Below are 115,343 nucleotides of genomic sequence, written 5' to 3'. Positions count from 1 at the left end.
ATGATGCGTACATAGTAATCGTTAAAAATAAAATAATACATTGAAATATTCGCTTGATCATAACATTCACCCTCAGTTTGACAATCAAGATGTAAAAAAGAAAACTTGATACTTTTCTTATTATGTATATCTTTCTCCAATAGAGGAACTCTCAAACAATCTATATTTTGGAAATATAAAATGAGGAATAAAAAATAGCATCCTCTTATAAGAAAGAGGATGCTATTTGAATATTTCATAATTGAAAAGGTTATACTACAATTAGTCTTCGCGTTTTTTCACTTTTTTATAAAAGGAAATGATTGGTTTGTAGCGTTCATGTACAAGCCCGATTATTTCAGCGATGATTTCTGTGAAGAAAATCAAAGCGAAAAGAAGAATAATGGATAACCATAACGTTGCAGTAGTGAAAATAATGGCATTTACACTAAAGAAAATACCGAATGCGTATATAATTAGTACCGTTTTGCGATGAGAGAATCCCATTGCAAGTAAGCGGTGATGTAAATGCGATTTATCTGGTGCTGAAATAGGTTTTTTATTTACGATACGACGGATAATTGCAAATATCGTATCAAATATAGGTACACCTAAAATGATAATTGGAACGATAAAACTGAATAACGTTACACTTTTGTATAATCCAAGTAACGATATAACAGAAATACAGTATCCTAAAAATAGTGCTCCTGTATCTCCCATGAAAATTTTTGCTGGATGGAAGTTGTAGAATAAAAATCCAATTGTACTTGCTAATATAATTAATGCAAGTGGCAATATAATAGCTGTTCCAGTACCCCATGGGCTAGTGAAGGCCATATATGCTAGCGTTGCAAGTACGATAGATGAAATCCCAGCAGATAATCCATCTAAGCCGTCAATTAAGTTGATTGCATTCGTAATACCTACAAGCCAAAATACTGTAATTGGATAAGCAAGCCATCCAAGTTCAGTATCCCCAATGAATGGGATATATAATACTTGCACTAATAATCCACTTTTTACAATCATAATGGCAACTAACAGTTGTCCACCGAATTTTACTCTCGCAGATAACTCGTACATATCATCTAAAATTCCGATGATTACAATGATAATTGCACCTAGCGTTATCGATAACATTCTTTGCTCATATAAGCCACCGACAACAAATCCTACAGCTACACCAATAAATATTGCTAACCCGCCAAGACGTGGCATAATCTTTTGGTGCACTTTACGTGCGTTTGGCTTATCTGTCGCTCCTATTTTAAAAGCTAATTTAATAACTAAAGGAGTAACGACAAGTACAGTGATGAAAGATGCCAAAATGGCATAAATCACTTGTGAGTCCATTAATACCCCACCCTTTATAGTCTAACGTAATTTTTTTTTTGAAAATATATTTATCTGAAAATTATGATGTTTGTTTACAGGCTCATAACATATGGTATCACAAAAAGATTAGAATTCAATCTTTTTTTCTTTTTACGGTTAATGGAAGCGAATAAAATATATGACAATTGTATATAGAATGTTGAATCATATAAGAAGGTTAATCGTACTGAACCTTGGAATGTGACATTTTCTTTTTTTCTTCGATAGTGAATACTTTTATTTCAGTATTATAAGTGTTGCACGTAGAAATGAGTAAGTCTCGTGTTAAAATGTGGGAATTTATTACGCGTGAACTGGCAGCTTCATTCTTACTGATTAAGTTTTACTTTATAGTGCATTTAATTTTACAAAAACTTTAAAAAAAATAAGAGAAGTAATTCATATAATGAAAAAGGAAAAGGGTTTTCTCATTTTTAACGTGAGAGGGGGAAGCACAGGGAGAATTCTAATTTTCATATCTTTTCTATTGTAAATTCCTGTGCGAAAAAGAAATGAAAATTACAATAGTAGGTACTGGATATGTTGGATTGATTACAGGAGTGGGATTGGCAAAATTAGGGCATTCAGTTACATGTTTTGATATAGATGATGAAAAAATTGAACGGATAAAACAAGGGGATTTACCTATTTATGAGGTTAGATTACATGAATTAATAAATTATGCATATGAGAATAATGCTTTAATTTTTACATCAAATAAAGAAGAGGCATTTGATGATGTAGAGTTTATATTTATTGCAGTTGGAACACCACCTTTATTAGATGGGACGGCAGATTTAACGTATATTCAGAGTGCTTGTAACGATATTGGATTATATGCGACGAACGATATTATTGTTGTTACGAAAAGTACAGTTCCAGTAGGTACAAATGATGTAATGAAGGGATGGATTGAGGAGAAGTTAAAAGGGAGGCATACAGTACATATCGTATCGAATCCAGAGTTTTTGCGTGAAGGTTCAGGTATTTATGATTTCTTTCATGGAGATCGTATTGTAATTGGAGCGGATAGTGAGGAAGTAGCAAGAAGAGTAGAGAGTTTGTATAGTGAATTATGTTTAGAAACGTATGTTACAGATATTAAAAGTGCAGAGATGATTAAATACGCGTCGAATGCCTTTTTAGCTACAAAGATTAGTTTCATTAATGAAATTTCAAATATATGTGAGAAGGTAGGCGCGAATGTATTAGATGTTGCCAAAGGGATGGGAATGGATAAGAGAATTGGTGCATCTTTTTTAAATGCGGGCATTGGCTACGGAGGGTCGTGTTTTCCGAAAGATACGAAAGCGCTGGTGCAAATTGCGGGAAATGTTGCTTATGATTTTCGTTTGTTAAAAGCGGTTATTGAAGTAAATAATAAGCAACAGCTGCTATTGATTGAAAAAGCGAAAAAAGTTATGAACATGAGTAAAAAGCGGATTGCAGTTCTTGGCGCATCCTTTAAACCGAATACGGATGATATTAGAGAGGCATCATCTCTTATTATAATAGAAGCATTACTTAATATAGGTGCAGAAATTGTCCTTTACGACCCAAAAGCAATTCAATATGTGAAAAATATATTTGGAGATGCTATACAATATAGTAGATGTATAGATGAATCGATTAGAGATGCGAGTGCGGCTTTTATCGTAACAGAATGGAAAGATATTCAAACATATCCGTTAGAAAAGTACGTACAACTTATGAGGGAGCCTATTTTATTTGATGGGAGAAATTGTTATACTGATGAAGATGTTAAGAAACAAAAGATAGATTATTACTCGGTGGGAAGAAAAAGTATTTGTAATAGAAAAGTTTCTGTTATGCTTTAAAAAGGGAAGTACTCATGCATATTTTTATATGTCATAATAGAAGCTGTAATTAGTGAAAGAAAAGAGGCAATCACATGACTGAACGTTTAAAAGTAATGACAATTTTCGGGACACGTCCAGAAGCAATTAAAATGGCACCTCTTGTATTAGAGTTGCAAAAACACCCAGAAAAAATTGAATCGATTGTGACTGTAACAGCACAACATCGCCAAATGTTAGATCAAGTATTAAGTATCTTTGGAATTACGCCAGATTTCGATTTAAATATCATGAAAGACCGCCAAACTTTAATTGATGTTACAACGCGTGGTTTAGAAGGTTTAGATAAAGTAATGAAAGAAGCGAAGCCGGATATTGTACTTGTACATGGTGATACAACAACAACATTTATTGCAAGCTTAGCTGCTTTTTATAATCAAATTCCAGTAGGTCATGTTGAGGCGGGCCTTCGTACGTGGGATAAGTATTCTCCATATCCAGAAGAGATGAATCGTCAATTAACAGGTGTAATGGCGGATCTTCATTTCTCACCAACAGCAAAATCAGCAACGAACTTACAGAAGGAAAATAAAGATGAGTCACGTATTTTCATTACAGGAAATACAGCGATTGACGCGCTACAAACGACTGTAAAAGAAACATATAGTCATCCTGTACTAGAGAAACTTGGAAATGATCGTCTTGTACTTATGACAGCTCACCGTCGTGAAAACTTAGGTGAACCGATGCGTAATATGTTCCGTGCAATTAAGCGTCTTGTAGAAAAGCATGAAGATGTACAAGTTGTGTACCCTGTTCATATGAACCCTGTTGTTCGTGAAATAGCAAATGAAATTTTAGGTGAACATAACCGTATTCATTTAATTGAGCCGCTAGATGTAATTGATTTCCACAATGTTGCAGCTCGTTCATACTTAATGTTAACGGATTCTGGTGGTGTACAAGAAGAAGCTCCATCACTTGGTGTACCAGTTCTTGTTCTTCGTGATACAACAGAGCGCCCTGAAGGTATTGAAGCAGGTACGCTGAAATTAGCAGGAACAGACGAAGAGACAATCTTTGGCCTTGCTGATGAGTTGTTATCAGATAAAGAAGCTCATGATAAGATGGCGAAAGCATCTAACCCTTACGGTGATGGTCGTGCATCAGAGCGTATTGTAGAAGCGATTTTACAACACTTTAATAAGTAAATAAAAAAAGGCCCAATCGGATAGATTGGGCCTTTTTTTACGGCTGATTGCGCATAATCCACTCTGCATGAGCATTTGTAGAAGGTGGCGGATCAGTTGGTGTTTTATTTTGGTTTGTCTCTTTTTTTGTTTGTTCGTTAGAGGTAGAACTTGAATTTGAATCAGGATTTGAGTTGTTTTTTATATTTGGATTTTTTGCTTTTTCTCCTAATTCTTTTTCAATTTCGTTACGCACCGTTTCTACACTGATTGGATCTGGAAGGAAGTAATAAATACCGCCTATCTTTTTGTCTTCGCCTTCAAGCTTTAACGTTTGCATTGTAGAAGGATCAAATCCAGAAAGTTTATTGTAAAGAGCAAGTCCGTCTGAAATAGGAATGTCGGTTTTTATATATTTTCCAACGACAGCTGTTAAATCTTTAATTTTAAATACAGTAGAGGTGGAGTTTAGTTTATGAGCAACAGCGGCCAGTAATTGTCTTTGTCTAGCAGCTCGACCATAATCGCCATTTGGATCTTGCTTTCGCATACGGACGTAAGCAAGTGCTTCTTCACCGTTTAAGTTTTGCTGTCCTTGCTTAAATTGAATTTTTTTGTAGTAATCCACGTCAGAGCGCTCCCAGAAATCGAAGGGTACGTCAACGGTAACGCCGCCAACAGCATCAACGATACCTTTAAAGCCTTGGAAATCAATTTTCAGATAATGGTCTACAGGAACTTTTAGAAAGCCTTCGACAGTTTTGATTGCCATTTCTTCTCCGCCGTAAGCATGGGCAGCGTTAATTTTGTCTTCCTTATTTTTGCCAACAATTTTAACTCGAGAATCACGAGGAATACTCATAAGTGAAATCTTTTGCGTTTTTGGATTGACTGTTGCAAACATTAATGAGTCTGTACGACCATTTTGACCGTCTGTCGCATAATCTTCTATACCCATAATGAGAATTGTAAAAGGTTCTTTTGTAATTTCTACATCTTTGTCTCTTAAATCTGATTTTTCACGAGTAAAACCACTATATATCCCCATAAGAGAAGAGTAAGAATTTAACACATAAACTCCTATACTGCCAAATAAAAATGCGAAAATAAGGAAGAAGAAAAGTTTCCTTCTTCGCTTCTTTTTTATTCTGCTATTTTGGAGATGATAATAACGTTCTTCCATATATAATCTCCTTAGTTCGTTAGTTCATTTGTAGGGAAGTAATTCACTACATTAATCTTTGAAGGTGATAAATAGGGTTATGCTTAGATAACATCTTGTTCTAAGTACAACATATCTCCTTCTGTAATTGTACATTTCCCGTTTGTTAATTCAATCATCCAATCTGTAAATGCTTGTTTGCCGTCTTCTTCTACATACGTATCAAATGTGACATTTTCTAGATAATGAATATCTTTAATGGCATATTTTGAATTGCGTAATTCATTTTCCACTTTGCCAAGTAATGTGTAATCAATCTCGGTTTGCATCACACGCATTAGTTTTCGCTGGACAACACCTACATGATTAATGCCTTCGCTTGTACACTTTCCATATGCACGAATTAATCCACCTGCACCAAGTTTAATGCCACCAAAATAGCGTGTTACGACAACAACGGTATCTTTTAGTCCACGTTTTTTAAGTACTTCCAGCATTGGTACGCCAGCTGTACCGCTAGGCTCGCCGTCATCATTTGCTTTTTGAATATGATCTTGTTCGCCAATTAAATAAGCGGAACAATTATGTGTTGCATTCCAATGTTGTTTTTTTATTTTTTGTATAAATTCTTGAGCCTCTTCCTCAGTCGTTGCTCGGCTAATATAACAAATAAATCTTGACTTTTGAATGACAATTTCGTGTTCGCCGTAGCCTTTGATTGTTAAATATTGTAATAGCACTTGTGTACGCCCCTATCTATCAAAATGACTAGTACTTTCCATTTTAAAAGCGAGCCTTTTTATATTCAAACATTTTTTCTAAATATGCTGAAGTTTTTGGTGAGTATTTTATCTTTTTGTTGTAATTTGTCGAGATGGTAGGTATAATTTCAACCGGCATTTTCATGTATGGATGCACCATTTGTAGTTTTCGTGTAAAATTAGGAAATAAAACTTTTTATAAGGCAGGTACGAAAATGAAAATAGCTATTGTTACTGATAGTACGGCATATATACCGAAGCAAATTCGCGATGAACTCAATATATATATGATTCCATTAAACGTTGTGTTTGGAACAGAATCTTATCAAGAAGAAGCTGAAATTTCAGCAGATGATTTTTATGTGAAAGTACGTGAACAAGAGGAACTTCCAAAAACTTCTCAACCAGCAATCGGAAAGTTTGTTGAGCTATATGAAGAACTAGCTAAAGATTATGATGCAGTTATTAGTATTCACCTATCAAGTGGAATTAGTGGTACATATCAAACATCAACGACAGCTGGACAGATGGTAGAGGGTATTGATGTATACACGTATGACTCTGAAATTAGTTGTGAAGTACAAGGATTTTATGTGCGTGAAGGTGCAAAGTTAGTAAGTGAAGGAAAGAACCCAAAAGAGATTATCGCTCGTTTTGATGAAATGAAGAAAACGATGGACGCCTATTTTGTAGTTGATGATTTACATCATTTACAGCGTGGTGGTCGATTGAATAGCGCGCAAGCTTTCATCGGCAGTCTGTTACAAGTGAAGCCAGTTTTATATTTTAGAGATAAAATCATTATTCCGTTTGAAAAGATTCGTACACGCAAAAAAGCATTAAAACGTATCATTGAAATTTTTGATGAGCAAGCAAGTAAAGGTGTACCTATGGAAGCAGTTATCATTCATGCGCAACGTGAAGAAGAAGCGAATGAATGGAAGAAAGAATTAGAAGCAAAATATCCTCACGTCACAATTCGTACAGGTTATTTTGGAGCTGTAATTGGTACGCACTTAGGTGAAGGTGCATTAGGTCTTGGATGGTATACGAAGTAATAAAGATATAAAAAGCTCTCTTTTTAAGAGGGTTTTTTTACGGGTATGTTACGTTTAGTTGACAAGTTAATATTTGGAAATGGTAAAATGTACGTAAAATAAAATAATGAGGAAAGTTTTATAACTTACTTTTTACAAGAAACTATATTATAATAGAAGAGAGGTGAAACATATGGAGCATAATTCTTGTTTATGTCCAAAGTTTGAGTCAGCTTTTACTCTGCTTAGTAAGAAGTGGACTGGCTTAATTATTAAATCTTTGCTTGAAGAGTCGAAACGTTTTAGAGAAATCGCAGATATTATCCCAAATATGAGCGATCGTATGTTGTCAGAGCGTTTGAAGGAATTGGAAAGCGAGGGCATTGTAGTTCGTAATGTCTATCCAGAAGTACCAGTTCGAATCGAGTATGGCTTAACTGACAAGGGAAAAGCGTTAGAAAGTGTTATGGATGAGGTCCAAAATTGGGCTGAGAAATGGATGAAGTAGCATTTCATTTGTATTCGTATATTTAATAAAACGTAAGGGATTCCTTACGTTTTTTCTTTGTTTATAGAAGTGAGAAAAGTATGTAAATTTCTACACATACATACAAAAATATACGCATTTTGCGCTAGAGCTACATATAATATTACATTTGTTTTACAAAAACGTAACATTAGCAAAAAAAATCCCGAATTATGGTATAAATTTTATAGGTTATATACGGAAAAAGAAAAAAGAAAGCGGTGTAAAAAATAAAATGAAAAAGCTAAAAATGACATCTTGCGCATTAGTTGCAGGGTTAATGTTTTCTGGGCTAACACCAAATGTATTTGCAGAAGATAAAATTTCTGACGTGAAATCACAAATTAATACACAAAATGACACTTTACATAAACAACAACAAGAACGTGATGAATTACAAAAACAAATGAATGACTTAAACAAAACAATTCAAGGTTTAGATAAATCTGTTCAAGAGAATGCTGCAAAGCTTGATGAAACAACGAAAAAAGTTTCTGATACTGAGCAATTAATTGAAAAGAAAAATAAAGATATTGCAGAATTACAAACAAAGATTGCAAAACGTGAAGAGCTATTAAGAAAGCGTTTAGTTGCACTTCAAGAACAACCAAATACGAACGTTGTAACAGAAGTTCTTGTAAACTCTAAAAACGTTGCAGATTTAGTTGATCGTTTAACTTCTGTTTCTAAAATTCTTGAGTCTGATGAAGATATCATGAAAACACAACAAGAAGATCAAGCTAGTGTGAAAAAAGATGTTGCAACGGTAAAAGAGAAACAAAAAGAATTAAAAGAAGCACAAGCTCAAATTGAAACTGCTAAGAAAGAACTTGACGCTGAAAAAGAGAAAAAAGCAGCAGCGGTAAACGATTTAAGCGGTAAAATGGATACAGTTGTAACTTCAATGACAAGTACGGAAGGTCAATTGAAAGAGCTTGAGAAACAAGCACTGCAATTACAACGCATTGCAGAAGAAGAAGCACAAGCAAAAGCTGCACAAGAAGCTGCTGTTCAAAAACAAGCAGAGCAAGCTGCTAAAGCTGCACAAGCTCAGCCAGCACCTGCAGAACAAGCTGCACCAGCAAACAATGGTGGACAATCTCAAAAAGAAGAGCCTAAAAAAGAAGAACCTAAAAAAGAGGAACCAAAAAAAGAAGAGCCTAAGAAAGAAGCACCTAAACAAGAAGAGAAAAAGCCAGCTCCAAATGTGGGTGGCGTAATTGGTAAAGCACAAAGCTACTTAGGTTTACCATATGTTTGGGGAAGTGCATCTCCATCAAACGGTGGTTTTGACTGTAGTGGATTTATTTCTTACATTTTTGGTGTAGGTCGTCAAGACGTTGCAGGTTACTGGAATTCAGTTTCTAAAGTAGGTAGCCCACAACCAGGAGACTTAGTATTCTTCCAAGGTACTTATAAAGCAGGTCCATCTCACATTGGTATTTATGTTGGTAATGGCCAAATGATCCATGCTAGTGATAAAGGAATTGCGTACGGTGATATTAACAGTTCGTATAACAAAAAACATTTCTTAGGATACGGTCGATTCTAGGATTTATAAAAGAATAAAACAAGTGTATAAAGTCGATAGCTTACTATTTTATAAGTAGGTTATCGGCTTTTTTGAGTTTTTACGAGATGATGAGAAAGGTTTATAGTAGTGCTGGAGGTGATTGTTGATGGTAGCGGGGAAACAGTTGCTATTAGAAGAACTTTCTTCAGATTTACAGAGGAAATTAAACGATTTGAAAAAGAAGGGAGAGATCGTATGTGTACAAGGTGTAAAAAAGAAGAATTCTAAATATATGTGCCAACGCTGTGGAAATGTAGATCGGCGGCTATTTGCGTCGTTTTTATGTAAAAGGTGCAGTAAAGTGTGCACATATTGCCGGAAGTGTATAACGATGGGGAGAGTAAGTGAATGTACTGTACTTGTTCGCGGGATTGCTGAAAGAAAGAGAGAAAAGAATTCAAATTTGTTACAGTGGAACGGGACGTTGTCTACTGGCCAGAATTTGGCGGCGCAAGGAGTTATAGAGGCTATTAAGCAAAAAGAATCATTTTTTATTTGGGCTGTATGCGCGGCTGGGAAAACAGAGATGTTGTTTTACGGTATTAACGAAGCGCTTCAAAAAGGAGAAAGAGTTTGTATCGCAACGCCAAGAACGGATGTTGTTTTGGAATTAGCACCGAGATTACAAGAAGTATTTCCATATATAAAGGTAGTGGCTTTATATGGAGGGAGTGTAGATAAAGAAAAAGATGCAGTACTAGTCGTTGCGACCACGCATCAATTATTACGTTATTATAGGGCGTTTCATGTCATAGTTGTAGATGAGATAGATGCTTTTCCATATTGTGCAGATCAAATGTTACAGTACGCGGTAAAACAAGCGATGAAAGAAAAAGCGGCGCGTATTTATTTAACTGCCACTCCAGATGAAACGTGGAAGCGAAAATTTAGAAAAGGTGAACAAAAAGGTGTTATTGTTTCTGGACGATATCACCGTCATCCGTTGCCAGTTCCTCTATTTTGCTGGTGCGGAAATTGGAAGAAAAGCCTCAACCGTGAAAGAATTCCTCGAGTTTTACTACAATGGTTAAAGATGTACTTAAACAAAAAGTATCCTGTTTTTTTATTCGTTCCCCATGTACGATATATAGAAGAAATAAGCTCGTTATTGAAATCATTGCATAATAAAGTTGAAGGGGTACATGCAGAAGATCCGATGAGAAAAGAGAAAGTCGCAGCGTTCAGAAAGGGAGAAATCCCATTATTAGTTACAACGACAATTTTAGAGCGAGGCGTAACGGTGAAAAATTTGCAAGTTGCAGTTTTAGGGGCGGAAGAAGAAATATTTTCAGAAAGTGCGCTCGTACAAATTGCGGGCCGAGCAGGGCGGAGCTTTGAAGCACCATATGGAGAGGTCATTTATTTTCACTATGGCAAGACAGAGGCGATGGTGCGCGCGAAAAAACATATTCAAGGTATGAATAAAAATGCGAAAGAACAAGGATTGATCGATTAATGCATTGTTTACTTTGTGATGAGTGTTTTGTAGAAAAGGTTAGTTGGTACACTTTTTTTGTAAAGTGTCATAGAAAATATATATGTGATAGATGTGAGCAGAAACTTTCCTATATTATAGGAGAAATTTGCATGGAGTGCGGGCGACCTTTAGAATTTGTTCCTGCCTCATTTCAAGAAGACGGTATTTGTATAGATTGTATAAGGTGGATGAAAGAGGAGAAGTATCGTTCTTTTAAAAACCGTTCGTTATATATGTATGATGATGAGATGAAAGAAATAGTAGCGCAGTTTAAGTTTCGGGGGGATGCAGAGTTAGTGCACATTTTTTATCGTCCTTTTCGAAGTTTATTTCAAAAGTGTTTTGCCAATGTTTCAACTGTTATCGCTGTTCCGCTTAGTAAGGAAAGGGAAATTGAACGTGGTTTTAATCAAGCTGAGTTATTAGCAACTTGTTTGCCTGTCAAAATTTCTTATCCATCATTAAGAAGAAGGGAAACAGAAAAGCAAAGTAAGAAGACGCGTAAAGAAAGGGTGTCAGGAAGCAATCCTTTTTATTTTCAGGGAGAAGAGATGTTTTCTGGGCAACATATTTTACTCGTTGATGACGTGTATACGACAGGGATTACAGTTAGGCAAATCGGAAGTTTGTTATATGAAAGAGGGGCAAGGGAAGTATCTAGTTTGACACTTTGTAGAAGTTAATATGACAGTGTCGAAAGGGATAATAAAAAGGCGATAAGTCTTCTTTGACTTCATATGTTGTCATTCGTTATAGTCAAAATATGGGGCGAATGCCCTGATTTTTAGAGTGAAGGGAATGGAATGAACATGCAAGGAAGAGTGAAATGGTTCAATGCAGAAAAGGGATTTGGGTTTATTGAGCGTGAAGATGGTGACGATGTATTTGTCCATTTTTCTGCTATTCAACAAGATGGGTATAAGTCATTGGAAGAAGGGCAACAAGTAGAGTTTGACATTGTAGATGGAGCACGTGGACCACAAGCAGCTAATGTTGTGAAACTGTAGGGTATATTGTTTTGGGAAGAGAAAGCTGCGTTTGTGGCAACGTTATATATATGCAGTAGAACCTCTTGTTTTTCGCAAGGGGTTTTTGTTATAGGGTAAGTTGTCAAAAAGTTGTTTCTTTTCTGTAACGAATTGTCCACAGAAATATTCGTTATTCACGATGTTAATAGGATAAAATAAAGATAGAAACGATGCATCTTTTCATTTCAACAAAAAACGATAAAAAAATCGCAATTCCACTAATTTTTTTAAAAAAGTTAGAAGGAGTTTTTAAGCCAATGTCGAAATTATAGTACATAGGCTTGAAAGGAGGAATTCATCTATGAAATTCAACATTCGTGGTGAAAATATTGAAGTAACTCCAGCATTAAAGGAATATGTAGAGAAAAAACTAAGTAAGTTAGAGCGTTATTTTGATACATTCCCAGAGATTAAAGTTAATTTAAAAGTATACTCTGACAAGCAACGTGTCGAGGTAACAATTCCATTTACTGATTTATTACTTCGTGCAGAAGAAACTAATAGCGATATGTACGCTGCTATCGATTTAGTAGTTGATAAAATTGAGCGACAAATTCGTAAACATAAAACAAAAGTAAATCGTAAGTTACGTGAGAAAGGTTCTATAAAAACGAACTTTATCCTTCCAGAAGCAGTAGCTGTTTTGGATGAGGTAGAAGAAGATGAATTAGAACTTGTACGTACAAAACGATTCGATTTAAAACCGATGGACGTTGAAGAGGCAATCCTACAAATGGATATGCTAGGACATAATTTCTTCGTCTTCACAAATGCTGATACAAACGAAACTAATGTTGTATATGGCCGTAAAGATGGGAAGTACGGTTTAATCGAAACTAAATAATAATTCGAAAGCGTAGCCGAAATGGCTGCGCTTTTTTTGTATTGAGATTTTGAATGTGATTATCTCCATAAGTATGTACTTGTTAGGAGTATACTAATTTTGTTTAATTTAGCAATATTTTATAATTGTAAATAAAATATTAAGTTTTCTGGAATCAATTGATAGTGTATTTTGCTTTTGTTATCTTAAAATTGCATTATATAGATTTACTTTGTTTCTTTAGTAAAAAAATAAAATCAATATAATGCTACAAATTATCGGAGGTGCTTTTAGTGAGCATTAAGAAAAAAAGTCGTTTTATGTTTGGATCTGTTTTATCGTTAGGTATTTTAGCTAGTACTTTTGCTTTAACCGAACCTGCTAAGGCTGATACAAAGGATGATCATGTAGAATTTACCTTTAGACTTTGGAATGCATATGATTTTACTAATGCACGTCCTAAAGAGACACCTACTTCTATGTATATGCGTGTAAAGAGTAGTGAGAAGGGCGGTGGTTCTTTTAACGTTTGGACAGAAGCTGATAAAAATAAAGGTAAAGGTAATAGAGATTGGGTAAATGTTTCAGGTGAGTCGGGTAAGCATGAAGGAACGGTGAAACCAGGTAAAACGTATCTTTTCCAAAATTACGCATATGAAAAATATGGAAAAAATGTACCTGTGAGATTTGGTGGTTATTCTAGAGAAAATAATGCTTATCCTACTGCTTGGAGTCCTGATAGTGTAAGACCAAGTGGACCTTACACTGAATATTGATTTAGAAATTATAAATTGAAATTATTTATTGTGTAGTACTAGAAAAAGTCGTATAGTTCAGAGTCTTGATTATACGGCTTTTCCTGCTATTTCATTTTTAAAATAGGAGGAGTTGTAATGAGGTTTATCTCAAGATATATTTTAGTTTGTTTTTTTATATTGAGTATTAGTTTCTTAGTTTCTTGTCAAAAGAAAGTAGATGAACCGATTGTAAATATTGAAGATACTTTAACGGAAAAAGATAATTTGAAAAGTATTCAGTTACAAGAAATTAAGAAAAATACTATTGTTGAACAAGTGTTTTTGAAAAGTGAAAATGGTCATGATTTCTTTCAAGGTCAAATAGAAAGAAATGATAGCTTAATAGAGGATAAGCTTTCAAATAAAAAATTAAAGTCAGGAGTTATACCAGAAAATTATTATGTTTTTTTAACGGGTGTGACGAATAAGAAAAAACCAACGTATCTTTTGGGACGGATTGAACAAATTGATGGAAAAATAATTCAGTGGAAACAAGAAGTTAAGAGTGTAAAAAGAAAAGGTACAAATGATGTTTATCAGTATGAAGTTGAGTTTCCTAAATTTGAAGGAGAGAGAGCAAATGTTTCTTTTCGTTACATTTGGTTAAATAAAGAAAATAAATGTTATGGTGTTGCGGATCAACTGTTCATATTAAAAAAGATTTAAATTTCATTAATGGTTTATGGAGGAGTTGTAGATGAGTTACTTTTTAGGAAGGATTTTAAAAGGTAGGATGTTTTGATTGTCTGTATTTATTATGTTAGTAATTGTCATTGCTCAATATATTGCTATGTTTGTGACAACTAAAGGATTTAATGATGCTGGGATTATAAAGGTATCTCCATATTTATCTAACATTTTACATTTTAATAGATTACCATTTTATAGTGAATTTTATCTACTTATATTTCCTATGATTTCTGCAATGGCTGTAGCTGGGATTTATAGAATTGATAAAAATTATGGATTTATTTATCCTGTCATTTCTAAGATGGGAACGCGTCATTATTTTAGATTACTTTATTGTATTAATTTTATAGTATCTTTTTTTATTATAAGTGTCCCTTTACTATTTCATTTTTATTTATATGCGATGACTTATCCGACAGTTGCTCCGCATCCGATATTAAATTATATGGCGGCTACTGTTTCACCAACAGCTCAATTTAATACGGTTTATTATGAGTATCCTACTTTATATTTTCTAATGTATGTATTTTTAAATAGTTTATACGGTGCAGTTTTTTCGAGTTTAGCTTTATCAGTTTCGTTTTTTATAAAACGAGTTTATTTTGTTTATTTAGTTCCATTTATTTTACATATTTTTTGGCTTGGTATTGGAAAAGGGATTCTCAATCCTAAAGATTATTTAATTAAAGATTTTGGCTTTTTTGAATTACAAATTTTTCTTAGTGTACTGTTATGTATTTGGTTTTGTTCTGTAGTTCTTTATTTACGGGGGAGTAGGAAGCATGTTCTTTTATAATGTTATGAAAGAAACTATAAGGATGAAATATGTTTGGTTAAGTATTCTCTTTTTACTTAATGTCAGTATCATTGGTTGTTTGTTCAATTATTTTGAAACCGGAATTATAAAAGAGAAAATGAACGAATTGGAAGTTTTGTATAAGGTTATGTCGTTTTATAATTTATCGACTATATTTATTCCCTTAACTATCGTTTTTTCTGTATATTCTATGTCGAATTTTTTTAGTATTTATGTTGTTTACAGAGTGAATAATGCATTGAAATTAGTTTCCATATATTATTTGAAGCTATTTGTTTTTGTTTACTTTTTTGCTGGGAGTATGATTTTACAGTTGTTTTTGATGTCAAATATGATGGCTGTAACTAGTGTTGATGTAAATTATCCATTATTATTTTGCATTCAATTATTTGCGAGTGTTTTTATATGTATGATAAGTGCTTTATTGCAATTATTTTTACCTAGTTTACTTGTAATAATATGTATGATTACTGCTGTTTTATTAGATAGATTTATATTACATGGATTTTTATTTACAAATGCTTTTTATATAAATGTCTTTGAAGATGCTACTGGTATATGTATACGCTTATTTGTCTGTCTTTTTATCTTTTTTATAAGTGTATGGATTTTATCTAAAAAAAGTTATATTTCTATGAATGATGAGACAGAGGTGATCTAGTTTACATTATGATCTTATATTATTTGTTAAAAAGAGATTTACATGTAAGGTTTCGAGATTCCATCAAGATAATGGCTTTTTTATTCTTAATTTACGCTATTATTGCAATTGCTTTTTTATACAATCAGCCTCTTAGTAATGCTAAAGAATCTGTATTAGTAGATGTTACCTTTTATCGATTTTTTCATGGAGTAGACTTTGTGGATTTATCTTATTTTTATAAGGAGGGGCGATTTTCTATTCCTTTTTATTGGATATTCTTTCAAATCACTCCTTTGTTGCTTGTAGGCAATTTTGCTTTTTCAGATATTCAACAGAATGGTGTTTATTTATTTCCTCGTGTTAAGAAGAAGCATTTTCTGTGGTTAACGAAAATGCTATCTTTGTTTTTTTACATAGTTTGTATTTGGGTTGTTATGTATTTTATTTGGTTTACGGTGTACTATTTGCTTACTTTTGGCGAGAGTTCTTTATATAGTCAATTTTCTTATAAAATATTAGGTACTATGCTAATTCAAATAATTATAAGTTTTTTATTAGCTTTGATTTTTGAGTTTTTAACTTTTTATATACCGATAACTATTGTTTTTGTACTAATGTTGTTGTACCTATTTTTGTCTATTTTCTTTCATAGTATTTATTTTTTAGGCTCTTTTGTTATGCCAAATCGTTGGTATTTTGTTGATCACAGTTCAATTCAATTGACTTTAGGTAATAATCAATCTATTCAATGGAATGATTTACTCCTAATAGGGGTAGTAATTGTTGTTGTAATGATTTTATTAGGTAGTTTTTGTTTTAAAAAACTAGATGTGATAGGTGAATAATTTATGGACAATTATATTAAATGTGAATGTATGACGAAAAGATTAAAAGGAAATGTTGTGTTAGATAATATTAATTTGTCAGTAAAAAAAGGCGAATTTTTAGTTTTGAAGGGGCATAATGGCTCTGGTAAAACGATGATTTTACGCGCTATCTCAGGGTTAATGCGTTTGAAATCTGGAGTTGTTTATATAGATAATGAAATAATTGGAAAACAAAAGCAATTTCCTGATTCTATGGGAATATTGATTGAATATCCAAGTTTTATTCCAGGGTATACTGGTTTTCAGAACTTGAAATTTTTATCATCGATTAACAATAAAATCTCCGATGAGGAGATTTATAATATTATTCAAAGGGTTGGGCTTGATAAAACAGATAAGAGAAAGTATAAAAGATACTCTTTAGGTATGAAACAACGTTTAGGGATGGCGCAAGCTTTAATGGAACAACCCAAATTACTGTTATTAGACGAGCCAACTAATGCTTTAGATAGTGATGGGATAAAAGATGTTTTAGATATTTTGAAAGTAGAAAAAGCCAAGGGAACGACTATTGTTGTAGCCAGTCATGATTTGCATGTTCTAGATAATGAAATGGTAGATCGTATTGTACATGTTAATAATGGAAAGTTGGTAGATTAAGAGTGACGAGAAAACATATCTTAATAAGTATTGGATTGTGTCTGTTGCTATGTATATTTGCTAGTTTATTAAGATTTAAAACATTAAATCTTAATAATGAATCTTATAAAGTGGTAAAAGATGAGTTTTTATCTAATAGAACTTTTGAAGATGGGCAAGGAGTTACGTTTCATGCACTTAATCCTCTTGATCCTACAAAAGTTTATGACCCCTATGAAGACCGTGAAGTAGTGACGTATGTTTTACCTTTAGATATTACAAATACAACAAATCGAGATATTAACTTGCTTAGTAATAAGTCTATTTCCGATACAATGTTTTATTCTAAAATAGGTGAGTTTTATAATTTAATCCCTTATTCAATGGAATTACCTAAAAAATATCAGTTTGATCCTGTAATACCTGCTGGTAAAACAGTACGAGGGTATATAGGGACAAATTATTTTATAGGAGATGACCCTTATAAAAATTATAAAAACTTTTCAAATGAATCAACTAAAGTGAAATTCATTTCGTGTATAAAAGATAAGGAAGGGAAATATCATGAATTAGAAATACCGATAAATTAATAAAATTTATGATTGATACAGCTATATTTTAATGTTGTTTGTAGATCTTGCAACATAACAATATCTTTTAAAGTCGGAGTTTTTTTGTAGGTGTAAGTATCTATGGATGCTACACCTGCGAAGTTTCCGGCTTTTTGTAATTGTTGATTTAGATTTTATTAAGGAATTTTTGGTAGTCATATTCTTTAAAAGGAAACTTGAAAGAATATGACTTAGATTTAATACGAAATTTGTAATGTGAAATTGAAATAGCGAGACAGAGAAAAGGAACGTAACAAATGAAATAAAAACTTTTTCTGAATATGAGGCCCGACATCTTGCCGATTGTTGTCATAGTTATAAGACAAGTGTTACAATTATCATTAGGTATATACATTTTAGTTTTTTTAATTAGGAGAAAAATTGGCATAACATACATTTGATTTTTATAACGACTGATTGTAATAGAGAAAAAGAAAAACAATCGGAAGTTTTATTTTAATAAAAAGAGGAGCGTATTTCCTATGATCGGTATTTTAAAAAAGGTGTTTGATGTAAATCAACGCCAAATTAAACGTATGCAAAAGACAGTTGAGCAAATTGATGCATTAGAGTCATCTATTAAGCCACTAACTGATGAACAATTAAAAGGAAAGACGCTTGAATTTAAAGAACGTCTAACAAAAGGTGAAACAGTAGATGATTTACTACCTGAAGCTTTTGCAGTTGTTCGCGAAGCGGCAACTCGTGTTCTTGGAATGCGTCCATATGGCGTACAGTTAATGGGTGGTATTGCCTTACATGAAGGGAATATTTCTGAGATGAAAACGGGTGAAGGTAAAACGTTAACATCTACATTACCTGTATATTTAAATGCTTTAACAGGAAAAGGTGTTCACGTTGTTACAGTCAATGAATATTTAGCACAACGTGATGCGAGCGAAATGGGACAACTTCATGAGTTCCTTGGCTTAACGGTAGGAATTAACTTAAATAGTATGTCACGCGAAGAGAAACAAGAGGCTTATGCTGCTGATATTACGTATAGCACAAATAATGAGCTTGGATTCGATTACTTACGTGATAATATGGTTTTATATAAAGAGCAGTGCGTTCAACGTCCACTTCACTTTGCTATTATCGATGAAGTCGATTCTATTTTAGTCGATGAAGCACGTACGCCGCTTATTATTTCAGGACAAGCTCAAAAATCAACAGAGCTATACATGTTTGCAAATGCATTTGTTCGTACGTTAGAAAATGAAAAAGATTATTCATTTGATGTGAAAACGAAAAATGTAATGCTAACAGAAGATGGTATTACGAAAGCAGAGAAAGCTTTCCATATTGAAAACTTATTCGATTTAAAACATGTAGCACTTCTTCACCATATTAATCAGGGGCTTCGTGCACACGTTGTTATGCATCGTGATACAGATTATGTTGTACAAGAAGGCGAAATCGTAATTGTAGACCAATTCACTGGTCGTCTTATGAAAGGTCGTCGTTATAGCGAAGGATTACACCAAGCGATCGAAGCAAAAGAAGGTGTAGAAATTCAAAATGAAAGCATGACGCTTGCAACAATTACATTCCAGAACTACTTCCGTATGTATGAAAAATTATCTGGTATGACTGGTACAGCGAAAACAGAGGAAGAGGAATTCCGTAACATTTACAATATGAACGTTATTGTAATTCCGACAAACAAACCGATTATTCGTGATGATCGTGCCGATTTAATCTTTAAATCAATGGAAGGTAAGTTCAATGCTGTTGTTGAGGATATTGTAAATCGTCATAAAAAAGGACAACCTGTTCTTGTAGGTACAGTTGCAATTGAAACTTCAGAGCTTATTTCAAAAATGTTAACGCGTAAAGGTGTACGTCATAACATCTTAAATGCGAAAAACCATGCTCGTGAAGCAGATATCATTGCAGAGGCTGGTATTAAAGGTGCTGTAACAATCGCGACGAACATGGCAGGTCGTGGTACAGATATTAAGCTTGGAGACGATGTGAAAAACGTTGGTTTAGCAGTTATCGGTACAGAGCGTCACGAAAGTCGTCGTATTGATAATCAGTTACGTGGTCGTGCTGGTCGTCAAGGGGACCCTGGTGTTACGCAGTTCTACTTATCGATGGAAGATGAATTAATGCGCCGATTTGGTTCAGATAATATGAAAGCAATGATGGACCGCCTTGGTATGGATGATTCTCAGCCGATTGAAAGTAAAATGGTTTCTCGTGCGGTAGAATCTGCACAAAAACGTGTTGAAGGAAATAACTATGATGCACGTAAGCAGTTACTGCAATATGATGATGTACTTCGTCAGCAACGTGAAGTTATTTACAAACAGCGTCAAGAGGTAATGGAGTCTGACAACTTACGCGGCATTATTGAAGGTATGATGAAATCTACAGTAGAACGTGCTGTTGCTCTTCATACACAAGAGGAAATTGAAGAAGATTGGAACATTAAAGGTCTTGTTGACTACTTAAATACAAACCTTCTTCAAGACGGAGATGTAAAAGAAGAAGAATTACGTCGCCTTGCTCCTGAGGAAATGAGCGAGCCAATTATTGCGAAATTAATTGAGCGATACAATGAAAAAGAAAAGCTTATGCCAGAAGAGCAAATGCGTGAGTTTGAGAAGGTTGTTGTATTCCGCGTTGTAGATACGAAATGGACAGAGCATATTGATGCGATGGATCACCTTCGTGAAGGTATTCATTTACGTGCTTACGGTCAAATCGATCCACTTCGTGAGTACCAAATGGAAGGATTCGCGATGTTCGAGTCAATGGTTGCTTCTATTGAAGAGGAAATTTCTCGTTACATTATGAAAGCTGAAATTGAACAAAACTTAGAACGTCAAGAAGTTGTTCAAGGTGAAGCTGTTCATCCTTCTAGCGATGGCGAAGAAGCAAAGAAAAAGCCAGTTGTAAAAGGTGACCAAGTGGGCCGCAACGATTTATGTAAATGTGGTAGCGGTAAAAAATATAAAAACTGCTGTGGTATCGTTCAGTAATATAGGACGGTAGCTTAGGCTGTTTTGCAAACTTTTATATCAAAAATGTATAATTAAGAAGGATTAAACTCTCTCCGTAATAAGTGGAGAGAGTTTCCCTTGTTTTCATACGAAAGTAACAGCAATTACATAGAGGTGAAGGAAATGGAATTAGTAGAAATTAGACAGGAATTAGAGAAAATGGCTAAGCGATTAGCGGCTTTTAGGGGGTCTCTTTGACCTCCCTACTAAGGAGAAACAAATTGCAGAATTAGAAGAGAAAATGATGGGCGCAGGATTTTGGGATGACCAACAAGGCGCACAAGCTGTAATTAATGAAGCGAATGCGTTAAAAGATATGGTTGGAAAGTTCCGTCAGTTAGATGAGACGTTCGAAAATTTAGAAATCACGCATGAGCTTTTAAAAGAAGAGTATGATGAAGATTTACATGAGGAATTAGAATCAGAAGTAAAAGGCTTAATTCAAGAAATGAATGAGTATGAGCTTCAGTTACTATTAAGTGATCCTTATGATAAAAATAATGCGATTTTAGAATTACATCCAGGTGCAGGTGGAACTGAGTCACAAGACTGGGGTTCTATGCTATTACGTATGTACACACGCTGGGCTGAAAAACGCGGATTCAAAGTAGAAACGGTTGACTATTTACCAGGTGATGAAGCTGGTATTAAGAGTGTAACTTTATTAATTAAAGGTCATAACGCTTACGGTTACTTAAAAGCAGAGAAAGGTGTACATCGTCTTGTACGTATTTCACCATTCGATTCTTCAGGGCGTCGTCATACATCATTCGTATCTTGTGAAGTTGTACCAGAGTTCAATGATGAAGTTGAAATCGAAGTACGTACAGAAGATTTAAAAATTGATACGTACCGAGCAAGTGGAGCTGGTGGACAGCACGTAAATACGACAGATTCAGCAGTTCGTATTACACATACACCGACAAATACGGTTGTAACATGTCAGTCGGAGCGTTCTCAAATTAAAAACCGTGAGCATGCGATGAAAATGTTAAAAGCGAAATTATATCAAAAGAAACTAGAAGAGCAACAAGCAGAATTAGATGAAATTCGCGGAGAGCAAAAAGAAATCGGATGGGGTAGCCAAATCCGTTCTTACGTATTCCACCCGTATTCTCTTGTAAAAGACCATCGTACAAATACGGAGGTTGGTAACGTACAAGCTGTTATGGATGGAGAGATTGATCCATTTATTGATGCTTACTTACGTTCTCGCATCTAATAAGCGAAAAAAAGCCAACGAAATTGTTGGCGCATGCTGAGGACAATAGAGGATATAAAGAATTTGATTTTATTTTTATAGATGAAGTAAAGAGGAAGAGAAGTTGGAAACGACAACTTCTCTTTTTGATGGGATTATATGTAGATTACAATGCTGTATATTGTTTTGTAAAAAGTAGAGAATAGTAAAATAGAGCGGTAATATGGTAAAGATTTATATAGAACTTTTCTAATTTTCCTTTTAAAAAGGATGCTTTATAGAAGTTTTTTTAGTTGTTCACAGAATTGAAACAACTTATGAAAGCTTTATTTTATCGAGGTTCTCACTGTATTTTTGAGGAATATGAAATACACCTTAGTTTTTCTATATAAAGATAATGCTTATAATGAAAATGAGTGTGTTAGGAATAAAAAGAATATCAACAATGGGGAGCGATAGAAGTGAAAAAGAAATTGTTGGCTATTGCGCTAGGGACATCGGTTGTTTTTGCTTTAGGAGCATGCGGAAATAAAGAAGAGAGTAAGTCTTCGAAACAGTCTGCAAGCACAGACAGCGCAGAACAAATTTTCCAAAGAAGTTGTGCGGGATGTCACGCAACAGATTTATCAGGGGCAACTGGACCTGATTTAAGAAAAGTAGGCGGTAAGTACGACGCTGCAGATATCGAAGAGATTATTAAAAAAGGCCGCGGTTCAATGTCACCAGGACTTATTCAAGGTGAAGATGCGAAAAAAGTGTCTGAATGGTTAGCTGAACATAAATAAAAAAGGTGAAATGGACGAGTTGATAATATAGTCAACTCGTTTTCCTTTTTTCTGGTATGTAACATAACTGTAACAAAAATGTATCCAAATTGGAAACCGTTTGATGTTACAATGGGGTTTGTAGAATTTTGCTGAAATATATTACATAGAGTGGTATTGCTTATGAGAAAGCATAAGTAAACTATCTTCAACAAGGATGACTAAATGAAAATGAAGGATGTCTTTTGTTTTCAGATGTACAGAAAAGTATTTCGAAAAAAATCATTAAGTATTGGGTGATAAATAATGATAAAAATGACGAATGTTTATAAGGAGTACCCGAATGGTATGAAAGCCATTGCTGGTCTTACAGTTAACATTAAACAAGGTGAATTCGTATACGTAGTTGGACCGAGTGGAGCCGGAAAATCTACATTTATTAAAATGATGTATCGTGAAGAGAAACCATCTACAGGATCTATTAATGTAAATGGACTTACTATCGAAACATTGGCAGAAAGAGATGTTCCGTATTTCCGTCGTCAATTAGGCGTGATTTTCCAAGATTTCAAATTGCTACCTAAATTAACGGTATATGAGAATGTTTCGTTTGCTTTAGAAGTAATTGAAGAAGAACCGGATGCAATTCGTGAGCGTGTAACAGAAGTTCTAGGTCTTGTAGGCCTTGAAGATCGTGCAGACGCACTTCCAAGTGAGCTTTCGGGCGGGGAGCAACAACGTGTGGCTATTGCAAGAGCAATTGTAAATAGACCAAAGGTTGTAATTGCCGATGAGCCAACAGGTAACTTAGATATTGAAACAGCTCTTGATATTATGAATATTTTTACTCGCATTAATGAGCGCGGCACAACGATTGTTATGGCGACGCATAATGCAGATATCGTAAATACAATCCGTCATCGTGTAATCGCGATTGAAGGCGGAAAAATTGTTCGAGATGAGATTGAGGGAGGATACGGATATGAAGGCTAAGACCCTTAGTCGACATTTGCGAGAAGGTGTAAAGAATCTATCACGTAACGGATGGATGACATTTGCTTCTGTTAGTGCAGTAACAGTTACATTATTACTTGTAGGTGTCTTTTTAACAGCGATTATGAATATGAACCATTTTGCGACGAAAGTAGAGCAAGATGTAGAGATTCGTGTACACATTGATCCAGCTGCAAAAGAAGCGGATCAAAAGAAATTAGAAGAAGATATGAGTAAGATTGCAAAAGTAGATTCTATTAAATATTCTTCTAAAGAAGAAGAGTTAAAACGTTTAATTAAAAGCTTAGGTGATAGTGGAAAAACGTTTGAGTTATTTGAACAAGATAACCCACTTAAAAACGTATTCGTTGTAAAAGCGAAAGAACCAACCGATACAGCGACAATCGCGAAGAAGGTTGAAAAAATGCAGTTTGTTAGTAATGTTCAGTACGGAAAAGGGCAAGTTGAACGATTATTTGATACTGTAAAAACTGGTCGTAACATTGGGATTGCGTTAATTGCTGGTCTTTTATTCACAGCGATGTTCTTAATCTCTAATACAATTAAAATTACAATTTATGCTCGTAGTACAGAAATTGAAATTATGAAACTTGTTGGTGCAACAAACTGGTTTATTCGTTGGCCATTCTTGCTAGAGGGATTATTCTTAGGAGTATTAGGATCAATTATTCCAATTGGCCTAATTCTAATTACGTATAATTCGTTGCAAGGTGTGTTTAATGAAAAACTTGGCGGAACAATTTTCGAGCTTCTACCATACAGTCCATTCGTATTCCAATTAGCTGGTTTACTAGTGTTAATCGGTGCTTTAATCGGTATGTGGGGAAGTGTAATGTCAATTCGTCGCTTCTTAAAAGTATAAAAAGTTGCAAACATAATTCGTACAAGCTTATCATATAGTAGAAATAGGTAAAGGCATCACACACTGTGTGATGCCTTTTGCTACACCACCTGTGTGTTTTGGAAAGGGGAATTCCGCATTGAAACGTAGAGTTGCAATTATTGGAATGGTTGTTGCATTTTTAATTGGTGCTGGCGGAATGTTTGCAGGCATGTCTGTATTTGGGGTTAACCCATCAGAAGTAACGCAAACAATTTCGAGTGGGAATGCTAGCACTGCGCAAGGGAATTTGGCAAAAATTAATGAGGCGTATGCACTAATTGATTCACGTTATGTGGAAGACGTGAAAGATGAAAAGTTAGTTGAAGGTGCAATACAAGGTATGTTGTCTACGCTGAAGGACCCTTATTCCACGTATATGGATAAAGAAACAGCCAAACAGTTTAGTGAATCGCTTGATCCCGAATTAGAGGGGATTGGGGCTGAGGTGAACAAGACGGACGGTAAGCTTATTATCGTATCGCCAATTAAAGGTTCACCAGCAGAAAAGATAGGAATTAAACCGAATGACCAAATTTTATCTGTAGATGGAAACAGTGTGAAAGACTTATCACGTGAAGAAGCAGTATTAAAAATTCGTGGTAAAAAGGGAACGACTGTCGCAATTGAAATTAAACGTGCGGGAGTAACTGATCCGATTGTATTTAAAATTAAGCGTGAAAAGATTCCGATCTTTACAGTATTTAGTTCTGTGAAGCAAGAGAGCGGAAAAGATATCGGTTATATGCAAATCACTTCTTTTGCTGAAAATACAGCGAAAGAATTTAAGGATCAGTTAAAAGAGTTAGAGAAGAAAAATATAAAAGGCTTAGTTATTGACGTGCGTGGTAATCCTGGTGGCTACTTAAATAGTGTAGAAGATATACTAGGGGAAATTATGACGAATAAAAAGCCGATGCTACAAGTAGAGCAGCGAAATGGTGAGAAGAAGAAATTCTCTACGGAATTGAAAGAGAGAAAACCATATCCAATTTCAGTATTAATTGATAATGGAAGTGCTTCTGCTTCAGAGATTTTAGCGGGTGCGCTAAAAGAAGGAGAAGGATACGATTTAATTGGTGAAAAGACATTTGGTAAAGGTACTGTCCAGCAAGCTGTTCCATTTAAAGACGGCAGCAACATTAAATTAACGATGTTTAAATGGTTAACACCGGATGGGAACTGGATTCATAAAAAAGGAATCGCGCCAACAGTAGAAGTGAAGCAACCAAATTATTATCATGCGACACCAATTCAAATTGAAAAAACACTTTCATACAATTCAAATGATGTACAAGTAAAACATGCTCAGGAAATGCTTAAGAGCTTAGGTTATGTACCAGGTCGTGAAGATGGATACTTTAGTAAAGAGACAGAATCGGCTCTGAAAGCATTCCAAAATGCAAATGAAATGGAAGCGACAGGACAGCTTGATAAAAAGACAGCTGAAGCGATTCAAACTAAAATTATCGAAAAAATCCGTTCTGGAGAAAATGATCTACAATTACAGTCAGCATTAAAATTAATGGCAAAATAAGAAGAAATACAGGCAGTTTGCTGCCTGTATTTTTTTGTGTTAAACAAACGTTTGTTTAGTTATGATAATATAAAAAGAAAGAATGATATAAATGGTGGTGAATGAGTTCGTGGAGGCGTGGATTTTTGAAATAATGCGGGCAGTTGGACGTTTTTTCTTACACCCTGCTGTCTATATATTTGTAATAAGTAGTATCTTCGTTGGATACTTACGTATGTTAAGAGAACGAAAAGATTTTTCTTTTAAAGTTTATGATATTTGGTTTGAACTGCGAACCTCTCTATTTGCAGGGATTGGATACGGATTAGTAGTATCTATTATTACGATTGGGCTTGGACTTGTTGTTTCTAAAGCAAGCTTATGGGCCATTTTAATTTGGACGTTACTATTTGGATTAACGGCTATGTATCGATATTTATCGGCGGCTTATACATTTAGCATTGCGATTGTATGTGTTCTATTATCTTCTAAGCTACCAGTTTCCTTTTTACAGCTTCGAGAAGGTGAAGAGAGTACCATTGTATCCCTTGTTATTTTACTAGGCGTTATGCTTATTGTAGAAGGCTTATTGATTTCTAAAAACGCAGTAGGATATTCGACGCCGAGGATTAGGCAGGGAAAGCGTGGATTAAAGATTGGTTTACACGAATCAAAGCGTTTATGGATCGTTCCTATTTTTATTCTTGTACCGGGTGATGCGGTAACGCAGTTTATTTCATGGTGGCCTGTCGTTTCAATAGGTTCAAATACATATTCTCTATTCCTCATTCCATTTTTAATTGGATTTATGAGAAATATTAAAAGTTATGAGCCGACGGAAGCTTTATTATTTACAGGAAGACGGGTTTATGGGTTAGCAGGACTTGTGCTCGTTTTAGGAATCGCAAGTTACTGGTGGCACGTACTTGCAATTATCGCGATGGGAGTCGCTATGCTTGGGCGTTTCACAATTTCGATGCAAGAAAAAATTGCCGATGAAACAAGACCAGCGTATTTTGCTGCACGCAATGATGGGCTCGTTGTACTAGATACAATTCCAAATACAATTGGAGCAGAGCTGAAATTACTGCCTGGAGAAATTATTACGAAAGTAAATGGAGTCATTCCAAAAAGCGCCGAGGAATTTTATGATGCGCTTCAAACGAAGACGACAGGAGCATTTTGTAAATTAGAAGTATTAGATACAAATGGTGAGCTTCGTCTTGCACAAACTGCATTATATGCTGGTGGACATCACGAATTAGGTATTGTATTCGTTGAACAGGAGCATGAGTGGGATTCAGAAGCGATGTAATAGAAGGAATGGTATCACCTTGTGGTGGTACCTTTTTTGTTTTTGGGGGATGGGAGAGTAGTTAGTAAATGAAATTTATATCGGCGGTTTTGCAAATATATCAGCGCAACTCGAAATATATCGGCGATTATTCGAATATATCGACTTTCCAGCAAAAAACGACAACTATCGCAAAGCTTATTTTCAGTTTCATAGACGGATAACTTGAATAATTATTTGATAATGGTTATCATTTAGGGAGTCTTTTTAATTTTGGAAAATGGAGGTAAGATATGCTGCGTAAATTTTTCTCGTACTATAAACCGTATAAAGGTTTATTTATACTCGACTTTTCTTGTGCGGTTGTCGCAGGATTATTAGAACTCGGCTTCCCGCTTATCGTAAATCAATTTATTGATAAGTTATTGCCAGGGCAAAACTGGACGCTTATTTTATGGGCTTGTTTCGGTTTACTCGCAGTTTATATGTTAAATGCAGGCTTACAATATGTCGTTACATATTGGGGACATATGCTTGGTGTTAACATTGAAACAGATATGAGGCAGAAATTATTTGATCATATTCAAAAGCTATCATTCAGATTTTTTGATAATAATAAAACAGGTCATTTAATTTCACGCCTTACAAACGATTTAATGGAAATTGGGGAAATTGCTCACCATGGACCAGAAGATTTATTTATCGCCGTAATGACTTTAGTTGGGGCATTCTCATTTATGATGATGATCAACTGGAAGTTAGCGTTATTAACGTTCTTCGTCATTCCATTCCTATTATGGTTAGCGCTGTACTTCAATAAAAAAATGACAGGTACATTTAGACGTTTATTCTCAGATGTTGCTGATTTCAATGCATGTATTGAGAACAACGTTGGTGGTATTCGCGTTGTACAAGCATTCGGAAATGAAAAGTTTGAGAAAGAGCAATTTGCTGTGAACAACGCTCGTTTCCGTACAACGAAATTAATGGCGTATAAAATTATGGCGTTAAATTCGTCGATTAGTTATATGCTCATGCGTCTCGTAACGCTCTTCGTCTTAATATGCGGTACATGGTTTGTTCTGCAAGGAGAATTAACGTACGGTGGATTTATCGGATTCGTTCTATTAACGAATATTTTCTTCCGCCCAATTGAAAAAATTAACGCGGTAATCGAAAGCTATCCAAAAGGAATCGCCGGTTTTAAAAGATATGTAGAGCTTCTTGAAACAGAGCCTGACATTGTAGACTCTAAAGATGCAATGGAAGTGAAGCATGTACACGGTGATATTCAATATAACAACATTACGTTTGGATATGAAAACAAAGAACCGATTTTAAATGACATTAGTTTGAAAATACATGCAGGTGAAACAGTTGCGTTCGTTGGACCATCAGGAGCTGGGAAAACGACGTTATGTAGCCTATTACCACGTTTTTACGAGCAATCATCTGGATCGATTCAAATTGATGGAATTGATACGAAAGATATGACATTATCTTCACTTCGTAAGCAAATTGGAATTGTGCAGCAAGATGTGTTCTTATTCTCAGGAACAATTCGTGAAAATATCGCTTACGGAAATTTAAAAGCATCAGAAGCTGAAATTTGGCAGGCAGTAAAACGTGCGCAGTTAGAAGATTTAATTTACTCACAGCCGGACGGTTTAGATACTGTTATCGGTGAGCGCGGCGTGAAACTTTCAGGTGGGCAAAAGCAGCGTCTAGCGATTGCTCGTATGTTCTTGAAAAACCCGCCAATTTTAATATTGGATGAAGCAACTTCTGCGTTAGATACAGAGACGGAACTTGCGATTCAAAAATCGCTTGCGGAGCTATCTGTTGGTCGTACAACATTAGTTATCGCTCACAGACTAGCAACGATTAAAAATGCAGATCGCATCGTCGTTGTAAATAAAGATGGTATTGCAGAACAAGGTTCACATAATGAATTAATTGAGCAAGGCGGAGGATACAGTAGGTTATACGAAGCTCAGTTTAGTTCGTAAATATAATTTGTACTGAATTAGTGCACCATAAGTAGGTAAAAATCTCATATGGGAGGCTATAAAGTATGATTGTAACAACAACTTCTACAATTCAAGGGAAAGAGATTATTGATTATGTCGATATCGTGAATGGAGAAGCGATTATGGGTGCAAATATCGTTCGTGATCTTTTCGCTTCTGTCCGTGATGTTGTCGGTGGTCGCTCAGGCGCTTACGAAAGCAAATTGAAAGAAGCACGTGACATCGCAATGGAAGAGATGAAAACTCTTGCAAGACAAAAAAATGCGAATGCCATCGTTGGTATCGACGTGGATTACGAAGTAGTTCGCGAAGGGATGCTAATGGTTGCTGTGAGCGGGACTGCTGTCCGTATCTAAAGTGAGAAGCCGTGCTGATGCACGGCTTTTTGTATTCTATGTCGAAGATTCAATATTTCTTGGGAAATGCGGAAGGTCCCGTCGATATATAGGGAAGACATTAGAGTGCTTCTTTACATTTCCGGATTTTAACTAATAATGTTTCGTATTCTTGTTCGAGAGATGAGATATCATTGTGATGATTTGGTATGGAAATTCGGCCGATGACTTCTGTTAATTTTGTTTGTAATCGTAACAACTCTTGCTCAGTAACGTTTACAGAATCTCCGGTGGTTCTTTTTGTGTATTGCTCGTAATTACCGTGGAATACTCTAGGTTCACTCTCATCTACTTGTAGAATATGGTCTGCAACAGAGCGAATAAAGGCACGGTCATGGCTAATGAAAAGTATTGTGCCAGGATATTCTTGTAACATGGTTTCTAATTCTTCTTGCGTTGCTAAGTCTAAATAGTTTGTCGGTTCATCTAGCAGAAGCATATTATAGTTTCCTAAAAATACTTTTGCGAGTGCAACCTTCATTCGTTCACCCCCGCTTAGAACGTGCACAGGTTTATGAACATCCTCACGGCGGAATAGAAGCCGTGCAAGTATTGTGCGAACGAATGCTTCTGTATAGTTTGTTTCTTCTAGAACATTTTCTAAAATGGTTTTATCTGTTTTTAAAATAGATAATGTTTGTTCGAAGTATCCAATTTTACAACTTTTCGATAGCTGCATGCCACGCTCGTTTGTGAGAAGCATGTTGAACAAAGTGGTTTTGCCGCTTCCATTTGCCCCTAAAACGGCAAGCTTTGCACCAGGGGCAATAGTTCCATTCATATTTTTAAATAGTATACGGTCGCCTATTTTCTTTGTTGCTTTATTGAATTGTACTGCCACCTTACTATGAATGGGTGTATGGTATTGCACGTCAAATTGAGCTTGAGAAAGATCCTTTGGCTTTTCCTTCTTTTCTAGTTTTTCGAGACGTGTCTCTAATGCTTTCGCTGCTTTACTAACCTGTTCTTGGCCATGAGCTCCATTTAACCTATAAAGTCTAGATTCAGATGAACTGAACCGTGTTGGGATTTTTTTCATGTTAGAAGCACGTTGCTTTCTTTGTAGAATGGACTGTTCTAAACGATTTTTTTCTTGTATATATTGCTCATATTCTGCTTGTTTTTGTATTCGTTCACGTTCTTTTTGTTTTCGATAGTTTGAATAATTACCTTTGTACTCTTGAATAATACCGTCTTCAATTTCAATAATTTTGGTACATATATTATCTAGAAATTCACGGTCATGCGATATTAAAACAAGTGCCCCTTTATAAGATGAAAGTGCCTTTTCTAATTGCTCTGTACCGACCATATCTAAGTGGCTTGTTGGTTCATCAGCGAATAAAATGCCTGCATTTTATTCGAGAGCATGCGCAATCTTTAGTCGCATTCGTTCACCGCCGCTCATTGCGTCGGTAACGTTTGAAATACTCCATTTTCCTTTTGCGAGAGAAGAAGCGGTTTCCGGTAGTTCTTCGCTGAGCTGAGGAATGATGCTGATAGAACTATGATGAGTTACTATGCCTCTGTCAGCTTCTATTTCTTTACTTAATATTTGCAATAACGTAGATTTACCAGCTCCGTTGACTCCGACAATTCCTATGCGATCCTGTGCTTGAATTTCCAGTGATGGTAATGTAAATAGTGTGCGATCACCAAAGCTCTTTTCAATATTACGTGCGAATAAAATAGTCATAAAAAAACCTCCCTAGTTTCACTAGAGAGGATAAACGTCGCCCTTGTATGTAAAAAATCGTACATAAATAAACGATTTTTTACATGATCGTTTCGAAAGAAAGTATCGACAAATGGACAGACTAATCCCCTGCTAGTTTTCATCATTTTTGTTCACTATTTGTGATGGATGAAATAAATAAGAGAATTAGAACTTCATTGGTCAAAGTACCTTCCTTTCATAATATTACTTTTATTGTATGCGCATACAAAAGGGTTTGTCAAACTTATTTCTGTTCGCTATTTTTGAATTTATTATTATACAATTGTGCTTTTGCCAGCGCCTCAGCATCGTTTTTAATTTCATCCAGTCCATTCGCATCTCCAATAACATAACCTTCAAATGAAGAACCAACAAAATCAAAGATATATTGGAATTGAGCAATAAGCGGTAATGCTTTTAGCTTTGGATTATCCCCGCCAACGATGACAACATACATTTTTTTGCCTTTCATTTTTTCTTTGAAATGAAGAGATGTATCGCGCAAGCTTTGTGACCAGCGATCAACAAAGTTTTTCATATGTCCACTCATTCCGTACCAATATAATGGTGTAGCAAAGATAATCGTGTCGTGCTCTAGCATGCGTTTGGTTAACTGCTCATAGTCATCATTTACGGATTGGAATCCTTCTGCATCATGACGTTGGTCTGTAATAGGATAGACGGTATGATCACGCAAATAAATTTGTTCTGTTTCAATGTCCTCTATCATCATATGTGTTAAAGCTTCTGTATTTCCGTTTTGTCTTGAACTGCCATGTATAACAAACATGTAATCATTCCTTTTCTTTTGCTTGTTTTAGGAGTGAAACGTGTTTTTGCAAATTCGCTTGGATGTTGGAAAGTAATGTGATTTGCTTTGTTACTTCATTGAGTTTATCTTCGTAAAGCGTAAGGATACTGCTACACGGATTGTCGTACAGGTGCGGTTCAATTTCAAGGCAGCGCAGCATCCTTGCCGTCTCTTCTAAATTTAAGCCAATTTGTAAGTACATTTGAATAAGCTCCACTTTTTCGATGGCACTTTCATCAAAATCACGGTAACCATTTGCAAGGCGCTTAGTAGGGAGTAAGCCCTTTTCTTCGTAATGTCTTAGTGATCTTTCACTAACGCCAGTTTCTTTTGATAATTCTCCAATTCGCAATGCGTTTCACTCCTTCTACATGTATTGTAAACCTTCACACTAATGTGAGGGTCAACTCTGTTTTTTCGCAAAAGAATCTACATGATTTAAGAACACTTGAATGGCTTTAGATGGAATGAAATATTTACCGCGTACGATGGAAAACGGACGGATTAGTTGTTCATTTGGAACTTCGACGTGGAATAGTTCTTTTGCTAATAGCTCTTTCCGTACAGTCCAATCAGAAAGGATAGCGATGCCAAGCCCGGCACTAACAGCTTCCTTTACGCTTTGGATACTACTGAATGTAAAGAATCGTTTCATTTTTAAATGGTGTTGATGAATAAAGCGGTCACTATAAGCGCGTGTACCAGAACCACTTTCTCTTAATACCCATACTTGATCTTGGAGTGTACTTTCATTTATTTCATTTGTGCGGAGTAATGGATGATTTGGCGGGACGACGAGCTTCATTTCATCTTGCATAAATGTTTCAACATCTACGTCGGCGTATACGACTTGTCCTTCCACTAGGCCGATATCAATTTGATTAGAGCGAAGGCTTTGCAAAACGTCTTCTGTATTTGAGATGAAAGTATGAACTTCGACGTGTGGATTTTCATTCGCATAGTTAGCCAGTATTTTTGGAAGTAAGTATTCGCCAATTGTAAAACTAGCACCAATGCGAAGTGTTCCTGTTACAACGTTATGTAGTTCATTAATTTCTTGTTTAGCATCTTCGTAAAGAGAGAGCATTTGCTTTGCATGTATATATAATATGTTTCCAGCTTCCGTAACTTGGACGTGCTTCGGGGAGCGTTGAATAAGTGTAGTGCCAAATTCGTTTTCTAAGTTGCGTATATGCATACTTACTCCAGGCTGTGAAAGGTTTAATAATTCTGCTGCACGGGAGAAGTGTTTCTGTTCAACGACAGTAACAAAAATTTTTAAAATGTCTACGTTCATATAATGGGCTCCTTTCTTTTTCTATCATCTTATCATAAGTATTTCTGATGATAGAGATTTGGTATTGGTATTAAACTTATTATAGAAACTCTCTTATAATGTAAGTAGAAAGAACATGCATGTTCCAATACGATTATTGGAGTGGTTCAAAATGGAACAAACACTTGTTATACAAAAGAAGAAGCGTTTTGGATTTTCGCAAGGAATTGGGATTACATTATTAATCGCAATTGCCGCGAAATATTTAGCAGAGCTTCCATTTTTAAATATTATGGGACAATTAGTAATTGCTATTCTAATTGGGATGGTTTGGCGCGCTGCAATTGGAGTTCCTCACGATGCGATAGCAGGAACGAACTTTGCGAGTAAGAAGTTGCTGCGCTTTGGGATCATCTTACTTGGAATGCGATTAAATCTTGTTGATATTGCGAAGGCGGGACCGAAAGTATTGGTCATCGCGGCGGTTGTTATTACATTTACTATTTTTGTTGTATACGGACTAACGAAAGTATTTAAAGTAGAAAAGAAACTTGGGATTTTAACAGCATGCGGTACGGCAATTTGCGGCGCAGCCGCGGTCGTGGCAATTGCACCGCAAGTCAAAGCGAAGGACGATGAAACAGCAGTTGGGGCAGCAATCATCGCGATTTTAGGTACCATATTTACGCTTATTTATACGTTATTATATCCAGTGCTTGGTTTATCTCCGTACGGTTATGGTGTATTCTCAGGTGCGACGCTTCATGAAATCGCTCATGTCATCGCAGCTGCGGCGCCAGGAGGAAGTACTGCTGTAGACATCGCAGTTATTGTGAAGTTAACGCGCGTAGCAATGCTTGTGCCAGTAGCGATTTTAATTGGTCTATGGTTTGGTAAGAGTGAAGGTAGCAAAGAAAAGAAATCGTGGCGCGAACTTCCAATACCATGGTTCATTTTCGGGTTCTTAGCGATGAGTGCAGTGCATTCCCTCGGGATTATTCCAGAAGTTGTTGCGGGATACATTGTTGTTCTTGCTTACATGCTTATCGCAATGGCGATGGCAGGGCTCGGTTTAAATGTAGAGTTTAAAACGTTCCGTAAATTAGGAAGTAAAGCATTTGTGGCGGGGCTGATTGGCTCGGTTTGCTTATCGGTTCTTGGATACGTTCTTGTATATGCGTTAGGATTTATGTAGTAGAGGAGAAAGCTGTTCCCGAAGGTGTTTGGGGACAGCTTTTTCTTATGATTATAGTAGCGCTACGGATGTCGATATATTTGGAAAATCGCCGATATAAATGGAGTTGCGCTGATATATTTGGGAAATCGCCGATATATTTAGAAAATCGCTGATATAAATTGAATTACTCTTGTACTTTGTTAGAGTAGATGTTCAATGAAACATTTTTCCAAAATTTGTAAAGATATCTTTACTTGTAACTGGAAAATATTTATAATTTAAGTAAAGATATCTTTACTTTTGAAGGTGGATCCTATGGGTGTGAAAAATAAAATAAAAGAGTTAAGAAAGCAAAATCATATAACACAAGTTGAAATGGCAAAGGCGATGCAGGTGACGCGGCAGACGATAGTGGCGATTGAAAATCATCATTACAATCCGAGTCTAGAGTTATCTTTAAAAATTGCCAAATATTTTGGGGTGAAGGTGGAGGAAATCTTTACGCTGGAGTAAGGGGAGAGAAATGGTAGGAAAACGAGCATAGCGATAGGGGGAATAAAAAATGCAGGATGAGTTTGAGAGATTTCAGTCAGATAAAGCGTTTAAATATGTAGGGTTATTTTTTACGATTAGTTTAGCGATATGGAGTTTATATAATTTAATTGTTGATGGAAATGCTGGTATGCCGTTTGTTTTATTTGTACTAGGGCAGTGGGTGTATTTTCTTGTGAACTATTGGCCGAAGTGGAAATATAGAAATCGAAAAGAGGCTGATCATGTATGAGTAAGAGAGAGGTCATGAGATTCGTAGGGAGTTTGCTTGTAGCAGGAATTCTTTTAAATACGAGTTTAATGATTTTAAGTATTTCGTGGGGAACTATTTTTATATCGAATGTAGCGCTAGTCATTTTATATGGAATTTCGGAATATAAAGAGCAGAAGCGTTTGAAAGAAGAGGGAGTACCATCAATTGATGAGCGAGTTGTGAACAAGATGAAGTCATATTTTATGATTTGTATTACAAGCTTCGTTTTCTTGTTTATTATGTATCTTTGTGTAAATAAGTATTTAGATAGGCAAGCAGTACATGTAACTGAGCTATTATATATTGCTATTTTTGGTGTATTAATTAGTATCGCATCAACGAGTGTGTTAGCAACAAGGAATAATAGATAGAAAAAGGGGAACTGGGATGGGATTACCGGTGTTATGTGTCGCTACAGCTATATTTTCGCTTCTTTGGGGAATGCAAAACTTTTCTCGTAATCCAGTGCCGAGTATTTGTATTATGATTGGTACTGTAGGTTTATCGTATTATTTATTATTATTAGCCCATTATCATAAAACGGCAACGAGTGTTGTTGTTGGAGCACTTATTTTATTTTGTGGGCGCGCCATACAAAAGGGGTTATTTCCATAAAAGCTGTTTATACATTTTGTATAAACAGCTTTTTGTATTTTTTTTACAAAAAGCTTGAAAGTTACGTAACGTCATCTTTTATAATGAAAGGGAAGAGGTGATGGTAGTGATTTCAATACAAGAATTGACGAGAGAAACAGGGGTTACAGTACGTACACTACGTTATTATGATCAAATAGATTTATTAAAGCCGAGCGGAAAAACAGAGGGTGGACATCGGTTATATAGTGAAAATGACGTTATTCGTTTGCAACAAATTTTATTTTTAAAAGAAATGGGATTTTCATTAAAAGAAACTGCGAATATGTTAGTAAAAGGTGAGCTGGATTTAAAAAATTCGCTTGAAAAACAACTTCGGTTTGTACAGGAAGAACAAAAGAAATTTAATCGAATGGAGAGTGTTTTACAAGCAGTTGTTTATTCGGTAGATGTGGAGGGAGAACTCGATTGGAAAGTTATGTTTGAACTGATTCAGCTTTCGAAGCAGTCTCCTCGTATACGTGAAATATTTCAAAATGAAGTATTTTCAAAGGAAGAACAAAAATTGCTTCATAATTTACCAAACATGAGTAAGGAAGATCCGAATGTTTTAGAATGGGTAGATTTATTAAAGCAATTACGCACTTTTATGAAAGACGGTAAAGAAGCTGCTAGTGATGAGGTACAAGGGGCAATGAAGAGATTAATGCAGAAGTGTTTAGAAATGGCCAATGGTGATGAAGCGTTTTTAGATAAGTTATGGGAAGTTAGAAAATCGAAGGAAGATTCACAGAAAATGAGCATGTATCCAATTGAAGAAGAACTTTTACTATATATGGATGAAGCTTTTCGTATTTATGATGAAAAGGAGAGGGATAAATGAGTATGCTCGCAGAATATCGTTGGTATTTTTTAATTGGGGCAGAAATTGTATTTTGGTTATCGGCTATCGGTTTCTTTTTACTCCGTTACGGATTTCGTTTGAAAAAGGCGAGTTTTATTATGGGGATTGTACTACTCGTAAACGAAGTATTCATTTTAACCTTAGGGGTAGTGGACTATTATCAAACAGGAAAGTTCTCTAACTTTCAAATTATTACTGTAATTATTTTATTGTATGCAGTTTTCTACGGGAAAAAGGATTTGAAGAAGCTTGATATATTTGTGCAAAAATCAGTTGCGAAATGGCGGAATGAGCCGGCGCCTATTATAGAAGAACAGGTAGAATTAACAGGTATGGCTTATGCGAAGCAGGAAATAAAGAATTGGGTATTGCACCTTAGTTTGTTTGTTGTTGTGCATATTTTCTTTTTCTTTCTGTACGGTTTCGTACCATTTGAACAATGGGGGAATTGGTTAGAATCAGGAATCGTTTTAAATAAAGCAGCAAGTCGCGTTAGCCAAGTTTGGGCGATTATACTTTTAGTGGATACAGCTATTTCATTTTCATATGTTCTTTTTCCGAAGAAGGAGAAAGGTAACAAGAAGCTACTTTCTTAGGGGAAAGTAGCTTTTGCGGTATACAAATAATTTTTATAGGAGAGGATGACAATAGGAAAAAGAACTAGTTTTATATGGATATTTCTCTTTAGTTTAGTAGCATGCTCACAATCTAACACTGCAATTGATAAGAAGACTGATGTCGTTGTAAAGGGAACAGGAATTTCCAATCTAAATAAATTTGAACAGTTCGTTTTAAATATTGATCAAGGGAAAGTTGATAAAATAAGAATTGTACAATATACCCATGAAGGTGACCCGATTTTTCAAATGTTAGAGCGTAGTAAGCACGATATACTTTATGTGTCAGATAATAGAAAAGACCAATTTGCCGGTGATAATAAAGGGTTATATAAAGATAGTTGTAAAAGTATTGTGAAAGACGAGCGCGAATCAGGAACCATTTATAGGCTAATAGATTGTACGAATGAAGATGGGCGCAATGGATATGACGTATTATATGTACCTAAAAAATAGAGCTAGTAGAGGAAGGAAGTATATACTCCTTCCTTTTTCTATGTATATATTGTCGAAAACTTTACCGAATATCTGTTCGTTTTTTTAGGCTTTTTATGGGCATTCGTGGTAAAATAATAATACAGATTTTTTATGAGGAGGTCGGATTTTTTTGGAACGTCAATTTGAAATTGTCTCAGCGTATTCCCCGCAAGGTGATCAGCCGGTAGCTATAGAGAAGCTTGTAGAGGGAATTAATAGTGGAAAGAAAAAGCAAGTGTTGCTTGGAGCAACAGGAACGGGTAAGACATTTACGATTTCAAATGTCATTAAAGAAGTGCAAAAGCCAACACTTGTTATGGCTCACAATAAAACGTTAGCAGGGCAGTTATATAGTGAGTTGAAAGACTTTTTCCCGAATAATGCAGTTGAATATTTTGTTAGTTATTACGATTATTATCAACCAGAAGCGTATGTGCCGCAAACAGATACGTTTATTGAAAAAGACGCACAGATTAATGATGAAATTGATAAATTGCGTCACTCGGCAACGTCTGCATTATTTGAACGGGATGATGTAATTATTGTTGCGAGTGTTTCGTGTATATATGGTTTAGGTTCTCCAGAAGAATACCGCGAGCTAGTTGTTTCGCTTCGAGTTGGTATGGAAAAAGACCGTAATCAATTGCTTCGTGAACTTGTTGATGTACAGTATGGACGTAATGATATTGATTTCAAGCGTGGTACATTCCGTGTGCGAGGAGATGTAGTTGAAATCTTCCCGGCATCACTTGATGAGCATTGTATTCGAATCGAATTTTTCGGTGATGAAATCGATCGTATTCGTGAAGTAAATGCGTTAACAGGTGAAGTATTAGCAGAACGTGATCATGTAGCAATCTTCCCAGCATCTCACTTCGTTACACGTGAAGAAAAGATGAAGGTCGCTATTGAAAATATCGAAAAAGAATTAGAAGAGCGTTTAAAGGAATTAAATGATAACGGCAAGTTGTTAGAAGCGCAGCGTATAGAACAGCGTACACGTTATGATTTAGAAATGATGCGCGAGATGGGATTTTGTTCAGGTATTGAAAACTACTCCCGTCATTTAACACTTCGTCCAGCGGGGGCAACGCCGTATACGCTATTAGACTATTTCCCGAAAGATTTCTTAATCGTTATGGATGAATCGCACGTATCAGTACCGCAAGTAAGAGCGATGTATAACGGGGACCAAGCGCGTAAGCAAGTGCTTGTGGATCATGGATTCCGTCTGCCGTCAGCTTTAGATAATAGACCGCTCACATTCGATGAGTTTGAAGAGAAAACGAATCAAGTTATTTATGTTTCAGCAACGCCAGGACCGTATGAGTTAGAGCAGTCGCCAGAAGTAATAGAACAAATTATTCGTCCAACAGGGCTTTTAGATCCACCAATTGATATACGACCAATTGAAGGGCAAATTGACGATTTATTAGGAGAGATTCAAGATCGTATTGCAAAAAATGAACGTGTATTAATTACGACTTTAACGAAGAAAATGTCAGAGGATTTAACGGATTACTTAAAAGATGTAGGAATTAAAGTTAACTATCTTCACTCTGAAATTAAAACGTTAGAACGTATTGAAATTATCCGCGATCTTCGCCTCGGTAAATTTGATGTACTTGTCGGCATTAACTTATTGCGAGAAGGATTAGATATTCCGGAAGTATCACTTGTAGCTATTTTAGATGCTGATAAGGAAGGGTTCTTGCGTTCAGAACGTTCATTAATTCAAACAATCGGTCGTGCCGCGCGTAATGAAAACGGCCGCGTTATTATGTATGCAGATCGTATAACGAAATCTATGGGAATTGCGATTGAAGAAACGAAGCGTCGTCGTAGTATACAAGAAGCTTACAATGAAGAGCATGGTATTACGCCGAAAACGATTCAAAAAGGTGTGCGTGATGTAATTCGTGCAACGACAGCTGCTGAAGAAACGGAAACGTATGAAGCAACGCCAGCTAAGAAGATGACGAAAAAAGAGCGTGAAAAGACAATTGCGAAGATGGAAGCAGAAATGAAAGAAGCAGCAAAAGCGTTAGACTTCGAGCGTGCAGCTGAACTAAGAGATTTACTATTAGAATTAAAAGCGGAAGGGTGAAAAAAGTGAGTAAGAGCAAGGATTTTATCGTTGTAAAAGGTGCTAGAGCACATAACTTAAAAAATATTGATGTAACCATTCCGAGAAATCAGCTTGTCGTTGTAACGGGATTGTCTGGTTCGGGGAAATCATCATTAGCATTTGATACGATTTATGCAGAAGGGCAGCGCAGATACGTAGAATCGTTATCTGCGTATGCGCGCCAGTTTTTAGGACAAATGGATAAGCCGGATGTGGACACGATTGAAGGATTATCACCAGCAATTTCAATCGATCAAAAAACGACGAGTCGTAACCCACGTTCAACTGTCGGAACGGTAACGGAGATTTATGATTACTTACGTTTATTATTTGCACGAATTGGTACGCCAATTTGTCCGAATCATGGCATTGAAATTACGTCACAAACAGTAGAGCAGATGGTAGACCGTGTTCTTGAATATCCTGAACGTACGAAATTACAAGTGTTAGCGCCTATCGTTTCTGGGCGTAAAGGTGCGCATGTAAAAGTACTTGAAGATATTAAGAAGCAAGGATATGTTCGTGTTCGCGTTGACGGTGAAATGCTTGATGTATCTGAAGATATTACGTTAGATAAAAATAAGAAGCATTCCATTGAAGTTGTAATTGACCGTATTGTTGTAAAAGAAGGAATCGCAAGCCGCCTTGCTGATTCACTTGAAAGTGCATTAAAGCTTGGCGGAGGCCGAGTGTTAATTGATGTAATGGGAGAAGAGGAACTTCTGTTTAGTGAACATCATGCTTGTCCGCATTGTGGTTTTTCAATCGGAGAATTAGAGCCGCGTATGTTCTCATTCAACAGTCCGTTCGGAGCATGTCCTTCTTGTGATGGACTTGGTTCAAAGCTAGAGGTAGATTTAGAGCTTGTTATCCCGAACTGGGATTTATCATTAAATGAACATGCGATTGCACCTTGGGAACCAACAAGTTCACAATATTACCCACAACTTTTACAATCTGTATGTAATCATTACGGCGTTGATATGGATGTGCCTGTAAAAAATATACCGAAAGATTTATTTGATAAAGTGTTGTACGGAAGCGGGGAAGAGAAAGTTTATTTCCGCTATGTAAATGAATTTGGTCAAGTAAAGGAAAATGAGATTTTATTTGAAGGTGTTATTCCAAACATTGAACGTCGTTATCGTGAAACGAGTTCTGATTACATTCGTGAGCAAATGGAAAAGTATATGGCAGAACAAGCTTGTCCAAAGTGTAAAGGTGGACGCTTAAAGCCTGAGAGTTTAGCTGTATTTGTTGGCAATAAAACGATTGCTGACGTAACGAAGTATTCAGTTCAAGAAGTACAAGAATTCTTCTCAAATGTAGAGCTAACGGAGAAGCAACAAAAAATAGCTCATTTAATTTTAAGAGAAATTCAGGAGCGCGTTGGGTTCTTAGTGAACGTTGGTTTAGATTATTTAACGTTAAGCCGTGCCGCAGGAACTTTATCAGGTGGTGAGGCGCAGCGTATTCGTTTAGCGACGCAAATTGGTTCTCGTCTAACTGGCGTACTTTATATTCTAGATGAGCCTTCAATTGGTTTACACCAGCGTGATAACGATCGTCTTATTCGTACATTGCAAGAAATGCGCGATTTAGGCAATACGTTAATCGTTGTTGAACATGATGAAGATACGATGATGGCTGCTGACTATTTACTTGATATAGGGCCTGGTGCAGGTATTCATGGTGGACAGGTCGTTTCAGCGGGGACGCCGGCTGAAGTTATGCAAGATGAGAATTCATTAACAGGGAAGTATTTAAGTGGTAAAGAGTTTATTCCAGTTCCACTTGAAAGACGTAAAGGTGATGGACGTAAAGTAGAGATTGTCGGCGCAAAAGAGAATAACTTAAAGAATGCGAAAATGTCATTCCCACTCGGTACGTTTGTAGCGGTAACAGGGGTATCTGGTTCTGGTAAAAGTACGATGATTAATGAAGTATTATATAAATCGTTAGCTCAAAAGTTATATAAAGCGAAAGCGAAGCCAGGTACTCATAAAGAGATTAAAGGTCTTGAACATTTAGATAAGGTAATTGATATTGATCAATCACCAATTGGTCGTACACCACGTTCTAATCCAGCGACGTACACAGGTGTATTCGATGATATTCGTGATGTGTTTGCACAAACGAATGAAGCGAAAGTGCGCGGATATCAAAAAGGACGTTTCAGCTTTAACGTAAAAGGTGGCCGTTGTGAAGCGTGCCGTGGTGATGGAATTATTAAAATCGAAATGCATTTCCTACCAGATGTGTATGTTCCGTGTGAAGTTTGTCACGGTAAACGATATAATCGTGAAACGTTAGAAGTGAAATATAAAGATAAGAATATTTCTGAAGTGTTAGGGATGACAATTGAAGATGGAGTAGAATTCTTCGCCAATATTCCTAAAATTAAGCGTAAACTTCAAACGCTTGTAGATGTTGGGCTTGGTTATATGAAATTAGGTCAACCAGCAACAACATTATCTGGTGGGGAAGCACAGCGTGTGAAATTAGCTTCTGAATTACACCGTCGTTCTACAGGTCGTACGTTATACATTTTAGATGAGCCAACGACTGGTTTGCATGCGCATGATATTGCACGTCTTCTAGAAGTGCTGCAACGTCTTGTTGAGAGCGGTGAGACGGTACTTGTAATTGAACATAATTTAGATGTAATTAAAACAGCTGATTATATCGTTGACCTTGGACCAGAGGGCGGAGATAAAGGTGGACAAATCGTTGCTTCCGGAACGCCAGAGCAAGTAGTGAAAGAAGAACGCTCATACACAGGTAAGTATTTAAAAGAGATTTTAAATCGTGATAAAGCAAGAATGAAAGAGAAAATAAAAGAAGTAGAGTTATCGCAATAAGTTTATTGATGAAAACCGAGTGGAAATGACGCTCGGTTTTTATTGTATAGGGGGAGAAGATGGAGTTTTTAGAGGTGTTAAGGAAGAAACATATGAAGGTAAGAGAGTTTCAAAGTTGGGGTGTATATTTTCGAAAGCGCTGGGAGGATCACTTTGCAAATCATTTAAGTGATAAAGAAAAAGAAGATATTTTTCTTTATGGAGATAAGTATGCATGTGGTTATCTATGGCACATATTTAGTTATGAGAAAAAGAAGTGTTTAGAGGGTAAAGAAGCGGAAAACGCGTTTCATAATGAAGTGAAAAAGGATTGCTACATCTTCTATCAACACTGTGATGAGATACTGTTAATAAAGGATGCGAGTTTGTTACATATGGATGATATATTGTGTGAGACAGACGATGCGTATAAAGGTGATATCTATATCGTAGATAAAGATTTCACTTGGACCTTTGTAAAAACGCATGAACGTAGGTGGTGTGGTCCTTATTTTGCGAGGAAGTGTTAGTAGGTATACAAGCATGAAAGATAGAATAAGTTGATATAAGTGTTCGTATCATACTTGCGTTTATTATCTATTAGCGTATGATGAAATATATATGTTTAAAAGGATGTGTAACGAAATGAGATGGATTGTATCACTTCTTGTAAATAGCGTTGTGTTAATCGCTGTATCGGGACTTTTAAAAGGGATTGCACCAGATGCATTTTACGTAGCAAATATACAAACTGCAATTATTGCTAGTATTATATTGGCGGTTTTAAATGTGTTCGTAAAGCCGTTTTTAATTTTAATTACGCTACCAATTACTGTTGTAACTTTCGGCTTCTTCTTAATTGTTATTAATGCGATTACGTTAAAAATAGCAGATTCATTATTAGGAGATGCTTTTAATATATCAGGATTTGGTGTAGCGATTGTTGCGGCAATTTGTATTTCAATTTTTAATATGATAATTGAAAAGGCAATTGTTGAACCTCTATATGAAAAAAAGAGAAAGTGACAAAAAGAAAAACATTTCATTATTCGTATGAAATGTTTTTTTCTATTTATTAGAAACCGTATTTCTTGTTTCCAGAAAAAAATGGTACAATATCCGATAGAATGGAATTTTACATCAAACGAGACTGAACCCGCAGCGGAGTGGAGGTTTATACATATGCCGAAAGTAAGGACAAAAGATTTAATTGAACAATTTCAATTGGAGTTAATCAGTGGTGAAGAAGGCATTCATCGTCCGATTGATACAAGTGATTTATCACGACCTGGAATTGAAATGGCAGGATTTTTTACATATTATCCAGCAGATCGTGTGCAGCTTCTTGGAAAGACGGAGCTTACGTTCTTTGACACGTTAACGTCAGAGCAAAAACAAGAGAGAATGAAAGCGCTTTGTACTGAGGAGACGCCATGTATTATTGTAACTCGTAATCAAGATGTACCAGATGAGTTATTACAAGCATCACGTGAATCAGGTATGCCTTTATTACGTTCTTCTCAAACGACAACTAGATTATCAAGTCGTTTAACAAACTATTTAGAAGGTAAGTTAGCACCAACAACTGCTGTTCATGGTGTGTTAGTAGATATTTACGGTGTTGGTGTTTTAATTACAGGTCAAAGTGGTGTTGGTAAAAGTGAGACAGCTCTTGAGCTTGTAAAGCGTGGTCACCGTCTTGTTGCGGATGATAGTGTAGAAATTCGTCAAGAAGATGAAGACATGTTAGTCGGAAGCTCACCAGATTTAATCGAGCATTTATTAGAAATTCGTGGTCTAGGTATTATTAACGTTATGACGTTATTCGGTGCAGGGGCAGTACGAAATTATAAGCGTATTACACTTGTTATTAATCTTGAAATTTGGGATCAAAAGAAAAATTACGATCGCTTAGGTCTTGATGAAGAGAAGATGAAAATTATTGATACAGAGCTTACGAAGATTACACTTCCAGTTCGTCCTGGTCGAAACTTGGCTGTTATTATTGAAGTAGCAGCGATGAACTTCCGTTTAAAACGTATGGGAGTCAATGCAGCACAGCAGTTCTCTGAACGATTAATGAGTGCAATTGAGTTAGGAAATCAGGAGTAAACTTTGGAGAGGGAGGTCATATACATATGCTGTTAGCTTCTGTACCACAGCTTGACCGTGTAGCTATCCAACTTGGGCCGTTTCCTGTGTATTGGTACGGGATTATTATCGGTACAGGTGTGCTATTAGGTCTTTGGCTGGCAACTCGCGAGGGAGAAAGGCTAGGTATTCCAAAAGATACATTTGTTGACCTTGTATTAATTGCAGTACCGATCGCTATTCTTTTTGCGAGAATGTACTATGTTATTTTTGAATGGGAATATTACGCACAAAATCCGAGTCAAATTATTAATATTCGTCAAGGTGGTTTGGCGATTCATGGTGGTTTAATCGGGGCTGTTATTACAGGTGTTCTTTTTGCGAAACGACGCGGACTTTCTTTCTGGAAGTTGGCTGATATTGCTGCACCAAGTATTTTACTAGGACAAGCAATTGGCCGATGGGGAAACTTTATGAACCAAGAGGCGCATGGTGATGAAGTAACGAGACAGTTTTTAGAAGGTCTTCATTTACCGGATTTTATTATTAATCAAATGTATATTGAGGGTGTGTACTATCATCCGACGTTTTTATATGAATCATTATGGAATTTTGCAGGCGTAATTTTACTACTTGCATTAAGAAAAGTGAATTTACGTCGCGGGGAGTTATTCTTCACATATTTAATTTGGTATTCAGTAGGACGCTTCTTCGTAGAAGGCTTACGTACAGATAGTTTAATGCTAGGACCACTTCGTATTGCACAAGTAATGTCAATTGGACTTGTTGTTATTTCTATTATTTTCATTATTGTGAGACGAAAAATGGGGCAAGCTGATAAAAGATATTTAGAAAATTAGAGACAAGTAGCATCTTATTATAAGATGCTGCTTCTTTCATATTCAGGAAGGCGAAAGGACTAAGGCGATGAGAATAAATACAGTTTTATTTGATTTAGATGGAACTTTAATTAATACAAACGAACTTATTATTTCTTCTTTTTTACATACTTTAAATACATATTATCCAAATCAATATAAGCGTGAAGATGTATTGCCATTTATCGGTCCATCTTTGCATGATACTTTCAGTAAGATTGATGAAAGTAAGGTTGAAGAGATGATTACAAGTTATCGCGAATTTAACCATGATCATCATGATGAATTAGTAGAAGAATATGAAACTGTATATGAAACAGTTCGAGAGTTGAAGAAGCAAGGTTATAAAGTTGGTATTGTTACAACGAAAGCGAGACAAACCGTTGAGATGGGATTACAGTTGTCAAAGCTTGATGAATTTTTTGATGTTGTCGTGACAATTGATGATGTAGAGCATGTGAAACCACATCCAGAGCCACTTCAAAAAGCGCTTGAATTATTAGATGCAAAACCAGAAGAAGCATTGATGGTTGGGGATAATCATCATGATATTGTCGGTGGTCAAAATGCGGGGACGAAAACAGCTGCGGTTTCATGGACGTTGAAAGGTAGAGCGTATTTAGAAGCTTACAAGCCGGACTTTATGCTAGATAAAATGAGTGATTTGCTACCGATTTTGTCTAATATGAACCGTTCATAAAGGTCCAAGTAAGTTAGTAGAGGAGCGAGCTAAGTGCGACGGACAACGCGCTATCCTGTTTCAGGAGAAAATTCATTATGGAATGTGTATAAAACAGTGTCTTTTTGGAAGGTAATGAAAAACTTTATTATTATCCAAATTGCACGTTACACGCCATTTTTATCTGTGAAGAATTGGTTGTACCGCACTTTTTTACGGATGAAAGTAGGAAAGAAAACATCATTTGCGCTTATGGTAATGCCGGATATTATGTTCCCAGAAAAGATAACTGTGGGAGAGAATTCGATTATTGGCTATAACACAACGCTTTTAGCACATGAATATTTAATTCGTGAATATCGACTTGGGGAAATTGTCATTGGAAATGAAGTGATGATTGGAGCGAATGTAACAATATTACCAGGTGTGAAAATTGGAGACGGTGCGACTGTCTCAGCTGGCACACTTGTTCATAGAGATGTACCGAGCGGTGCTTTCGTAGGTGGAAATCCAATGCGTATTATTTATACGAAAGAGCAAATGACCGCCAGAGAAGGTTCATGGTGAAAATGTAACATTTCTCCTCTTTTTTTATGAATAAAAAGGAAATAATTGAGTATAATATACTGTTTTGTTTTTTACGGAATCGTTTATACTTATAGATAGAAGAATGTGTGAACGAAGAAAACAAAAAACTGGAGGATATATGGGGAAAAATCAAAGGATATATAAGGAGAACGGACAAGTTATCTCTTTTAATCAATTAGCGGACTTCTTTTATAAAAAAGGGATGAGAGCTTACAAAGGACAAAAATTGCAAGATGCAATTAAATATTTTCGAAGAGCGGCACAAAGTGAGAAGGAGCCGTTTATTTTATGTCAATTAGCAACAGTATTATCTGAGGCTGGTGAATATCAAGAGTCGAATCAAACCTTCTTAAAGTTAGTTAGATCTAATCCTGAACTTGAACAGTGCTATTATTTTATTGCAAATAATTATGCATATATGGGGTTATTTCAACAGGCGAAGAAATATGCGGATCGCTATTTAGAAGTTGCAAAAGAGAAGGAATTCGTAGAAGATACATTAGAACTTCTAGAGATTATGGAAGAAGAAGCAATGGGTGCGGAAGAGATTGAAGATGAAGATGATTTAATTGTTATGCAGGAAGAAGCGAATCGTTATATTCGTAATGGACAGTTAGAAGAAGCAATTGCTACATTAGAAATTGTTACGAAAGATTATCCGGAATTTTGGTCAGGTCATAATAATTTAGCCATTGCACATTTTCAATCGGGTAATGTAGACAAAGCGCTGAAGTTAACAGAAATGATTTTAGAGAAAAATCCTGGTAATATACATGCGCTTTGTAATACACTTATTTTTCTATATTCAATTGGAGAGCATAAACAAGTAGAAGCATTAGCGGGACAGCTAGTTTCAGTATATCCAATTTCATTTGAACATCGTTTGAAACTGGGAACTACACTTGCAACAATTGGTTATTTCGAGCATGCATATAAATGGTTCAAACTATTAAAGCGTCAAGGATATGAGGGAGACGTTAGTTTTTATTATTGGTTTGCATATTCTGCTTATATGGTGAAAGATCAGCAACTAGCTGAAAAAATGTGGCAATATGTCGTGGAATTGCATCCTGATAAAAAGGGAAAAGAACCGTGGAATGCGCTGAATTTAGCAGATGAAGGACAAAACGTGTTATTTGAAGAATTACGAAAATCATTTCAGCAAAGTGCGACGCTAGAAGAACAAATGCTAGCTTTATATTTAATGAATGAATTGTCAACGCCGGAGAAGGTGGGATTCTTCTTTGATATAACGCAAGCGAAGAACGGTGTTCCCATCGTATCACAACTTGCAAAGTACTTCTTTTTACTTAATAGTCATAAGAGTATTCCAGTTGATTTACAGCAATTTGAGCAGTGCGCGAGAATCGCGGATGCATTATACAATTATACGAAAAAAGATGATGAATTAATTGAAGAGTGTTTACACTTTTGGTTTTGTACGTTCATACGTTTATATACATCTGGAGACATATTTACAAATGTGTACGGCTGGTCAGCTGCGATTGAATACATTGTACGCGGCGAACAAGGAAATAAAATGACACAGTCGGAGCTTGGAGATGTATATAATGTATCTGTAGCGACTGTCCGAAAGTATGTGCAAGCTGTTAAGCGTACGCACACATAAGATAAGCAAATCATTGGGAAAAAAATGATGCTAACAGTATAATGAGGGTAACTTAATTGTGTAGGAATGGATAGGAGTGAATAGTGTGTCAGAAGAAAAAATTTATGATGTCGTTATTATTGGTGCAGGACCAGCTGGTATGACAGCTGCAGTATATACATCTCGTGCAAATTTAAGCACATTAATGCTTGAGCGTGGTATTCCAGGTGGCCAAATGGCAAACACGGAAGATGTAGAAAACTACCCAGGTTATGAGTCTATTTTAGGACCAGATTTATCAAATAAAATGTTCGAGCATGCGAAGAAATTTGGTGCTGAATATGCATACGGTGATGTGAAAGAAGTCATCGATGGTAAGGAATACAAAACAATTATTGCTGGTAAAAAAGAATATAAAGCACGTGCAATTATCGTTGCAAGCGGTGCAGAGTATAAAAAAATTGGTGTACCGGGTGAAACAGAACTTGGCGGCCGCGGTGTATCATATTGTGCAGTATGTGACGGAGCATTCTTTAAAGGAAAAGAACTTATCGTAATTGGCGGCGGAGATTCTGCTGTTGAAGAGGGTGTGTTCTTAACGCGCTTCGCATCAAAAGTAACGATCGTTCACCGTCGTGACACGCTTCGTGCACAGAAAATTTTACAAGACCGTGCTTTCCAAAACGAAAAAGTAGATTTCATTTGGAACCACACGATAAAAGAAATCAACGAAGCAAGTGGTAAAGTAGGAAGTGTAACACTTGTGGACGTAAATAGTGGAGAAGAGAAAGAAGTCAAAACTGACGGCGTATTCGTATACATCGGTATGTTACCTTTATCAAAACCATTTGTTGAACTAGGTATTACAAATGAAAATGGTTACCTTGAAACGAACGAGCGTATGGAAACGAAAATTCCTGGTATTTTCGCAGCTGGTGATGTTCGTGAAAAAATGCTTCGTCAAATTGTAACTGCAACAGGTGACGGTAGTATTGCAGCGCAAAGTGCACAACATTACGTAGAAGAATTATTAGAGGAATTAAAAACTGTATCAGAAAAATAAGGGATAATATACCTTGTGAGAAGAAAGCTACCGACAGGAGCTTTCTTCTTTTTTTGTGTGAAAATGTCAAAGTTTTGTCAAAAAATATAAGGATTATAAGCTTTCTTATTGATATACTGGACTTTACGGAAAAAATCACTATAAGAAATGAGGAATTTATTCAGTATGGAATGGCGTAATATATATCGTGGATTTTGTATGGGCGTTAGTGATTTAATTCCTGGTGTGAGCGGCGGTACAATCGCTGTTGTGTTAGGGATTTATGAACAATTGCTTGCGGCAATTAGTGGATTCTTTAGTCGTGAATGGAAAAAACATTTAGGATTTTTAATTCCACTTGCAGCTGGTGTGGCAGCGGCATTTTTAACGTTAAGTCACGTTATTAAATATTTACTTGCAAATCATTATGAACCGACTCAATTTTTCTTCCTCGGTTTAATTATTAGTATATTACCGATGTTAATGAGGGAAGCTGATGCAAAGTCGTCGTTTAAAGGTAAGCACATCGTTTTATTAATAGTTGCAGCAATTCTTGTTGCGATTACAGCTTTCTTTAAACCAGATAAGGCAGCAGATCCAATTACGACGTTAACAATTTTAAATGCAATTGGTTTATTTTTCGCAGGATGGATGGCTAGTATGGCCATGCTGCTTCCTGGAATTAGTGGATCGTTTATTTTATTAATTATTGGTGTGTATCCAACAGCAATTAACGCTTTAACTACACTTAACTTACCTTTAATCGTGGTTATCGGTGCTGGTGTTATGGTTGGATTTGTTGTAAGTAGTAAAGGCATTAGTTTTTTATTAGATCGTTATAAAAGTATGACATTTGCGGCAATTATTGGACTTGTAATCGGTTCGATTGTAATTGTATTCCCTGGGATTCCGACTGGTGGATTTTCAATTATAAGTTCAATCATTACCTTTATTTTAGGATTTGCGATTGTTACTTATTTCGGTAAGAAATAAGGGCTTTAATCCCCTTGGCGATAAAAATCGTTAAGGGGATTTTTCATGCTATTCATTCAAAGTATAAGCATTTACATTGCTTGTTATAGAAAGCTTTTTTAAAATTGCTGAGTAGCATATGCTTAGCGAAAGAGGACTGGCTCCTTCGTTGTAGCAAACTGTTTTTGATAGTATAATGAAAGAAGTATGCAGTGAGGAATTTTACTGCAAGTAGCTGAGGTGAAGAAACATGCAAAGAGTGACAAACTGTGTGTTAATTAGAGATAATGAAGTACTCTTACTCCAAAAACCTCGCCGAAATTGGTGGGTTGCACCAGGCGGGAAAATGGAGCGTGGTGAGACTGTAAGAGATTCCGTTGTTCGCGAGTATCGTGAAGAAACAGGTATTTATTTGAAAAACCCAGCGTTAAAGGGGGTCTTCACCTTTGTCATCCAAGAAGGTGATAAAGTTGTTTCTGAATGGATGATGTTCTCCTTTTTAGCGACAGATTTTGCAGGAGAAAACAAACTAGAGAGCGAAGAAGGCATCATTGGTTGGCATACATTTGATAAAATTGATGATTTAGCAATGGCGCCAGGAGATTATCACATTATTGATTATTTAATTAAAGGAAATGGCATAATCTACGGTACATTTGTATATACCCCAGATTTTGAGTTGCTTTCATATCGATTAGATCCGAGTTAAACCGTCAAGGAGAGGATACAATGACAGAGAATAATGATATAAAAATGGTAATTATTACAGGGATGTCTGGAGCTGGAAAAACAGTAGCTTTACAAAGTTTTGAAGATTTAGGATATTTTTGTGTGGATAATTTACCACCGATGTTATTGCCAAAGTTTATTGAGCTTATGGCGGATTCAAAAGGGAAAATGAATAAAGTGGCACTTGGTATTGATTTACGTGGCCGCGAGTTTTTCGAACATTTATGGGGAGCACTTGATGATTTATCAGAACGTACATGGATTATTCCTCATATTTTATTTTTAGATGCGAAAGATAGTACGCTTGTAACTCGTTATAAAGAAACGAGACGTTCGCATCCACTTGCACCAACTGGTTTGCCGTTAAAGGGAATCGAAGCAGAGCGTAATTTATTAACAGATATGAAGGCACGAGCGAATATTGTGCTTGATACATCGGATTTAAAACCGAAAGAATTACGTGAAAAAATTGTTCACTTGTTCTCAACAGAAACTGAGCAAGCATTTCGTGTAAATGTTATGTCATTTGGATTTAAGTACGGTATTCCAATTGATGCAGATTTAGTATTTGATGTTCGTTTTTTACCAAATCCATATTACATTCCACACATGAAGCCATTAACAGGACTAGATGAAGAAGTTTCTTCGTATGTACTGAAATTTAATGAGACACATAAGTTTTTAGAGAAGTTGACGGATCTGATTACTTTCATGCTGCCTCATTATAAAAGAGAAGGCAAAAGTCAACTTGTAATTGCAATTGGATGTACAGGTGGACAGCATCGTTCTGTTACGCTTACAGAATACCTTGGGAAACATTTGAAACCAGAGTATAGTGTTCATGTATCTCATCGTGATGTGGAGAAGAGAAAGGGCCATTAAGGGATGAAAAAAGAGAGAAAGCCTAAAATTGTCATCATGGGAGGCGGAACTGGACTCTCTGTTTTATTAAGGGGATTAAAGCAATATCCTGTTGATATTACAGCAGTTGTTACAATTGCTGATGATGGTGGCAGTTCGGGTAGATTACGTGATGAGCTAGAAATTCCACCTCCAGGTGACATCCGTAACGTACTTGTTGCGTTATCGGATGTAGAGCCACTGGTGGAAGCTTTATTTCAGCACCGTTTCACAACAGGAGACGGACTGAAAGGTCATGCGTTAGGAAATCTATTGTTGGCAGGTATGACCTCGATTACAGGAGACTTTTTCCATGCAATTACAGAAACAAGTAAAGTATTAAATGTCAGAGGACGTGTATTACCAGCAGCGAATCAAAGTGCGGTACTTCATGCGGAACTTGAAGATGGGGAAATTGTAACAGGTGAATCAAAGATTCCTTATTACGGAAAGAAGATTAATCGTGTCTTTTTAACTCCAGAAGATGTAGAGCCATTGCATGAAACGTTGGCTGAGATTAAACGAGCTGATTTACTTGTTTTCGGTCCTGGAAGTTTGTATACGAGTATATTGCCTAATTTAGTTGTTAACAAAATTGGAGACGCTGTTCTTGCTGCAAAGGCGAAGAAGGTATATGTATGTAACGTTATGACACAAGCGGGTGAAACGATGGGATATACTGCTTTTGATCATGTGCAGGCGTTACACGATCATTTAGGGCAACCATTTATCAATACTGCAATTGTAAATAACCGTGAGATTCCTTGTGAATTACGCAAGTCATATGAGGAAGAAATGTCTACACCAGTTGTAGTGGATGAAGAACGTTTTGTTGAAAATAATATTGATGTTATTCAAGAGGGATTAGCGAAGTATGATGATCATGTTGTAAGGCATGATACGTTAAAGTTAGCGTCCATTTTATATTCATTGTTATAAATATGCGTTGCCTCGTTTGAGGTAGCGCTCCTCATTCATATAGGACAAGAATTTTGTTCCATAATAATCGTATAAGGAGGTGTTGACTGTGTCATTTGCATCAGAAACAAAGAAAGAGTTGACGAATCTTGAGATGAAGGAATGCTGTGAGAAAGCAGAATTATCAGCGTTACTTCGAATGAACGGGTCGCTTTCTTTTTCAAACCGTCGTCTATCTATCGATATTCAAACGGAAAATGCGGCAATTGCAAGAAGGATTTATACGCTTTTGAAAAAAGGATATGACGTGACGGTAGAATTGCTTGTCCGTAAAAAAATGCGCTTGAAGAAAAATAATGTATATATTGTGCGGCTTGTTGAGAAGTCTCGCGAAATATTAGCTGATCTTCATATCGTTCGAGATGACTTTTCATTTATTCGAAATATATCACAAGAATTGATTGAGAAGAAATGTTGTAAACGATCGTACTTACGTGGCGCATTTTTAGCAGGTGGTTCAGTAAATAACCCAGAAACATCATCTTATCATTTAGAAATCTTTTCGTTATATAAGGAACATAATGATGCTATATGTGAACTGATGAACGGATTTGATTTAAATAGTAAGACGTTGGAAAGAAGAAAAGGGTACATTACGTATTTGAAAGAAGCAGAAAAAATTACAGAGTTTTTAAATATTATAGGTGCTCATAATGCACTTTTAAGATTTGAAGATATTCGAATCGTACGTGATATGCGTAATTCTGTAAATCGTTTAGTGAACTGCGAAACAGCTAATTTAAATAAAACAATTGGTGCAGCACTAAGACAGATTGAAAATATTCGTTATATTGATGAGACAGTTGGTCTTGATATTTTGCCGGATAAATTACAAGAGATTGCACAATTACGAAGAGATTATCAAGATGTAACATTGAAAGAGTTAGGTGAGATGGTATCCGGGGGGAAGATTAGTAAGTCGGGTATTAATCATCGTTTGCGTAAAATCGATGAAATCGCAGAGAAATTACGCGCGGGGGAAACGTTAGTAAAAAAATAAGAGGTTAAAGGGGAAATGGAGCTGTGGTTCAAAAACGAGTTCAGGTTTCATTAAAAAACGGTTTACAAGCACGTCCGGCTGCGTTGTTTGTACAAGAGGCAAATCGCTTTCATGCAGATATCTTCATCGAGAAAGATGGAAAGACAGTAAATGCAAAGAGCATAATGGGGATTATGAGCTTAGCAATTGGAACTGGAAGCATGATAACAATTACAACAGAAGGTTCAGATGCAGAAGAGGCTTTAGAAGCATTAGCTGCATATGTACAATAAGAAGCTATCGCGTATATGCGATAGCTTTTTGTTTTTGCGGTTTACTTAAAGGGAGTTTTCGGGATAGGGGGTATGTAGCTGGTTTGTCCTTGTCGGAGATTGTCGGTAAATCGATATGTTGTGTCGAACCGTTGATATATTAAAAAAATCGTTGATATAATTTAAGTTTTGTTCGATATAATTGAAAAATCGTTGATATATTTAGAGGGATACTGGATGGGGTATGTGAGCGGGGAACAATATATAAAAGAAGCGCCCAATTATAGGGCGCTTCCATTTTTAGTTATATCCAGCTCCAGCGGCTAGAATCTCCGGTCGCTTCGCCCCTTCATTCGAGGCAAAAAGCGCCTCGGAATCAGGCGCTCCATCGCCCTGTGATTCTGAACGAGCCGCTTCCGCTTTTAGTTATTAACGATTTGTAAAGATCTTATCGATTAAACCGTATTCTAAAGCTTTTTCTGCTGTCATGAAGTTGTCGCGGTCTGTGTCGCGTTGTAGTACTTCAAGTGGTTGACCAGTGCGGTCAGCAAGAATTTGGTTTAGTTTTTCACGTAAGAATAGGATACGTTTTGCAGCGATTTCGATTTCAGTCGCTTGACCTTGTGCTCCACCAAGTGGTTGGTGAATCATTACTTCACTGTTTGGAAGTGCATAACGTTTTCCTTTTTCACCTGCTGCAAGTAAGAATGCACCCATAGATGCAGCCATGCCGATACAGATTGTTGATACTTGTGGTTTAATAAACTGCATTGTATCATAGATTGCCATACCCGCTGTGATAGAACCACCAGGGCTGTTGATGTAGATGTGAATATCTTTTTCTGGATCTTGAGATTCCAAGAATAAAAGCTGGGAAACGATTGAGTTAGCTACGTTGTCATCAATTGCACTACCAAGCATAATGATGCGGTCTTTTAATAGTCGAGAGTAAATATCGTAAGCGCGTTCTCCACGATTTGTTTGTTCAATTACTGTAGGAATTAAATTCATCTGTTATTTCCTCCTTATAAAGCTTTCTTAGTCTTATAATACAATTATGGTCAATAAAGGTCAAACGAAACCACTTTAAATCAAAAAAATATGTAGTTGTACCATGAAATATTCGCTATGTTTTCGAAATTCCCTGCTTATGTATCTTCAACATCATAACCGAATTACATAAATTTAAACGTTACGAAAACTGGAGAAAAAAGAAAAGAACGCCTTTTAACTGAAGCGTTCTTTCGATAATTAGTCTTTTAAAAGATAGGTTACTTTATTTAAAATCTTTTCGATTTGTTTCGCGTTTTTACTATACATTTCGCTTGCTGACTTCGACTTTGTTTCTAGGGAAAATAGTTCAAGATCAGCATGACATTTTTTTAAAGATGCTAATAATAAAGGTTTGTTTTGAGGAGAAGGCATTTGGAGTTTGTCATTGTAAATGTCGATAGTAAGTTGTCCGTATGAATCCACTTGACCGAGGAAGACATTTTCAATAACAACACCGATTTTTTCTAATTCTGAATGTAGCCAAGCGCGGTTATGTCCGCTTGCTGAAAGAGGTTCATCTAGTACATTTCCATCCATAATAACAGTTTGTGGTTCTTTTTCATTTGGCACTTTTAAACCGAGATCTTTTGCTGTAAGTGGCTGAGAATCTTTCTTTAATAATACATTTAATTCTCCACTCGGTTCTAAGACAGCAAATTCGACTTCAGCTATACTGAATGCACCATTTCCTCTAAGAAGTTCAAGTAACTCATCACTTGTATATTTCTCTTTCTTTAAATTATCCTCAAGTACTTTGCCATCTTTTATTAACACTGTAGACTTCCCTTCAAAAAAATCTCTAGCCGTTTTGTTTTTTAGGGAGAGAATTCCGACAAAGAAGGGTACTGAGGCGAAAATAAGTATGGCAAAGACACCGTGGAAAAACTTTTGATCAAGCCCTGTAGCTATTTGAGCGGCGATATCGCCAATTGTCATTCCTGCTATGTATTCAAAAAAGGAAAGCTGAGAGATTTGCCTTTTTCCTAAGCACTTTGTAATAGTGAATAAAATGATTAATATGAATACAGAGCGAAGGATAACAAGTGTCCATTCCGGCAGGTGAGACATAGTCATTTCCTCCAGTCTACTTAAAACCCTTTATATTGAGGTTCTTCACGTTCTAATAATGAAACCCTATCCTGTAAATCAGCGATGATGCTGTCCATTTCTAACATACATTCATGAAATACGCGTTTTGCTTCATCGTCTGTAGAGTTTAGCGAAAGGGAACTTAAGCTTGCTTGAGCTCCCCTTACACTAGCGAGGCAAGTTTTTACGCTAGCAATAACAGTCATATAAACACCTCTTATCCTTTCGGTTTGAATAACAATGCTCCAATGAAGCCGAAAATAATAGCTGCTGATACACCGGCGCTCGTTACTTTAAACATGCCGGTAATAACGCCAACGATGCCATGTTTTGCAGCTTCTTCCATTGCGCCATGAACGAGGGCATTACCGAAGCTTGTAATAGGTACGGTTGCCCCAGCTCCAGCGAAATCAATTAATGGTTCATACAAATTGAATCCATCTAATATAGCTCCGGCAACGACGAGTGTTGCCATTGTATGGGCGGGTGTTAGTTTGCCGACATCAAACATAAGTTGGCCGATTACACATATGAGTCCGCCAATGACGAAAGCCCAGAAAAAAATCATTGCGTTGCACCTCCAAATTCAATCGAAACGGCATGAGCGATACACGGAATCGTTTCTTCTTGTTGGAATGTAAGTGGAGATAGTAAAGCGCCTGTCGCAACGACAAGTATTTTTTTGAACTCTCCTCTTTTCATTCGGTTTAATAAATGACCGTATACGACCGTTGCAGAACATCCTGGTCCGCTAGCACCAGCGATAACAGGTTGCCCTTCTCTATAAATGAGTAACCCGCAATCTTGAAACTGTTCGCTCGTTACTTTCGTTCCGTGTTTATGTAGTAAGTCATAAGCAATTTCGCGACCGACATGTCCGAGGTCACCCGTTACGATTAAATCGTAGTAAGAGGCATCAATTTGGCGTTCGCGTAAGTGGGCTTCAATTGTATCAACGGCAGCTGGAGCCATTGCACCTCCCATATTAAACGGATCTGTTAATCCCATATCAACCACTCGTCCGATTGTGGCAGATGTTACCCTAGGACCGTGTCCAGTATCGCTTAAAATAGCGGCTCCTGCTCCGGTTACTGTCCACTGCGCGGTAGGTGGTTTTTGCCCGCCATATTCGGTAGGATAGCGGAATTGTTTTTCTACAGCGGTGTTATGGCTTGATGCCCCGGTTAATAAATATTTTGCGCCTTTTGCATTTACGATACTTGCTCCAAGTGCTAAACCTTCCATAGAAGTAGAACAAGCGCCAAATAGTCCGAGATAAGGAGTGCCTAGTGTACGGCAAGCAAAGCTTGTAGGGGTAATTTGATTAATTAAATCGCCTGCCAGTACAAATTGAATATCATCTTTACGAAGTTTTGCTTTTTCGGTGGCGCGGCTACAAGCTTCTTCAAATAAAATTTTATGTGCTTTTTCATAGGAATCTTGTCCGAGCCATAAATCTTCATGGAGGGTATCGAAATCTTCTGGGATTTTCCCTTTTGCTTCAAACGGTCCGCCAACGACTCCCGTCGAAATAATAACTGGTTTGTTTTCAAATACCCACGTTCGGTGTCCTTGTAACATTTATAGCCCTCCCCATTGAACGAGAATCGTTTTAATAAGTGCGATGACGAAAGCGGAAAATACACCAAATAAAATAACAGAACCAGCTAGTTTAAACATATTGCCGCCAACGCCAAGGACAAATCCTTCCGTTCGATGCTCAATACACGCGGCAATAACAGAGTTACCAAATCCAGTAACAGGTACAGCTGTACCTGCTCCGGCAAACTGTCCAAAACGATCGTATATACCAAATCCAGTTAGCAACATGGAGATGAAAATGAGAGTTGCGACTGTTGGATTGCCTGCTGAGCGTTCAGTGAAATCAAAATATGTGATGTAAAAAGTAGAAATGAGTTGTCCGATGAAGCAAATAAAACCACCGACGAAAAAGGCTTTTATACAATTTTTTAAGACAGGTCGTTTCGGTTCGCGTTCTTGTTCGAATTTTTTATACTCCTGTTGTACAGGGGTTAAGTTTTTATCTTTACTAGCCATTGCAATCCTTCCTTTTCTTTTAAAAAGCGTTAAGTGTTAGACTCCATTTTTTTACCAATGAATTTTAATTGTTTATTAATTTCATCTTTAGATACTTCTTTTTCCTTAATTTTTCTTTCGAGTTTTTCGAGTAACATAAAGATTTTTTTATCTGTACTGACACGAACATCGAAAGTAGGATGCTCATCACTTAGCTGCTTTTGAAGCTTCTTACGAAGAGGTTTTAATCCAAACCTTTCGTGATGCTCCGGTATAACTGCTATGTAGAGGTCTAAATTTGAATTCACTGCTGTGCTTTTTATAATTTCATCCATAGCGAGAGCTCTTTTCTTCGCTCCTTGTGATATAGATTGATGAAAGGATTCCGTACTCGTCTTTGTTAACTTTGGACCTTTTTCTTTCTCCGTTCGTTTTGCTTCTTCTTTCACTTTTTTATCTAAAGGACTATTATCACATCCGGTAAAAGAGCTAAATAGAAGTGCAAATAATGCGGTTATGAGGCCGAGTTTTCGCATAATTATCATTCCATTTCTATTGCAATATGTAATGTGATAGAAAAAGGATGACTGCATATCATCCTTTTTCTATTTCACAGCAAGACTGATTCGTTATTGCTGTGAGTATTGTGGTTCTTCTTGTTGGACTTCTTCAACGCGTGGGTTTAAAGAATCGATAATCGTTTGTGTTTGCTGCGCAGCTGTTTGGAAAAGTTGCTTCGCTTGTTGGTTATCCGTATCAAGAGCGAATCCCTCTAAGCTAGCTTGTGCACTTTTTAATCCAGAAACAGTTTGCTTTAATTTTGTAATTACAGTCATTGAATGAAGCCCCCTTTGGAATATCAATTCAAAGATTATAATTTGTGAGTTGGGGTGAATTTATGATTGGAAAATTTAGGGGTGAAATAGATTTTATATGCTTTTAGCTAAGATGCATAAGGTATTACGGGGATATTTTTATTGATTTAGATGGATTTTATTGCTATTATTATGAGAAGAAAATGAAGTGTTTTCTATAATCATGCGCCCATAGCTCAGTCGGATAGAGCGGTGGTTTCCGGTACCACGTCTGCCGGGGGTTCGAATCCCTCTGGGCGCGTCAAAAAGTCCTAACTTACGTTTTGTAGGTTAGGACTTTTTTTATTTCCCTCTTGTTATATCTAGTGATAAGATTTACTATTAGTACTTGATAATAATTTTTAACTTTATTATTTTCTTTCAATATTATTCAAATTTAGGTTGTAAGTTGTAAATCTCATTAATACATATAAATTAATAATATTTTGGAATGGGTGTCTGCGTGAGGATTCTCCTTTTACCAAACTTATTGTACAATAGAAACAAGGGGGAGATTAGTTTGAAGGCAAGTCTTTTACAAGAACAAAGCTTACGTTTGGCAATGACACAAGAGTTAAGGCAAGCGATTACAATGCTCCAGTATAATGTACAAGAATTATCGGAGTTTTTGTATGAGCAATCGTTAGAGAATCCCCTTATTGAGTTAGGTGGTTTTGAGAGGGAGAAGAAAAAGAGCTCTAACAACAGTAAAAGTACCAGCAAACAAGTCGAGAATCAGATGGAGATCTACAGTGTGGATTCTACAACGATTCAGCAACATTTATTAAATCAAATACAGTATTATAAAATAGATGAAGAAGAGCGAAAAGTAGCTTCTTTCATTATTATGAACATGGATGGAAATGGATATTTACAAGAAACGAATGAAGAGTTAGCAGAGCTCCTTTCTGCGCCCATTCATGTAGTCGACCGCTCTGTAGAGCTTGTCCAATCACTGGAACCAGCAGGGGTAGGGGCGCGTAATATTCAGGAATGTTTAACTTTGCAATTGAAGCGCTTACAAAGACGTAATGGATTAGCAGAAGAGGTTGTAGAAGATCATTTCGCTTATTTCGTGAAGAAAGATTGGCGAAAGCTCGTTCAAGTGTTGAAGTGTAGTAATGAGGAATTGCAGAGTGCGGTAAATTGTATAACGTCATTACAACCAAAACCTGGTCTTGCGTTTTCTTCAGATAAACCACTTTACATTGTACCTGATATGGCGGTGAAAAAAGATGGCGATCGCCTCATTTTACAAATGAATGAGAGAAATATGCCGAGAATTGAAATTCACTCTGAATATAGTGCGCTTCTTAATAATAGTGAAAGTGAAGTAGCATCTTACGTATCAGAAAAGTATCAGCATGTGCAGTGGATTATGCGTAGTTTGAAGCAGAGAAAACAGACATTGCTGCAAGTAATGACTATTATTATGGAAAAACAACGTGATTTCTTCTGGAAAGGTCCAGAGTATTTAAGACCTCTCGCTTTAAAAGAGGTAGCGGAAGAGTTAAGTGTGCATGAATCGACAATTAGTCGTGCGACGCGAAATAAATATGTTCAAACACCACACGGTTTATTTGAGATGAAATCGTTCTTTAGCAATGCCGTTTCGACGACTGAAGATGAAGCAGTTTCTACAAAACGTGTAAAACAATTTATTCAAACGCTAATTGGGGCAGAGGATAAGAAAAAGCCACTTTCAGATCAAAAGATTTCAAAATTATTAGAAGAAGAGCATGAAATTGTTATTTCTCGAAGAACAGTGGCGAAGTATAGAGAACAAATGCATATCCCAGCTTCGTCATTACGAAAAACGATCGGATAGGTGAAGAAGATGAAAGTTGTACTGTATACTAAAAAAGATTGTGGCCTTTGCGTGAAGGCGAAACAAGTTTTAAAGGAAGTACAATGTGAATATTCTTTTCAAATCGAGGAAATAGATATATATGAAGATAATGACCTTTTAGAAAAATATCACTTAATGATTCCGGTTGTAGAAATGGACGGAAAACAAGTAGAATATGGTAACATTCACAAAGGTGTCATAATAAACTATATAAAGAATGCAGTTAAGAGTTGAATAAGTTTCTATCTCCTGTTACAATAATACACGTAGCAGGGATTATTTTTTTAACCTATGTGGGACACAAAATGTCACTACGGGACGTAAAGTGACCACGAAGGAAAAATGAACCGATGTAGTGAGGAGAAAAGATATGCGCTCATGGATTCAGAACACAAAAAAATTATTACCTGATCTGCTACCTGTTATGCAAACGAGAATGCAAATTCTTCAATACATTAGGCTCATGCAGCCGATTGGAAGAAGAAACTTATCAGCAAGTCTCGGTATGACAGAACGAGTATTGCGAAGTGAAGTTCAAGTTTTGAAAGAACAAAACTTAGTTCACGTCGCTTCTTCTGGAATGACTTTGACAGAAGAAGGAACAGCTTTAGTTCTTGCTTTGGAAGACTTTATGAAAGAAATTTCCGGGTTAAAGGTTTTAGAAAAGCAACTTAAGGAAACATTAGACTTGGATGAAGTTTTCGTTGTCCCTGGTGATAGTGATGAATCACCTTGGGTCAAACTGGAGATGGGCCGTGCTTGTGTGACTTGTATAAAAGACCGTCTGACAGCGAATAATATCGTTGCTGTGGCTGGAGGAACTACGCTAGCTGCTGCTGCGGACATGATGCAACTTGATTGCAAAGATTTACATATGCTATTTGTCCCAGCACGTGGTGGAATTGGAGAAGGCGTCGAATTAGAAGCCAATACCATTTGTGCCAAGATGGCACAAAATACGATGAGTAATTATCGCTTATTGTATGTTCCAGACCATGTTAGTAGCGAAGCATATGCGTCTATTGTGACAGAGCCTTCCGTGAAAGAAGTTCTTGAGTTGATTCGATCTTCCAATATCGTCATTCATGGAATAGGTGATGCGTTAACAATGGCACGTCGCAGAAGTACTTCAGAAGCAGATTGGTTAAAGATTCAGGCAAGCGAAGCAGTTGGCGAAGCTTTCGGTTACTACTTTAATGAAGAAGGAAATGTTGTTCATAAAGTAAGAACAGTTGGTATGCAACTAGAGGATTTACAAAATGTATCTCACGTTGTTGCAGTCGCTGGAGGTTCTTCAAAGGCAAAAGCAATACAGGCTGTAATTAAACAAGGGCACACTTCAATTCTAATTACAGATGAAGGTGCAGCAAAACAGTTAACAAAGGGTTTTACCCTTTAATATAATCCCCCAAGGAGGAAATTCAAATGACTAAAATTGGTATTAATGGATTTGGACGTATCGGACGTAACGTATTCCGCGCAGCTCTTAACAACTCTGAGGTAGAAGTAGTAGCAATCAACGACTTAACAGATGCTAAAACATTAGCTCACCTTTTAAAATATGACACAGTTCACGGAACTTTAAATGCAGAAGTATCTGCTAACGAAAACAGCATCGTTGTTAACGGTAAAGAAATTAAAGTTATCGCTGAGCGTGACCCAGCTCAATTACCATGGAGCGACTACGGAGTAGAAGTAGTAGTAGAATCTACTGGCCGTTTCACTAAAAAATCAGACGCTGAGAAACACTTAGGTGGATCAGTTAAGAAAGTTATCATCTCAGCTCCAGCTTCTGACGAAGATATCACTGTAGTTATGGGTGTTAACCACGAACAATACGATGCAGCTAACCACAACGTAGTATCTAACGCTTCTTGTACTACAAACTGTCTAGCTCCATTCGCTAAAGTATTAAACGAAAAATTCGGCGTAAAACGCGGAATGATGACAACAATTCACTCTTACACTAACGACCAACAAATCTTAGACTTACCACACAAAGATTTACGTCGTGCTCGTGCAGCAGCTGAAAACATGATCCCAACATCTACTGGTGCAGCTAAAGCTGTAGCATTAGTATTACCAGAACTTAAAGGCAAATTAAACGGTGGCGCTGTACGTGTTCCAACTGCTAACGTTTCTCTAGTTGACCTAGTTGTTGAACTTGACAAAGAAGTAACAGTTGAAGAAGTAAATGCAGCATTCAAAGCAGCAGCTGAAGGCGAATTAAAAGGTATCCTTGGATACAGCGAAGAGCCATTAGTATCTATCGACTATAACGGATGTACAGCTTCTTCTACAATCGATGCATTATCTACAATGGTAATGGAAGGTAACATGGTTAAAGTACTTTCTTGGTACGATAACGAAACTGGTTACTCTAACCGCGTAGTAGACCTAGCAGCTTACATGACTTCAAAAGGTCTTTAATTCTTAATTATATAAGTTATCAATGACAAAACGAGGGAGAGGGTTTGTTCCCTCTCTCTCTTCTTTCGTTTTAAAAGCAAATGTGTTAAGCTTTTGAGTGGGTTTTGTCAATCCTAACTAGTAGTCGGAGGGAAATCCAATGAACAAAAAATCAATTCGTGACGTAGATTTAAAAGGTAAGCGTGTATTTTGCCGCGTTGATTTCAACGTACCTATGAAAGAAGGCAAAATTACAGATGAAACTCGTATCCGTGCAGCTCTTCCTACAATTCAATATTTAGTAGAGCAAGGTGCGAAAGTTATTTTAGCAAGTCACTTAGGCCGTCCAAAAGGTCAAGTAGTAGAAGAAATGCGTTTAACTCCAGTAGCAGCACGTTTAGGCGAGCTTCTTGGTAAAGACGTTAAAAAAGCGGACGAAGCATTCGGACCAGTTGCACAAGAAATGGTTGCAGCAATGAACGAAGGCGACGTATTAGTTCTTGAAAACGTACGTTTCTATGCGGGTGAAGAAAAGAACGATGCAGAACTTGCGAAAGAATTTGCAGCACTTGCTGACATCTTCGTAAACGATGCATTCGGTGCAGCTCACCGTGCTCACGCTTCTACAGCAGGTATCGCAGACTACCTACCAGCAGTATCTGGTCTATTAATGGAAAAAGAGTTAGATGTACTTGGTAAAGCACTTTCTAACCCAGAACGTCCATTTACAGCTATTATCGGTGGTGCGAAAGTAAAAGATAAGATTGGTGTAATTCGTCATCTATTAGACAAAGTAGATAACTTAATCATCGGTGGTGGACTTGCTTACACATTCGTTAAAGCTTTAGGTCATGAAATTGGTCTATCTCTATGTGAAGACGACAAGATCGAACTAGCTAAAGAATTTATGCAACTTGCAAAAGAAAAAGGCGTAAACTTCTACATGCCAGTTGATGTTGTAATCACTGAGGAATTCTCTGAAACTGCAACAACTAAAATCGTTGGTATCGACTCTATCCCTTCTAACTGGGAAGGCGTGGACATCGGTCCTAAAACACGTGAAATTTATGCAGATGTAATTAAAAATTCTAAGCTTGTTGTATGGAATGGACCAATGGGTGTATTCGAAATGACTCCATTCGCAGAAGGTACAAAAGCAGTAGGACAAGCATTAGCAGATGCAGAAGATACATACTCTGTTATCGGCGGTGGTGACTCTGCAGCAGCTGTTGAAAAATTCGGTATGGCTGATAAAATGAGCCACATTTCTACTGGCGGCGGTGCGTCATTAGAATTCATGGAAGGTAAAGAGCTTCCAGGTGTAGTTTGTCTTAACGACAAATAAGTAGCAGCCAAAGAAAAAGGACGGTGCAAAGCATGCGTAAACCAATTATCGCAGGTAACTGGAAAATGAATAAAACTCTATCAGAAGCAGTTAGCTTCGTAGAGGAAGTTAAAGGTCAAATCCCAGCAGCTTCAGCTGTTGATGCAGTAGTTTGCTCTCCAGCTCTATTCTTAGAGCGCCTTGTAGCAGCAACTGAAGGAACTGACTTACAAGTAGGTGCACAAAACATGCACTTCGAAAAAAATGGTGCATTCACTGGCGAAATTAGCCCAGTAGCACTTAGCGACTTAAAAGTTGGCTATGTAGTACTTGGCCACTCTGAGCGTCGTGAAATGTTTGCTGAAACAGATGAGTCAGTAAACAAAAAGACTATCGCAGCATTTGAACATGGTTTAACACCAATCGTATGTTGTGGTGAGACTTTAGAAGAGCGCGAAAGCGGAAAAACATTTGATCTAGTAGCAGGTCAAGTGACAAAAGCACTTGCAGGTTTAACAGAAGAGCAAGTTAAAGCAACTGTTATCGCTTATGAGCCAATCTGGGCTATCGGTACAGGTAAATCTTCTTCTTCTGCAGATGCAAACGAAGTATGTGCGCACATCCGTAAAGTTGTTGCAGAAGCTGTTTCTCCAGAAGCTGCAGAAGCTGTTCGTATCCAATACGGCGGTAGCGTAAAACCAGAAAACATTAAAGAGTATATGGCACAATCTGACATCGACGGCGCTTTAGTTGGCGGTGCTAGCTTAGAGCCAGCTTCGTTCTTAGGTCTTCTGGGGGCGGTAAAATGAGAAAGCCAACAGCTTTAATCATTCTTGACGGTTTCGGACTTCGTGAAGAAACTTACGGGAATGCTGTAGCACAAGCTAAGAAACCTAATTTTGATGGTTACTGGAACAAATTCCCTCACACAACGCTTACAGCTTGTGGCGAGGCAGTAGGTCTTCCAGAAGGTCAAATGGGTAACTCTGAGGTTGGTCACTTAAATATCGGTGCTGGCCGCATTGTATATCAAAGCTTAACACGCGTTAATGTTGCAATTCGTGAAGGTGAGTTCGATAAGAACGAAACGTTCCAAAGTGCAATTAAAAGCGTAAAAGAAAAAGGTACTGCACTTCATTTATTCGGTTTACTTTCTGACGGTGGTGTGCACAGTCACATGAATCACATGTTTGCTCTTCTTCGCTTAGCAGCTAAAGAAGGCGTTGAGAAAGTATACATTCATGCATTCTTAGATGGCCGCGATGTTGGACCAAAAACAGCACAAAGCTATATCGATGCAACAAATGAAGTAATTAAAGAAACAGGAGTAGGACAATTCGCGACTATCTCTGGTCGTTATTACTCCATGGACCGTGACAAGCGTTGGGATCGCGTAGAAAAATGTTACCGTGCTATGGTGAATGGTGAAGGCCCTACTTATAAATCAGCAGAAGAGTGTGTAGAAGACTCTTATGCGAACGGTATCTATGATGAATTCGTATTGCCGTCTGTAATTGTTAACGAAGATAACACGCCAGTTGCAACAATCAATGATGATGATGCAGTTATCTTCTATAACTTCCGTCCAGACCGTGCAATTCAAATTGCTCGTGTATTTACAAACGAAGACTTCCGTGAGTTCGATCGTGGTGAAAAAGTACCTCACATTCCAGAATTCGTATGTATGACACACTTCAGTGAAACTGTAGATGGTTACGTGGCATTCAAGCCAATGAACCTTGATAACACTTTAGGTGAAGTTGTTGCGCAAGCGGGATTAAAGCAACTTCGCATCGCGGAAACTGAAAAGTATCCGCACGTTACATTCTTCTTTAGCGGTGGTCGTGAGGCTGAATTCCCAGGAGAAGAGCGTATCTTAATTAACTCACCAAAGGTTGCAACGTATGACTTGAAACCTGAAATGAGCATTTACGAAGTAACGGACGCTTTAGTAAATGAAATCGAAAATGATAAACATGATGTTATCATTCTTAACTTTGCGAACTGTGATATGGTTGGCCATTCTGGGATGATGGAACCAACAATTAAAGCAGTAGAAGCAACTGACGAATGTTTAGGAAAAGTTGTAGAAGCGATTCTTGCAAAAGATGGTGTAGCACTTATTACTGCTGACCATGGTAATGCGGATGAAGAATTAACTTCTGAAGGAGAGCCAATGACAGCTCATACAACTAACCCGGTTCCTTTCATCGTTACTAAGAACGACGTAGAATTACGTGAAGATGGTATCTTAGGTGATATCGCTCCAACAATGCTTACACTTCTTGGTGTTGAGCAACCGAAAGAAATGACAGGTAAAACAATTATTAAATAATTTGCTTATATAAAAAGGAGAGAATTTATTATGTCAACAATTATTGATGTTTATGCTCGCGAAGTCCTTGACTCTCGTGGTAACCCAACTGTAGAAGTAGAAGTTTACACAGAAAGCGGCGCTTTCGGACGCGCTATCGTACCAAGTGGTGCATCTACTGGTGAGCACGAAGCAGTAGAATTACGTGACGGTGACAAATCTCGTTACCTTGGTAAAGGTGTTGTTAACGCAGTAAACAACGTTAACGAAATTATCGCTCCAGAAATCGCTGGTTTCGATGTAACTGACCAAGCTGGTATTGACCGTGCTATGATCGAATTAGATGGCACTCCAAACAAAGGTAAACTAGGCGCTAACGCTATCCTTGGTGTATCTATGGCAGTAGCTCACGCAGCAGCTGACTTCGTAGGTCTTCCATTATACCGTTACCTTGGTGGATTCAATGCAAAACAATTACCAACTCCAATGATGAACATCATCAACGGTGGTTCTCACGCTGATAACAACGTTGACTTCCAAGAGTTCATGATCTTACCAGTTGGTGCTCCAACATTCAAAGAATCAATCCGTATGGGTGCTGAAGTATTCCATGCACTTAAAGCTGTATTACATGACAAAGGTCTTAACACTGCAGTAGGTGACGAAGGTGGATTCGCTCCAAACCTTGGTTCTAACCGTGAAGCTCTAGAAGTAATCATCGAAGCTATCGAAAAAGCTGGTTACAAAGCTGGCGAGAACGTATTCTTAGGAATGGACGTTGCTTCTTCTGAGTTCTACAACAAAGAAACTGGTAAATATGACCTTGCAGGCGAAGGCCGTACTGGCTTAACTTCTGCAGAAATGGTTGATTTCTATGAAGAGCTTTGCAAAGACTTCCCAATCATCTCTATCGAAGATGGTTTAGACGAAAACGACTGGGATGGTCACAAATTATTAACTGAGCGTATCGGTGATAAAGTACAATTAGTTGGTGACGATTTATTCGTAACTAACACTCAAAAACTTGCTGAAGGTATCGAAAAAGGTATCTCTAACTCAATCTTAATTAAAGTTAACCAAATCGGTACTTTAACTGAGACTTTCGAAGCTATCGAAATGGCTAAACGTGCTGGTTACACAGCAGTTGTATCTCACCGTTCTGGTGAAACTGAAGATGCTACAATCGCTGACATCGCAGTAGCAACTAACGCTGGCCAAATCAAAACTGGTTCTATGAGCCGTACTGACCGTATTGCTAAGTACAACCAATTATTACGTATCGAAGACGAGCTAGGCGAAGTAGCTGTTTACGATGGTGTAAAATCTTTCTATAACATCAAACGATAATTGTAGAAAATAAACGACAGACCGTGAGAAATCACGGTCTGTTTTTTTATGCTAAAATTGTTCACCCGTCATAAGTGACATGAAATGTTTGAAGAAGCGGTTATAATCAAAATCAATTGCTATTTGATGACTCGGCCAATCAATAAATGGTTTAGATTCTCCTAAAGAGCGAAATTCTCCAATGCTTGCCCCTTGTGCATAAGATTCTGTCATGACAACGATAGGTGATTTGTGATAGGTAAAAATAGAGTTATCAAGTAAAGCGAGTATTGGTATTGTGTCATGGAAGGGGCTCCCCTTTAAATGTGGTAGGGTGTCTTTATAATATCCGTAGTAATAATGATCAAATAACGGTTTGACAAGTGGAGCTTTTCCTTTTGCCTCAATGTATTCTGCCATTTCTGGTGTAATGATGGAGTATTGAGTGACGTTTAATGGGTATATGTACATGTTAGCTGTGGATTGAAGGACTATATTAGCGGCAGTAGGATCGCCATAAAAGTTTGCTTCGGAAATAGGGGTAACATTACCAGGATGTAAAAAGGCACCGCCCATTACATAGTAAGTTTTAATTTGTTTCATTAACTGTTTGCACATGATAAACAAAATTGCTAGGGAGGTAAGTCTTCCTAAACTCACAATAATTAATTCATCTTTATACTGTTCAATAAGAGGAATAACTTCAAAAAAATTCTCCATTTCTCCGTTAGTTATATTCACCTTTGGAATAATTGGCCCAAGTCCCTGTTTTCCATGTACATCCGTAAAAAACGCAGGTGGGGCACCACTAAGGGGACGTTCTGAACCACCGAATATCTTGATATTTCTATTCTTTGTTTCGTTATTAAAAAAATGAGCATTTTCTACTGCCATTTTTTTTGAAACATTGCCGTAATCAGCAACGATACCGACGATTTCTATTTCATCGATAAAGAATGCTAAGAGGAGAGCCATCGTATCATCAATCCCAGGATCACAAAAAATGAGAACTTTTTTGGGCATATGTTCACCACCTATCTTGTTTATCCAGTACAAATCCGCTTGGTGAGGGCTAATAATTAATGGGGATGAGGAAAACCTCAATGATTAAAGTTTCACTTTATATATATGTAAGTTTAAGGATAAAAAGTTTATTTTATTGAAATAATAGTCTTTTAAATTCAGAAAATAAAAACTTTTTATATTAGGTCAAGGTTTTTGACATAATTTTCGTTTGAAAATGCAGTCATATCAAGGTTGTAAGCGTGTAACATAGGCTGTTTTTGCTGTCAAGTTGATAAATTGCAGCTTTTTACAATTTATACTATGATAAAGATATTAACAGAAGATCGTATAAACATGAGGGATGATGAACATGAAATTTACAAAGATTCTTGTCCAAATTGCTGCTCTTTACGTGTTTTATATGGTTGGAACTTGGGTGCAAGAAATGTTAAATATTCCAATTCCAGGAAGTTTGATTGGAATGTTCCTCTTACTTGTTTTACTTAGCCTAAAAGTTCTTCCAGTGAAATGGTTCGATTTAGGAGCAGAAACACTCGTTGCTATTATGCCGTTTTTATTAATTCCGCCAACGCTTGGCCTAATGAATTACGGTGCTTTTTTTATGAGTAAAGGAATTTCTCTTTTCATTACAGTTGTAGCGAGTACATTTTTAATTATTATTGTCGCAGGACATACAGGACAATATCTTGCGAATAGGAAGGAAAGAGAGTCGCGATGAGCCAAATATTAATCGGAGTCGGTTGGGTTCTTTTTACGGTGCTATTATATCAATTATCTAAAAAAATCTATAAATTATTTCCAACACCATTCACCATTCCAATGCTTGTAGCAACTGGATTAATGGCTTTCCTATTTATCGTGCTTGATATACCATATCAACATTATATGGAAAGTGGTGGTGGCTGGATTGCAAAGCTACTTGGACCCGGTGTTGTAGCATTTGCAATTCCTCTTTATAAACAACGCCATGTTCTGCAAAAGTATGTTGTACCGATTGCTGGTGGCGTATTAGTAGGTACAACAGTTGCAATCGCTAGTGATTTTGCGATTGCTTCACTTATGGGAACGGATAAAAGCTTAATCTTATCGTCTTTACCAAAATCGGTGACAATGCCAGTTGCGATGAGTGTTTCAGAGCAAGTCGGTGGTGTACCTTCCTTAACAGCAGCTTTCGTTGTTATTGCAGGTATTACTGGAACGATTACAGGACCCCTTTTATTAAAATGGAGTCGTGTTACAAACTCAGTTGGTAAAGGTATCGGATTTGGATGTGCTTCTCATATTATGGGTGTTATGAGAGCGATGAAAAATAACGAACATGAAGGTGTTATTGGATCGGTAACAATGACATTAACAGCAATTTTGACATGTTTACTTGGACCGTTATTTGCGATGATGTTTATGTAATAGAAGAAAAGCGAGAGCGCCTCTATAGCTCTCGCTTTTCTATAGAATTTATGCTACAGTTACAATAACTGAATCTTTGTAGGAGGTACGCCAAGTGCATACGTTATTATCAGTTTTACTTATTATTGTATCGATTTTAATGATTGTTATGGTACTTATGCAGTCTAGTAATAGCTCAGGCCTTTCAGGTGCAATTTCAGGCGGTGCAGAGCAATTATTTGGTAAGCAAAAAGCACGTGGAATTGAAGCGGTATTAAACCGCATTACAATTGTTTTAGCTGTATTGTTCTTCGCATTAACAATTGGTGTTACGTACTTGAACTTATAGAATTGAAAGAAGAAGCGTTAGTAAAATGTACTAATGGTTCTTCTTTTTTTGTTTTGCTATTTGAAAGATGTTTCTAATTAGATTATAGAAATACAAATATGGTACACTAGATATAGAAAGAATACGACTAGATTACAGAAGAGAAAGAGGAGAAATACATGATGAAATTAGCATCTCCGAAACCATTTACATTTGAGGGTGGAGACCGCGCTGTTTTATTACTACATGGATTCACAGGGAACTCAGCTGATGTACGTATGTTAGGGCGTTTCTTAGAAAAGAAAGGCTATACTTGTCATGCACCAATTTATAAAGGGCACGGTGTACCACCAGAAGAGCTTGTTCATACAGGTCCTGAAGATTGGTGGCAAGACGTAACGGAGGCATATCAGCTTTTAAAAGATAAAGGTTTTGAAAAAATTGCTGTTGTTGGATTGTCACTTGGCGGCGTATTTTCTTTAAAATTAGGTTATACAGTACCGGTTTTAGGTGTAGTACCAATGTGTGCACCGATGTATATTAAGAGCGAAGAAACGATGTACCAAGGTATATTGGCATATGCCCGCGAATATAAAAAACGTGAGCAAAAATCACCAGAACAAATTGAACAAGAAATGTTGGAATTCCAAAAGACACCAATGAATACATTAAAAGCATTACAACAATTAATTGCTGACGTACGTAACAATGTGGATATGATTTATGCACCAACATTTGTTGTACAAGCACGTCATGACGAAATGATTAATACAGATAGTGCTAACATTATTTATAACGGTGTAGAATCTACGTTAAAAGACATTAAATGGTATGAAGACTCTACGCATGTCATTACACTTGATAAACAACGTGACGAGCTACATGAGGATGTATATAACTTCTTGGAGCAACTAGATTGGTAAGATCTAGTTGCCTCTTTTTTTCATAAGGAATTTTTTGTGAAAACTGTAAAAATCATAAGGGGAGTATTGAAGTTTCACTTTATACATCCCCTATCTTTCGGATACACTAAATAATATAAGGTTTTAAAGGAGGTATTTTTGCTTGGAAGAAATCATACAAGAACATATTGATAAGTTGTTATTATTTATGAGAGAAGAAGCGTATAAACCGCTAACGATACAAGAGTTAGAAGAGGCATTTGGGATTGAAGGTTCTGAGGGCTTTAAAGATTTCGTAAAGGCACTTGTAACGATGGAAGAAAAGGGACTTGTTATTCGTACTCGTAGCAACCGTTACGGTCTTCCTGAAAAGATGAATTTAATACGCGGTAAGTTAATTGGACATGCACGTGGTTTTGCATTCGTTGTACCAGATGAGAAGAAAACGGGAGACGATGATCTTTTCATCCCGCCTACAGAATTAAACGGTGCACTTCATGGCGATACAGTATTAGCACGCCTTAGTTCTCAATCAAGCGGTTCACGTCAAGAAGGTTCAATTGTACGCATTTTAGAGCGTGGAACGAAAGAACTAGTTGGTACATATACAGAATCGAAAAACTTTGGGTTCGTTATACCTGACAATAAGCGCTGGACAAGTGACATTTTCGTATTGAAAAGTGCATCTATGGGCGCTGTAGAAGGTCATAAAGTAGTTGTGAAAATTACAAGCTATCCAGAGAATCGTTTAAGTGCAGAAGGTGAAGTTATTCAAATTCTAGGTCATAAAAATGATCCAGGAGTAGATATTTTATCTGTCATTCATAAACATCACTTGCCTTTAGCGTTCCCTGAAGAAGTGATGGAACATGCAAACAGTGTACCAGAAACGATTTCAGAAGAAGATTTAAAAGATCGCCGCGACCTACGTGATCAAATGATCGTAACGATTGATGGTGCAGACGCAAAAGATTTAGATGATGCTGTTACAGTAACGAAGCTTGAGAACGGTAACTACAAGCTAGGCGTTCACATTGCGGATGTAAGTCATTACGTTCAAGAAGGTTCTCCAATTGATGTAGAAGCAGCGGAAAGAGCGACGAGTGTGTATCTTGTTGACCGTGTAATTCCGATGATTCCACACCGTCTATCTAACGGTATTTGTTCATTAAATCCGAAAGTAGACCGTCTGACATTATCTTGTGAAATGGAAATCAACAACTTAGGTGATGTTGTTAAACACGAGATTTTCCAAAGTGTGATTAAAACAACAGAGCGTATGACGTATGCTGACGTAAGAAGCATTTTAGAAGATGAGGACGAAGAGTTAATTAAGCGTTATGAGCCATTAGTACCGATGTTTAAAGAGATGGGGCAATTGGCACAAATTCTACGTGAAAAACGTATGCGCCGTGGTGCAATTGACTTTGACTTTAAAGAAGCGAAAGTATTAGTAGATGAAGAAGGAAAACCGACAGACGTTGTCATGCGCGATCGCTCTGTATCAGAGAAGTTAATTGAAGAATTTATGCTTGTTGCGAATGAAACAGTAGCAGAGCACTTCCACTGGATGAACGTACCGTTCATGTACCGTGTCCATGAAGATCCGAAAGAAGATAAGCTTGAGCGTTTCTTCGAGTTTGTAACGAACTTCGGATATGCGGTAAAAGGACGTGCGAATGAAGTGCATCCTCGTGCGCTGCAACAAATTCTTGAAATGGTTCAAGGACAGCCAGAAGAAGTAGTTATTTCAACAGTTATGCTTCGTTCTATGAAGCAAGCTCGTTACGATGCGGATAGTTTAGGACATTTCGGTTTATCAACTGAGTTCTACACACACTTCACATCACCAATTCGTCGTTACCCAGATACAATCGTTCATAGATTAATTCGTGAATACATTATTAACGGTAAAGTCGACAACGAAACGCAAGCAAAATGGCGTGAAAAATTACCTGAGATTGCAGAGCATTCTTCTAATATGGAACGTCGTGCTGTTGAAGCAGAGCGTGAAACAGATGAGATGAAAAAAGCAGAGTATATGGTTGATAAGATCGGTGAAGAGTATGACGGTATGATTAGCTCTGTAACAAACTTCGGTTTATTCGTAGAGCTTCCAAATACAATTGAAGGTCTTGTACACGTTAGTTATTTAACGGATGATTACTACCGTTATGACGAGCAACATTTCGCTATGATCGGAGAACGTACAGGAAACGTATTCCGCATCGGTGACGAAATTACAATTCGCGTTATTAACGTAAACAAAGACGAGCGTGCAATCGACTTTGAAATCGTTGGCATGAAAGGCACACCTCGCCGTAAGTTCAAAGATCGTCCAGTCGTTATCGAACAGCCAAGAACAGGCAGAAAGAAACGCGGTGGACGTAGCGAGCGCAGTAATGAGCGCGGCGGTGAACGTGGCACAGGTAGAAAATTTGAACGTGGTGGTAAAGGAAAAGGAAGAGGATCTGCATCTGCATCCGCTTCTGCTAGCCAGCCGGGAAAAAAAGATGGTAACGGTAAGAAGAAAAAAGCATTCTTCGAAAACGTACCAGGATTCAAGAAGAAAAAGAAAAAGCGTAAGTAAGAAAAGAGTGGCTTCGCTTTGATGAAAAGCGGGGCCGTTTTCTTTTTTCTTCGTGGCTTGAGAGCGAGCCACTTTCGCTTTTTGATGGAATCTAGCTACAGTGGCTAGAATGTTCGGCGGCTTCACTTCTTCCCGAGAGGCAAAGAGCGCCTCAAGGTCAGAAGCTCCATCCATCTTACATTCTGAGCGAGCCACTTTCGCTTTTTGATGGAATCCAGCTACAGTGGCTAGAATGTTCGGCGGCTTCACTTCTTCCCGAGAGGCAAAGAGCGCCTCAAGGTCAGAAGCTCCATCCACCTCACATTCTGAACGAGCCACTTTCGCTTTTTGATGGAATCTAGCTACAGTGGCTAGAATCTGTTGGCCATTTCACTCCCTCGGACGAAGCAAAAAGCGCTTCTCTGTCGGGAGTTCCAATGTCCAAAGATTCTGAGCGAGCCACTTTCGCTTTTTATTAACATTTGTTACAATAGTAAAAATAGAGGAGGGACGTTATATGCCAAAGGGTACAGGTAAGGTTATTGCACAGAACAAAAAAGCATTTCATGATTATTTCATCGAAGAAACATACGAAGCAGGGCTTGTCCTTCAAGGAACGGAAATTAAGTCGATTCGCGCTGGACGCGTAAACTTGAAAGATGCGTTTGCACGTGTACATAATGGTGAAGTATGGGTTCATAATATGCACATTAATACGTACGAACAAGGGAATCGTTTCAACCATGATCCACTTCGTACGAGAAAATTACTTCTGCATAAAAAAGAAATTGATAAACTAGCGGGCGCTGCGAAAGAAACAGGTTACGCATTAGTTCCACTTAGAATTTATTTGAAAAATGGATTTGCAAAGATGGCACTTGGTTTAGCAAAAGGTAAGAAGCAATATGATAAACGTCACGATTTAAAAGAGAAAGAAGCTAAACGTGAAATTGCACGCGCGTTCCGTGATCGCCAAAAGATGTAATACAGATATTTACATTTGTAAAATGGAGCGCGTATGTTATAATAACTTATGTAAGGTTGTTGCACATTGAAAAACAGCTCTTAGTAGCTATCACGATATTTTCTTCGTATGCTCCATTTTTATCATGGGGACGTTACGGATTCGACAGGGATAGTTCGAGCTTAGGTTGCGAGTCGAGGGGATCGGCCTCGTTAAAACGTCAAAGCCTATAATTGGCAAACAAAACAATCTTTCTTTAGCTGCTTAATTGCACTAAAGGTTCCTCCCTCCATCGTCCATGTGGTAGGGTAAGGGACTCAAACTAAGTGGACTACGCCGGAGTTCGCCGTCTGAGGACAAAGGAAGAGAACAACCAGACTAGCAACTTGGAAGCCTGTCGATAGGCCGAAGAGTTCGCGAAATGCTAATATATCGACTACACTCGTAGAAGCTTAAGTGCCGATATTTTTGGACGTGGGTTCGACTCCCACCGTCTCCACCAATACATATTTGGTGGTTTTTTTATTTTGTATGATATGAACCATAACTTTGCCAGGTTGGCGAGGTTATGGTTCTTTTTGTTTGTGGTTTTATAGAATGCTGAAGTTGATGGGACGATATTCCTGAAATAGAAAATGAAGAAATGGTTATTGACGATAAGCAGGTAGATAATATAGCTGCTAGTAAACGCCCAATTGTTGAGTTCTTATTATTTTTTCACTTTATTCGAATCTTCATATGTTTTGTGTTTTTATCCATACCTATTGTAAGATTATATAGAGTTCTCCTAATAAACTGTTTTAATGGATTATTTAGGGGTTTTAAATTTATAAATCTTAAATTATTTTTTCGGGATAATTTTTTTATCTAAATAATTTATATTGAAGTAGAGGTGAACCATCGGTGAAGCAGGTGTTGGTGATTAAAAATGAACGGTCTTCAGCAAAGAAAATCGTAAGCGGTTTAACGCAAGAAGGTTACTTCATTTTAAAACTTCACAATGAAAACGAAGGTTTAAATATAATATATGAACAAGATTGGGATATTATCATATTGGATTGGGATTCATTAAGTATATCTGGACCAGAAATTTGCAGACAAATACGACTTGTTAAAACGACACCGATTATTATTGTGACTGACAATATTTCTAGTAAGGATTGCGTAGCAGGGTTACAAGCAGGAGCAGATGATTATATAAGAAAACCATTTGCGAAAGAAGAATTAGTAGCAAGGGTTCAAGCTATTTTAAGGAGAAGCGACTGTAACCAGCAAAATGAGACAACCTTTTATCAGTTTAAAGATCTCTTTGTTGATGCATCTAGCAATATTGTGAAAAAAGGTGGTAAAAATCTCTCGCTTACGAAGCGGGAGTACGATTTACTTGTATTTTTAATCAAGAATAAAAACACAATATTGAGCCGTGAAATGCTTTTGAATCAAGTATGGGGATATAATATAGTAGTAAATCCAAATGTAGTAGACTTATATATTGGGTATGTAAGAAAAAAGTTAAAGTGCGAGAAGAAAGAGAGATATATTCAAACGATACACGGCAGAGGCTATTCAATGATTGAATGATAAAATAAGGTAATAGAAAACGAGTAAAACTATTTCATTCAGTTTTACTCGTTTTTTTGTTAAATGTGATAATCAAATAGTTTCTGAGAAATATTAATAGATGAAAACTGTAAAAAGAATATTTCTATCAGGCAATGGATTATGAAAACATTAGCTATTAATGAGCATCTTTTGGGTAGTGTGGAGGGGACGGGTTGAGACCAGATCTACTGAAAGTTTCTACTCGAAAAAAATCGACACGCTCTGAAGAATAAAGGTTAATCAATACACCCGACTTCACATATTACTTTCTATGCCTGATTTTATGAATTCACACCATTCACAAGATTTTCACAGAATTAATGACTATACTAATTAACAGGATGTTCAAATGAAAATGATTATCAATAGCGATTCAATTGAATAAAAGTTACCTTCTAATTCAATCTATGGATGTCATCATTTTCGAAATAAATCACACTATAAGGAGTATACATATGAAAAAATCTATGCTTTTAAAATTAGTGAGTATTCTAGCAGTTTTCACGTTAATGTTAGTAGCTTGCTCAGATTCAAGTAAAGAAACTTCGAAGGCTAATAATAAAGATAATGGTAGTGATAAGCCAAAAACGGTTGAAATCACTGATGCTCATGGAACTGTTAAAGTCCCTGTAAACCCAAAGAATGTAGTTGCTTTGGATAACAGAACGTTTGAAACTTTATCTGATTGGGGAATTAAATTAGCGGCTGCTCCAAAGGATATCATGCCTGCTGATTCAGCATATAAAAAGGATGAAAAAGTTCAAAATATTGGGAATCACCGTGAACCAAATCTAGAAATTATTGCAGCGGCAAATCCTGAACTTGTAATTGTTGGTCAAAGATTTGCTGACCATTACGAAGAAATCAAAAAATTAGTACCAAATGCAGCAGTTATTGATCTTAATTTTGATGTCTCTGAGAAAGCTACTAAGCCTGGCGAAAACTTAGTAAAAGGACTTAAAGATTCTACAATTACTTTAGGAAAAATCTTTAATAAAGATAAAGAAGCTAAACAATTAGTAGCTGATTTTGATAAATCTATTGAAAAAGCAAAATCTGCTTATAACGGAAAAGATAAAGTTATGAGTGTTATCGTTACTGGTGGAAATATTGGCTTTGCTGCTCCACATTCTGGTCGCGTTTGGGGACCTATGTATGACATTTTCGGTTGGACTCCAGCATTAGAAGTTTCGAATTCTACTGCAGGTCATAAAGGTGATGACGTTTCTGTTGAAGCTATTGCACAAACAAATCCTGATTGGATTTTCGTATTAGATCGTGATGCTGCAACATCTGATGCAGCTAAGTCAACACCTGCTAAGGATGTTATTTCTAAATCACCTGCTCTTCAAAACACAACTGCTGTTTCTAAAAAACAAGTTATTTATGCACCAGAAGATACTTACACAAATGAATCAATTCAAACTTATATAGAGTTATTTGGAAATATGGCAAAAACTTTAGCTAAGTAGTGTAAAGGGGTACGAAACAGTGTCAAAAAATATGATTTCTAGGGTTGAGAATATTTCTCAACCCCAGTTTTATAATCAAAATAAAATATGGACAAAACCTTTTATAATAGCAGTTATAGTTGTTATAATTTTAGGGATTATATCACTGTTTACTGGAGTTTATGATATACGTGGACAAGAGGACGGAATGGAGATGTTTTTCATCACTCGTGTTCCGAGAACGGTTGCATTAATGCTTACTGGAGCTGCGATGGCAATGGCAGGGCTCGTCATGCAACTCATTACACAGAATCGCTTTGTTGAACCTACTACAACGGGGACTATTGAATGGTCAGGCTTAGGCCTGCTTTTTGTGTATTTATTATTTCCTGCCCCGACTTTAGTTCAAAGAATGACTGGTGCAATCATTTTTTCTTTTATAGGAACTATGATTTTCTTTCTATTTTTAAGAAGAGTTAAGCTTCGTTCGTCTTTAATTGTTCCGATTATTGGATTGATGCTTGGAGCAGTAATTTCTGCAGTGTCTACTTTTTTAGGACTCCTTTTTCAAAAGACGCAAAGTATTGAAACTTGGTTTGTAGGTTCATTTGCTAACATTCAGGTGGGAAGATATGAATATTTATGGCTGATTGTTATCATTACTTTTCTTATTTTTATGTATGCTAATAGATTGACTTTAGCTGGACTAGGAGAAGATGTCGCAACAAGTCTTGGAGTTAATTACAATAGAATTGTTCTTTTTGGGACTGCTCTTATCTCTGTTGCAGTTGGAATTGTTGCAGCTGTTATTGGACACTTACCTTTCTTAGGATTAATTGTGCCAAATATCGTTTCAATGTTTAGAGGTGATGATCTTAGGAGTAATTTACCTTGGGTTTGTGTGATCGGAATGGGATCAATAACTGCCTGTGACATCATTTCTCGAACAATTATACAGCCTTTTGAATTACCTGTTTCTTTAATACTTGCAACAGTGGGAGCAGTCGTGTTTATTACTATTTTATTGAGACAAAGAAAACCAAGGAGGCTACGATGATCACATTAGAATATAGAAAAAAAGAAAATGTCGAAATCGATTCTAGCCTTCATAATGAAAGTAGATCAGCTAGCGCTTTTCGGTCTAAGAAGGAAGCAAGACGTTATTGGATTTTACTGATAACATTGATTGCTTTAGGTCTTCTTTCTTCATATGGACTTTTAGTTTATAACAATCCAGTTCCGATAGATTCACCTTCTTTTATCCCAGTCGTTAAGAGAAGGATAGTAGCTATTGTTGCAATGATTATTGCTGCGGTTTGCCATAGCTTGTCGACAGTTGCTTTCCAATCTATTACGAATAATAAAATTATTACTCCATCGCTTTTAGGTTTCGAATCACTTTATTCAGCAATTCAAACGAGTACAGTATTCTTCTTTGGTGCTAGTGCGTTAATAAATTTTAATGGAATTGGATCATTTTTATTCCAAGTTGTTGTTATGGTCTTCATGAGTTTGATACTTTATGGATGGTTACTTTCCGGTAAATACGGGAATTTACAACTTATGCTTTTAGTTGGAATTATTATTGGTACCGGGCTAAATTCAGTGTCAACTTTCATGAGAAAACTACTTGCGCCTTCAGAATTTGATATTTTACAAGCAAGATTATTTGGTTCTGTTAATCATGCAGATCCTGCATATTTTCCTATTGTAATTCCTATGATCATAATTGTAGCAGTATTAATTTTTGCTCATTCTAAGAATTTGAATGTTTTGTCACTAGGAAAGGATGTTGCTACTTCTTTTGGAGTTAAATATCAACCTAGTGTAATTTATACGCTTGTATTAGTAGCTATTTTAATGTCCATTTCAACAGCTCTAATTGGGCCACTTACTTTCTACGGCTTTTTAGTGGCAACTTTGAGTTATCAGGCAGCGTCAACTTATGATCATAGATATATTTTTCCGATGGCTTTTGCTATAGGATTTTTAATAATGACGAGCGCATACTTTTTAATGTATCATGTAGTCCATGCTCAAGGTGTAGTTTCAGTTATTATTGAATTATTTGGTGGAATCATATTCTTAACTATAGTTTTAAGGAAGAGGGCTTTATGATAAAAATTGATAATGTTAAAAAGTTCTATACTGATAAGGTAAAAATAGGACCTTTGGATATTGAAATACCAAAAGCAGGCTTTACTTCTTTAATTGGACCAAATGGTGCTGGAAAGTCAACGACACTTTTGATGATTGGCAGACTTTTAGATATGGATGAAGGCCAAATTCAGGTAGCAAATATGGATGTTTCTGAATCCAAATCAAAAGACTTAGCAAAAGTTTTGACTATATTGCGACAAGAAAATCATTTTGTAACTAGGCTTACAGTTAGACAATTAGTTGGATTTGGGCGCTTTCCTTATTCAAAGGGAAGGTTGACTAAAGAAGATGAGGTTATCATTTCTAAATATATCGATTTCTTAGATTTAACTAGTTTAGAGAATAGATATTTAGATGAGCTTTCTGGTGGTCAAAGACAAAGGGCATATGTAGCGATGGTACTGTGCCAAGAGACGGAATATGTACTTTTGGACGAACCTTTGAACAACCTTGATGTTGCTCGTTCTGTTCAAATGATGGAGCATTTAAGACGTGCAGCTAATGAATTTGGAAGAACAATTTTGACGGTTATGCATGACATAAATTTTGCAGCTAAATACTCGGATAAAATTTGTGCTATGAAAGATGGACAAATTGCTGCTTTTGGAACAGTAGAAGAGGTTATGGACTCAACACTTTTGACAGATATTTTTGAAACAAAAATAGAGATTATTAATGGTCCTTATGGGCCGATCGCTGTTTATTAGTTATAAAATGTCTTGCGTAAATTATGCAAGACACTCTAGTTGAAGTTGCTGTCTGTATTTTATAGGCAGCAGCTTTTTTTATGTGATTACTCATAAAATGCAAAAGAATGCTTCACCTTTTCAAGTATGTACCAAACGGAAAAAATATCTCTGTATAATTTTTCAAAAGAATTCAGCTTGTTTTTTTTATATGTAATATTGCATATCAGAGTGTATTGATAAAAGTGTAAGGGGTCACTATAATGAGGGCATAAAGATAAATCATATTTTCGTAGCAATAAAAAGGAGGAAATAATATGGAAATCGCAATGGCAGTTTTAAAATTTGTAGGTGGCGTAATCCCGTTAATTCAAGAACTTTTAAAAGCATTTATGTAAATTTATTAGTTAGCAATCATTTATCAATCATTATCATATTTTACTAAAAAAAGAACGGGGTGATTTTTCTGAATATTAAGAAAAACACTAAAAGAAGAAAGTTCCTTGCATGTTTATTAGTTAGTCTATGCACTATTAATTATTCATCTATTTCCTTCGCAGAAACACAAGCAAGTAATGCAACTGATGTAAACAAAAATGCTAGTGGCATTGATACTGGTATAGCAAATCTTAAATATAATAATCAAGAGGTTTTAGCTGTAAATGGTGATAAAGTAGAGAGTTTTGTTCCGAAAGAAAGTATCAATTCAAATGGTAAATTTGTAGTAGTAGAACGCGAAAAAAAATCACTTACAACGTCACCAGTCGATATTTCAATTATTGATTCTGTAGTGAATCGCACGTATCCAGGAGCTGTACAACTTGCAAATAAAGCTTTTGCAGACAATCAACCGAGTTTATTAGTGGCTAAGAGAAAGCCTTTGAATATTAGTATAGACTTACCGGGCATGAGAAAAGAAAATACAATCACTGTCCAAAATCCGACATATGGTAATGTAGCTGGAGCAGTAGACGATTTAGTATCTACTTGGAATGAAAAGTATTCTACAACACATACGTTGCCTGCAAGAATGCAGTATACGGAATCCATGGTTTATAGTAAATCGCAAATCGCAAGCGCTCTTAATGTTAACGCTAAATATCTTGATAACAGTCTAAACATTGATTTTAATGCGGTTGCAAATGGAGAGAAAAAAGTGATGGTAGCGGCGTATAAGCAAATATTTTATACGGTAAGTGCTGAACTACCTAACAATCCATCCGACCTTTTTGATAATAGCGTTACTTTTGATGAGTTAACTCGAAAAGGCGTAAGTAATTCGGCTCCACCTGTTATGGTTTCAAATGTAGCTTATGGTAGAACGATTTATGTAAAATTAGAAACAACATCTAAGAGCAAAGATGTACAAGCTGCTTTTAAAGCCTTACTTAAGGATAACAGTGTTGAAACAAGTGGACAGTATAAAGATATTTTTGAAGAAAGTACCTTTACTGCTGTAGTATTAGGCGGAGATGCGAAAGAGCATAACAAGGTTGTTACTAAAGATTTCAATGAAATCCGAAATATTATTAAAGATAATGCTGAATTAAGTCTTAAAAATCCAGCATACCCAATTTCATATACAAGTACTTTCTTAAAAGATAATGCAACTGCTGCTGTTCATAACAATACAGATTATATTGAGACGACAACTACAGAATATTCAAGTGCTAAAATGACACTTGATCATTACGGTGCTTACGTTGCTCAATTTGATGTATCTTGGGATGAATTCACATTTGACCAAAAGGGTAACGAAGTACTAACACATAAAACATGGGATGGTAGCGGAAAAGACAAAACGGCTCATTACTCTACAGTTATCCCTCTTCCACCGAACTCAAAAAATATAAAAATTGTAGCAAGAGAATGTACAGGTCTTGCATGGGAATGGTGGAGAACAATTATTAATGAACAAAACGTTCCATTAACAAATGAAATAAAAGTTTCAATTGGAGGAACAACATTATATCCAACAGCTAGTATTAGTCATTAAGTATAAAAAAAGCGCCCTATAAGTAGGGCGCTTTTTTACTTAGTCACAAATTTTATTTTGTATCGGTATGTTTTTAGGTTTTGTAAATCATCGACTATAAGGTGGGAATATTGTGAAGACGAAAAGCTACATGTTTTTCGTCTTTTCGTTCTCTTGCTTAATAAGAAAGATCCTGCAACTCAGTACAGGATCCTTAATCAAACGTATTTAAAAACTAAATTGTGGTTTCATATCACCTTTATAAGGTTCATGTTCAACGAATATAGTTATATCCTTACCAGCTTGATCTTTACCAGTTCTTTTATACGTAAATTTATTCTTATTTAGTTCAGTAAGTTCAAGAGCTGCACCGTATTTGTTATTTCCAATTGAAACATGGGCTCTTATTTTATTTTCGTGTACAACATCGAAGTAGCCATAGTCACCGCGGCTTTGACCTGTTTCGCTATTGAAGAACTCATATTTATTAGACTTGTCATCGAATTTTGCTAGACTTATAAAATTCGAATTAAACTGTGTTACATCATTACCAGCTTCATCTACTACTTTTGTTCCGTGCCAAAGGGTACCGCCTAAAATTTTATCTCCATCAACGTTTTTAACAATATCTCCTGTAGTCGTGTTCAGCTGCTTGTCCGGATCAGTGAAAGAAAGTTCTTTTTCTTTATATGGGACATGTTCAACGAAAACTTCTACATCTTTACCGTTAGCGTCTTTACCCATTCGTTTATAAGTAAATACATTTTTATTTAGTTTTGTCATGTCAACGACAGCTTGATACTTCATTGATTCTGAAATTAATATTCTCTTCTTCCCATCATTTGTGACAAAGAAAGTGCCTTTATCGCCACGACTTGCACCTGTTTTAGCATCAAAAAATTCATATCTGCCTGACTTCGCATCATATTTTGCAAGACCAATGAAGTTTGCATTCTCTTTTGTTAAGTCATTCTTATCTTTGTCATACACTCGTGTACCTTGCCAATTTGTCTCGCTAAGAATATTAGCCATTTTTTGCCCTTTAGTTAATTTATTTTCCTTTTTTGTTTCTTTAGCAACTTGTTCTTGTTTTTGTTTCCCATGATTTTCTTCAGCTTTAGTACCAGCACACCCTGTTAATGCTAATGTGAATCCGAGCAGTACGGATGATAGTGCTTTTGCTTTTTTGTTCATGTTTTATCGTCTCCTTATTTTATGATTTCAAGTAGTACGGTTAGCGATTATAGTAGCAGTGCGTCATATATGAACTTAGTTGCTACGTTTCTTATGTTAATACCCGACTATAAACTGCCTCTAAATAAAACATTAAAAAAAGATAAACTAATTCCTAAAATTTGTTCATATTTATAAAAAGGTCTTTTACATGGGGTGAATGTAAATTTCTCATTTTGAAAATGGCGTAATTAAATGGGCGGATTCATATTATGCTTACAGTGCGATTTTAGATGTGATGCTATACTGTATATAGGATTTTATGGGTGTATGTTGTGTCGGTTTTTGTCGGTAAGTCGATATTCTATGTCGAATCGTTGATATATTGAAAAAATCGTTGATATATTGTGAGTTATGATAGATATATTTGAAAAATCGTTGATATATTTTGAGGAGGGCTAAAAATGATTGTGAAAGAACGACAAATGCCGATGTATTTACGGCAATTAGAAGCGTTATCTAGAAGATTACCTGCTCACCATCCGAAACGGGATATGGTTGCAGAAAGTTTAGCGAAGCATAAAGCGGGTTACAAAGGTGAACAAGCTATCAATTATCCATTAAGTTTTTTGCCAGAAGAAACATATAGTATTTTGCACGATATAAGGCTGTCTGATCAAAATCACCATTTTCAAATTGATACGATTATCATTTCAGCATATTTTCTTCTTTTCCTCGAAATAAAAAATATAGCAGGTACGTTACTATTTGATTCAAAGTTTAATCAGCTTATTAGAATATCAGAGGGGAATCCAGAAGGGTTTCCAGATCCAATTTTACAAGTGAAAAGACAAGAGGAACAGTTTAGAAAATGGTTAAGGTTAAATGGGTTTTCTCGTTTTCCGATTGAATCACTCGTTGTTATTAGTAATCCACGAACTATTATTAAAGCTTCAGACGATAATCTCCCCAATAAAATTATACACAGTGCAAATTTACCTCATAAAATAAAATGGTTTGAGAGCAAATATAAGAAAAAAACTATAAAAAATGTAGACGATCTTATTTGTCAAATAGTAAGGAATCATACTCCATTACAGCAAAATATCCTCGAACAATTTAAAATCAAAAAAGGAGAATTGTTAAACGGCGTACGATGTGAGGTCTGTTCTATAATGCCGATGTTGAAAATAAAAAAAGGGTGGTATTGTTCAAATTGTAAAGCTATCTCTAAGGTAGCACATGAGGATGCGATACATGATTATGTACTTCTTATTAGTAGGACTTGTACAAATATGCAGTTAAAGGAATTTCTCCACGTTCAATCGAGTGCAACAGTTCATAGACTCCTCAAAACAATGAACATCCCACACACCGGCACTAATAAAGGACGAAAATATGATTTAACTCACCTTCAATTATAATTTTGCTATAATAAATATGTACTTATACGAAGGGGAGTTTAATGAGAAAATGAAATCATTCAATATTGATCATTTTATCGCGAGTGTTTTACAGTGGATATTAAATATAGCGCTAATTATATTATCCATTGTCTTATCTATCTTTTTAATTAATGAGACGATTACTTTTATTCAATACATATTTTCAGCGAAGAAGTATACGTCATATAAATTGGTTGAAAGTATCATCGTCTATTTCTTATACTTCGAGTTCATTGCATTAATTATTAAGTATTTTAAATCGAACTATCATTTCCCGTTACGTTATTTTATTTATATCGGAATTACGGCCTTAATTCGATTAATTATTGTGTCTCATGAGGAACCGATGGAGACGTTATTATACGCAGGAGCAATTCTTGTTTTAGTTATTGCTTTATACATATCGAATATGAGAGATTTGAGAAAAGAGTAGTAGTGCAGACATAAGTTTGCACTACTTTTTTATTTGCAATTATCCATCCTATAATTGGGGGGCTGTAATCAAATGAATAGTGTCAGGACATTCTAATTTATAAGTTACTTTGTTGTCTTCAATATCTTTTGTGATTTTTTGGCATGTATTGTTCGAATATTGAATCTCTTGATTTGCACTATGTTTCTCATTTGTTTTTGTATAGTCAACATCATAATAGACGGAGGTAGACTCCTTTTCTTTTTTTACAGTTAAATCAATAATAACTGGCTCGTCCTTGGTATTAAATTTAGTAATTCTAACGGAATCGTCTTTATTTGAATTATAGTTTTTTACGAAAGTATCTAATTTTTCTATGTTATAAACTTCATTGTTTTTCTCAATAATATCACCACGTTTTTTTGAAACCTCAAAAGTATATGTCTCGTTTTTATCGTTTTTTTGCTCATTATTAGTACAACCAATAAGAGTAAATAAGACTAACGAGATTAAAAGTAATGCATACTTTCTATATTGTATTCTCATAGGTTCATCTCCCTTTCTTAATTTTTAACGATGATATATTTATAATTTTATCTTACTGAGATTTTTGGAAAGCCAAAAGACTGTTCTTTTTTCGTTAAGTTATTGTAAATGTCTACATTCTTTATTAATTGATTATAAATTTCGGCATAATATTGTTACATCTTGACATTCAAGTTGCTTGAAAGTTTACAATGAAATTAGGGCGTTTGAAATCGAAAAAAATTGAGAAATTAAGTGAAGAGGTTTCTTTTACTTGGAGGTTATAGAAATGAATCAGGAATTGAAGTTACGTCCATTAGAACGAGAAGATTTAAAGTTTGTACACGAACTGAATAATAATGCGCATATTATGTCGTATTGGTTTGAAGAGCCGTATGAGGCATTTGTGGAGCTGCAAGACTTATACGATAAACATATACATGATCAAAGCGAACGCCGATTTATCGTTGAGAAAGACAATGAAATGGTTGGATTAGTTGAGTTAGTAGAAATCGATTATATTCACCGTAGAACAGAATTCCAAATTATTATTGATCCGAATTATCAAGGATATGGTTATGCAGTGGATGCGACGCGTTTAGCAATGGATTATGCTTTCGCTGTATTAAATATGCATAAGATATATTTAGTTGTGGATAAGGAAAATGAAAAAGCAGTACATGTTTATAAAAAGGTTGGATTTATGGTAGAAGGCGAACTTATCGATGAGTTTTTCGTTGATGGTAACTATCATAATGCGATAAGAATGTGTATGTTTCAGAAGCAATATTTTGAAAACAAGTAGTTGAAAGATTCGGAAGTAATGTTGACGTTTCGTAAAACCGTATGCTAAAATCCCTTTTAAGTATTAAGGAAGGTGCAGAATATGCTTTATATAAAATTTGTAAAACTCATTAGAAAACTTTGCTCCGCACAAATGTATACGGTGAAGCGTTGTACGGAGCTTAATCAAGGGGCATAAATCCCCTATATTCATCGGCTGAATAACTTTTCTAAAAAAGTATAGTTTATCTATGCTTATTTCGTTATGGTTTTTCAGCTGGTGTATAAAATAGATTAAGGGGCCATAGACAATGCTTTGTCTATGGCCCTTTGTGTATATTATTCCGATGAGTCTTTACTATAAATTGGAGTAGTATAGGAAAAACCACGAAGCAGAGGGCTAGTGTCGAATGACGCTATCTCTCTGCTTTTTTTAATTTCAGGAAAAGAGGAATAAAAATGAGTTTACTTAAAGTGGAAAGTTTATCACATAGTTTTATAGATAAAGTATTATACGAAAATGCTTCTTTTGATTTGCATAAAGGGGAGCATATGGGAATTGTTGGACAGAATGGTGCAGGAAAAAGCACATTAATGAAAATATTGGTGGGGGAAATTATTCCTGATAAGGGAGACATAAAGTGGCAACCTAATATTCAAATTGGACATCTTGATCAATACGCAGAAATTGATGAGGGTTACACCATTTCACAATATTTAAAGAGAGCCTTTTATGATTTGTATGAAATGGAAAAGAGAATGAACAAGTTATATGAAGAAAGTGCGATGACTGGAGATGAAAATCAACTATTGAAAGCGGCAGAAATTCAAGGACTGCTCGAGGCTCATGATTTTTATTCAGTAGATAGTATTACGAATAAGGTGGCAGCCGGTTTAGGTATTGATGTGATTGGGATGAATCGTGTGATTGGTGAATTAAGCGGAGGGCAGCGTGCAAAGGTAATTTTAGCGAAGCTCTTATTAGAAGAGCCTAATATTTTATTGCTAGATGAACCGACGAATTTTCTCGATAAGGAGCATGTGGAGTGGCTTGCTAATTATTTAATGAATTTTGAAGGAGCGTTTATTGTCGTATCACATGATTTTGATTTTCTGGAAAAGGTAACTTCTTGCATATGTGATGTAGAGTTCGGAACAGTTAAGAAGTATTACGGCAAATACTCAGATTTTGTAAGACAAAAGGAGCATTTGCGAAAAGATTATATTCGCCAATATTATGCACAGCAAAAGAAAATTGAAAAAACGGAAGAGTATATTCGTAGAAATATTGCTGGGGTGAATTCAAAAATAGCGCAAGGTCGTAGAAAACAATTACAGCGTATGGAAAGAATTGCGCCACCAAGTTTTACTCATAAACCGTCTATTCATTTTCAGGAACTTCCCATTTCAGTTCAGACAGTTCTTGAAGTAAATAACCTTGAAGTTGGTTACGACTTCGCTCTCTTACCAAAGTTGAATTTTTCAGTAATGGGTAGGCAAAAACTTGTTATTACAGGTTTCAATGGAGTAGGAAAATCTACTTTATTAAAAACAATCGTTGGAAATATTGATAGTATTTCTGGAGAGTTTCACTTTTCAGAGCAAATAAAGATTGGATATTATGAGCAAGATTTAAATTGGAGCAATGATTCTTTAACGCCGCTTCAAATTATTTCAGAACAGTTTCCTAAACTGAATATGAAGGAAATACGCCATCATTTAGCTGCGTGTGGAGTGAAGGATACGCACGTTTCGCAAGAAATTCGTACGTTAAGTGGTGGTGAACAATCGAAGGTGAAACTGTGCGGATTATTATTATCACCTTGTAACTTATTAATTTTAGATGAGCCGACAAATCATTTAGATGCAGAAGCGAAGGAAGCTTTGCAAAAGGCGCTAATTAAGTTTAAGGGCAGCATTATACTCGTATCTCACGAAGCGAGTTTTTATCTTGATTGGGCAGATAGCATCTTTCATATAGAGACAGGAATAGTTAAGGGGGTGTGAAACATATGAGTGAAAACAATTGGAAAACGAAAATTATATTATTTTTGACCGCTCAAACTATTTCGTTGTTCGGTTCCTCTCTCGTACAATACGCGATTATATGGTATATCACCCTTACAACATCATCAGGAGTGATGTTGACTATTTCAACTGTTTGCGGTTTTCTACCACAAATTGCGATATCTTTGTTTGCAGGTGTTTGGATTGATCGTTATGACCGTAAAAAGATGATTATGTTATCGGACGGAATTATAGCGATTGCGACGTTAGTTTTAGCAATTTTATTTTTTACAGGATATAAAAGTATTTGGTTACTTTTTATTGTGTTACTCATTCGTTCAGCTGGAACAGGAGTACAAACGCCAGCTGTGAATGCATTAATTCCGCAAATCGTTCCGAAAGAGTATCTTATGAAAGTAAATGGAATAAATAGCAGTATTACATCTTTAATTATGTTTCTTTCTCCAGCAGCAAGTGCGATGATTCTTTCTATTGCTAGCATTGAAACAACATTTTTTATTGATGTTATTACGGCTATGATTGGAATTAGTATTATGTTTATCATTCAGGTAGAGGGACATGTGAATGCAGAGAATAAGCAAAAATCTAATCTACAAGGAATTAAAGAAGGATTCTCTTATTTAAAAGAAAATGTATTTATTAAAAGGCTAATCGTTTTATTGATTATCGTCATGATTTTAATAAGTCCAGCTGCTTTTTTAACACCTTTAATGGTAACTCGTTCTTTCGGGGCCGAAATGTGGAGACTTACTGCTAGTGAGATGACCTTTAGTGCGGGTGCGGCAGCTGGTGGCGTATTAATTGCGGCGTGGGGTGGTTTTCGTAATCGTATGTATACAACAGCGCTAGCTTGTGCATTATATGGACTGCTTATGATTGGACTCGGAATAGCACCGATATTTATTATATACTTAGTCTTTAATTTTTTAATTGGTATAACGATGCCGTGCTTCAATACACCAGTTACTGTGTTATTGCAGGAGAAAGTAGAACCATCAATGCACGGACGGATGTTCAGTCTTGTACAAATTGCGAATTCATGCGCGCTTCCTCTAGGAATGATAATATTTGGGCCATTGTCGGATATGTTTAGTGTAGAGATTTTGTTAATTTATGCTGGGATATTCGTGCTATTTTGCGCAATGTATATTGTATTAAGCAAGAGGTTTGAAGTGTAAATATTTATAATACAGAGGGTTTGCGAAGTGATTTAATATGCTTCGTAAACCTTTTTGTTATTATTCTATCCAATAATTATTTATTGTTAAACGATAAATAATTATTGACTGTTAATGATTTTTTGGATAATATGATGTTAAGAATCTAAGGAGAATTACATGAGTAGAGGAGAATGTGAAATGAAAAATAAATACGTAGTAGCTATTTCTTTCATGATTTTAGCGATTATTTCTTTAACTATACATGCTTCAAACAGTAAAGTAGGAGCGGATGGATTCCTTGAAGAACCTTTCTTTTTCCTAGTACCGATAAGTTATGTATTGTTCCTTAGTGGTATTGGCGTATTATTATTTGGATTTATTACTTCAAAGCTGAAAAAGGGCAATAAATAGGGGTTACCAATAGGGACAAAATACTCACTATGAAATAGAAACATACCATATGGAAGAAAAAGAATAAGTGAGATGAATCATGATGAACCATCATTTTTATAATGGAAGACAAGTAGGAGCAGCTATTACGCTGGCTGGGGCACAGGGAACAATTCACGCTATGAATCAAGCTATTCAAATGCAACAACAAGCATATTTTGCACAAATGATGCAAAGTCAGTATATGCCGTATTCACAGCTTCCGATGCAAATTGTACATTACGATGTACATCCAGCTGGTTTATTTTCTATTCCATATGGCGGGACATATTTCTTATGAAAGAAAGCGGCTCAATAGAGTCGCTTTTTTTCATATTCCGCCTAGCTTCATTCCAAGGAATGCGAAGAGGATACCAATTATGTACGTAGCGCTTAAGTATAAAAGGAAAGTGCTAATATTTTTTCGATTGAGAAGTTGAACGGCTTCTAGTTTAAACGTAGAAAATGTAGTGAATGCACCCATAAATCCAGTACCTAATAATAATTGCCAACCTGTAGTGACGCCGTTGCCAATTATATATCCGAGTAAAAACGCTCCTGTTATATTAATGAGAAATGTTGCAATTGGAAAGGAAGTTGTATTTCTTTTTTTAAACCAATTACTAATTGCAAATCGTGTAATCGCACCGAAAAATCCTCCTGTTGCGACTAATAAGGCTTCTATCATGAGTAATCACCTTCCGTAAGAGATTTCTTAATTAAGAAATCTCCAAGTGTATAGCCAAGGCCAGACATAATGAGGCCACCAAGTATGCTACATGATACATATAAGAAGGCTATGCTCCACTCAGAATGATTGATCAATTGCACAGTTTCTACACTAAATGTTGAAAAAGTCGTAAAGGAACCGATGAATCCAGTTCCGATGCCTGTGATGACCTCTGAAGGTAAGATGTTTAGCCGGGCGATATAAGTAGTTAGCCACGCTAAGAAGAAGCAACCGATTAAGTTAATGAGTAATGTTGCTAATGGAAATGAATGATGCCAAAATGTGGTGATATTAAGACCTAAATAATAACGAGAAAGAGCTCCTAATATACCGGCAATGCCGACGATAATATAAATCAATTTTCTCACCTCTTTAAATAGATTGCTCAAAAAAATAGACTCCTACCAGTATGTATACTGGTAGGAGTCATTAGCTAAGCAGCGTTTATGGCGAACTCCATCGCCTAGGATTATTACATATAGTGTACTAAATATACCGTTTAAATTCCAGTGAGGAGGTGGGTGTAACGTTTCTTTTTTTGATGTCTGAAGGTTTTTCAAGTAATTAAAATGGGATCAATTACTTATCAACTAAATATAGTGATATACGGTTTTAATTATGATAAAATGTTTCTTATGTGTGTCGTTTTGTTTTATTTGACTGAAAATAAAGAAAAATAAATTCGCGTGAAAAGGAGTCATTTATTTGAAGAAATTTTTAAAAATCGTATTTACATGTGTTTTAGTAGTAGCGGGCATTGTAGGAGGATTTCTAGCGTATATGACACTTACTAAAGAACAGCCTGCTGATGTTATAAGCTTGAAGGTGGAGAATAATAAGGAGCGCGTATTAGCGACTGGAAATGAGTTTAAAGTTACAACATTTAATATTGGATATGCTGGGTTAGATAAGGATCAAGATTTCTTTATGGATGGTGGAAAGGGATCTGGTTCAAGTAGTAAAGAGCAAACGGAAACTAATTTAAAGAATATGCTTTCGTTTTTACAAAATGAGAATAGTGATTTTGCACTATTACAAGAAGTTGATATAAAGTCACTTCGTTCATTTGATGTAAATGAACATGAATTTTTGAAAAAAGGATTACCTGATTATGTTTCGTCATTTGGCAAGAACTACGATACGAAATGGGTTCCAGTGCCAATAATAAATCCAATGGGATATGCGGAGGCTGGATTAAGTACGTTTTCTAAATACACTGTTCAAGAAGCGAAGAGGTTCCAGCTTCCTGGAATGGAGCCTTGGCCAAAGCGTTTGTTTGATTTAGATCGAGCAATTGTGGAATATAAAATTCCTGTTAATAATGGGAAACATGTTAGACTCGTAAATTTACATTTGTCTGCTTATGATGAAGGCGGGAAAATTAGAAAACAGCAAGTAGAGTACTTAAAAGAATATATGAACAAGCATTATGAAAATGGTGATTACGTAATAATGGGCGGAGATTGGAATCAATTAGTTTCAAACGCTCAATTAAGTGATCCGAAGTTCGTGAAAGAGCGCCCTGAGTGGTTAGTAGAGTTACCGAAGAACTTTACAGACGGTGGCTTTAAGTGGGCTGTAGATCCGTCTGTTATGACTGTGAGAGATGATGTAAAGAAATATGTAGAAGGTGAAAATTTCGTCACTATTATTGATGGCTTTATCGTTTCACCGAATGTAGAGATTGTAAATGTACAAGGGAAAGATTTAAAGTTTGAAAATAGCGATCATAACCCAGTAAGTGCGGTATTTAAACTGAAGTAATTGATATGTATAAGTAGAAGGTGGGGCTTCATATGGAGTGGTTAAAGAGGACTTGTTTTTCTAACCTTGAGAAAGAATCACAGAAAAATCATTTATTACTGTTTATAACGATTTGTAGTTTCTTTCTTGGGATAATCGCAATTGGGTATTATGGATATATTTTTACAGAGAGAGCAATAGCGTTTTGGATTTGTGGTATTTCTGTCGTTGCATTTGGAACGCTTTTTACTTTTATAAAAAGTATGGAATCAGCGTATAAATATATCATGACATTTATGTTGCTTACAATGTCTTACATTATGGTACAAGCCTTTAATGAAAGCCCGGCTGTATTTCAAATGGTCTATTTTACATTAGCTGTTTCACTTATTTACTTAAGTGAGCGCCTCATTTTAATTCTTGGCGGGGTAGCTGTTGTGATCACATTTATCCTTTGTAGCTATTGGCCGGAGCAATTTTTTGCTTATACAGCCTCGTCTGAAGCTGCTAATTTCGCAAGTTTGTTAGCGATTGTAACAATTGCTATGTGGGGCGTCACGAAAATCGGTTCTAATCTGCTCCTTCGTTTAAGTGATGAGAAGCAAGAAGTAATGAGAAAAGCTCAGGAGTTAGAAGAGACGCAAAGACTTATTGAAGAAACAGTTGTGAAACTAGATAGTAATTTCAATCATTTAAGACAAAATATGAGCACGTCGATGGAATCGATGAGTGAAATTAATTTTGCCTTTGAAGAGGTGGCAGTTGGTACGCAATCACAATCAGAGATGATGTATCGTTCGGTAGAAGTATTGAATGATATGGAGGGAAATATTGAACAAATCATCTCTCAAGTAAGAACTGCATCGGCTCGTGTGGATGAAAGCTTAGAAATTTCAAAAGGTAGTGTACATACTCTAAGAAATTTTGAAACTAACATGAGAAGTTTAAATGATGTTGTTTCACAGTCTGGAATTATATTTAGAGATTTAATGATGCAATCGAAACAAATTAATGAAATTGTAGATGTAATAACGAATATTTCAAGTCAGACGAGTTTGCTAGCTTTAAATGCAAATATTGAAGCTGCGAGGGCAGGCGAGCATGGAAAAGGTTTTGCTATTGTAGCGAGTGAAGTGTTAAAGCTTGCTGAAGAATCAAATCGTTCTGCGGGAAGAATTCAAGGGATTTTGAAGGAGTTTAGTAATCAAGCAAGTAAGGTAGAAGTGCAAGTAGAAAAGTCAGAAAGAGTACAAGAAGAATGTAACGAGATGTTAGCAAGCGTTTTAACAAATGTAACTGATTTAGGGAAGTTTATTGATGCGATTAATGAAGTAATGCGAGAGGTTGTTGTTCATCAAGAAAGTTTCCAAGTTAAAACGACGAATATCGTAAAGGATGTTACGCATGCTTCTAACGTAATTCAGCAAACTTCTACAGCTACAGAAGAAGTGCTAGCGAGTGTGGAAGAAGAAAAACATCGAAATGATACGTCAGTGAAGACGTTACAAACTGTTAGCGAGCAAGTGAAGTTGTTAGAAGATATTTTAGAAAAGTAATATTGCTTGGAAAGAGCACGAATGATGTGCTCTTTTTTCATTGAAACGAATACTTGATAGGAATTTAATTGCTTTTCTGCGCGTTTTCTGCCAAGCTTAAGGAGATAAAATTCAGCTAATAGCGGAATTAAAATACTTCAAAGAAAGAATTAAATAGGTGACGCATATGATCGAAGTTAAGACTTCTGAACTTAGTGATGGAGAATTTAATAGAGGTGTATTTGCAACTCGTGATATTAAAAAAGGTGAGTTGATACACGCAGCACCAGTTATCTCTTATCCGAATGAACAGCATGAACATATTGAGAAAACATTACTTGCTGACTACGCATTTGAGTATGGAATCAATCATACGGCAATCCTTTTAGGATACGGTATGTTATTTAATCATTCATATACACCGAATGCAACGTATGATATTGTCTTCGAGAACCATACGTTTAACTTCTATGCTTATAAGGATATAAAAGCAGGAGAAGAAATTTTAATCAATTATAATGGTGAAGTTGATAACGATGAGCTGTTATGGTTTGATAAAGAAAAAGAAGAGAACGAAAAGTAATATAAAGAGTATAGAAAGAGCACATTCTGTCGGATGTGCTCTTTTTTTATTGATGTAAATAAAGTAAAAAGTACAAAAAAATACCACTTTCTTTTTGTGTGGTATAGTAAGATACTGAGGGATAGTGTTTTGAAAAAGTCACATATTTTACAAATTGTTGTCTTTCTGATGACATGTCAAGTTTAGTAGTCCATTTGGGTTGCTTTATTATGCAATATATATTTTAATATGAGTGGCACCTCTTATAATTTAAGAGGTTTATAGGTGTCTCGAATTGATTTTGGGTACACTGTATCCACCACTTTAGGTTCTTTCATGTACGTGGGGATATTATGGGCCCGTATAACGGGATAAAATGAATATAGAAATAGAGGAATCGTAAAATGAATATGCAAGAGGTTTATAAATATTTAAGTACGGTATTGCCTGAAGGACATGTTAAACAAGATGAAATGTTAAAGAATCATACGCATATTAAAGTTGGCGGAAAAGCAGATGTTTTTGTTGCGCCTACAAATTATGATGAAATTCAAGAAGTTATTAAATATGCGAACGAATATAATATTCCAGTTACGTTTTTAGGAAATGGATCGAATGTCATTATTAAAGATGGTGGAATTCGCGGGATTACAGTAAGTTTAATTCATATTACAGGTGTTACTGTAACAGGAACGACGATTGTAGCACAGTGTGGCGCAGCAATTATTGACGTATCACGTATTGCCTTAGACCATAACTTAACGGGTCTTGAGTTTGCTTGTGGTATTCCAGGTTCAGTTGGCGGAGCATTATATATGAATGCTGGTGCATACGGCGGTGAAATTTCGTTTGTATTAACAGAAGCTGTCGTAATGACAGGTGATGGAGAGCTACGTACTTTGACGAAAGAAGCATTTGAATTTGGATATCGTAAGAGTGTATTTGCGAACAACCATTACATTATTCTTGAAGCGAGATTTGAACTTGAAGAAGGTGTACATGAAGAAATTAAAGCAAAAATGGATGATTTAACGTTTAAACGTGAGTCAAAACAGCCTCTAGAATATCCTTCATGTGGTAGCGTATTTAAGCGCCCACCAAATAACTTTGCTGGTAAGTTAATTCAAGACTCAGGACTACAAGGTAAGCGAATTGGTGGAGTAGAAGTTTCTTTAAAACACGCTGGGTTTATGGTGAATGTTGATAACGGAACAGCACAAGATTACATCGATTTAATTCACTTCGTACAAAAGACAGTTGAAGAGAAATTTGGCGTGAAGTTGGAGCGAGAAGTAAGGATTATTGGAGAAGATAAGGAATAAAGAAATACGTATGAAGATATGAATTATTTTAAAATAATATTTGGGTATTGTTGACAATTTGTTTTCAATTCAATATAATGGCTAATAATTTAACAAATAACATACGTTGAAAGAGCCCAGTAGCAGTTTGTCACTGTTAACGAGAGAGCTAGGGGTTGCTGGAACCTAGCACAAACAAACTTGTGAATTACACTCTGGAGTATCTTAGGTAATGCTAAGCGGACTAGCAATCGATATTATTGCTAAGAGTGGTATGAGTAGCTATGCTATTTATACAAACTGGGTGGTAACACGGTGAATAATCGTCCCTATGTCTATCGTAGACATAGGGGCTTTTTTGTTTTTAAAAAATAAAGGGGATGACAAAAGATGAATATCATTGATGAGTTAGAATGGCGCGGCGCCGTTAATCAACAGACTGACGAAGAAGGCTTACGTAAGCTAGTAGAAGAGAAAAAGATTTCACTATACTGCGGAGTTGATCCGACTGGTGATAGTATGCATATCGGACATTTGATTCCGTTTATGATGATGAAGAGATTCCAATTAGCTGGTCATCATCCTGTTATTTTAATTGGCGGGGCAACAGGAACAATTGGTGATCCGAGTGGACGGCAATCAGAGCGTCAACTTCAAACGTTAGAAGTGGTTCAGCATAATGTAGATGCGTTAACAGCACAAATGAAAAAGCTATTTGATTTTGGTGGAAATAGCGAAGTGAAGATGGTAAATAACTATGATTGGACACATGAAATAAATATTATTGAGTTTTTACGTGATTACGGGAAAAACTTTAGCATCAATAGCATGTTAGCGAAGGATATTGTAGCAAGCCGTTTGGATACAGGTATTTCTTTCACGGAATTCACGTACCAAATTTTGCAAGCGATGGACTTCCATCATTTATACACGAAAGAGGATGTTCAACTGCAAATTGGTGGTAGTGACCAATGGGGAAATATTACGAGTGGTTTAGATTTAATTCGTAAGTTAGAAGGTCATGAGGCGAAAGTATTCGGATTAACGATTCCGTTATTATTAAAATCGGACGGTACGAAGTTTGGTAAATCAGCAGGCGGCGCTGTTTGGCTTGATCCTGAAAAAACGACACCGTTTGAATTTTATCAGTTCTGGGTGAATACGGATGATCGTGATGTCGTTAAATACTTGAAATACTTTACATTCTTAACGAAAGAACGCATTGATGAATTAGCGGTTAAGGTGGAAACAGAGCCTCATAAACGTGAAGCACAAAAAGTACTAGCAGAAGAAATGACGAAATTCGTTCATGGAGAAGAAGCATTCCTGCAAGCTGTGAAAATTACAGCAGCGTTATTTAGCGGAGATATTAAATCGTTAACAGCTGATGAAATTGAACAAGGCTTTAAAGAAATGCCAACATTTCAGTCTTCAAAAGAGACGAAAAACATCGTAGAATGGCTAGTTGATTTAGGAATTGAACCATCTAGACGACAAGCGCGTGAAGATATTAATAACGGAGCGATTTCTATGAATGGTGAGAAAGTAACAGATGTGGGTACAGATGTTACTGTAGAAAATTCATTTGATGGACGATTTATTATTATCCGTAAAGGGAAGAAGAATTACAGTCTTGTGAAGTTAGGCGAATAGTTTGTGTGAAAGGATGGGAGTAGGAAGAATACTTCCATCTTTTCGTATACACAATTTGGACATAAAATAATCAGTAAATTTAGATAATTAAAAGGGTTATACGATTCTTCTGCCGAATAAATAAGTTAGAGAAAATTACGGATAAAAATAGCCCGAACCATGCAGGGCATGATTCGGGCTTATATTCAGATTAGTAAGCTAAGCTGAATAGACCTTTAATGTGTGATAAGTAACGAACGTTACTTGCTTCTTTCATTAATGATGCTGGTAAGCCTTTAAGTGGAGTATTGCTTGCTCCAATTGTAGCAACCGCATCTTTACGTCCTAGACTAGCAAGTGTTCCAGAGTTTACAGGTGCGAACTCTTCGAATGCTTTGCCTTCTAGTGCTGCGTATAAGTTGTATCCAATTAACTCACCCATTTGCCAAGCGATTTGTGCAGTTGGTGGGTATGGACGTCCGTCTGGAGCGAAGACAACAGCGCTGTCTCCAGCAACGAATACGTCTTTGTGAGAAGTAGATTGTAGGTATGCATCAACTGTTGCACGTCCACGGTTAACTTCAAGACCTGATTCACCGATTAATGGGTTACCTTGTACGCCGCCCGTCCAAACGAATGTGTTAGCAACAAGTTTTTGACCGTCTTTTAAGTCGATTTCGTTGCCAGCAACGTTTGTTACAGGAAGACCAGTTAAGAATGTAACGCCGCGCGCTTCTAGGCTAGTAGTTGCACGTTCGATTAAGTGGTCTGGTAATACTGGAAGGATTTTTGGACCTGCTTCAACAAGAAGAAGTTTCACTTCTTTTGGATTTACGCCGTGGCTTTTTGCAAGTTTAGGCATAATGTCAGCAAGCTCACCAACTAGCTCAACGCCAGTTAATCCGCCACCACCGATTACGATTGTAGCATCAGCTTCGTTTTTCGTTTTCGCGTATTCACGAATACGGTCTTCAACGTGTTTGTAGATTTTATTTGCATCAGCAGCAGATTTTAATACCAGGCTGTTTTCTTCTAGTCCTGGAATACCGAAGTAAGCAGTTTTACTTCCTAAAGCAACTACAAGTGCATCGTAAGATAAAGTAGTGCCGCCAGCTAGTTTGATTTCTTTGCTATCAACTGAGAATGACTCAACTGTTGCAATTTTAAGATCGATATCTTTACCTTTGAAAAGCTTTGTAAGTGGCATTGCAATTGCTTGCTCAGACACGTTACCAGCTGCAAGGCGGTGTAATTCAGTGATGATTTGGTGCGTTGGGTATTGGTTAATCACTGTAACTTGTGCTTCTGATTTGCTGTAATATTTACGTACGTTTAAAGCGGCAAGAAGACCGCCATAACCAGCGCCTAAGATGACAATTTGTTTTGACATAGTATGATATCCCCCGTCTTTACTAATTGTTGTTATAAGTTAAATTATTTATTGTTACGTTCTGCACTAATTTGAAGATATGCGTTCACAAAGCGGAACATTTTTTGTGCTTGTGGATCTTTTAATAATTTTAAAAGACCGAATAGGCCGATAACTTCGTTGCTTTCGTCAGCACGATCTTTCGCTTCGATTGCAGTTGCAGCCATGCTTTTCACTGTATCTTTTACAGGTTCTACAAGCTCTGTAATTGCACCAACAGTGTCGCTTTTTAATACTTCATCAGTAGCAACAGTTTGAGCGAAGTCATAAGACTTAGTTAAAATGTTAACAAGCTCAGTTAATTTTGGAAGCTGTTCTACTAGTGTTGTTAATGATTCTTGTACCTCAGGTTTTAACAACTGATCAAGTACATCAAGTTGTCCTTGGCTAGCAGAAATTTGTACAGTTTCTTGTTCTGGCTTTGTTTGAGTCATAGTTTCTGGCATCTCCAATTCTCCTTTACGATAGCAATACTCTTATTTTTGATAAGTAAGATAGTAAACGGTTACGAAACTTTATACAAAGTTTCACAAAACACAATAAAATGCCTTTAAATTTATGACAGCAAGTAAGCTGCAAACATAAATCTAAAACCATAACGTCTTACTTATTATTTATGAACTGTCCGATACATGGCTTGTCCGCATAATGGAAAAGCTCCGTTACCGGAAAGTGTATATAATATATATCCTATATTATATACTATATACACCTATGTTAACATAAAAATGATTCCTAATTATTTGATATTGAGTGTATAACGTAGTGCTGACAAGGTATGAAAGCGTATAAAATATTTTGTTCCAGTTAGAAATGTACATATATATAAAGAAAAAAAGGAAGAAACGAACAAATTCATGTTCGTTTTTCCTTTTTCCTATTATTCACCTTCCGCAATTAGCATCGATGTGTTACCTTCTTTTTCAAGATGGCATTCGCCCCAAGAACAAAGAGAATCAAGAATGGATTCTAAAGACCAACCGTAATCGGTAAGAGAATATTCTACTTTTGGCGGGACTTGATTGTATACTTTTCTTTGAATAACGCCGTCGTCTTCTAATTCACGTAATTGCTGTGTTAACATTTTTTGTGTAATACCAGGCATTGAACGTTTTAGTTCACTCGTTCTCTTTGTACCTTTCGTTAAGTGACAAAGGATAACAACCTTCCATTTTCCGCCGATAACTTCTAAAGTCGCCTCTACAGGAATATTGTATTTCTTCATATGAAATCCTCCCTTTGTGAGTAAAATAAGTTAAATCATACAAATGTTACTTTTTAGTACCTATAGCACTTTAAAGTACGTACTTTTTATTATGTTAAATATGTTTCATAATAGCACATGTAAGAGGCAAATGAGTAGTACGGTACCAAAAAGTGACTATGTTACTTTTTGGTGCCTATCGTACTTTAAAGTGCGTTCTTCAAAAAAAGAATGAAACCATTCATAATAGCATTTGTAAGTATGAAATATATTTTTTAGAAGATAAAAGGGCCTTTTTATCGCACTATTATGATTGGATTTCTTGTAATAAGGAGGAATTCAATTGAGTTCATATACAGTACCATCTTCGGAAGTTCAGACAAATCGAAGAAGTATGTTTGCTTTATTAGCGCTAGCAATTAGTGCGTTTGGGATTGGTACAACCGAGTTTATTAGTGTCGGTTTACTACCATCTATTTCAAAAGATTTAAATGTTTCGGTTACAACAGCCGGTTTAACGGTTTCCTTATATGCGTTAGGAGCGGCGGTAGGAGCTCCTGTTTTAACAGCGTTAACGGCTAGTATGTCGCGAAAGACATTATTAATGTGGATTATGGTTATTTTCATTATTGGTAATGGCATTGCGGCGGTAGCAACAAGCTTCACTGTATTAATTATCGCAAGAATTGTATCTGCGTTTGCACATGGTGTATTTATGTCAATTGGATCTACAATTGCAGCTGCAATCGTACCAGAGAATAAACGTGCTAGCGCAATTGCGATTATGTTCACTGGATTAACAGTTGCGACTATTACTGGTGTGCCAATTGGAACATTTATCGGTCAACAATTTGGCTGGAGAGCGTCATTTATGGCGATTGTTGTAATTGGAATTATTGCTTTCATCGCAAACAGTATACTCGTCCCATCTAATTTAAAAAATGGTGTACCTGTATCGTTTCGTGATCAATTTAAATTAATTAAAAATGGAAGACTATTACTTGTTTTCATTATTACTGCACTTGGATACGGCGGTACATTCGTAACATTTACGTATTTATCTCCGTTATTACAAGAAGTAACAGGATTTGAAGCAAGTACTGTTACTATCATTTTATTAGTGTATGGAATCGCAATTGCGATAGGGAATATGGTCGGCGGAAAATTATCGAATCATAATCCGATTCGAGCGCTATTTTACATGTTCTTGATTCAAGCGATTATATTATTTGTTTTAACATTTACAGCGCCATTTAAAGTAGCTGGATTAATCACAATTATTTTCATGGGACTATTCGCATTTATGAATGTTCCGGGGCTACAAGTATATGTAGTTATATTGGCAGAGCGCTTTGTTCCGAGTGCGGTTGATGTTGCTTCAGCAATTAATATTGCCGCATTTAACGGAGGGATCGCTTTAGGTTCTTATATAGGTGGCCTTGTAACGAATTCATTAGGATTAATCCATACTGCTTGGGTAGGTGGCCTTATGGTAGTAGCCGCTGTTATTTTAACAGCGTGGAGCATGACATTAGAAAAAAGAGATCAAGTAAAATAAAAGGAGAGAAAATAAAATGAAAAACTTACAAAGTAAAGCAGTATTAAATAACGGTGTAGAAATGCCTTGGTTCGGTTTAGGTGTATTTAAAGTAGAAGAAGGACCAGAACTTGTAGAAGCTGTAAAATCAGCAATTAAAGCAGGATACCGCAGCATCGATACAGCTGCAATTTACGGAAATGAAAAAGCTGTAGGTGAAGGAATTCGTGCAGGTATTGAAGCGACTGGTATTGCAAGAGAAGAATTATTTATTACTTCAAAAGTATGGAACGCAGATCAAGGGTATGAAACAACAATCGCTGCATACGAAGAGAGTCTAAAAAAATTAGGACTAGATTATTTAGATTTATATCTTGTTCACTGGCCTTCAGAAGGAAAATATAAAGATACATGGAGAGCGCTAGAAACACTTTATAAAGAAAAGCGCGTACGTGCAATTGGTGTAAGTAACTTCCAAATCCATCACTTACAAGATGTAATGAAAGATGCAGAAATTAAACCAATGATTAACCAAGTAGAATACCACCCTCGTTTAACACAAAAAGAACTACAAGCTTTCTGTAAAGAACAAGGTATTCAAATGGAAGCATGGTCACCACTAATGCAAGGTCAATTATTAGATAACGAAACATTACAAGAGATTGCTGAGAAACACGGTAAAACAACAGCTCAAGTTATTTTACGTTGGGATCTTCAAAATGGAGTAATCACAATTCCAAAATCAACGAAAGAACACCGTATTATTGCAAACGCTGATGTATTTAACTTTGAATTAACGAAAGAAGATATGGAAAAAATCGATGCGTTAAATCAAAATCATCGCGTTGGTCCAGATCCTGATAACTTCGATTTCTAAGATTAAGGTAAGAAAAAAGAGTGCTTAAAAGCACTCTTTTTTTGTGCATAAAAATAGTTTCTAAATAAATACTACTTAGTATTAAGTTTGTTATTAAGGGGCTGTAAACATGAATATAAAGCAATCGTTCAAACTTTTAGCTATGTTTTTAAGTGTTTTATTTGTGTTATTCCCACTTCAAAAAGCATTCGCAGAAGTGATGGACCATACAAAGTATCAAATGGATTGGAGTTATAGTAAGTCCAAGAAGAAGCCAATTCGAACAGAGCTTATTAAAACGGCAGATGGTAAAATTGCTTTTTGCTTAAATGTAGATTTGAAATCTCCAAGCGGTCAAGATTTACCGGAAATGGGGAAAGTGGATATTAATGTGTACCGTGTACTATTGAATGGATATCCACAAAAGAGTCCACAAGAATTAGGGGTATCTGATTGGAGAGAGGCGCATTACGCAACGCAGCTTGCAGTGTGGAATGCGTTAAAACAAATCGATATTAATGATTTAGACTTCCGTAATAAAAATGTAGAAAAGGTAACGAAAGATATCGTTGCAAAAGCAAGTGCTAGTGAAGAACTACAAGAAATTACGATGAGTGTAACTCCTACAGAAGAACAACAAGCAGTATTGAAAAATGATTTCTTTGAAACAGGCTTATATACAGTAGAAACAAATGCAAAAAGCGGAACGTATAAAGTGCAAGCAACAGGTGCACCAGCGGGCGTGAAATTTGCAAATGAAAAAGGCGAAACAAAAACAGAATTTAATGTAGGAGAAAAGTTCCGCATTTTAATTCCGAAACAAACACCAGCTGGTGGATTTAGCTTTAAAGTATCAGGAAATTTAACGAAATTACAAGGGATTGCGCATAAAGGTACACCGACTATTCAAAATGCAGTAGTATTACTTGAGCGTAGTGAAGAAAAAACAAGTCCAGAGTTAGCGGTAAGTTGGAAAAAGGCTGAGGCTCCAAATAAACCAAATAAGCCATATACTCCAAATGAACCGCATAAACCGAATCAAAAGAGATAATGAAAAAGCATTGGTATATGCCAATGCTTTTTCATATGAATTCTTTAAAAATATATCAAGATAATAATTAATCGAGTGAAACACTATTTTAACGTTTGAAGAAGTATTTAAAAATAATAAAATATGGAGAAATCTAAACGTTACAATAAATGGATTTTATTCACGAAATTGTAACATTATTCTAATTAGAGAGGCTATCAAACAAAGTGTAAAGCGTGTACAATTCAGTTGGAAAAACTACCTATAGATGGTCATACATGAAGAAAATGTAAAAATCTATTGTTGTTCACATTTTTAGATGTATAGATGACAATACTGAAAAATATCTTTTACTATTCTCTTTTTTATGTAGCAAGAGAACTCATCACAAATAGAGAGAAGTGAGGAGGGGATATTACATAAAAATTGTACAATGTAAGAAAGCGAATACATGGAGGGAAATGCGGTAGTAATAGATACAGGTGCGCGAGGTGTTAGTCTATTCGTTAAATGTTTTTATAAAGATAATAGGATTTTTCATTAAACGAATATATAGGATGGTTTGTCTAAAAAAAGGACAGGGGACACAGATTATGTCAAAGAAGAAAAAGAGTAGGGTATTAGTAGCAGGTATATGTATATCTACATTATTATCACCAGTAGCTTTCGAAGCATCAAAAGGATATGCGGCGCCTTTGGAAGAGAATAAGGGCGGGCAGTTGGAAGAGAGTAAAGAGAATCGTTTGGAGCAGAGAACGTTTCATTTGCCTGGGAAAGGTAGCGTAGAAGAAAATAGGGACCGTTTAAAGATGCAATTTGCCTTTTCACCAAATGAACCAACTGGAATTTATGCAAAACCAGATGAAGAAATTAAAGTTGAAATAAAAGGAAATCAATCTATTAAAGCGTTTATAGGAACGCGAGCTTATGACAAGGAAAAGCCAAAAGAGTTCGATTTAAATCCTGGTAAAAATATTATTTCTTCGCCTAATGGAGGGATTTTATATTTTTATAATATGAATAATACCGGGGAAGTTACAGCGACTGTTATAAGTGGAGGTACTCATTTTCCTTTATTTATACTAGGGAAACATACGAAAAAAGATTGGGATGAAATGTTAGAAAAATATAAAAACCCTTACGCGATAGAATTAAAGGGTGATAGAAGTTTAATAACTACAAGTTATGAAAAAGTAGAAAAAAACATGCAAAAGACTGACCCGACAAATTTAATGAAGAAGCATGATGAAGCAATTCGGATTGAAAATGCATTATCTGGATTATCGGAAGATGGCATTGGAGTTGCGAATCCAGGGAAACATTATATTCAATTTATTGAAGCGAGATACCCAACTAGCCCATATATGTATGCAAATAATTATCTGACAGGGTATGCAAAAGAATCGATAGAGTATGTATTAGATATCGAGAAGTTTACAACTGATGGTTGGGGACCATGGCATGAAGTGGGACACCTACACCAACAGATTCCTTGGTTGTCAGAAGGCATGGGTGAGACAACAGTTAACATTTATAGCCTAGCTGTTCAGCTAGCATTTGGAAATAAATCGCGAATGGAAGTAGATGGTCGTTATGAAGATGCATTTGCATATTTGAAACAACCAGATGATCAAAAGAATTTTGATAAAGCAGATCCAATTATTATGTTCTGGCAGTTGCATTTAATTTATGGAGATCAATTCTATCCGAAGTTACATCAAATGTATCGAGTGTTATCTGATACAGAATATTCTATGTTAGATACTAATGAGGTTATTTCGAGTAGAGAGAAAAAGCAAATGTTTATCTATATGGCTTCAAAAGCATCGGGACAAAATTTAATTTCTTACTTTGCGAAATGGGGATTACATGCAGAGGCGGATACGGTAGAAAAAGTAAATAAACTACAATTACCTGAACCGAAAAATGAAATATGGTTATCGAGAGATAGTAATCCGATTCGTGAAAAACAAGTAGAAGCATACAAAGTTCCTTATGGTGAAGCAGTTAATACAGTACCAGATATTTTAATAGGTACAGAATTTGATGAGAAAAAGGCAAGTGAACTTGTAAAAAATCTAGGACAAAATGTAAAAGCGACAGGGAAAATAGCATGGCCTAAACAAGAAAATGGAAAACAAACAGTGAATGTAGAAATTGTAGATGCACAAGGAAATGTAAATGCAATTCCTGTACCAGTTAACGTTGTGTATGGAGATAGTATGGCATTTAAATCATATTGGAATACAAATTCTGTGTTAACTTTAAATCATAACGATAAGAAATTTAATACGACATTAGTAAGAAACATATTGGATCATAGTTATCGAAATCAAAAATATGTAGGTGTTACGATCTATGATGCAAATGGGAATGAAAAGAAGAATGTTTCCGCGGAAGGTCATGAAGGATTAAAGAATTTCGTGAAAGAGTTAGATGGAATGTCATTTGAGTATGGAGACATCATTAAGGTATACCATATACAGCCAGAGTATTTAGAATGGTATGATGACAATAAACGTGTAGACCAAGGGCAAGCTAAAAATAAAAAGGAAAAATTATTTAAAATTACCCCGCAAGGATATGAATTAATCGATGGTTTACAAGAAGTCACAGCAGTACCACAAAAAGTAGTAATCGGAACAGATGCCGGAAAATTAGAAGCGAAAAACTTTGTTCAAGTGAAAGATGGAGAAGTAGTTGGATTTGTAGAAAAGCCAAATACAACGAAAATTGGTGAACAAAAAGTAAAAGTAGAAACGAAAGATCGCTTTGGTAATAAAAAAGTAACAGAAGTACCGCTAGAAATAATATACGGAGATAGCATTATGTTCTTTGGTACATGGCATAGCGGAACCAATATTAAATCGATTGTTACATTAAATCATGAAGAAAAGAAATTTAGCACAACAGATTCAGAAGGTGCAATGCATACTTCATTTGCAGATGAGAAGTATATGGGAATGACTGTATATGATAAAGATGGAAAAGAGAAGAAAGCTTTATCAGTAAAAGCATCTGAAAATACAAAAGGATTTGCGGAACAATTTAATGGAATGGTCTTTGAATACGGCGATATAGTAAAGGTTTATCAGAGAGAATTCGATCGTTTTAAAGTATATAAAAAGAATGAGTTTGTAGATACAAAGTATGGTGTAAATGAAGTATTCTTTAAAATTACAGAGCAAGGTTTCGAGAGAATCGAAGCTCAGCAACAAGTAACGGCAGTGCCACAAAAAGTAGTAATTGGAACAGACGCTGAAAAATTAGAAGCGAAAAACTTTGTTCAAGTGAAAGACGGAGAAGTAGTAGGGTTTGTAGAAAAGCCAAATACAACAAAAATTGGTGAACAAAAAGTAAAAGTAGAAACGAAGGATCGTTTAGGTAATAAAAAAGTGACAGAAGTTCCTGTAGAAGTAATTTACGGAGATAGTATTATGTTCTTCGGTACATGGCACGGCGGAACGAATATTAAATCGATTGTTACATTAAATCATGAAGAAAAGAAATTCAGTACAACAGATTCAGAAGGTCCAATGCATACTTCGTTTGCGGATGAGAAATATATGGCGATGACTGTATATGATAAAGGTGGAAAAGAGAAGAAAGCTTTATCGGTAAAAGCATCTGAAAATACAAAAGGATTTGCAGAACAATTTAATGGAATGGCTTTTGAATACGGGGATATAGTAAAGGTTTATCAGAGAGAATTCGATCGTTTTAAAGTATATAAAAAGAATGAGTTCGTAGATACAAAGTATGGTGTAAATGAAGTATTCTTTAAAATTACAGAGCAAGGCTTTGAGAGAGTGGAAGCTCAACAAGAAGTAACAGCAATGCCGCAAAAAGTAGTAATCGGAACAGATGCCGGAAAATTAGAAGCGAAAAACTTTGTTCAAGTGAAAGATGGAGAAGTGCTGGGATTTGTAGAAAAACCAGATACAACAAAAATTGGTGAACGAAAAGTAAAAGTAGAAACGAAAGATCGCTTTGGGAATAAGAAATTGACAGAAGTTCTTATGGAAGTAACGTATGGGGATAGCGTAGTATATCAAGGTGTGTCTAATGTAACACGTTCAATCGTTACGTTAAATCATGAAGAAAAGAAATTACATGCGACATTTACCGATGATGAAATACATTATCGTTTTGTAAATGAACAGTATATAGGACTTACGATTTATGATAAAAATGGAAAAGAGAAAAAGCATGTAACGGCAGAAGGACAGGAGACTTCAAAGAATTTTGCTGAGCAAGTAAATGGAACGGCATTTGAGTATGGAGACGTGTTGAAAGTATACCATGCGGAACCGAGTCGTTTGAATTGGTACAAAAAGAATGTGCTAGATAAAAAAGAGGGTGCAATGAAGGGTGAAGAAATTTCCTTTAAGGTTACTCCAAATGGTTTAGAACAAGTGTAACAATAAAAAAATCTCGTAAAACATTATGTTTTACGAGATTTTTTTATTATTCAGCTTCAGAAACTACTGTGAAGCGTTCGTTTACATGTTTTGGGTTTTCAATTTCATCAAGTGCTGCAACTGCGAAGTCTTCGTAACTTACGTAGCTATCACCTTTTGCGTTCACAAGAAGGTTGTCTTTACCAGCTTTATAAGAACCAGTACGTTTTCCTAATGCGAATAGTGCAGAAGGGCTGATGAATGTCCAAGTGATGTCATTTGTTTGTTGCAAGATTTCTAAGTTTTTACCTTGGTTTTGAGCTGTTGCAAGATATTCTTTCGGGAAACCTGGTGTCTCAAATACACGTGTTGTTTTCTCTTCGTCTACAAATAAGCTTCCAGCGCCACCAACTACAAGTAATTTTGTGTTAGGTGCACCTTTCATCGCTTCAATTAGTACGTTTCCTGCATCTACGTGAAGGTGTTCTTGTCCTGCTGGAGCACCGAATGCATTTACAACTACATCGAATGCTTGCAAGTCGTTAGATGTAAGAGAAAATACGTCTTTTTCTAAAACTTTTACGTTTTCTTCTGTAATTTTTGCAGCGTTTCTTACGATTGCAGTTACTTCATGTCCGCGATCTAATGCTTCTTTTAAAATACGACTTCCTGCTTTACCAGTTGCTCCGATAATTCCGATTTTCATAATAAATCCCTCCAAAGTGTTTTGTTAAAGTGTATATCTGAAAGTAAATGAATTTGTTGTAATTAGGTTTGTTACAACCTGTTGTAATCATTATAGTTACAGGTTGGTGTTTTTGTCAATAGGGTTGTTTGTGAATTTATTTTTTGTTTTAGTATGCACAGTTAGAGGGAGGGTAGTCAGTCATAAAGATATTGTTACTGTGAACCTGGCTAATATTTGGAAATTGCAAATTGTCGAAAAATGTTGATTTTTGAATGTTTTTTAAATATAATTCGTTTTATGGAGAAAAGGAGGGGTTAATTGTATGAATATTTTAGAGCAATTTATTTCATCAACAAATACAATTCTTTGGTCATATATTCTTATTGCGATGTTAATTGGTTTAGGTCTTTATTTTTCTATTAAATTGAAATTCGTACAAATTACTCATTTAGGGGAAATGGTTCGACTAATGAGTGATGGATTAACTGGAAAGACGCGTAAAAAAGGTAGTGTATCTTCTTTCCAAGCGTTTTGTATGAGTTCAGCAGCTCGTATTGGTATCGGTAACTTAGCTGGTGTAGCATTAGCTATATCTATGGGAGGACCTGGAGCTGTATTTTGGATGTGGGTTATTGCGATTATCGGGGCTTCTTCAAGTTTCGTAGAAAGTACGCTTGCCCAAATTTATAAAGTAAAAGATGGCAGTGGCTTCCGTGGTGGTCCTGCTTATTATATGGAAAAAGGTTTAAATAAACGTTGGATGGGAATTTGGTTTTCTATCCTTATTACAGTTAGTTACGGTTTAATTTTTAACTCAGTACAAGCGAATACAGTAACATTAGCGTTTGAAAATGCATTTGGTTTAGAGCGTTATATTGTTGGTATTGTATTAGCTGCATTAGTTGCGGTTATTATTTTTGGTGGTGTAAAAAGTATTGCACGTATGTCGGAAATGATTGTTCCGCCAATGGCGCTTGTTTATATTGCGGTAGCTATTTTTGTTGTCATTAAAAACTTCTATTTAATACCAGATGTGTTTACGGAAATCTTTAAAGGTGCATTCGGTTTAGATTCAGCTGTAGGTGGCGGTATCGGCGCTGCGATGAAATATGGTATTCAGCGCGGATTATTTGCGAACGAAGCAGGTATGGGTAGTGCGCCGAACGCGGCAGCAACAGCTGATGTAACGCATCCAGCAAAACAAGGTTTTATTCAAACGATCGGCGTTTTAGTAGATACATTCTTAGTATGTACATCAACAGCATTTATCGTACTATGTTCTGGTGCATATAAAGCAACAAATTTAGAAGGTATTGAATTAACGCAAAATGCATTAAGCTCACAAATCGGCCCATGGGCAAGTAGCTTCTTAGCGATTATTATTTTCTTATTTGCATTTAGTTCTCTTTTAGGAAACTACTATTATGGTGAAACAAATATTGAATTTATTAAGCAAAGCAAAACGTGGTTAACAATTTACCGTATTGCGGTAGTTGGAATGGTATTATTCGGTTCTGTTGCGACGCTTCAAGTTGTATGGAATATGGCAGACTTATTTATGGGTCTAATGGTAATCACGAACTTAATTGCGATTACACTTCTTGGCCGATTTGCGTACGCGGCATTAACAGACTATGTAAGACAAAAGAAACAAGGGAAAGATCCAGTCTTCAGTGCAGATTCTATTCCTGGTTTAACGAATACAGAGTGCTGGGATAAGCCAGTGGTAACAGATAAAGAAAAAGCAGTGTAATTGAAAAGGCGAGCATCGAGGTAAATTCGATGCTCGCCTTTTTTGTTATAGTAAATGATGAAAAGGGTGAGGGGTAATTATTAATATAACTTTTTTGTTTGTTTCTCTCGTTATTTGTGGGGAACGTACTGTTTTAAAAGTATGGCTGGTCGAATAGGATAAGTTATTAAGTATTGGATAAATGCATGTAATGGCTATATTTTCATGTAAAAAACACGTATGTTAAAAAAGTTAACGTACTCATGTTATAAAACCTAACATAAAGTTCTTGATTACTAAAAGTTTTTAGAATATAATTTTCTTATTGTTAGGAATAGGGGGCAATGCAATTATGGATTTTTTAGCTAAGGTAATTGGGGATATAAATAATATCCTTTGGTCATATATCATTATTGCGATGTTAATTGGGTTAGGACTCTATTTTTCATTTCGTGTGAAATTTGTCCAAGTTCGTTACTTCGGTGAAATGATTCGTTTGCTTGGGGATGGGGCAAGCTCGAAAACGAGGAAAGCGCAAAAAGAGAAGAGCGGCGTATCATCATTCCAAGCGTTTTGTATGAGTACAGCTTCTCGTGTAGGTACTGGTAACTTAGCTGGTGTAGCTATTGCGATCTCAGCAGGTGGTCCAGGAGCAGTATTTTGGATGTGGTTAATCGCGGTAATTGGGGGTGCTTCTGCATTTGTAGAGAGCACATTAGCGCAAATTTATAAAGTAAAAGATGGGAATGCATTCCGTGGGGGCCCAGCGTATTATATGGAAAAGGGTTTAAAGAAACGCTGGTTAGGTGTTGTGTTCTCTGTTCTAATAACAGTAAGTTTCGGATTGATTTTTAACGCTGTACAGTCTAATACTGTAGCGGCTGCCTTTGATGGGGCGTTCAAAACAGATAGTAGATTAGTAGGTCTTGTTATGGCTGGTTTACTTGCAGTTATTATTTTCGGTGGAGTAAAACGAATTGCTCGCGCGGTTGAAATGATTGTTCCAGTAATGGCAATTATTTATGTAGCAGTGGCATTATTCGTTGTTGTAACAAACATTACGGCAATTCCATATGTATTTAAAGAAATTTTCTTACATGCTTTCGGAATTAAAGAAGTAGTAGGCGGAGGATTAGGAGCTGCGATTTTATTAGGGGTAAAACGTGGGTTATTCTCAAATGAAGCAGGTATGGGTAGTGCGCCGAACGCAGCAGCGACTGCAAACGTAACGCACCCAGTTAAACAAGGTTTCATTCAAACTTTAGGGGTATTTACTGATACATTATTAATTTGTAGTTGTACAGCATTTATTATTCTTTTATCAGATGTGCATAATGCAGCTGATTTAAACGGAATTCAATTAACGCAGCAGGCGTTAAGTCAACATATCGGTCCATGGGCTTCTATATTTGTAGCAGTGGCAATCTTCTTGTTTGCGTTCAGTTCATTAGTAGGTAACTACTACTATGGTGAAACAAATATTGAATTCTTAAATGGAAGTAAAGTGCTATTAAATGCATACCGCATTGCTGTACTTGGTATGGTTATGCTAGGATCTGTAGCGACAATTCAAATCGTTTGGGATTTAGCAGATTTATTTATGGGAATTATGGCTGTTATTAACTTAGTAGCAATTGTATTCCTTTCTAAGTATGCTTTCGCAGCGTTATCAGATTATATTAAGCAAAAGAAACAAGGGAAAGATCCAGTCTTTTATGCGGAGTCTATTCCAGGTTTGAACAATACAGAGTGTTGGGGTGAGTCAGCGGTAGCTGATAAAGAAAAAGCGGTATAATGAAAAGGGCATCAAGTGAAACTTGATGCTCTTTTTTGTTTTATTCAACTATTTGCAGATAGTAAAAGACGAACATTCATAGACGTTTTATAATAAAATGTAATTTTTTAAAGAAAAGTGCGGATATGATTTGTGATTTGTGTTAGAATGGAAAATGCCTTTGAAATAAGAGGTTTTATGATCTTTCCTATCCGATTGAAGATTTTGGAGGAGAAATGGAAAGTTCGGATTATTTCTTGTTTTGAATGGTCAGACGTTCAACGTTAATGAAGAGTTAAATGGAGGATTTTATTAATGAAGTTTGTTATGTTCCTTGTAGGATTACTCGTTGTATTTGTACTCGGTTTTCTTATAAGTGCCGATCGAAAGAAGATTAAGTATAAACCAATCGCAATTATGCTTATTATTCAGCTAGCATTATCTTATTTCTTATTAAATACGCAAGTTGGTTATATTTTAGTAAAAGGAATTTCAGATGGATTTGGCGCACTTCTTGGATATGCGGAAGCTGGAATCGTTTTCGTATTTGGTGGTCTTGTTAATAAAGGAGAGGTTTCATTCTTCTTAACAGCGTTATTACCAATCGTATTCTTTGCGGTTTTAATCGGAATTCTGCAACACTTTAAAATTTTACCGATATTTATTCGTGCTATTGGTACGTTGTTAAGTAAAGTAAATGGTCTAGGAAAACTAGAATCATATAACGCAGTAGCAGCTGCCATTGTTGGACAAGCAGAAGTATTTATTACAGTAAAAGATCAATTAAGTAAAATCCCAAAACATCGTTTATATACATTATGTGCATCTTCTATGTCGACAGTGTCGATGTCAATCGTTGGTTCTTATATGAAAATGATCGAACCGAAATATGTAGTAACAGCACTTGTATTAAATTTATTTAGTGGTTTCATTATCATTCATATTATTAACCCGTACGATATTACAGAAGAAGAAGATACACTGAAATT

At 36.2% G+C, this 115,343-nt stretch carries 112 protein-coding genes, 1 tRNA gene, 1 other RNA gene, 2 pseudogenes, 1 riboswitch and 1 other annotated feature (2 of these 118 running past the window's edge); of the genes and pseudogenes, 90 read left to right on the top strand and 26 right to left on the bottom strand.

Translation table 11 applies throughout. The annotated features are described in order from the left end of the window. Both MR136_RS09125 and MR136_RS09120 read right to left on the bottom strand, forming a co-directional pair. Positions 1–61, bottom strand: partial view of a polysaccharide deacetylase family protein gene (locus MR136_RS09125; protein ID WP_017674311.1) — the beginning only. Its footprint begins 677 nt before the window's first position; only the first 61 of its 738 coding nucleotides appear in the window; the start codon lies at positions 59–61; the stop codon falls past the left edge of the window. Positions 62–261: 200 nt separating this feature from the next. Next, positions 262–1,335 carry a glycosyltransferase family 4 protein gene (locus tag MR136_RS09120; RefSeq protein WP_000378318.1) on the bottom strand — a complete coding sequence of 358 codons (1,074 nt, stop codon included), beginning with the start codon at positions 1,333–1,335 and terminating at the stop codon, positions 262–264. A gap of 533 nt (positions 1,336–1,868) precedes the next feature. Here MR136_RS09120 and MR136_RS09115 point away from each other — a divergent pair. Further along, positions 1,869–3,194, top strand: coding sequence for a UDP-glucose dehydrogenase family protein (locus tag MR136_RS09115; RefSeq protein WP_017674309.1), 1,326 nt, complete (start codon positions 1,869–1,871; stop codon positions 3,192–3,194). Positions 3,195–3,268: 74 nt separating this feature from the next. Beyond that, complete coding sequence (wecB, locus tag MR136_RS09110; RefSeq protein ID WP_000140147.1) at positions 3,269–4,384, top strand: non-hydrolyzing UDP-N-acetylglucosamine 2-epimerase; 1,116 nt, start codon at positions 3,269–3,271, stop codon at positions 4,382–4,384. Between the two features lie 37 nt (positions 4,385–4,421). Here the strand turns inward: wecB and MR136_RS09105 are convergent, their stop codons facing one another. Continuing rightward, the gene (locus MR136_RS09105) at positions 4,422–5,546 is read right to left on the bottom strand and encodes an LCP family protein (RefSeq protein ID WP_242259337.1); all 1,125 of its coding nucleotides are present in this window, start codon (positions 5,544–5,546) and stop codon (positions 4,422–4,424) included. A gap of 83 nt (positions 5,547–5,629) precedes the next feature. Beyond that, positions 5,630–6,265 carry a YigZ family protein gene (locus tag MR136_RS09100; RefSeq protein WP_088338275.1) on the bottom strand — a complete coding sequence of 212 codons (636 nt, stop codon included), beginning with the start codon at positions 6,263–6,265 and terminating at the stop codon, positions 5,630–5,632. A 236-nt stretch (positions 6,266–6,501) separates the two neighbouring features. Between MR136_RS09100 and MR136_RS09095 the strand changes: the two genes are divergently transcribed. The 14 genes from MR136_RS09095 to MR136_RS09030 all read left to right on the top strand — a co-directional run bounded on the left by MR136_RS09095 (position 6,502) and on the right by MR136_RS09030 (position 17,753). Then, the gene (locus tag MR136_RS09095) at positions 6,502–7,344 is read left to right on the top strand and encodes a DegV family protein (protein WP_025921785.1); all 843 of its coding nucleotides are present in this window, start codon (positions 6,502–6,504) and stop codon (positions 7,342–7,344) included. A 172-nt stretch (positions 7,345–7,516) separates the two neighbouring features. Continuing rightward, the gene (locus MR136_RS09090; RefSeq protein WP_000400857.1) at positions 7,517–7,831 is read left to right on the top strand and encodes a winged helix-turn-helix transcriptional regulator; all 315 of its coding nucleotides are present in this window, start codon (positions 7,517–7,519) and stop codon (positions 7,829–7,831) included. A gap of 148 nt (positions 7,832–7,979) precedes the next feature. Next, complete coding sequence (locus MR136_RS09085; protein WP_242259336.1) at positions 7,980–9,401, top strand: C40 family peptidase; 1,422 nt, start codon at positions 7,980–7,982, stop codon at positions 9,399–9,401. 127 nt (positions 9,402–9,528) lie between these two features. Continuing rightward, entirely contained in the window at positions 9,529–10,878 is a 1,350-nt protein-coding gene (gene comFA / locus MR136_RS09080) for an ATP-dependent helicase ComFA (protein ID WP_242259335.1), read from the top strand. Next, on the top strand, positions 10,878–11,582 hold the full coding sequence (locus MR136_RS09075) for a ComF family protein (RefSeq protein WP_013142274.1): 705 nt from the start codon (positions 10,878–10,880) through the stop codon (positions 11,580–11,582). The genes comFA and MR136_RS09075 overlap by 1 nt, the downstream gene beginning before the upstream one ends. A 126-nt stretch (positions 11,583–11,708) precedes the next feature. Next, a complete protein-coding gene (cspC, locus tag MR136_RS09070) occupies positions 11,709–11,906 on the top strand; it encodes a cold shock protein CspC (RefSeq protein ID WP_001990088.1) in 198 nt (65 codons plus the stop codon). Positions 11,907–12,228: 322 nt separating this feature from the next. Continuing rightward, positions 12,229–12,771, top strand: a complete 543-nt coding sequence (gene hpf, locus MR136_RS09065) for a ribosome hibernation-promoting factor, HPF/YfiA family (RefSeq protein WP_000671185.1) — start codon at positions 12,229–12,231, stop codon at positions 12,769–12,771. A gap of 272 nt (positions 12,772–13,043) precedes the next feature. After that, positions 13,044–13,526 (top strand): hypothetical protein, encoded by a 483-nt coding sequence (locus MR136_RS09060; protein WP_242259334.1) that lies wholly within the window; start codon positions 13,044–13,046, stop codon positions 13,524–13,526. A 117-nt stretch (positions 13,527–13,643) separates the two neighbouring features. Then, positions 13,644–14,213: a hypothetical protein gene (locus MR136_RS09055; protein ID WP_001211060.1), complete on the top strand. Its 570-nt coding sequence runs from the start codon at positions 13,644–13,646 to the stop codon at positions 14,211–14,213. A 91-nt stretch (positions 14,214–14,304) separates the two neighbouring features. Continuing rightward, positions 14,305–15,033 (top strand): hypothetical protein, encoded by a 729-nt coding sequence (locus MR136_RS09050; protein WP_242259371.1) that lies wholly within the window; start codon positions 14,305–14,307, stop codon positions 15,031–15,033. Continuing rightward, positions 15,020–15,715: a hypothetical protein gene (locus tag MR136_RS09045; protein WP_000466505.1), complete on the top strand. Its 696-nt coding sequence runs from the start codon at positions 15,020–15,022 to the stop codon at positions 15,713–15,715. Before MR136_RS09050 ends, MR136_RS09045 begins: the two co-directional genes overlap by 14 nt. A gap of 71 nt (positions 15,716–15,786) precedes the next feature. Then, positions 15,787–16,542: a hypothetical protein gene (locus MR136_RS09040; RefSeq protein ID WP_078420904.1), complete on the top strand. Its 756-nt coding sequence runs from the start codon at positions 15,787–15,789 to the stop codon at positions 16,540–16,542. 3 nt (positions 16,543–16,545) lie between these two features. Next, the gene (locus tag MR136_RS09035) at positions 16,546–17,184 is read left to right on the top strand and encodes an ATP-binding cassette domain-containing protein (protein WP_078420893.1); all 639 of its coding nucleotides are present in this window, start codon (positions 16,546–16,548) and stop codon (positions 17,182–17,184) included. Positions 17,185–17,225: 41 nt separating this feature from the next. Further along, positions 17,226–17,753: a hypothetical protein gene (locus MR136_RS09030; RefSeq protein ID WP_033671094.1), complete on the top strand. Its 528-nt coding sequence runs from the start codon at positions 17,226–17,228 to the stop codon at positions 17,751–17,753. Here MR136_RS09030 and MR136_RS28540 read toward each other — a convergent pair. After that, positions 17,750–17,899 (bottom strand): annotated as a pseudogene (locus MR136_RS28540) (tyrosine-type recombinase/integrase); the annotation flags it as partial. The gene MR136_RS09030 and the pseudogene MR136_RS28540 sit on opposite strands and share 4 nt — an antisense overlap. 357 nt (positions 17,900–18,256) lie before the next feature. Here MR136_RS28540 and secA point away from each other — a divergent pair. The 9 genes from secA (at position 18,257) to MR136_RS08985 (ending at position 29,840) form a co-directional block, all read left to right on the top strand. Further along, the gene (secA, locus tag MR136_RS09025) at positions 18,257–20,764 is read left to right on the top strand and encodes a preprotein translocase subunit SecA (protein ID WP_000579385.1); all 2,508 of its coding nucleotides are present in this window, start codon (positions 18,257–18,259) and stop codon (positions 20,762–20,764) included. A 144-nt stretch (positions 20,765–20,908) separates the two neighbouring features. After that, positions 20,909–22,007, top strand: a protein-coding gene (prfB, locus tag MR136_RS09020; protein WP_096001716.1) for a peptide chain release factor 2 whose coding sequence is annotated in 2 segments (ribosomal slippage) — positions 20,909–20,980 and positions 20,982–22,007 — 1,098 coding nt in all. Because the reading frame shifts where the segments join, the coding sequence is not laid out codon by codon here. Between the two features lie 440 nt (positions 22,008–22,447). Continuing rightward, the gene (cccB, locus tag MR136_RS09015; protein ID WP_000727971.1) at positions 22,448–22,771 is read left to right on the top strand and encodes a cytochrome c551; all 324 of its coding nucleotides are present in this window, start codon (positions 22,448–22,450) and stop codon (positions 22,769–22,771) included. Positions 22,772–23,056: 285 nt separating this feature from the next. Next, positions 23,057–23,743 (top strand): cell division ATP-binding protein FtsE, encoded by a 687-nt coding sequence (ftsE, locus tag MR136_RS09010; protein WP_000594321.1) that lies wholly within the window; start codon positions 23,057–23,059, stop codon positions 23,741–23,743. Then, positions 23,733–24,626 (top strand): permease-like cell division protein FtsX, encoded by an 894-nt coding sequence (ftsX, locus tag MR136_RS09005; protein ID WP_000645027.1) that lies wholly within the window; start codon positions 23,733–23,735, stop codon positions 24,624–24,626. The genes ftsE and ftsX overlap by 11 nt, the downstream gene beginning before the upstream one ends. Before the next feature lie 118 nt (positions 24,627–24,744). Then, positions 24,745–26,181 (top strand): S41 family peptidase, encoded by a 1,437-nt coding sequence (locus MR136_RS09000; protein ID WP_000830313.1) that lies wholly within the window; start codon positions 24,745–24,747, stop codon positions 26,179–26,181. 91 nt (positions 26,182–26,272) lie between these two features. Then, positions 26,273–27,475: a PDZ domain-containing protein gene (locus MR136_RS08995; protein WP_017674302.1), complete on the top strand. Its 1,203-nt coding sequence runs from the start codon at positions 26,273–26,275 to the stop codon at positions 27,473–27,475. A 272-nt stretch (positions 27,476–27,747) separates the two neighbouring features. Next, the gene (locus MR136_RS08990; protein ID WP_000944620.1) at positions 27,748–29,463 is read left to right on the top strand and encodes an ABC transporter ATP-binding protein; all 1,716 of its coding nucleotides are present in this window, start codon (positions 27,748–27,750) and stop codon (positions 29,461–29,463) included. A gap of 65 nt (positions 29,464–29,528) precedes the next feature. Next, positions 29,529–29,840, top strand: a complete 312-nt coding sequence (locus MR136_RS08985; protein WP_000637521.1) for a YbjQ family protein — start codon at positions 29,529–29,531, stop codon at positions 29,838–29,840. A 100-nt stretch (positions 29,841–29,940) separates the two neighbouring features. On the opposite strand, the pseudogene abc-f reads toward MR136_RS08985, so the two are convergent. From abc-f to MR136_RS08965, 4 genes and pseudogenes are all read right to left on the bottom strand, one after another. Continuing rightward, positions 29,941–31,575, bottom strand: a pseudogene (abc-f, locus tag MR136_RS08980) (ribosomal protection-like ABC-F family protein). Between the two features lie 265 nt (positions 31,576–31,840). Then, positions 31,841–32,386 carry a flavodoxin family protein gene (locus MR136_RS08975; protein ID WP_000497611.1) on the bottom strand — a complete coding sequence of 182 codons (546 nt, stop codon included), beginning with the start codon at positions 32,384–32,386 and terminating at the stop codon, positions 31,841–31,843. A gap of 4 nt (positions 32,387–32,390) precedes the next feature. Then, a complete protein-coding gene (locus MR136_RS08970) occupies positions 32,391–32,759 on the bottom strand; it encodes a MerR family transcriptional regulator (RefSeq protein WP_001219225.1) in 369 nt (122 codons plus the stop codon). A gap of 51 nt (positions 32,760–32,810) precedes the next feature. After that, complete coding sequence (locus MR136_RS08965) at positions 32,811–33,704, bottom strand: LysR family transcriptional regulator (RefSeq protein ID WP_001099987.1); 894 nt, start codon at positions 33,702–33,704, stop codon at positions 32,811–32,813. Positions 33,705–33,855: 151 nt separating this feature from the next. Here MR136_RS08965 and MR136_RS08960 point away from each other — a divergent pair, with 151 nt between their 5' ends. The 24 genes from MR136_RS08960 to MR136_RS08845 all read left to right on the top strand — a co-directional run bounded on the left by MR136_RS08960 (position 33,856) and on the right by MR136_RS08845 (position 54,963). Continuing rightward, positions 33,856–34,878, top strand: a complete 1,023-nt coding sequence (locus MR136_RS08960; RefSeq protein WP_000438432.1) for a YeiH family protein — start codon at positions 33,856–33,858, stop codon at positions 34,876–34,878. 297 nt (positions 34,879–35,175) lie between these two features. Continuing rightward, positions 35,176–35,373: a helix-turn-helix transcriptional regulator gene (locus MR136_RS08955; RefSeq protein WP_000538364.1), complete on the top strand. Its 198-nt coding sequence runs from the start codon at positions 35,176–35,178 to the stop codon at positions 35,371–35,373. 49 nt (positions 35,374–35,422) lie between these two features. After that, positions 35,423–35,644, top strand: coding sequence for a hypothetical protein (locus tag MR136_RS08950; protein WP_001150199.1), 222 nt, complete (start codon positions 35,423–35,425; stop codon positions 35,642–35,644). Next, the gene (locus MR136_RS08945) at positions 35,641–36,036 is read left to right on the top strand and encodes a hypothetical protein (protein WP_000043992.1); all 396 of its coding nucleotides are present in this window, start codon (positions 35,641–35,643) and stop codon (positions 36,034–36,036) included. Before MR136_RS08950 ends, MR136_RS08945 begins: the two co-directional genes overlap by 4 nt. Before the next feature lie 16 nt (positions 36,037–36,052). After that, positions 36,053–36,280: a hypothetical protein gene (locus tag MR136_RS08940; RefSeq protein WP_000524139.1), complete on the top strand. Its 228-nt coding sequence runs from the start codon at positions 36,053–36,055 to the stop codon at positions 36,278–36,280. Between the two features lie 100 nt (positions 36,281–36,380). After that, positions 36,381–37,142 (top strand): MerR family transcriptional regulator, encoded by a 762-nt coding sequence (locus tag MR136_RS08935; RefSeq protein WP_031312396.1) that lies wholly within the window; start codon positions 36,381–36,383, stop codon positions 37,140–37,142. Then, the gene (locus tag MR136_RS08930; RefSeq protein ID WP_242259333.1) at positions 37,139–37,759 is read left to right on the top strand and encodes a hypothetical protein; all 621 of its coding nucleotides are present in this window, start codon (positions 37,139–37,141) and stop codon (positions 37,757–37,759) included. The genes MR136_RS08935 and MR136_RS08930 overlap by 4 nt, the downstream gene beginning before the upstream one ends. Before the next feature lie 45 nt (positions 37,760–37,804). Further along, positions 37,805–38,236: a DUF4362 domain-containing protein gene (locus MR136_RS08925; RefSeq protein ID WP_242259332.1), complete on the top strand. Its 432-nt coding sequence runs from the start codon at positions 37,805–37,807 to the stop codon at positions 38,234–38,236. Positions 38,237–38,387: 151 nt separating this feature from the next. Next, on the top strand, positions 38,388–40,364 hold the full coding sequence (gene uvrB / locus MR136_RS08920; protein ID WP_000441059.1) for an excinuclease ABC subunit B: 1,977 nt from the start codon (positions 38,388–38,390) through the stop codon (positions 40,362–40,364). Positions 40,365–40,369: 5 nt separating this feature from the next. Beyond that, a complete protein-coding gene (gene uvrA, locus MR136_RS08915; RefSeq protein WP_061457871.1) occupies positions 40,370–43,246 on the top strand; it encodes an excinuclease ABC subunit UvrA in 2,877 nt (958 codons plus the stop codon). A 59-nt stretch (positions 43,247–43,305) separates the two neighbouring features. Next, positions 43,306–43,755: a DUF4275 family protein gene (locus tag MR136_RS08910; RefSeq protein WP_242259331.1), complete on the top strand. Its 450-nt coding sequence runs from the start codon at positions 43,306–43,308 to the stop codon at positions 43,753–43,755. 115 nt (positions 43,756–43,870) lie between these two features. Further along, the gene (locus MR136_RS08905; RefSeq protein WP_001267308.1) at positions 43,871–44,251 is read left to right on the top strand and encodes a phage holin family protein; all 381 of its coding nucleotides are present in this window, start codon (positions 43,871–43,873) and stop codon (positions 44,249–44,251) included. A 156-nt stretch (positions 44,252–44,407) separates the two neighbouring features. Further along, positions 44,408–45,337, top strand: coding sequence for an HPr(Ser) kinase/phosphatase (gene hprK, locus MR136_RS08900; RefSeq protein ID WP_001127250.1), 930 nt, complete (start codon positions 44,408–44,410; stop codon positions 45,335–45,337). A 26-nt stretch (positions 45,338–45,363) separates the two neighbouring features. Continuing rightward, positions 45,364–46,176 carry a prolipoprotein diacylglyceryl transferase gene (lgt, locus tag MR136_RS08895; protein WP_000922849.1) on the top strand — a complete coding sequence of 271 codons (813 nt, stop codon included), beginning with the start codon at positions 45,364–45,366 and terminating at the stop codon, positions 46,174–46,176. A gap of 67 nt (positions 46,177–46,243) precedes the next feature. After that, positions 46,244–46,894 carry a pyrophosphatase PpaX gene (ppaX, locus tag MR136_RS08890; protein WP_001222403.1) on the top strand — a complete coding sequence of 217 codons (651 nt, stop codon included), beginning with the start codon at positions 46,244–46,246 and terminating at the stop codon, positions 46,892–46,894. Between the two features lie 33 nt (positions 46,895–46,927). Continuing rightward, positions 46,928–47,440 carry an acyltransferase gene (locus tag MR136_RS08885; protein WP_001255070.1) on the top strand — a complete coding sequence of 171 codons (513 nt, stop codon included), beginning with the start codon at positions 46,928–46,930 and terminating at the stop codon, positions 47,438–47,440. Between the two features lie 139 nt (positions 47,441–47,579). Continuing rightward, positions 47,580–49,091, top strand: coding sequence for a tetratricopeptide repeat protein (locus tag MR136_RS08880; protein WP_242259330.1), 1,512 nt, complete (start codon positions 47,580–47,582; stop codon positions 49,089–49,091). Between the two features lie 85 nt (positions 49,092–49,176). After that, positions 49,177–50,133: a thioredoxin-disulfide reductase gene (trxB, locus tag MR136_RS08875; RefSeq protein ID WP_001288078.1), complete on the top strand. Its 957-nt coding sequence runs from the start codon at positions 49,177–49,179 to the stop codon at positions 50,131–50,133. A 165-nt stretch (positions 50,134–50,298) separates the two neighbouring features. Beyond that, entirely contained in the window at positions 50,299–51,105 is an 807-nt protein-coding gene (locus tag MR136_RS08870) for a DUF368 domain-containing protein (RefSeq protein WP_000455196.1), read from the top strand. Positions 51,106–51,334: 229 nt separating this feature from the next. After that, the gene (locus MR136_RS08865) at positions 51,335–51,793 is read left to right on the top strand and encodes an NUDIX hydrolase (protein ID WP_001190080.1); all 459 of its coding nucleotides are present in this window, start codon (positions 51,335–51,337) and stop codon (positions 51,791–51,793) included. A gap of 20 nt (positions 51,794–51,813) precedes the next feature. Beyond that, positions 51,814–52,695, top strand: coding sequence for an RNase adapter RapZ (gene rapZ, locus MR136_RS08860; RefSeq protein ID WP_000138459.1), 882 nt, complete (start codon positions 51,814–51,816; stop codon positions 52,693–52,695). A gap of 3 nt (positions 52,696–52,698) precedes the next feature. Further along, positions 52,699–53,652, top strand: coding sequence for a gluconeogenesis factor YvcK family protein (locus MR136_RS08855; RefSeq protein WP_000712188.1), 954 nt, complete (start codon positions 52,699–52,701; stop codon positions 53,650–53,652). An 88-nt stretch (positions 53,653–53,740) separates the two neighbouring features. Then, entirely contained in the window at positions 53,741–54,691 is a 951-nt protein-coding gene (whiA, locus tag MR136_RS08850; RefSeq protein WP_000006558.1) for a DNA-binding protein WhiA, read from the top strand. A gap of 23 nt (positions 54,692–54,714) precedes the next feature. Further along, complete coding sequence (locus tag MR136_RS08845) at positions 54,715–54,963, top strand: HPr family phosphocarrier protein (protein WP_000250307.1); 249 nt, start codon at positions 54,715–54,717, stop codon at positions 54,961–54,963. A gap of 408 nt (positions 54,964–55,371) precedes the next feature. Here MR136_RS08845 and clpP read toward each other — a convergent pair whose 3' ends face one another. The 8 genes from clpP to MR136_RS08805 form a co-directional block, all read right to left on the bottom strand. Then, complete coding sequence (gene clpP / locus MR136_RS08840; protein ID WP_001049162.1) at positions 55,372–55,953, bottom strand: ATP-dependent Clp endopeptidase proteolytic subunit ClpP; 582 nt, start codon at positions 55,951–55,953, stop codon at positions 55,372–55,374. 240 nt (positions 55,954–56,193) lie between these two features. Continuing rightward, on the bottom strand, positions 56,194–57,063 hold the full coding sequence (locus MR136_RS08835; RefSeq protein ID WP_000018930.1) for a DUF421 domain-containing protein: 870 nt from the start codon (positions 57,061–57,063) through the stop codon (positions 56,194–56,196). Positions 57,064–57,083: 20 nt separating this feature from the next. Then, the gene (locus MR136_RS08830) at positions 57,084–57,290 is read right to left on the bottom strand and encodes a DUF1657 domain-containing protein (RefSeq protein WP_000215913.1); all 207 of its coding nucleotides are present in this window, start codon (positions 57,288–57,290) and stop codon (positions 57,084–57,086) included. An 11-nt stretch (positions 57,291–57,301) separates the two neighbouring features. Next, on the bottom strand, positions 57,302–57,652 hold the full coding sequence (spoVAE, locus tag MR136_RS08825; protein ID WP_000575919.1) for a stage V sporulation protein AE: 351 nt from the start codon (positions 57,650–57,652) through the stop codon (positions 57,302–57,304). Further along, positions 57,649–58,665 carry a stage V sporulation protein AD gene (gene spoVAD, locus MR136_RS08820; RefSeq protein WP_000938963.1) on the bottom strand — a complete coding sequence of 339 codons (1,017 nt, stop codon included), beginning with the start codon at positions 58,663–58,665 and terminating at the stop codon, positions 57,649–57,651. Before spoVAD ends, spoVAE begins: the two co-directional genes overlap by 4 nt. Beyond that, positions 58,666–59,142: a stage V sporulation protein AC gene (gene spoVAC, locus MR136_RS08815; protein WP_000146953.1), complete on the bottom strand. Its 477-nt coding sequence runs from the start codon at positions 59,140–59,142 to the stop codon at positions 58,666–58,668. A gap of 29 nt (positions 59,143–59,171) precedes the next feature. Continuing rightward, on the bottom strand, positions 59,172–59,657 hold the full coding sequence (locus MR136_RS08810; RefSeq protein ID WP_017673781.1) for a YhcN/YlaJ family sporulation lipoprotein: 486 nt from the start codon (positions 59,655–59,657) through the stop codon (positions 59,172–59,174). Positions 59,658–59,750: 93 nt separating this feature from the next. Then, a complete protein-coding gene (locus tag MR136_RS08805; RefSeq protein WP_000216166.1) occupies positions 59,751–59,957 on the bottom strand; it encodes a DUF1657 domain-containing protein in 207 nt (68 codons plus the stop codon). Positions 59,958–60,161: 204 nt separating this feature from the next. On the opposite strand from MR136_RS08805, the gene MR136_RS08800 reads away from it, so the two are divergent. From MR136_RS08800 to eno, 9 genes are all read left to right on the top strand, one after another. Beyond that, a tRNA-Arg gene (locus MR136_RS08800) sits at positions 60,162–60,237 on the top strand. A 258-nt stretch (positions 60,238–60,495) separates the two neighbouring features. Next, complete coding sequence (gene rpoN, locus MR136_RS08795; RefSeq protein WP_000647957.1) at positions 60,496–61,803, top strand: RNA polymerase factor sigma-54; 1,308 nt, start codon at positions 60,496–60,498, stop codon at positions 61,801–61,803. 9 nt (positions 61,804–61,812) lie between these two features. Further along, positions 61,813–62,058, top strand: coding sequence for a glutaredoxin family protein (locus MR136_RS08790; RefSeq protein ID WP_000869726.1), 246 nt, complete (start codon positions 61,813–61,815; stop codon positions 62,056–62,058). A gap of 136 nt (positions 62,059–62,194) precedes the next feature. Then, on the top strand, positions 62,195–63,223 hold the full coding sequence (gene cggR, locus MR136_RS08785) for a gapA transcriptional regulator CggR (RefSeq protein ID WP_001258185.1): 1,029 nt from the start codon (positions 62,195–62,197) through the stop codon (positions 63,221–63,223). Between the two features lie 26 nt (positions 63,224–63,249). Further along, positions 63,250–64,254, top strand: a complete 1,005-nt coding sequence (gene gap / locus MR136_RS08780) for a type I glyceraldehyde-3-phosphate dehydrogenase (protein ID WP_000161236.1) — start codon at positions 63,250–63,252, stop codon at positions 64,252–64,254. A 139-nt stretch (positions 64,255–64,393) separates the two neighbouring features. Further along, positions 64,394–65,578, top strand: coding sequence for a phosphoglycerate kinase (locus MR136_RS08775; protein WP_001036350.1), 1,185 nt, complete (start codon positions 64,394–64,396; stop codon positions 65,576–65,578). Between the two features lie 32 nt (positions 65,579–65,610). After that, entirely contained in the window at positions 65,611–66,366 is a 756-nt protein-coding gene (tpiA, locus tag MR136_RS08770; protein WP_001231038.1) for a triose-phosphate isomerase, read from the top strand. Next, complete coding sequence (gene gpmI / locus MR136_RS08765; protein WP_001231152.1) at positions 66,363–67,892, top strand: 2,3-bisphosphoglycerate-independent phosphoglycerate mutase; 1,530 nt, start codon at positions 66,363–66,365, stop codon at positions 67,890–67,892. Before tpiA ends, gpmI begins: the two co-directional genes overlap by 4 nt. Positions 67,893–67,922: 30 nt before the next feature. Beyond that, positions 67,923–69,218 (top strand): phosphopyruvate hydratase, encoded by a 1,296-nt coding sequence (eno, locus tag MR136_RS08760; protein ID WP_000103955.1) that lies wholly within the window; start codon positions 67,923–67,925, stop codon positions 69,216–69,218. A gap of 51 nt (positions 69,219–69,269) precedes the next feature. Here eno and MR136_RS08755 read toward each other — a convergent pair whose 3' ends face one another. Continuing rightward, complete coding sequence (locus MR136_RS08755; protein WP_242259329.1) at positions 69,270–70,220, bottom strand: nucleoside hydrolase; 951 nt, start codon at positions 70,218–70,220, stop codon at positions 69,270–69,272. 352 nt (positions 70,221–70,572) lie between these two features. Between MR136_RS08755 and MR136_RS08750 the strand changes: the two genes are divergently transcribed. The 13 genes from MR136_RS08750 to alo all read left to right on the top strand — a co-directional run bounded on the left by MR136_RS08750 (position 70,573) and on the right by alo (position 84,267). Then, the gene (locus MR136_RS08750) at positions 70,573–70,941 is read left to right on the top strand and encodes a CidA/LrgA family holin-like protein (RefSeq protein ID WP_000673222.1); all 369 of its coding nucleotides are present in this window, start codon (positions 70,573–70,575) and stop codon (positions 70,939–70,941) included. Further along, complete coding sequence (locus MR136_RS08745; protein WP_000078309.1) at positions 70,938–71,630, top strand: LrgB family protein; 693 nt, start codon at positions 70,938–70,940, stop codon at positions 71,628–71,630. The genes MR136_RS08750 and MR136_RS08745 overlap by 4 nt, the downstream gene beginning before the upstream one ends. A 94-nt stretch (positions 71,631–71,724) precedes the next feature. Beyond that, positions 71,725–71,958, top strand: a complete 234-nt coding sequence (gene secG / locus MR136_RS08740) for a preprotein translocase subunit SecG (protein ID WP_000557262.1) — start codon at positions 71,725–71,727, stop codon at positions 71,956–71,958. 161 nt (positions 71,959–72,119) lie between these two features. Beyond that, positions 72,120–72,860 carry a carboxylesterase gene (gene estA / locus MR136_RS08735; RefSeq protein ID WP_000761976.1) on the top strand — a complete coding sequence of 247 codons (741 nt, stop codon included), beginning with the start codon at positions 72,120–72,122 and terminating at the stop codon, positions 72,858–72,860. Positions 72,861–73,002: 142 nt separating this feature from the next. Next, entirely contained in the window at positions 73,003–75,429 is a 2,427-nt protein-coding gene (gene rnr / locus MR136_RS08730; RefSeq protein ID WP_242259328.1) for a ribonuclease R, read from the top strand. 496 nt (positions 75,430–75,925) lie between these two features. Continuing rightward, complete coding sequence (gene smpB, locus MR136_RS08725; RefSeq protein WP_001123919.1) at positions 75,926–76,393, top strand: SsrA-binding protein; 468 nt, start codon at positions 75,926–75,928, stop codon at positions 76,391–76,393. Positions 76,394–76,519: 126 nt separating this feature from the next. After that, positions 76,520–76,874: a transfer-messenger RNA gene (gene ssrA, locus MR136_RS08720) on the top strand. Between the two features lie 401 nt (positions 76,875–77,275). Then, complete coding sequence (locus MR136_RS08715; RefSeq protein ID WP_242259327.1) at positions 77,276–77,953, top strand: response regulator transcription factor; 678 nt, start codon at positions 77,276–77,278, stop codon at positions 77,951–77,953. 476 nt (positions 77,954–78,429) lie between these two features. Then, positions 78,430–79,446 (top strand): siderophore ABC transporter substrate-binding protein, encoded by a 1,017-nt coding sequence (locus tag MR136_RS08710; RefSeq protein WP_242259370.1) that lies wholly within the window; start codon positions 78,430–78,432, stop codon positions 79,444–79,446. 19 nt (positions 79,447–79,465) lie between these two features. Further along, positions 79,466–80,482 carry an ABC transporter permease gene (locus MR136_RS08705; RefSeq protein ID WP_048568713.1) on the top strand — a complete coding sequence of 339 codons (1,017 nt, stop codon included), beginning with the start codon at positions 79,466–79,468 and terminating at the stop codon, positions 80,480–80,482. Then, on the top strand, positions 80,479–81,543 hold the full coding sequence (locus tag MR136_RS08700; RefSeq protein ID WP_242259326.1) for an iron chelate uptake ABC transporter family permease subunit: 1,065 nt from the start codon (positions 80,479–80,481) through the stop codon (positions 81,541–81,543). Before MR136_RS08705 ends, MR136_RS08700 begins: the two co-directional genes overlap by 4 nt. Further along, positions 81,540–82,292 (top strand): iron ABC transporter ATP-binding protein, encoded by a 753-nt coding sequence (locus MR136_RS08695; RefSeq protein ID WP_000590071.1) that lies wholly within the window; start codon positions 81,540–81,542, stop codon positions 82,290–82,292. The genes MR136_RS08700 and MR136_RS08695 overlap by 4 nt, the downstream gene beginning before the upstream one ends. A gap of 436 nt (positions 82,293–82,728) precedes the next feature. Next, positions 82,729–84,267, top strand: coding sequence for an anthrolysin O/cereolysin O family cholesterol-dependent cytolysin Alo (gene alo, locus MR136_RS08690; RefSeq protein ID WP_061457861.1), 1,539 nt, complete (start codon positions 82,729–82,731; stop codon positions 84,265–84,267). 207 nt (positions 84,268–84,474) lie between these two features. Here the strand turns inward: alo and MR136_RS08685 are convergent, their stop codons facing one another. Beyond that, positions 84,475–85,440 carry a DUF4822 domain-containing protein gene (locus tag MR136_RS08685; protein WP_061457860.1) on the bottom strand — a complete coding sequence of 322 codons (966 nt, stop codon included), beginning with the start codon at positions 85,438–85,440 and terminating at the stop codon, positions 84,475–84,477. A gap of 443 nt (positions 85,441–85,883) precedes the next feature. On the opposite strand from MR136_RS08685, the gene MR136_RS08680 reads away from it, so the two are divergent. Both MR136_RS08680 and psiE read left to right on the top strand, forming a co-directional pair. Beyond that, complete coding sequence (locus MR136_RS08680; RefSeq protein WP_098584260.1) at positions 85,884–86,843, top strand: nuclease-related domain-containing protein; 960 nt, start codon at positions 85,884–85,886, stop codon at positions 86,841–86,843. Between the two features lie 49 nt (positions 86,844–86,892). Beyond that, positions 86,893–87,297, top strand: a complete 405-nt coding sequence (psiE, locus tag MR136_RS08675; protein WP_000834704.1) for a phosphate-starvation-inducible protein PsiE — start codon at positions 86,893–86,895, stop codon at positions 87,295–87,297. A 48-nt stretch (positions 87,298–87,345) separates the two neighbouring features. On the opposite strand, the gene MR136_RS08670 is transcribed toward psiE, so the two are convergent. Continuing rightward, entirely contained in the window at positions 87,346–87,822 is a 477-nt protein-coding gene (locus MR136_RS08670; RefSeq protein WP_242259325.1) for a DUF4362 domain-containing protein, read from the bottom strand. Positions 87,823–88,090: 268 nt separating this feature from the next. Here MR136_RS08670 and speG point away from each other — a divergent pair, with 268 nt between their 5' ends. The 5 genes from speG to MR136_RS08645 all read left to right on the top strand — a co-directional run bounded on the left by speG (position 88,091) and on the right by MR136_RS08645 (position 92,502). Then, complete coding sequence (gene speG / locus MR136_RS08665) at positions 88,091–88,606, top strand: spermidine N1-acetyltransferase (RefSeq protein WP_001071089.1); 516 nt, start codon at positions 88,091–88,093, stop codon at positions 88,604–88,606. A gap of 437 nt (positions 88,607–89,043) precedes the next feature. Next, positions 89,044–90,591, top strand: coding sequence for an ABC-F family ATP-binding cassette domain-containing protein (locus MR136_RS08660; RefSeq protein ID WP_000054858.1), 1,548 nt, complete (start codon positions 89,044–89,046; stop codon positions 90,589–90,591). Positions 90,592–90,596: 5 nt separating this feature from the next. Then, positions 90,597–91,790, top strand: coding sequence for an MFS transporter (locus tag MR136_RS08655; protein WP_031312279.1), 1,194 nt, complete (start codon positions 90,597–90,599; stop codon positions 91,788–91,790). A gap of 180 nt (positions 91,791–91,970) precedes the next feature. Next, positions 91,971–92,183, top strand: coding sequence for a DUF3955 domain-containing protein (locus tag MR136_RS08650; RefSeq protein WP_025118109.1), 213 nt, complete (start codon positions 91,971–91,973; stop codon positions 92,181–92,183). 79 nt (positions 92,184–92,262) lie between these two features. Continuing rightward, positions 92,263–92,502 carry a DUF3947 family protein gene (locus MR136_RS08645; protein ID WP_000980930.1) on the top strand — a complete coding sequence of 80 codons (240 nt, stop codon included), beginning with the start codon at positions 92,263–92,265 and terminating at the stop codon, positions 92,500–92,502. 30 nt (positions 92,503–92,532) lie between these two features. Here MR136_RS08645 and crcB (MR136_RS08640) read toward each other — a convergent pair whose 3' ends face one another. Then, entirely contained in the window at positions 92,533–92,889 is a 357-nt protein-coding gene (gene crcB, locus MR136_RS08640; protein ID WP_242259324.1) for a fluoride efflux transporter CrcB, read from the bottom strand. Continuing rightward, a complete protein-coding gene (crcB, locus tag MR136_RS08635) occupies positions 92,886–93,290 on the bottom strand; it encodes a fluoride efflux transporter CrcB (RefSeq protein WP_000639315.1) in 405 nt (134 codons plus the stop codon). The genes crcB (MR136_RS08640) and crcB (MR136_RS08635) overlap by 4 nt, the downstream gene beginning before the upstream one ends. 54 nt (positions 93,291–93,344) lie before the next feature. Then, positions 93,345–93,404, bottom strand: a riboswitch (Fluoride riboswitch). A gap of 232 nt (positions 93,405–93,636) precedes the next feature. Between crcB (MR136_RS08635) and MR136_RS08630 the strand changes: the two genes are divergently transcribed. From MR136_RS08630 to tyrS, 5 genes are all read left to right on the top strand, one after another. Then, a complete protein-coding gene (locus MR136_RS08630) occupies positions 93,637–94,695 on the top strand; it encodes an endonuclease/exonuclease/phosphatase family protein (RefSeq protein WP_224201258.1) in 1,059 nt (352 codons plus the stop codon). 32 nt (positions 94,696–94,727) lie between these two features. Continuing rightward, a complete protein-coding gene (locus tag MR136_RS08625) occupies positions 94,728–96,230 on the top strand; it encodes a DUF4077 domain-containing protein (RefSeq protein WP_242259323.1) in 1,503 nt (500 codons plus the stop codon). A 166-nt stretch (positions 96,231–96,396) separates the two neighbouring features. Further along, positions 96,397–96,792 (top strand): SET domain-containing protein, encoded by a 396-nt coding sequence (locus MR136_RS08620; RefSeq protein ID WP_000573649.1) that lies wholly within the window; start codon positions 96,397–96,399, stop codon positions 96,790–96,792. A 383-nt stretch (positions 96,793–97,175) separates the two neighbouring features. Then, the gene (gene murB / locus MR136_RS08615; RefSeq protein WP_001057102.1) at positions 97,176–98,093 is read left to right on the top strand and encodes a UDP-N-acetylmuramate dehydrogenase; all 918 of its coding nucleotides are present in this window, start codon (positions 97,176–97,178) and stop codon (positions 98,091–98,093) included. Between the two features lie 97 nt (positions 98,094–98,190). Beyond that, positions 98,191–98,406: a binding site (T-box leader), on the top strand. A gap of 56 nt (positions 98,407–98,462) precedes the next feature. Beyond that, positions 98,463–99,725, top strand: a complete 1,263-nt coding sequence (gene tyrS / locus MR136_RS08610; protein ID WP_001021108.1) for a tyrosine--tRNA ligase — start codon at positions 98,463–98,465, stop codon at positions 99,723–99,725. 190 nt (positions 99,726–99,915) lie between these two features. On the opposite strand, the gene MR136_RS08605 is transcribed toward tyrS, so the two are convergent. The 3 genes from MR136_RS08605 to MR136_RS08595 form a co-directional block, all read right to left on the bottom strand. After that, the gene (locus tag MR136_RS08605; protein WP_242259322.1) at positions 99,916–101,094 is read right to left on the bottom strand and encodes an NAD(P)/FAD-dependent oxidoreductase; all 1,179 of its coding nucleotides are present in this window, start codon (positions 101,092–101,094) and stop codon (positions 99,916–99,918) included. A 44-nt stretch (positions 101,095–101,138) separates the two neighbouring features. After that, on the bottom strand, positions 101,139–101,579 hold the full coding sequence (locus tag MR136_RS08600; protein ID WP_001115309.1) for a DUF1641 domain-containing protein: 441 nt from the start codon (positions 101,577–101,579) through the stop codon (positions 101,139–101,141). A gap of 434 nt (positions 101,580–102,013) precedes the next feature. Next, positions 102,014–102,358 (bottom strand): winged helix-turn-helix transcriptional regulator, encoded by a 345-nt coding sequence (locus MR136_RS08595; protein ID WP_000760481.1) that lies wholly within the window; start codon positions 102,356–102,358, stop codon positions 102,014–102,016. Between the two features lie 373 nt (positions 102,359–102,731). Between MR136_RS08595 and MR136_RS08590 the strand changes: the two genes are divergently transcribed. The 4 genes from MR136_RS08590 to MR136_RS08575 all read left to right on the top strand — a co-directional run bounded on the left by MR136_RS08590 (position 102,732) and on the right by MR136_RS08575 (position 110,181). After that, a complete protein-coding gene (locus MR136_RS08590) occupies positions 102,732–103,895 on the top strand; it encodes an MFS transporter (protein ID WP_002026553.1) in 1,164 nt (387 codons plus the stop codon). Positions 103,896–103,911: 16 nt separating this feature from the next. Beyond that, positions 103,912–104,751: an aldo/keto reductase gene (locus MR136_RS08585; protein WP_000793532.1), complete on the top strand. Its 840-nt coding sequence runs from the start codon at positions 103,912–103,914 to the stop codon at positions 104,749–104,751. A gap of 109 nt (positions 104,752–104,860) precedes the next feature. Beyond that, positions 104,861–105,781, top strand: a complete 921-nt coding sequence (locus MR136_RS08580; protein WP_224201259.1) for a thioester domain-containing protein — start codon at positions 104,861–104,863, stop codon at positions 105,779–105,781. Between the two features lie 572 nt (positions 105,782–106,353). Next, positions 106,354–110,181, top strand: a complete 3,828-nt coding sequence (locus MR136_RS08575; protein ID WP_242259321.1) for a putative mucin/carbohydrate-binding domain-containing protein — start codon at positions 106,354–106,356, stop codon at positions 110,179–110,181. 46 nt (positions 110,182–110,227) lie between these two features. On the opposite strand, the gene MR136_RS08570 is transcribed toward MR136_RS08575, so the two are convergent. Continuing rightward, positions 110,228–110,866, bottom strand: a complete 639-nt coding sequence (locus MR136_RS08570) for an NAD(P)-dependent oxidoreductase (RefSeq protein WP_000689907.1) — start codon at positions 110,864–110,866, stop codon at positions 110,228–110,230. 304 nt (positions 110,867–111,170) lie between these two features. On the opposite strand from MR136_RS08570, the gene MR136_RS08565 reads away from it, so the two are divergent. The 3 genes from MR136_RS08565 to MR136_RS08555 all read left to right on the top strand — a co-directional run. Beyond that, complete coding sequence (locus tag MR136_RS08565) at positions 111,171–112,601, top strand: alanine/glycine:cation symporter family protein (RefSeq protein ID WP_001022930.1); 1,431 nt, start codon at positions 111,171–111,173, stop codon at positions 112,599–112,601. Between the two features lie 331 nt (positions 112,602–112,932). Beyond that, positions 112,933–114,375, top strand: coding sequence for an alanine/glycine:cation symporter family protein (locus MR136_RS08560; RefSeq protein ID WP_000346373.1), 1,443 nt, complete (start codon positions 112,933–112,935; stop codon positions 114,373–114,375). A gap of 294 nt (positions 114,376–114,669) precedes the next feature. Next, a protein-coding gene (locus tag MR136_RS08555; RefSeq protein ID WP_000673839.1) for a NupC/NupG family nucleoside CNT transporter crosses the window boundary here: on the top strand, positions 114,670–115,343 show its 5' portion. Its footprint extends 508 nt past the window's final position; only the first 674 of its 1,182 coding nucleotides appear in the window; the start codon lies at positions 114,670–114,672; the stop codon falls past the right edge of the window.

The organism is Bacillus cereus group sp. BfR-BA-01311, from assembly GCF_022664295.1.
Lineage (GTDB): Bacteria > Bacillota > Bacilli > Bacillales > Bacillaceae_G > Bacillus_A > Bacillus_A cereus.
The sequence above is the reverse complement of the archived record's forward strand: the minus strand, read 5'-3'. Positions and strand labels throughout refer to the sequence as shown.

Coding starts and splice junctions, on each gene's coding strand:
- MR136_RS09120 (WP_000378318.1), bottom strand. CDS start 1,335: ATGGACTCACAAGTGATTTATGCCATTTTGGCATCTTTCATCACTGTA.
- MR136_RS09115 (WP_017674309.1), top strand. CDS start 1,869: ATGAAAATTACAATAGTAGGTACTGGATATGTTGGATTGATTACAGGA.
- wecB (WP_000140147.1), top strand. CDS start 3,269: ATGACTGAACGTTTAAAAGTAATGACAATTTTCGGGACACGTCCAGAA.
- MR136_RS09105 (WP_242259337.1), bottom strand. CDS start 5,546: ATGGAAGAACGTTATTATCATCTCCAAAATAGCAGAATAAAAAAGAAG.
- MR136_RS09095 (WP_025921785.1), top strand. CDS start 6,502: ATGAAAATAGCTATTGTTACTGATAGTACGGCATATATACCGAAGCAA.
- MR136_RS09090 (WP_000400857.1), top strand. CDS start 7,517: ATGGAGCATAATTCTTGTTTATGTCCAAAGTTTGAGTCAGCTTTTACT.
- comFA (WP_242259335.1), top strand. CDS start 9,529: ATGGTAGCGGGGAAACAGTTGCTATTAGAAGAACTTTCTTCAGATTTA.
- MR136_RS09075 (WP_013142274.1), top strand. CDS start 10,878: ATGCATTGTTTACTTTGTGATGAGTGTTTTGTAGAAAAGGTTAGTTGG.
- cspC (WP_001990088.1), top strand. CDS start 11,709: ATGCAAGGAAGAGTGAAATGGTTCAATGCAGAAAAGGGATTTGGGTTT.
- hpf (WP_000671185.1), top strand. CDS start 12,229: ATGAAATTCAACATTCGTGGTGAAAATATTGAAGTAACTCCAGCATTA.
- MR136_RS09055 (WP_001211060.1), top strand. CDS start 13,644: ATGAGGTTTATCTCAAGATATATTTTAGTTTGTTTTTTTATATTGAGT.
- MR136_RS09050 (WP_242259371.1), top strand. CDS start 14,305: ATGTTAGTAATTGTCATTGCTCAATATATTGCTATGTTTGTGACAACT.
- MR136_RS09045 (WP_000466505.1), top strand. CDS start 15,020: ATGTTCTTTTATAATGTTATGAAAGAAACTATAAGGATGAAATATGTT.
- MR136_RS09040 (WP_078420904.1), top strand. CDS start 15,787: ATGGCTTTTTTATTCTTAATTTACGCTATTATTGCAATTGCTTTTTTA.
- MR136_RS09035 (WP_078420893.1), top strand. CDS start 16,546: ATGGACAATTATATTAAATGTGAATGTATGACGAAAAGATTAAAAGGA.
- secA (WP_000579385.1), top strand. CDS start 18,257: ATGATCGGTATTTTAAAAAAGGTGTTTGATGTAAATCAACGCCAAATT.
- ftsE (WP_000594321.1), top strand. CDS start 23,057: ATGATAAAAATGACGAATGTTTATAAGGAGTACCCGAATGGTATGAAA.
- ftsX (WP_000645027.1), top strand. CDS start 23,733: ATGAAGGCTAAGACCCTTAGTCGACATTTGCGAGAAGGTGTAAAGAAT.
- MR136_RS08995 (WP_017674302.1), top strand. CDS start 26,273: ATGGTGGTGAATGAGTTCGTGGAGGCGTGGATTTTTGAAATAATGCGG.
- MR136_RS08990 (WP_000944620.1), top strand. CDS start 27,748: ATGCTGCGTAAATTTTTCTCGTACTATAAACCGTATAAAGGTTTATTT.
- MR136_RS08985 (WP_000637521.1), top strand. CDS start 29,529: ATGATTGTAACAACAACTTCTACAATTCAAGGGAAAGAGATTATTGAT.
- MR136_RS08975 (WP_000497611.1), bottom strand. CDS start 32,386: ATGTTTGTTATACATGGCAGTTCAAGACAAAACGGAAATACAGAAGCT.
- MR136_RS08965 (WP_001099987.1), bottom strand. CDS start 33,704: ATGAACGTAGACATTTTAAAAATTTTTGTTACTGTCGTTGAACAGAAA.
- MR136_RS08960 (WP_000438432.1), top strand. CDS start 33,856: ATGGAACAAACACTTGTTATACAAAAGAAGAAGCGTTTTGGATTTTCG.
- MR136_RS08955 (WP_000538364.1), top strand. CDS start 35,176: ATGGGTGTGAAAAATAAAATAAAAGAGTTAAGAAAGCAAAATCATATA.
- MR136_RS08950 (WP_001150199.1), top strand. CDS start 35,423: ATGCAGGATGAGTTTGAGAGATTTCAGTCAGATAAAGCGTTTAAATAT.
- MR136_RS08945 (WP_000043992.1), top strand. CDS start 35,641: ATGAGTAAGAGAGAGGTCATGAGATTCGTAGGGAGTTTGCTTGTAGCA.
- MR136_RS08940 (WP_000524139.1), top strand. CDS start 36,053: ATGGGATTACCGGTGTTATGTGTCGCTACAGCTATATTTTCGCTTCTT.
- MR136_RS08935 (WP_031312396.1), top strand. CDS start 36,381: ATGGTAGTGATTTCAATACAAGAATTGACGAGAGAAACAGGGGTTACA.
- MR136_RS08930 (WP_242259333.1), top strand. CDS start 37,139: ATGAGTATGCTCGCAGAATATCGTTGGTATTTTTTAATTGGGGCAGAA.
- MR136_RS08925 (WP_242259332.1), top strand. CDS start 37,805: ATGACAATAGGAAAAAGAACTAGTTTTATATGGATATTTCTCTTTAGT.
- MR136_RS08910 (WP_242259331.1), top strand. CDS start 43,306: ATGGAGTTTTTAGAGGTGTTAAGGAAGAAACATATGAAGGTAAGAGAG.
- MR136_RS08905 (WP_001267308.1), top strand. CDS start 43,871: ATGAGATGGATTGTATCACTTCTTGTAAATAGCGTTGTGTTAATCGCT.
- hprK (WP_001127250.1), top strand. CDS start 44,408: ATGCCGAAAGTAAGGACAAAAGATTTAATTGAACAATTTCAATTGGAG.
- lgt (WP_000922849.1), top strand. CDS start 45,364: ATGCTGTTAGCTTCTGTACCACAGCTTGACCGTGTAGCTATCCAACTT.
- ppaX (WP_001222403.1), top strand. CDS start 46,244: ATGAGAATAAATACAGTTTTATTTGATTTAGATGGAACTTTAATTAAT.
- MR136_RS08880 (WP_242259330.1), top strand. CDS start 47,580: ATGGGGAAAAATCAAAGGATATATAAGGAGAACGGACAAGTTATCTCT.
- MR136_RS08870 (WP_000455196.1), top strand. CDS start 50,299: ATGGAATGGCGTAATATATATCGTGGATTTTGTATGGGCGTTAGTGAT.
- MR136_RS08865 (WP_001190080.1), top strand. CDS start 51,335: ATGCAAAGAGTGACAAACTGTGTGTTAATTAGAGATAATGAAGTACTC.
- rapZ (WP_000138459.1), top strand. CDS start 51,814: ATGACAGAGAATAATGATATAAAAATGGTAATTATTACAGGGATGTCT.
- MR136_RS08855 (WP_000712188.1), top strand. CDS start 52,699: ATGAAAAAAGAGAGAAAGCCTAAAATTGTCATCATGGGAGGCGGAACT.
- clpP (WP_001049162.1), bottom strand. CDS start 55,953: ATGAATTTAATTCCTACAGTAATTGAACAAACAAATCGTGGAGAACGC.
- MR136_RS08835 (WP_000018930.1), bottom strand. CDS start 57,063: ATGTCTCACCTGCCGGAATGGACACTTGTTATCCTTCGCTCTGTATTC.
- MR136_RS08830 (WP_000215913.1), bottom strand. CDS start 57,290: ATGACTGTTATTGCTAGCGTAAAAACTTGCCTCGCTAGTGTAAGGGGA.
- spoVAE (WP_000575919.1), bottom strand. CDS start 57,652: ATGATTTTTTTCTGGGCTTTCGTCATTGGCGGACTCATATGTGTAATC.
- spoVAD (WP_000938963.1), bottom strand. CDS start 58,665: ATGTTACAAGGACACCGAACGTGGGTATTTGAAAACAAACCAGTTATT.
- spoVAC (WP_000146953.1), bottom strand. CDS start 59,142: ATGGCTAGTAAAGATAAAAACTTAACCCCTGTACAACAGGAGTATAAA.
- MR136_RS08810 (WP_017673781.1), bottom strand. CDS start 59,657: ATGCGAAAACTCGGCCTCATAACCGCATTATTTGCACTTCTATTTAGC.
- MR136_RS08805 (WP_000216166.1), bottom strand. CDS start 59,957: ATGACTGTAATTACAAAATTAAAGCAAACTGTTTCTGGATTAAAAAGT.
- MR136_RS08790 (WP_000869726.1), top strand. CDS start 61,813: ATGAAAGTTGTACTGTATACTAAAAAAGATTGTGGCCTTTGCGTGAAG.
- cggR (WP_001258185.1), top strand. CDS start 62,195: ATGCGCTCATGGATTCAGAACACAAAAAAATTATTACCTGATCTGCTA.
- gap (WP_000161236.1), top strand. CDS start 63,250: ATGACTAAAATTGGTATTAATGGATTTGGACGTATCGGACGTAACGTA.
- MR136_RS08775 (WP_001036350.1), top strand. CDS start 64,394: ATGAACAAAAAATCAATTCGTGACGTAGATTTAAAAGGTAAGCGTGTA.
- tpiA (WP_001231038.1), top strand. CDS start 65,611: ATGCGTAAACCAATTATCGCAGGTAACTGGAAAATGAATAAAACTCTA.
- gpmI (WP_001231152.1), top strand. CDS start 66,363: ATGAGAAAGCCAACAGCTTTAATCATTCTTGACGGTTTCGGACTTCGT.
- eno (WP_000103955.1), top strand. CDS start 67,923: ATGTCAACAATTATTGATGTTTATGCTCGCGAAGTCCTTGACTCTCGT.
- MR136_RS08755 (WP_242259329.1), bottom strand. CDS start 70,220: ATGCCCAAAAAAGTTCTCATTTTTTGTGATCCTGGGATTGATGATACG.
- MR136_RS08750 (WP_000673222.1), top strand. CDS start 70,573: ATGAAATTTACAAAGATTCTTGTCCAAATTGCTGCTCTTTACGTGTTT.
- MR136_RS08745 (WP_000078309.1), top strand. CDS start 70,938: ATGAGCCAAATATTAATCGGAGTCGGTTGGGTTCTTTTTACGGTGCTA.
- estA (WP_000761976.1), top strand. CDS start 72,120: ATGAAATTAGCATCTCCGAAACCATTTACATTTGAGGGTGGAGACCGC.
- smpB (WP_001123919.1), top strand. CDS start 75,926: ATGCCAAAGGGTACAGGTAAGGTTATTGCACAGAACAAAAAAGCATTT.
- MR136_RS08710 (WP_242259370.1), top strand. CDS start 78,430: ATGAAAAAATCTATGCTTTTAAAATTAGTGAGTATTCTAGCAGTTTTC.
- MR136_RS08700 (WP_242259326.1), top strand. CDS start 80,479: ATGATCACATTAGAATATAGAAAAAAAGAAAATGTCGAAATCGATTCT.
- MR136_RS08695 (WP_000590071.1), top strand. CDS start 81,540: ATGATAAAAATTGATAATGTTAAAAAGTTCTATACTGATAAGGTAAAA.
- MR136_RS08685 (WP_061457860.1), bottom strand. CDS start 85,440: ATGAACAAAAAAGCAAAAGCACTATCATCCGTACTGCTCGGATTCACA.
- MR136_RS08680 (WP_098584260.1), top strand. CDS start 85,884: ATGATTGTGAAAGAACGACAAATGCCGATGTATTTACGGCAATTAGAA.
- psiE (WP_000834704.1), top strand. CDS start 86,893: ATGAAATCATTCAATATTGATCATTTTATCGCGAGTGTTTTACAGTGG.
- MR136_RS08670 (WP_242259325.1), bottom strand. CDS start 87,822: ATGAGAATACAATATAGAAAGTATGCATTACTTTTAATCTCGTTAGTC.
- speG (WP_001071089.1), top strand. CDS start 88,091: ATGAATCAGGAATTGAAGTTACGTCCATTAGAACGAGAAGATTTAAAG.
- MR136_RS08660 (WP_000054858.1), top strand. CDS start 89,044: ATGAGTTTACTTAAAGTGGAAAGTTTATCACATAGTTTTATAGATAAA.
- MR136_RS08655 (WP_031312279.1), top strand. CDS start 90,597: ATGAGTGAAAACAATTGGAAAACGAAAATTATATTATTTTTGACCGCT.
- MR136_RS08650 (WP_025118109.1), top strand. CDS start 91,971: ATGAAAAATAAATACGTAGTAGCTATTTCTTTCATGATTTTAGCGATT.
- MR136_RS08645 (WP_000980930.1), top strand. CDS start 92,263: ATGATGAACCATCATTTTTATAATGGAAGACAAGTAGGAGCAGCTATT.
- crcB (WP_242259324.1), bottom strand. CDS start 92,889: ATGATAGAAGCCTTATTAGTCGCAACAGGAGGATTTTTCGGTGCGATT.
- MR136_RS08625 (WP_242259323.1), top strand. CDS start 94,728: ATGGAGTGGTTAAAGAGGACTTGTTTTTCTAACCTTGAGAAAGAATCA.
- MR136_RS08620 (WP_000573649.1), top strand. CDS start 96,397: ATGATCGAAGTTAAGACTTCTGAACTTAGTGATGGAGAATTTAATAGA.
- murB (WP_001057102.1), top strand. CDS start 97,176: ATGAATATGCAAGAGGTTTATAAATATTTAAGTACGGTATTGCCTGAA.
- tyrS (WP_001021108.1), top strand. CDS start 98,463: ATGAATATCATTGATGAGTTAGAATGGCGCGGCGCCGTTAATCAACAG.
- MR136_RS08605 (WP_242259322.1), bottom strand. CDS start 101,094: ATGTCAAAACAAATTGTCATCTTAGGCGCTGGTTATGGCGGTCTTCTT.
- MR136_RS08600 (WP_001115309.1), bottom strand. CDS start 101,579: ATGCCAGAAACTATGACTCAAACAAAGCCAGAACAAGAAACTGTACAA.
- MR136_RS08595 (WP_000760481.1), bottom strand. CDS start 102,358: ATGAAGAAATACAATATTCCTGTAGAGGCGACTTTAGAAGTTATCGGC.
- MR136_RS08590 (WP_002026553.1), top strand. CDS start 102,732: ATGTTTGCTTTATTAGCGCTAGCAATTAGTGCGTTTGGGATTGGTACA.
- MR136_RS08585 (WP_000793532.1), top strand. CDS start 103,912: ATGAAAAACTTACAAAGTAAAGCAGTATTAAATAACGGTGTAGAAATG.
- MR136_RS08580 (WP_224201259.1), top strand. CDS start 104,861: ATGAATATAAAGCAATCGTTCAAACTTTTAGCTATGTTTTTAAGTGTT.
- MR136_RS08575 (WP_242259321.1), top strand. CDS start 106,354: ATGTCAAAGAAGAAAAAGAGTAGGGTATTAGTAGCAGGTATATGTATA.
- MR136_RS08570 (WP_000689907.1), bottom strand. CDS start 110,866: ATGAAAATCGGAATTATCGGAGCAACTGGTAAAGCAGGAAGTCGTATT.
- MR136_RS08565 (WP_001022930.1), top strand. CDS start 111,171: ATGAATATTTTAGAGCAATTTATTTCATCAACAAATACAATTCTTTGG.
- MR136_RS08560 (WP_000346373.1), top strand. CDS start 112,933: ATGGATTTTTTAGCTAAGGTAATTGGGGATATAAATAATATCCTTTGG.